102 protein-coding genes, 1 tRNA gene and 2 pseudogenes (1 of these 105 only partly in view) are annotated in these 109,844 nt (G+C 74.6%); 52 read left to right on the top strand and 53 right to left on the bottom strand.

Translation table 11 applies throughout. The features are described 5' to 3' along the window. Nucleotides 1–174 precede the first annotated feature (174 nt). The gene (locus ACFZBX_RS04360; protein ID WP_391531437.1) at nucleotides 175–1,362 is read left to right on the top strand and encodes a GDSL-type esterase/lipase family protein; all 1,188 of its coding nucleotides are present in this window, start codon (nucleotides 175–177) and stop codon (nucleotides 1,360–1,362) included. A gap of 268 nt (nucleotides 1,363–1,630) precedes the next feature. Here ACFZBX_RS04360 and ACFZBX_RS04355 read toward each other — a convergent pair whose 3' ends face one another. Continuing rightward, the gene (locus ACFZBX_RS04355) at nucleotides 1,631–1,885 is read right to left on the bottom strand and encodes a hypothetical protein (protein WP_391531436.1); all 255 of its coding nucleotides are present in this window, start codon (nucleotides 1,883–1,885) and stop codon (nucleotides 1,631–1,633) included. A 191-nt stretch (nucleotides 1,886–2,076) separates the two neighbouring features. Here ACFZBX_RS04355 and ACFZBX_RS04350 point away from each other — a divergent pair, with 191 nt between their 5' ends. Then, nucleotides 2,077–2,859, top strand: a complete 783-nt coding sequence (locus ACFZBX_RS04350) for a hypothetical protein (RefSeq protein ID WP_391531435.1) — start codon at nucleotides 2,077–2,079, stop codon at nucleotides 2,857–2,859. Between the two features lie 642 nt (nucleotides 2,860–3,501). Continuing rightward, nucleotides 3,502–4,101: a choice-of-anchor C family protein gene (locus tag ACFZBX_RS04345; protein ID WP_391531434.1), complete on the top strand. Its 600-nt coding sequence runs from the start codon at nucleotides 3,502–3,504 to the stop codon at nucleotides 4,099–4,101. A gap of 124 nt (nucleotides 4,102–4,225) precedes the next feature. On the opposite strand, the gene ACFZBX_RS04340 is transcribed toward ACFZBX_RS04345, so the two are convergent. Together ACFZBX_RS04340 and ACFZBX_RS04335 are read right to left on the bottom strand one after the other, a co-directional pair. After that, complete coding sequence (locus ACFZBX_RS04340; protein WP_391531433.1) at nucleotides 4,226–5,386, bottom strand: hypothetical protein; 1,161 nt, start codon at nucleotides 5,384–5,386, stop codon at nucleotides 4,226–4,228. A gap of 98 nt (nucleotides 5,387–5,484) precedes the next feature. Continuing rightward, nucleotides 5,485–5,667, bottom strand: a complete 183-nt coding sequence (locus ACFZBX_RS04335; protein WP_391531432.1) for a hypothetical protein — start codon at nucleotides 5,665–5,667, stop codon at nucleotides 5,485–5,487. Here ACFZBX_RS04335 and ACFZBX_RS04330 point away from each other — a divergent pair. Continuing rightward, complete coding sequence (locus tag ACFZBX_RS04330) at nucleotides 5,666–6,592, top strand: aminoglycoside phosphotransferase family protein (protein WP_391531431.1); 927 nt, start codon at nucleotides 5,666–5,668, stop codon at nucleotides 6,590–6,592. The genes ACFZBX_RS04335 and ACFZBX_RS04330 overlap by 2 nt on opposite strands. Here the strand turns inward: ACFZBX_RS04330 and ACFZBX_RS04325 are convergent. Beyond that, nucleotides 6,564–7,142, bottom strand: coding sequence for a DUF1707 domain-containing protein (locus ACFZBX_RS04325; protein ID WP_391531430.1), 579 nt, complete (start codon nucleotides 7,140–7,142; stop codon nucleotides 6,564–6,566). The two genes, ACFZBX_RS04330 and ACFZBX_RS04325, sit on opposite strands and share 29 nt — an antisense overlap. Before the next feature lie 45 nt (nucleotides 7,143–7,187). Continuing rightward, nucleotides 7,188–7,541, bottom strand: a complete 354-nt coding sequence (locus ACFZBX_RS04320) for a beta/gamma crystallin domain-containing protein (protein WP_391531429.1) — start codon at nucleotides 7,539–7,541, stop codon at nucleotides 7,188–7,190. 296 nt (nucleotides 7,542–7,837) lie between these two features. Between ACFZBX_RS04320 and ACFZBX_RS04315 the strand changes: the two genes are divergently transcribed. Then, nucleotides 7,838–8,353: a hypothetical protein gene (locus ACFZBX_RS04315; RefSeq protein WP_391531428.1), complete on the top strand. Its 516-nt coding sequence runs from the start codon at nucleotides 7,838–7,840 to the stop codon at nucleotides 8,351–8,353. A gap of 25 nt (nucleotides 8,354–8,378) precedes the next feature. Here the strand turns inward: ACFZBX_RS04315 and ACFZBX_RS04310 are convergent, their stop codons facing one another. Continuing rightward, on the bottom strand, nucleotides 8,379–12,290 hold the full coding sequence (locus tag ACFZBX_RS04310; RefSeq protein ID WP_391531427.1) for a helix-turn-helix domain-containing protein: 3,912 nt from the start codon (nucleotides 12,288–12,290) through the stop codon (nucleotides 8,379–8,381). A 56-nt stretch (nucleotides 12,291–12,346) separates the two neighbouring features. After that, nucleotides 12,347–12,520, bottom strand: a complete 174-nt coding sequence (locus ACFZBX_RS04305) for a hypothetical protein (RefSeq protein WP_391531426.1) — start codon at nucleotides 12,518–12,520, stop codon at nucleotides 12,347–12,349. A gap of 71 nt (nucleotides 12,521–12,591) precedes the next feature. Here ACFZBX_RS04305 and ACFZBX_RS04300 point away from each other — a divergent pair, with 71 nt between their 5' ends. From ACFZBX_RS04300 to ACFZBX_RS04280, 5 genes are all read left to right on the top strand, one after another. Further along, nucleotides 12,592–13,377: a glycoside hydrolase family 25 protein gene (locus tag ACFZBX_RS04300; RefSeq protein ID WP_391531425.1), complete on the top strand. Its 786-nt coding sequence runs from the start codon at nucleotides 12,592–12,594 to the stop codon at nucleotides 13,375–13,377. Nucleotides 13,378–13,435: 58 nt separating this feature from the next. After that, nucleotides 13,436–14,020, top strand: coding sequence for a hypothetical protein (locus ACFZBX_RS04295; RefSeq protein ID WP_391531424.1), 585 nt, complete (start codon nucleotides 13,436–13,438; stop codon nucleotides 14,018–14,020). A gap of 446 nt (nucleotides 14,021–14,466) precedes the next feature. Beyond that, nucleotides 14,467–15,600, top strand: a complete 1,134-nt coding sequence (locus ACFZBX_RS04290; protein ID WP_391531423.1) for a hypothetical protein — start codon at nucleotides 14,467–14,469, stop codon at nucleotides 15,598–15,600. 104 nt (nucleotides 15,601–15,704) lie between these two features. Further along, nucleotides 15,705–16,061, top strand: a complete 357-nt coding sequence (locus ACFZBX_RS04285) for a hypothetical protein (RefSeq protein ID WP_391531422.1) — start codon at nucleotides 15,705–15,707, stop codon at nucleotides 16,059–16,061. A gap of 94 nt (nucleotides 16,062–16,155) precedes the next feature. Next, on the top strand, nucleotides 16,156–16,860 hold the full coding sequence (locus ACFZBX_RS04280) for a hypothetical protein (RefSeq protein WP_391531421.1): 705 nt from the start codon (nucleotides 16,156–16,158) through the stop codon (nucleotides 16,858–16,860). Between the two features lie 50 nt (nucleotides 16,861–16,910). Here the strand turns inward: ACFZBX_RS04280 and ACFZBX_RS04275 are convergent, their stop codons facing one another. The 9 genes from ACFZBX_RS04275 to ACFZBX_RS04235 form a co-directional block, all read right to left on the bottom strand. Further along, nucleotides 16,911–18,953, bottom strand: coding sequence for an ATP-binding cassette domain-containing protein (locus ACFZBX_RS04275; protein ID WP_391531420.1), 2,043 nt, complete (start codon nucleotides 18,951–18,953; stop codon nucleotides 16,911–16,913). 96 nt (nucleotides 18,954–19,049) lie between these two features. Continuing rightward, nucleotides 19,050–20,633, bottom strand: a complete 1,584-nt coding sequence (locus tag ACFZBX_RS04270; protein ID WP_391531419.1) for a phytoene desaturase family protein — start codon at nucleotides 20,631–20,633, stop codon at nucleotides 19,050–19,052. A 56-nt stretch (nucleotides 20,634–20,689) separates the two neighbouring features. Beyond that, the gene (locus ACFZBX_RS04265; protein WP_391531418.1) at nucleotides 20,690–21,262 is read right to left on the bottom strand and encodes an OsmC family protein; all 573 of its coding nucleotides are present in this window, start codon (nucleotides 21,260–21,262) and stop codon (nucleotides 20,690–20,692) included. 46 nt (nucleotides 21,263–21,308) lie between these two features. Beyond that, a complete protein-coding gene (locus tag ACFZBX_RS04260; protein ID WP_391531417.1) occupies nucleotides 21,309–22,040 on the bottom strand; it encodes a hypothetical protein in 732 nt (243 codons plus the stop codon). A gap of 142 nt (nucleotides 22,041–22,182) precedes the next feature. Next, nucleotides 22,183–23,571, bottom strand: a complete 1,389-nt coding sequence (locus tag ACFZBX_RS04255; RefSeq protein WP_391531416.1) for a uracil-xanthine permease family protein — start codon at nucleotides 23,569–23,571, stop codon at nucleotides 22,183–22,185. 54 nt (nucleotides 23,572–23,625) lie between these two features. After that, entirely contained in the window at nucleotides 23,626–25,359 is a 1,734-nt protein-coding gene (locus tag ACFZBX_RS04250) for a methyltransferase (protein ID WP_391531415.1), read from the bottom strand. A 43-nt stretch (nucleotides 25,360–25,402) separates the two neighbouring features. Continuing rightward, nucleotides 25,403–26,569 (bottom strand): 4-hydroxybenzoate 3-monooxygenase, encoded by a 1,167-nt coding sequence (locus ACFZBX_RS04245; protein WP_391531457.1) that lies wholly within the window; start codon nucleotides 26,567–26,569, stop codon nucleotides 25,403–25,405. 169 nt (nucleotides 26,570–26,738) lie between these two features. After that, entirely contained in the window at nucleotides 26,739–27,521 is a 783-nt protein-coding gene (locus tag ACFZBX_RS04240; protein ID WP_391531414.1) for an AfsA-related hotdog domain-containing protein, read from the bottom strand. A gap of 294 nt (nucleotides 27,522–27,815) precedes the next feature. After that, nucleotides 27,816–29,489 (bottom strand): FAD-binding dehydrogenase, encoded by a 1,674-nt coding sequence (locus ACFZBX_RS04235; RefSeq protein WP_391531413.1) that lies wholly within the window; start codon nucleotides 29,487–29,489, stop codon nucleotides 27,816–27,818. Nucleotides 29,490–29,770: 281 nt separating this feature from the next. Here ACFZBX_RS04235 and ACFZBX_RS04230 point away from each other — a divergent pair, with 281 nt between their 5' ends. Continuing rightward, nucleotides 29,771–30,415: a TetR/AcrR family transcriptional regulator gene (locus ACFZBX_RS04230; protein ID WP_391531412.1), complete on the top strand. Its 645-nt coding sequence runs from the start codon at nucleotides 29,771–29,773 to the stop codon at nucleotides 30,413–30,415. Here the strand turns inward: ACFZBX_RS04230 and ACFZBX_RS04225 are convergent. Next, nucleotides 30,408–31,070, bottom strand: a complete 663-nt coding sequence (locus ACFZBX_RS04225; protein ID WP_391531411.1) for a TetR family transcriptional regulator — start codon at nucleotides 31,068–31,070, stop codon at nucleotides 30,408–30,410. The two genes, ACFZBX_RS04230 and ACFZBX_RS04225, sit on opposite strands and share 8 nt — an antisense overlap. Nucleotides 31,071–31,180: 110 nt before the next feature. On the opposite strand from ACFZBX_RS04225, the gene ACFZBX_RS04220 reads away from it, so the two are divergent. The 3 genes from ACFZBX_RS04220 (at nucleotide 31,181) to ACFZBX_RS04210 (ending at nucleotide 36,047) form a co-directional block, all read left to right on the top strand. Further along, a complete protein-coding gene (locus ACFZBX_RS04220; RefSeq protein WP_391531410.1) occupies nucleotides 31,181–32,440 on the top strand; it encodes an MFS transporter in 1,260 nt (419 codons plus the stop codon). Between the two features lie 71 nt (nucleotides 32,441–32,511). Then, on the top strand, nucleotides 32,512–34,755 hold the full coding sequence (locus ACFZBX_RS04215) for a glycoside hydrolase family 3 C-terminal domain-containing protein (protein ID WP_391531409.1): 2,244 nt from the start codon (nucleotides 32,512–32,514) through the stop codon (nucleotides 34,753–34,755). Nucleotides 34,756–35,249: 494 nt separating this feature from the next. After that, entirely contained in the window at nucleotides 35,250–36,047 is a 798-nt protein-coding gene (locus tag ACFZBX_RS04210; RefSeq protein ID WP_391531408.1) for an MHYT domain-containing protein, read from the top strand. 97 nt (nucleotides 36,048–36,144) lie between these two features. Here the strand turns inward: ACFZBX_RS04210 and ACFZBX_RS04205 are convergent, their stop codons facing one another. Continuing rightward, entirely contained in the window at nucleotides 36,145–37,674 is a 1,530-nt protein-coding gene (locus ACFZBX_RS04205) for an alpha/beta hydrolase (RefSeq protein ID WP_391531407.1), read from the bottom strand. A 284-nt stretch (nucleotides 37,675–37,958) separates the two neighbouring features. On the opposite strand from ACFZBX_RS04205, the gene ACFZBX_RS04200 reads away from it, so the two are divergent. Genes ACFZBX_RS04200 through ACFZBX_RS04190 form a run of 3 tightly spaced genes read left to right on the top strand, consistent with a single transcriptional unit; the run spans nucleotide 37,959 to nucleotide 41,332 of the window. Continuing rightward, on the top strand, nucleotides 37,959–39,164 hold the full coding sequence (locus tag ACFZBX_RS04200) for a phosphatidylserine decarboxylase (protein WP_391531406.1): 1,206 nt from the start codon (nucleotides 37,959–37,961) through the stop codon (nucleotides 39,162–39,164). Nucleotides 39,165–39,191: 27 nt separating this feature from the next. Then, on the top strand, nucleotides 39,192–40,604 hold the full coding sequence (locus ACFZBX_RS04195) for a hypothetical protein (protein WP_391531405.1): 1,413 nt from the start codon (nucleotides 39,192–39,194) through the stop codon (nucleotides 40,602–40,604). Continuing rightward, the gene (locus ACFZBX_RS04190) at nucleotides 40,601–41,332 is read left to right on the top strand and encodes a pyridoxamine 5'-phosphate oxidase family protein (protein WP_391531404.1); all 732 of its coding nucleotides are present in this window, start codon (nucleotides 40,601–40,603) and stop codon (nucleotides 41,330–41,332) included. Before ACFZBX_RS04195 ends, ACFZBX_RS04190 begins: the two co-directional genes overlap by 4 nt. Nucleotides 41,333–41,407: 75 nt before the next feature. On the opposite strand, the gene ACFZBX_RS04185 is transcribed toward ACFZBX_RS04190, so the two are convergent. From ACFZBX_RS04185 to ACFZBX_RS04165, 5 genes are all read right to left on the bottom strand, one after another. Continuing rightward, nucleotides 41,408–42,112: a nicotinamide riboside transporter PnuC gene (locus tag ACFZBX_RS04185; protein WP_391531403.1), complete on the bottom strand. Its 705-nt coding sequence runs from the start codon at nucleotides 42,110–42,112 to the stop codon at nucleotides 41,408–41,410. Between the two features lie 113 nt (nucleotides 42,113–42,225). Beyond that, complete coding sequence (locus tag ACFZBX_RS04180; protein WP_391531402.1) at nucleotides 42,226–42,702, bottom strand: riboflavin kinase; 477 nt, start codon at nucleotides 42,700–42,702, stop codon at nucleotides 42,226–42,228. Next, complete coding sequence (locus ACFZBX_RS04175) at nucleotides 42,695–43,249, bottom strand: flavin reductase family protein (RefSeq protein WP_391531401.1); 555 nt, start codon at nucleotides 43,247–43,249, stop codon at nucleotides 42,695–42,697. The genes ACFZBX_RS04180 and ACFZBX_RS04175 overlap by 8 nt, the downstream gene beginning before the upstream one ends. Before the next feature lie 22 nt (nucleotides 43,250–43,271). Next, complete coding sequence (locus tag ACFZBX_RS04170; protein ID WP_391531400.1) at nucleotides 43,272–44,618, bottom strand: NtaA/DmoA family FMN-dependent monooxygenase; 1,347 nt, start codon at nucleotides 44,616–44,618, stop codon at nucleotides 43,272–43,274. 42 nt (nucleotides 44,619–44,660) lie between these two features. After that, a complete protein-coding gene (locus ACFZBX_RS04165) occupies nucleotides 44,661–45,581 on the bottom strand; it encodes a ribokinase (protein ID WP_391531399.1) in 921 nt (306 codons plus the stop codon). A 131-nt stretch (nucleotides 45,582–45,712) separates the two neighbouring features. Here ACFZBX_RS04165 and ACFZBX_RS04160 point away from each other — a divergent pair, with 131 nt between their 5' ends. After that, nucleotides 45,713–46,705: a LacI family DNA-binding transcriptional regulator gene (locus tag ACFZBX_RS04160; protein ID WP_391531398.1), complete on the top strand. Its 993-nt coding sequence runs from the start codon at nucleotides 45,713–45,715 to the stop codon at nucleotides 46,703–46,705. Nucleotides 46,706–46,712: 7 nt separating this feature from the next. Here the strand turns inward: ACFZBX_RS04160 and ACFZBX_RS04155 are convergent, their stop codons facing one another. After that, nucleotides 46,713–47,894, bottom strand: coding sequence for a cytochrome P450 (locus ACFZBX_RS04155; RefSeq protein ID WP_391531397.1), 1,182 nt, complete (start codon nucleotides 47,892–47,894; stop codon nucleotides 46,713–46,715). Between the two features lie 177 nt (nucleotides 47,895–48,071). After that, the gene (locus ACFZBX_RS04150) at nucleotides 48,072–48,455 is read right to left on the bottom strand and encodes a hypothetical protein (protein WP_391531396.1); all 384 of its coding nucleotides are present in this window, start codon (nucleotides 48,453–48,455) and stop codon (nucleotides 48,072–48,074) included. A gap of 105 nt (nucleotides 48,456–48,560) precedes the next feature. On the opposite strand from ACFZBX_RS04150, the pseudogene ACFZBX_RS04145 reads away from it, so the two are divergent. The 8 genes and pseudogenes from ACFZBX_RS04145 to ACFZBX_RS04110 all read left to right on the top strand — a co-directional run. Next, a pseudogene (locus ACFZBX_RS04145) lies at nucleotides 48,561–48,656 on the top strand (VOC family protein); the annotation flags it as partial. A 38-nt stretch (nucleotides 48,657–48,694) separates the two neighbouring features. Beyond that, complete coding sequence (locus ACFZBX_RS04140; protein WP_391531395.1) at nucleotides 48,695–49,015, top strand: VOC family protein; 321 nt, start codon at nucleotides 48,695–48,697, stop codon at nucleotides 49,013–49,015. A 102-nt stretch (nucleotides 49,016–49,117) separates the two neighbouring features. Further along, a complete protein-coding gene (locus tag ACFZBX_RS04135) occupies nucleotides 49,118–49,591 on the top strand; it encodes a carboxymuconolactone decarboxylase family protein (RefSeq protein ID WP_391531394.1) in 474 nt (157 codons plus the stop codon). An 84-nt stretch (nucleotides 49,592–49,675) separates the two neighbouring features. Beyond that, nucleotides 49,676–50,572: an RNA polymerase sigma-70 factor gene (locus ACFZBX_RS04130; RefSeq protein WP_391531393.1), complete on the top strand. Its 897-nt coding sequence runs from the start codon at nucleotides 49,676–49,678 to the stop codon at nucleotides 50,570–50,572. Between the two features lie 147 nt (nucleotides 50,573–50,719). Then, complete coding sequence (locus ACFZBX_RS04125) at nucleotides 50,720–51,466, top strand: SDR family oxidoreductase (protein ID WP_391531392.1); 747 nt, start codon at nucleotides 50,720–50,722, stop codon at nucleotides 51,464–51,466. 204 nt (nucleotides 51,467–51,670) lie between these two features. Then, nucleotides 51,671–52,309: a hypothetical protein gene (locus ACFZBX_RS04120; protein WP_391531391.1), complete on the top strand. Its 639-nt coding sequence runs from the start codon at nucleotides 51,671–51,673 to the stop codon at nucleotides 52,307–52,309. Between the two features lie 499 nt (nucleotides 52,310–52,808). Then, nucleotides 52,809–53,046, top strand: a pseudogene (locus ACFZBX_RS04115) (IS5/IS1182 family transposase); the annotation flags it as partial. Between the two features lie 175 nt (nucleotides 53,047–53,221). Further along, complete coding sequence (locus tag ACFZBX_RS04110; RefSeq protein ID WP_391531390.1) at nucleotides 53,222–54,448, top strand: DUF418 domain-containing protein; 1,227 nt, start codon at nucleotides 53,222–53,224, stop codon at nucleotides 54,446–54,448. A 43-nt stretch (nucleotides 54,449–54,491) separates the two neighbouring features. On the opposite strand, the gene ACFZBX_RS04105 is transcribed toward ACFZBX_RS04110, so the two are convergent. From ACFZBX_RS04105 to ACFZBX_RS04090, 4 genes are read right to left on the bottom strand one after another with little or no spacing between them, the layout of a single operon-like run. Then, nucleotides 54,492–54,974: a hypothetical protein gene (locus tag ACFZBX_RS04105; RefSeq protein ID WP_391531389.1), complete on the bottom strand. Its 483-nt coding sequence runs from the start codon at nucleotides 54,972–54,974 to the stop codon at nucleotides 54,492–54,494. A gap of 33 nt (nucleotides 54,975–55,007) precedes the next feature. Next, nucleotides 55,008–56,006, bottom strand: coding sequence for a hypothetical protein (locus ACFZBX_RS04100; RefSeq protein WP_391531388.1), 999 nt, complete (start codon nucleotides 56,004–56,006; stop codon nucleotides 55,008–55,010). Next, nucleotides 56,003–57,271 (bottom strand): MFS transporter, encoded by a 1,269-nt coding sequence (locus tag ACFZBX_RS04095; RefSeq protein ID WP_391531456.1) that lies wholly within the window; start codon nucleotides 57,269–57,271, stop codon nucleotides 56,003–56,005. The genes ACFZBX_RS04100 and ACFZBX_RS04095 overlap by 4 nt, the downstream gene beginning before the upstream one ends. A gap of 2 nt (nucleotides 57,272–57,273) precedes the next feature. After that, nucleotides 57,274–58,617: a discoidin domain-containing protein gene (locus tag ACFZBX_RS04090; RefSeq protein ID WP_391531387.1), complete on the bottom strand. Its 1,344-nt coding sequence runs from the start codon at nucleotides 58,615–58,617 to the stop codon at nucleotides 57,274–57,276. Nucleotides 58,618–58,950: 333 nt separating this feature from the next. Here ACFZBX_RS04090 and ACFZBX_RS04085 point away from each other — a divergent pair, with 333 nt between their 5' ends. After that, on the top strand, nucleotides 58,951–60,333 hold the full coding sequence (locus ACFZBX_RS04085) for a rhodanese-like domain-containing protein (protein ID WP_391531386.1): 1,383 nt from the start codon (nucleotides 58,951–58,953) through the stop codon (nucleotides 60,331–60,333). Between the two features lie 167 nt (nucleotides 60,334–60,500). Continuing rightward, nucleotides 60,501–60,890: a DUF302 domain-containing protein gene (locus tag ACFZBX_RS04080; RefSeq protein WP_391531385.1), complete on the top strand. Its 390-nt coding sequence runs from the start codon at nucleotides 60,501–60,503 to the stop codon at nucleotides 60,888–60,890. Nucleotides 60,891–60,998: 108 nt separating this feature from the next. Here the strand turns inward: ACFZBX_RS04080 and ACFZBX_RS04075 are convergent, their stop codons facing one another. After that, a complete protein-coding gene (locus tag ACFZBX_RS04075; RefSeq protein WP_391531384.1) occupies nucleotides 60,999–61,166 on the bottom strand; it encodes a hypothetical protein in 168 nt (55 codons plus the stop codon). Between the two features lie 320 nt (nucleotides 61,167–61,486). Here ACFZBX_RS04075 and ACFZBX_RS04070 point away from each other — a divergent pair, with 320 nt between their 5' ends. The 4 genes from ACFZBX_RS04070 to ACFZBX_RS04055 are packed head-to-tail and all read left to right on the top strand — an operon-like array spanning nucleotide 61,487 to nucleotide 64,801. After that, the gene (locus tag ACFZBX_RS04070; protein ID WP_391531383.1) at nucleotides 61,487–62,353 is read left to right on the top strand and encodes a hypothetical protein; all 867 of its coding nucleotides are present in this window, start codon (nucleotides 61,487–61,489) and stop codon (nucleotides 62,351–62,353) included. A gap of 50 nt (nucleotides 62,354–62,403) precedes the next feature. Further along, on the top strand, nucleotides 62,404–63,195 hold the full coding sequence (locus tag ACFZBX_RS04065) for a hypothetical protein (protein ID WP_391531382.1): 792 nt from the start codon (nucleotides 62,404–62,406) through the stop codon (nucleotides 63,193–63,195). Next, nucleotides 63,192–63,974 (top strand): hypothetical protein, encoded by a 783-nt coding sequence (locus ACFZBX_RS04060; RefSeq protein ID WP_391531381.1) that lies wholly within the window; start codon nucleotides 63,192–63,194, stop codon nucleotides 63,972–63,974. Before ACFZBX_RS04065 ends, ACFZBX_RS04060 begins: the two co-directional genes overlap by 4 nt. After that, nucleotides 63,971–64,801 carry a hypothetical protein gene (locus ACFZBX_RS04055; RefSeq protein WP_391531380.1) on the top strand — a complete coding sequence of 277 codons (831 nt, stop codon included), beginning with the start codon at nucleotides 63,971–63,973 and terminating at the stop codon, nucleotides 64,799–64,801. The genes ACFZBX_RS04060 and ACFZBX_RS04055 overlap by 4 nt, the downstream gene beginning before the upstream one ends. Before the next feature lie 20 nt (nucleotides 64,802–64,821). Here the strand turns inward: ACFZBX_RS04055 and ACFZBX_RS04050 are convergent, their stop codons facing one another. Further along, nucleotides 64,822–66,387, bottom strand: coding sequence for an FAD-dependent monooxygenase (locus ACFZBX_RS04050; protein WP_391531379.1), 1,566 nt, complete (start codon nucleotides 66,385–66,387; stop codon nucleotides 64,822–64,824). Between the two features lie 96 nt (nucleotides 66,388–66,483). On the opposite strand from ACFZBX_RS04050, the gene ACFZBX_RS04045 reads away from it, so the two are divergent. Next, complete coding sequence (locus ACFZBX_RS04045; RefSeq protein WP_391531378.1) at nucleotides 66,484–67,035, top strand: CGNR zinc finger domain-containing protein; 552 nt, start codon at nucleotides 66,484–66,486, stop codon at nucleotides 67,033–67,035. A gap of 46 nt (nucleotides 67,036–67,081) precedes the next feature. Here the strand turns inward: ACFZBX_RS04045 and ACFZBX_RS04040 are convergent, their stop codons facing one another. Beyond that, nucleotides 67,082–68,086: an LLM class flavin-dependent oxidoreductase gene (locus ACFZBX_RS04040; RefSeq protein ID WP_391531377.1), complete on the bottom strand. Its 1,005-nt coding sequence runs from the start codon at nucleotides 68,084–68,086 to the stop codon at nucleotides 67,082–67,084. Nucleotides 68,087–68,182: 96 nt separating this feature from the next. Here ACFZBX_RS04040 and ACFZBX_RS04035 point away from each other — a divergent pair, with 96 nt between their 5' ends. Further along, entirely contained in the window at nucleotides 68,183–68,746 is a 564-nt protein-coding gene (locus ACFZBX_RS04035; protein WP_391531376.1) for a GNAT family N-acetyltransferase, read from the top strand. A 22-nt stretch (nucleotides 68,747–68,768) separates the two neighbouring features. Here ACFZBX_RS04035 and ACFZBX_RS04030 read toward each other — a convergent pair whose 3' ends face one another. The 3 genes from ACFZBX_RS04030 to ACFZBX_RS04020 form a co-directional block, all read right to left on the bottom strand. Further along, nucleotides 68,769–69,695, bottom strand: coding sequence for a phosphotransferase family protein (locus ACFZBX_RS04030; RefSeq protein WP_391531375.1), 927 nt, complete (start codon nucleotides 69,693–69,695; stop codon nucleotides 68,769–68,771). A 50-nt stretch (nucleotides 69,696–69,745) separates the two neighbouring features. Further along, nucleotides 69,746–70,702 carry a GlxA family transcriptional regulator gene (locus tag ACFZBX_RS04025; RefSeq protein WP_391531374.1) on the bottom strand — a complete coding sequence of 319 codons (957 nt, stop codon included), beginning with the start codon at nucleotides 70,700–70,702 and terminating at the stop codon, nucleotides 69,746–69,748. Nucleotides 70,703–70,801: 99 nt separating this feature from the next. Further along, nucleotides 70,802–71,629, bottom strand: a complete 828-nt coding sequence (locus ACFZBX_RS04020) for a S1 family peptidase (RefSeq protein ID WP_391531373.1) — start codon at nucleotides 71,627–71,629, stop codon at nucleotides 70,802–70,804. A gap of 160 nt (nucleotides 71,630–71,789) precedes the next feature. Here ACFZBX_RS04020 and ACFZBX_RS04015 point away from each other — a divergent pair, with 160 nt between their 5' ends. Next, on the top strand, nucleotides 71,790–72,785 hold the full coding sequence (locus ACFZBX_RS04015) for a GlxA family transcriptional regulator (RefSeq protein WP_391531372.1): 996 nt from the start codon (nucleotides 71,790–71,792) through the stop codon (nucleotides 72,783–72,785). A 96-nt stretch (nucleotides 72,786–72,881) separates the two neighbouring features. On the opposite strand, the gene ACFZBX_RS04010 is transcribed toward ACFZBX_RS04015, so the two are convergent. Beyond that, entirely contained in the window at nucleotides 72,882–73,952 is a 1,071-nt protein-coding gene (locus ACFZBX_RS04010; RefSeq protein WP_391531371.1) for a phosphatidylinositol-specific phospholipase C domain-containing protein, read from the bottom strand. Between the two features lie 183 nt (nucleotides 73,953–74,135). Next, complete coding sequence (locus ACFZBX_RS04005) at nucleotides 74,136–75,017, bottom strand: glutaminase (RefSeq protein ID WP_391531455.1); 882 nt, start codon at nucleotides 75,015–75,017, stop codon at nucleotides 74,136–74,138. Nucleotides 75,018–75,418: 401 nt separating this feature from the next. On the opposite strand from ACFZBX_RS04005, the gene ACFZBX_RS04000 reads away from it, so the two are divergent. Further along, entirely contained in the window at nucleotides 75,419–79,288 is a 3,870-nt protein-coding gene (locus ACFZBX_RS04000) for a tetratricopeptide repeat protein (protein WP_391531370.1), read from the top strand. Nucleotides 79,289–79,758: 470 nt separating this feature from the next. Here ACFZBX_RS04000 and ACFZBX_RS03995 read toward each other — a convergent pair whose 3' ends face one another. The 5 genes from ACFZBX_RS03995 to ACFZBX_RS03975 all read right to left on the bottom strand — a co-directional run bounded on the left by ACFZBX_RS03995 (nucleotide 79,759) and on the right by ACFZBX_RS03975 (nucleotide 82,665). After that, nucleotides 79,759–80,601 carry an inositol monophosphatase family protein gene (locus ACFZBX_RS03995; RefSeq protein ID WP_391531369.1) on the bottom strand — a complete coding sequence of 281 codons (843 nt, stop codon included), beginning with the start codon at nucleotides 80,599–80,601 and terminating at the stop codon, nucleotides 79,759–79,761. 7 nt (nucleotides 80,602–80,608) lie between these two features. Beyond that, nucleotides 80,609–80,983, bottom strand: a complete 375-nt coding sequence (locus ACFZBX_RS03990) for a hypothetical protein (protein WP_391531368.1) — start codon at nucleotides 80,981–80,983, stop codon at nucleotides 80,609–80,611. A gap of 271 nt (nucleotides 80,984–81,254) precedes the next feature. Beyond that, a complete protein-coding gene (locus ACFZBX_RS03985; protein WP_391531367.1) occupies nucleotides 81,255–81,611 on the bottom strand; it encodes a hypothetical protein in 357 nt (118 codons plus the stop codon). 110 nt (nucleotides 81,612–81,721) lie between these two features. Beyond that, a complete protein-coding gene (locus ACFZBX_RS03980; protein WP_391531366.1) occupies nucleotides 81,722–82,195 on the bottom strand; it encodes a DUF3093 family protein in 474 nt (157 codons plus the stop codon). 71 nt (nucleotides 82,196–82,266) lie between these two features. Beyond that, a complete protein-coding gene (locus ACFZBX_RS03975) occupies nucleotides 82,267–82,665 on the bottom strand; it encodes a DUF4440 domain-containing protein (RefSeq protein ID WP_391531365.1) in 399 nt (132 codons plus the stop codon). Nucleotides 82,666–82,857: 192 nt separating this feature from the next. On the opposite strand from ACFZBX_RS03975, the gene ACFZBX_RS03970 reads away from it, so the two are divergent. From ACFZBX_RS03970 to ACFZBX_RS03950, 5 genes are all read left to right on the top strand, one after another. Further along, nucleotides 82,858–83,025: an SflA family class IV lanthipeptide gene (locus ACFZBX_RS03970; RefSeq protein ID WP_391531364.1), complete on the top strand. Its 168-nt coding sequence runs from the start codon at nucleotides 82,858–82,860 to the stop codon at nucleotides 83,023–83,025. Nucleotides 83,026–83,134: 109 nt separating this feature from the next. Continuing rightward, nucleotides 83,135–85,741 (top strand): class IV lanthionine synthetase LanL, encoded by a 2,607-nt coding sequence (lanL, locus tag ACFZBX_RS03965; RefSeq protein ID WP_391531363.1) that lies wholly within the window; start codon nucleotides 83,135–83,137, stop codon nucleotides 85,739–85,741. 92 nt (nucleotides 85,742–85,833) lie between these two features. Then, nucleotides 85,834–85,905, top strand: a tRNA-Glu gene (locus ACFZBX_RS03960). A gap of 80 nt (nucleotides 85,906–85,985) precedes the next feature. After that, nucleotides 85,986–86,897, top strand: a complete 912-nt coding sequence (locus ACFZBX_RS03955; protein WP_391531362.1) for an ornithine cyclodeaminase family protein — start codon at nucleotides 85,986–85,988, stop codon at nucleotides 86,895–86,897. A gap of 90 nt (nucleotides 86,898–86,987) precedes the next feature. After that, nucleotides 86,988–87,635, top strand: coding sequence for a 2'-5' RNA ligase family protein (locus tag ACFZBX_RS03950; RefSeq protein WP_391531361.1), 648 nt, complete (start codon nucleotides 86,988–86,990; stop codon nucleotides 87,633–87,635). 14 nt (nucleotides 87,636–87,649) lie between these two features. Here the strand turns inward: ACFZBX_RS03950 and ACFZBX_RS03945 are convergent, their stop codons facing one another. Continuing rightward, the gene (locus tag ACFZBX_RS03945) at nucleotides 87,650–88,003 is read right to left on the bottom strand and encodes a VOC family protein (RefSeq protein ID WP_391531360.1); all 354 of its coding nucleotides are present in this window, start codon (nucleotides 88,001–88,003) and stop codon (nucleotides 87,650–87,652) included. A gap of 89 nt (nucleotides 88,004–88,092) precedes the next feature. Continuing rightward, complete coding sequence (locus ACFZBX_RS03940) at nucleotides 88,093–88,473, bottom strand: hypothetical protein (protein WP_391531359.1); 381 nt, start codon at nucleotides 88,471–88,473, stop codon at nucleotides 88,093–88,095. A 141-nt stretch (nucleotides 88,474–88,614) separates the two neighbouring features. Between ACFZBX_RS03940 and ACFZBX_RS03935 the strand changes: the two genes are divergently transcribed. The 3 genes from ACFZBX_RS03935 (at nucleotide 88,615) to ACFZBX_RS03925 (ending at nucleotide 92,284) form a co-directional block, all read left to right on the top strand. Continuing rightward, nucleotides 88,615–89,328 (top strand): 2OG-Fe(II) oxygenase, encoded by a 714-nt coding sequence (locus ACFZBX_RS03935; RefSeq protein WP_391531454.1) that lies wholly within the window; start codon nucleotides 88,615–88,617, stop codon nucleotides 89,326–89,328. Continuing rightward, nucleotides 89,318–89,812, top strand: a complete 495-nt coding sequence (locus ACFZBX_RS03930; protein WP_391531358.1) for a hypothetical protein — start codon at nucleotides 89,318–89,320, stop codon at nucleotides 89,810–89,812. Before ACFZBX_RS03935 ends, ACFZBX_RS03930 begins: the two co-directional genes overlap by 11 nt. A 264-nt stretch (nucleotides 89,813–90,076) precedes the next feature. After that, a complete protein-coding gene (locus ACFZBX_RS03925; RefSeq protein ID WP_391531357.1) occupies nucleotides 90,077–92,284 on the top strand; it encodes a hypothetical protein in 2,208 nt (735 codons plus the stop codon). A 67-nt stretch (nucleotides 92,285–92,351) separates the two neighbouring features. Here ACFZBX_RS03925 and ACFZBX_RS03920 read toward each other — a convergent pair whose 3' ends face one another. After that, nucleotides 92,352–92,564: a hypothetical protein gene (locus tag ACFZBX_RS03920; RefSeq protein WP_391531356.1), complete on the bottom strand. Its 213-nt coding sequence runs from the start codon at nucleotides 92,562–92,564 to the stop codon at nucleotides 92,352–92,354. Between the two features lie 337 nt (nucleotides 92,565–92,901). Here ACFZBX_RS03920 and ACFZBX_RS03915 point away from each other — a divergent pair, with 337 nt between their 5' ends. Together ACFZBX_RS03915 and ACFZBX_RS03910 are read left to right on the top strand one after the other, a co-directional pair. Further along, the gene (locus ACFZBX_RS03915; protein ID WP_391531355.1) at nucleotides 92,902–96,393 is read left to right on the top strand and encodes a tetratricopeptide repeat protein; all 3,492 of its coding nucleotides are present in this window, start codon (nucleotides 92,902–92,904) and stop codon (nucleotides 96,391–96,393) included. 133 nt (nucleotides 96,394–96,526) lie between these two features. Further along, nucleotides 96,527–97,681: an N-acetylmuramoyl-L-alanine amidase gene (locus ACFZBX_RS03910; RefSeq protein WP_391531354.1), complete on the top strand. Its 1,155-nt coding sequence runs from the start codon at nucleotides 96,527–96,529 to the stop codon at nucleotides 97,679–97,681. Nucleotides 97,682–97,743: 62 nt separating this feature from the next. On the opposite strand, the gene ACFZBX_RS03905 is transcribed toward ACFZBX_RS03910, so the two are convergent. Then, the gene (locus ACFZBX_RS03905; protein WP_391531353.1) at nucleotides 97,744–98,784 is read right to left on the bottom strand and encodes a hypothetical protein; all 1,041 of its coding nucleotides are present in this window, start codon (nucleotides 98,782–98,784) and stop codon (nucleotides 97,744–97,746) included. Between the two features lie 238 nt (nucleotides 98,785–99,022). On the opposite strand from ACFZBX_RS03905, the gene ACFZBX_RS03900 reads away from it, so the two are divergent. Next, on the top strand, nucleotides 99,023–99,670 hold the full coding sequence (locus ACFZBX_RS03900) for a DNA alkylation repair protein (RefSeq protein WP_391531453.1): 648 nt from the start codon (nucleotides 99,023–99,025) through the stop codon (nucleotides 99,668–99,670). Between the two features lie 13 nt (nucleotides 99,671–99,683). On the opposite strand, the gene ACFZBX_RS03895 is transcribed toward ACFZBX_RS03900, so the two are convergent. The 3 genes from ACFZBX_RS03895 to ACFZBX_RS03885 form a co-directional block, all read right to left on the bottom strand. Then, nucleotides 99,684–101,342 (bottom strand): AMP-binding protein, encoded by a 1,659-nt coding sequence (locus ACFZBX_RS03895; protein WP_391531352.1) that lies wholly within the window; start codon nucleotides 101,340–101,342, stop codon nucleotides 99,684–99,686. Nucleotides 101,343–101,458: 116 nt separating this feature from the next. After that, a complete protein-coding gene (locus tag ACFZBX_RS03890; protein WP_391531351.1) occupies nucleotides 101,459–102,049 on the bottom strand; it encodes an isochorismatase family protein in 591 nt (196 codons plus the stop codon). A 158-nt stretch (nucleotides 102,050–102,207) separates the two neighbouring features. Beyond that, the gene (locus ACFZBX_RS03885; RefSeq protein WP_391531350.1) at nucleotides 102,208–103,674 is read right to left on the bottom strand and encodes an MFS transporter; all 1,467 of its coding nucleotides are present in this window, start codon (nucleotides 103,672–103,674) and stop codon (nucleotides 102,208–102,210) included. A 157-nt stretch (nucleotides 103,675–103,831) separates the two neighbouring features. On the opposite strand from ACFZBX_RS03885, the gene ACFZBX_RS03880 reads away from it, so the two are divergent. The 3 genes from ACFZBX_RS03880 (at nucleotide 103,832) to ACFZBX_RS03870 (ending at nucleotide 106,171) form a co-directional block, all read left to right on the top strand. Further along, a complete protein-coding gene (locus ACFZBX_RS03880; protein WP_391531349.1) occupies nucleotides 103,832–104,296 on the top strand; it encodes a MarR family winged helix-turn-helix transcriptional regulator in 465 nt (154 codons plus the stop codon). A 107-nt stretch (nucleotides 104,297–104,403) separates the two neighbouring features. After that, nucleotides 104,404–105,471, top strand: a complete 1,068-nt coding sequence (locus ACFZBX_RS03875; protein ID WP_391531348.1) for a TIGR03617 family F420-dependent LLM class oxidoreductase — start codon at nucleotides 104,404–104,406, stop codon at nucleotides 105,469–105,471. Between the two features lie 70 nt (nucleotides 105,472–105,541). Continuing rightward, the gene (locus ACFZBX_RS03870) at nucleotides 105,542–106,171 is read left to right on the top strand and encodes a maleylpyruvate isomerase N-terminal domain-containing protein (protein WP_391531347.1); all 630 of its coding nucleotides are present in this window, start codon (nucleotides 105,542–105,544) and stop codon (nucleotides 106,169–106,171) included. 101 nt (nucleotides 106,172–106,272) lie between these two features. Here ACFZBX_RS03870 and ACFZBX_RS03865 read toward each other — a convergent pair whose 3' ends face one another. Continuing rightward, nucleotides 106,273–107,040, bottom strand: coding sequence for a ScbR family autoregulator-binding transcription factor (locus ACFZBX_RS03865; protein ID WP_391531346.1), 768 nt, complete (start codon nucleotides 107,038–107,040; stop codon nucleotides 106,273–106,275). 180 nt (nucleotides 107,041–107,220) lie between these two features. Beyond that, nucleotides 107,221–107,625, bottom strand: a complete 405-nt coding sequence (locus tag ACFZBX_RS03860; RefSeq protein ID WP_391531345.1) for a RidA family protein — start codon at nucleotides 107,623–107,625, stop codon at nucleotides 107,221–107,223. 193 nt (nucleotides 107,626–107,818) lie between these two features. Here ACFZBX_RS03860 and ACFZBX_RS03855 point away from each other — a divergent pair, with 193 nt between their 5' ends. Beyond that, on the top strand, nucleotides 107,819–108,415 hold the full coding sequence (locus tag ACFZBX_RS03855) for a C40 family peptidase (protein WP_391531344.1): 597 nt from the start codon (nucleotides 107,819–107,821) through the stop codon (nucleotides 108,413–108,415). 22 nt (nucleotides 108,416–108,437) lie between these two features. Here the strand turns inward: ACFZBX_RS03855 and ACFZBX_RS03850 are convergent, their stop codons facing one another. Then, complete coding sequence (locus ACFZBX_RS03850; protein WP_391531343.1) at nucleotides 108,438–108,908, bottom strand: MarR family winged helix-turn-helix transcriptional regulator; 471 nt, start codon at nucleotides 108,906–108,908, stop codon at nucleotides 108,438–108,440. 65 nt (nucleotides 108,909–108,973) lie between these two features. Between ACFZBX_RS03850 and ACFZBX_RS03845 the strand changes: the two genes are divergently transcribed. Continuing rightward, on the top strand, nucleotides 108,974–109,381 hold the full coding sequence (locus ACFZBX_RS03845) for a VOC family protein (protein WP_391531342.1): 408 nt from the start codon (nucleotides 108,974–108,976) through the stop codon (nucleotides 109,379–109,381). Here ACFZBX_RS03845 and thrS read toward each other — a convergent pair. Next, on the bottom strand, nucleotides 109,375–109,844 hold the 3' portion of the coding sequence (gene thrS, locus ACFZBX_RS03840; RefSeq protein WP_391531341.1) for a threonine--tRNA ligase. The gene runs 817 nt beyond the window's last position; only the last 470 of its 1,287 coding nucleotides appear in the window; its start codon lies off the right edge, out of view; its stop codon occupies nucleotides 109,375–109,377. The two genes, ACFZBX_RS03845 and thrS, sit on opposite strands and share 7 nt — an antisense overlap.

Below are 109,844 nucleotides of genomic sequence, written 5' to 3'. Positions count from 1 at the left end.
CTCTGCCACGTGATCATTCTGACCGCTCGGTTGCCGCTAGGCGGCAACCGAGCGGCACATCACAACGAGGCGAACGCAGTCTGATGCGGCACTAGGTTCTGGGAGAAGCCGGACGGCTCCGGCCGGGACCCGTCCGCCCGGACGGGCCGAAGACGGGAAGCGGTGACAGCGGCGATGCGGGAGTACCCACTGACGGGTGGGCCGGTAGAGATACGGGGCGCACTGGACCTGGAGCGGACACCGACCGGGGTGCTGCCGCGCCGGTTGCCGGCGTGGACCAAGGAGCAGTACCAGGACCCGTCGGTCTACGGGGGAACGGTGATGCCCTCGGGGATCCGGCTGGTGTTCCGCACCGATGCGCGGGTGCTCGAGTTCGAGGTCCTCACCTCCACCGGGCAACTCGACGGCGATCCCCAGCCCCGGCCGACCGGGGTGCTGGAGCTCACGGTGGACGGCGTACTCGCCGCACGCCGGCAGGCGCCATTGGGCCATGTGGTGCGGATGGCGGGTCCCGGGGCCGCGCAGCGACTGATACCGGGGAAGCCGGGAACGGCGCGCTTCGCCGGGCTGCCGGCCGGGATGAAGAACATCGAACTGTGGCTGCCGCAACAGACCCCCACGGAACTGGTGGCGCTCCGGGCCGACGGCGAGGTCCTGGCACCCCTGCCCGACGGCCGGCCCCGGTGGGTGCACCACGGAAGCTCCATCAGCCACTGCCTCGAGGCCGACGGCCCCACCGGCACCTGGCCCGTGGTGGCGGCGTGGCTGGGGGGTGCGGAGGTGACCAACCTCAGCCAGCCGGGCAACGACATGCTGGACCCCTACGTCGCCCGGACGATCCGCGACCTGCCCGCCGATCTGATCAGCCTAGAGGTGGGCATCAACATCGTCGCCCGCACAACCTTCCGGCTGCGGACATTCGGCCCGGCGGTCCACGGCTTCCTCGACACGATCCGCGACGGCCATCCGGACACCCCGCTGCTGGTGATCTCCCCCCTGAGCTGCCCCGCACTCGACACGCGCCCCGGCCCGACAGGCGTGGACCGCAACGGGCGGATCACCGTGCTGGGCGACCCGGCCGACATAGCCCGCGGCGCGCTGTCGCTCCAGGTCGTCCGTGACGAACTGGCGAGAATCGTCACACTCCGGCGCGCACACGACCCGCACCTCCACCACCTCGACGGACGCGAACTGCTCACCCCCGCCGAGGCGGACGACCTTCCCGACGGCCTGCACCCCTCCGCAGCCGCCTACCGCCGAATAGGCGAACGCTTCGCGGCCCACGCCTTCGCCGACAACGGCCCGTTCCACACCCGCTCACGGACACGGCCGACCGGCCAGGACCTGCCCCCGATCATGTGACCATCACCTGCCCCGCTCGCTCTTCGGGCACGGGGCGGGGAGATCTGACAGATGCCGAGCGGGAACGGCTACGGCCGATCCCGCCGGTCAACGACGGGCGGTGTGGCCGGTGGCGGGACCACCGGCAGGTGGTCGACGGGATATTGCACCGAGAGCGGACCGCCGCAGCAACGGCGTTGCGATCCGGCGCAGGCCCGACCGCACCAAGCAACCGGCCCCGCCGCAGTCGATGCGGCGGGGGCCTGGTCGGGAGTGGGTCGAATGCGGGTCAGCTCACGCAGGTGACGATGACTTCCCAGTAGCCGGGGGAGATCACCTCGGTCTCCTGGCTGCACTGGGCGTCGGTGTATCCGGCGGCGTGGGCGGCGGCCCAGGCTCGGGGGGCGGCGTAGGACGGGTTGGGACCGTAGGCCTTGAAGTACCTGATCGTGGTGGCCGATGCGCTGGTGGCGGCGCCGGCGAGGCCGAGCAGGGTTGCTGTGGTGAGGGTTACGGCGGCGATGCGGCGAGGGAGTGAACCCATGGCTGTTCTCCACATTCTCGGGTGGATCGCGTGGGAGTCCGGCACGTGCGGTGTCGCTGCAAGCAGGGACTGTAGCAACTGATGTGAACAGGCAACAGACCGTTGACGGGCGATGTTGATCAGGGTCGCCGGCGAGGGCAAGGAGGGTTCCGAGGCGGTGTTGCCGGGCGCACCGGTAGGCTGCACCGGCCATGGACGCGCATGCCGAACCACAACCGATGCGGCACGAGGCGATCGCCTCCGCTCCGCCGACGGTCCGGCAACTCTTCCGGGACGTCATCGCCGACCGTCTGCCGGGGCGCAGGCCGCCGCAGGCAGCGTTGCTGTTCTGCGCCGAGACCGATCCCTGCTGGGACGACGAACGACTGTTCCTCGGCGACTTCTACAACGAGATCCTCCACCAGGACACCTGCATGCCCGGCACCGCCGATGGTCTCGCCCTGCTCGCGGCCCTCGCCGTCGACGAACGGATTCCCGCCCGGCACCGGTTCGATGTCGTCAAAATGCTGTTCGGGGCCGCCACAGTCGCCGAGCGCCATCTCGCCGGGTCGTGGCCGGACCTCTCGTACCACGCCGATCCCGAGAGTGAAGTCCGGGCTCGCAGCGCGGTCCGGGCGCATTTGCCGGAGCTGTTGAGCCGCTGGCCGGCGGAGTGCCCGGCGGTTCGACTGGCACTTGCCGGTCTCGCCGTCGTCTTTCCGACCGATCGCACGCTGCCTGCACTGACCGCGCGCCTGCGGACGTTCGTGCAGCAGCTCCCCCGGGGCACCGATGTCGGTGACTACGTGCGGTTCGTCCTCGTGCTGGCCGCGCGGGACGACCGGCAGACCCTCACGGTGACCGAGGAGCTCACGGGCGCCTACTGGACGGGCACAGCGCGTGGAGTGCCGACGCGGGCGCGGGCTCTTCACCTGCTCGGCCAGATGCTGGACAAGGTCGGAGCGGGGCTCGCCCGGCCGCATGGTGGGCGGTGACGTTCGCAGGGGCGGGGGGTGTTACGGCTTTCCGACCCACTGGGAGCGACGTTCGACCGTGCCCAGGGCGCGGACGGGGACGGGGCCGGCGAAGCGGGCCACGTGGTGGGCGAGTTCGTCGATACCACGCAGAACGTCCAGAAGAACAGCAGCGCCGGCAGCGGCGGGTCGTCCCAGGACAGGACCATGTTGAGGATCACCAGCCCCAGCGCGATGGCGACGACGCCGCCGAACGCTGCGGACCCCCTCCCGTCCCAGCGGATCTCGAACCGCTCAGGGTGCACTGAATCGACCATCATTCCCATTCTCTTAGGGTCAGATGACGATACGTCATATTGGCTGGTAGCAAGGATATTTGGCGGCGCCAGAGGTGGGACCGGGGTGTGCGGGGCGGGCTGCGCTCCCCCGGATGTGCCGTGAGCCGGAGGGCGGTTCGGGGTGTGGCGCCCTCGGGGACGGTCCGCGCGGCCCCGTGTGGCGGGTCCGGGGCCGGCCAAACCGGCGCGAAAGAGCCCGGCTCCGGGCCGCGCGCGACACCAGGCGCCGGGCGTCCGGTCTTGGCAGGGATCATCGCGGGGGCCGACGCTCTGTGCGCAGCCGATCGTCGGTTGATCCGTCCAACAGCCTTCTGGAGGGCCATTCATGTCGTTCCCGCGTGCTCGCACCGCCGTCGCCGCCGCCCTGCTCGTCGCCGGCGCCACCGCGCTGGCCGGCCCGGCCCAGGCCGCCGGCGGCCACCGCGCCCTGAGCCACTTCGACAACGGCAGCTTCGAGACGCCCAAGGCCCCGGCGAACGCCTTCACCAACCTGGGCTCCGGTCAGGCCATCGGGCCGTGGACCGTCACCGCCGGCAACGTCGACCTGATCGGCGCCGGCTTCTGGCAGGCCGCCGAGGGCGACCAGTCGCTGGACCTCAACGGCGGCACCGCCGGCGCCGTCGCCCAGAGCTTCACCACCGTCCCGGGCACCACCTACTCCGTCACCTACGCGCTGGCCGGCAACCCGGCGAGCGGACCGGCCCTGAAGACCGGCCGGGTGCTGATCGACGGCCAGAACTTCCAGGACTTCTCCTTCGACGTCACCGGCAGGAGCATGGCCGCCATGGGCTACGTGGGGCGGCAGTTCAGCTTCGTCGCGCAGAGCGGATCCACCACGCTGAGCTTCGCCAGCACGGTCCCCGGGGCGTACGGCCCGGTCATCGACAACGTCCAGGTGAAGGAGTGCAAGCCCTGTTGCGGGTGACCGCACGGCCGCGCGTCCCGGGCACGCGGCGCATCGTCCTCGCGGGGCGAAGCGGCGCCGGGTGTCCGGGACGGGCGGCGGCGCCCCCGGCCGTTCGGTGAAGGACGGCGCGGGGGCGCCGAGACTAGCGAATGGTGTCGCCCGGTTCGCGCACCACCGTCCAGCCCTCGCCGTCGAGGGCGTAGACCGGCGGCCGGGTCCGCACCCAGACATGGGCGAACGGCATGTCGTACGCGCCGCACCCGCCGATCACCACCAGGTCGCCCGGCCCCACGCCCGCCGGGCCGGCGATGTCGTCCGCGAACACGTCGCCCTCGTAGCAGTTGGCGCCGAGCAGCCGGTAGCGGCCGGCGCCGTCGGTCGGCGAGGCGGGGAACTCTATCGGGTGCGGCCGGCTCTTGACCGTGCGGGCCAGGTTGGTCCCGCCGTCCAGCACCAGCGTGTCCCGCCCGTCACGGGCCTTGCGGACCGCGACCCGGCAGACCAGCGCGCCGTGCGCCTCCACCATGGAGCGCCCCGGCTCGATCAGCAGGTCCACCCCGTCCGGGCCCGGCCCGGCCTGCCGGCACCCGGACGCGACGGCCGCCGCGTACAACTCCCACCCCAGGCCGGGCACCCCGTGCGGCGGGAACCCTCCGCCGACGTCCACCGTCAGCCGGTCCTCGGCCTCCTTCGCGAGTTCCCGCAGCACCTCCGCCCAGAACACCAGCGCCTCGCGGTACGCCTCCGGGCCGGAGAGCGTCCCGACCCCGACGTGCACGCCCCAGACCGGCAGACCGGCCCGGCGCAACAGCTCACGCGCCCGCGCCACCTCGGCCGGCAGCAGCCCGAAGCGCGACCACTCGCCGCCGGCGCCCCGCGTGGCCAGCCGCAGCCCCACCGGCGGCGCGCCGTCGGGGAGCGCGAGCAGGGCGTCGAGCTCGGCCAGTGAGTCCACCTGCACCGGCACGCCGAGCCCGGCCGCCAGCGCCAGCTCCGCCGGGCTCTTCACCGGCCCGTCGAAGACGATCCGCCCCGGCGCGAAGCCGTCCGAGAGCGCCAGCGACAGTTCCGCCCCCGACACCACCTCCGCCGAACCGCCCAGCGCCGCCAGCCGCCGGGTCACGGCCGCCAGCGGGTTGCTCTTGTACGAGTACGCCACCGTCAGCCGCTCGAACTCCCGCCGCCAGACGCGTTCCATCTCCCGGTAGCCCTCGCCGAGTGCCTCCAGGTCGAACAAGTAGAACGGCGTCGCGCAATGCTCCGCCACCTCCAGCGCTCCGGCCCGCAAACGATCAGTCAGCACGGTGTGCACCACCTCCCGGCACGGTTCGTACGGCCGCGAAGCACGATAGGCCAATCCCCCCGCGCTGTCAGTGCCGCCTCAACGCGCGCCGACCGCGTTCAGGACAGGGCGAGCACGCGGAACCCGTGGACCTCCGGGTGTGGTTCCAGCCCGCCCCAGACGCGCTCCAGGCCCTGGCCGGCGGTCCCGGTGAAGACGGTGGGGCCGTCGTGGCTCTCGTCGTCCGTGGAGCAGAGGGCGGGTGGGCGAGGGGGCGGCCGTGGGCTAGCGTGGCTTCGCATGACGCATTCCGGGATCGAGGTCACCGCGGGGCTGGTGCGGGAGTTGCTGCGGGAGCAGCATCCCGATCTGGCCGATCGCCCTGTCCGGCTCGGCGCGCGGGGGTGGGACAACCAGGTGTGGCGGCTCGGTGACGATCTTGCCGTCCGGTTGCCGTGGGCGACGGCGGACGCGGACGCGTTGGTGCGCAAGGAGCACACGTGGGTTCCCGGGCTCGCGGCGGGACTTCCGCTACCGGTGCCCGTTCCGCAGCGGATCGGCGAGCCCTCCGAGCGGTTTCCGCGGCCGTGGATCGTCACCACCTGGGTGCCGGGGACGCCCGCCGACCGGGCCCCCGCCACGCGGGCCGGGGCGGCGGCCGACGGCCTGGCCGCGTTCCTGAGCGCGCTTCACCGGCCCGCGCCCGAGGACGCGCCCGCGGGCAGGAACGGCCGCGACGGTCCGTTGACCGGCCACCCCGACGGGTTCGCCCGGATGCTGGCCTCGGCCGTCGGCCTGGGGCTGGTCCCCGACCCGGACGCCGTCCGCGCGGTCTGGGAGGACGCCGTCGCCGCGCCCGCGTGGGCGGGCCCGGCCGTGTGGCTGCACGCCGACCTGCATCCGGCCAACGTCCTCACCGGGGACGGGGCCTTCTGCGGTGTGATCGACTTCGGCGACCTCTGCGCGGGCGATCCGGCCTGCGATCTCGCCACCGCGTGGATGCTGCTGCCGGACGGCGCCGTCGAGCGCTTCCACCGCGCCTACCGGCCGGGTGCGGACGAGGCGACCCGGCGGCGCGCCCGCGGGTGGGCGGTGCTGAAGTCCCTCGCCTGCCTGCTCATCGGCGAGGCCGGCGTCCGCGGCCGTCCCGGTGGGAAGCCCACCTGGGGCCCGCCCGCGCTGGCCGCGCTGGAGCAGCTCACCGCTTCGGTCCGCCGGGCCGGGTAGGCGGCGGCCTCAGCGACGCGTGGCGGACCTTCAGCCGTCCGAACCCCACAGCCCCGGAGATCCGGATCGTGGGGCCGCCGGGTGTCGATACCGGTGGGGCCTTGTAGCGCGTGTCCTTCCACCCGGTGTGGAGGCCGTCGAGGTCGACGACCGCGTCACGGGGAACGGTGATCCTGGCTCCGCCGGAGCCGAGTTGCAGCTCGATGTCGACCACCGGGTGCTCGATGACCGCCCGGGACAGGTCCAGGCGCACCTTGCCGAACGCGGACGCGACCTTGAGGACCCGGGGCACCCGCCAGACCCCGCGCCGCTTGATCCGCCCGCCCGCGGCGGCGATCGTGGACGTGGTGCCGGCCGGCTCCGCCGGGAGCGAGGACAGGACCGCCGCCAGTTCGCCGTGCGTGGCGGCGGTGAGCACGTGGTGGAGGCGTTCGTCCATCTCCTCGTGCGAGAGGTGCCCTTCGGCGTACGCCCCCTGCACGCGCCGCACCGCCGTGTCACGGTCGTCCTCGCTGAACGCCCGCCGCGGGTCTTCCGACAGAGAAGTCACCGCTTCACCATAGCGTCGAGCCGCTGCTGACGTTACGTCAGACGATCAGAGGATCTGGATGGAGGCGACCCTCGGCGGCTGGTTGGGGAAGGTGATGTCGGTCCAGCGCTCGATCTTCACGGAGTCACCGTTGACGTCGTAGTAGATCAGGTCGTTGTTGCCCGTGTAGATCCGGTCGACCCACCACCCGCCGAAATCGGTCCTGCCGGCGTTCGCGTAGCAGTCGACGCTCTGGCGGCCGTCGAGGTGCGACCAGATCTTCAGGAAGTTCTCGCCGCCGACACACTCCACGTGGTCGATGGCGAAGGCGGTACCGCTCGGCACGCCGAGGGTCAACGCGGCGGCCGCCGCGAACGCCACGACCGCCGACCAAGCGGCCCTCGCACCTTTCGAGATCACGGATTCTCCTTCTCCTGCGAGGGCCGGCGCATGGCCCGGCCCGGTCGGGGACGTCACGTCAAAATGCGGGGACGTGGGCGGACTTGAACCCCGGAGGCCGCGCCTGACGGAGCGGCGGGCCGAGGACCGGGCCCCAAGCTAGCGACCGCCGCCCCTCGTCCGGCCGCAACACTCCGGATGCGAACCGCTGGTTCGAAGCATCACCCGATCGTGGACTGGGAGAGCGGTCAGGGGCCGCCGGCGATAGAGCACAAGAGGTCGGCACCTGCGGACGGGGCGGCCGGTAGGGTGCCGGGATGACCGGATCCTCGCACTCTCCGCTGCTGTTCCTGGACGTCGACGGGCCGCTGATTCCGTTCGGCGGGGGTCCGTATCCGACGTACCCGGGGGCGGGTGGCGGTGGGAATCCGTTGCTGGCGAGGATCGATCCCGGGCACGGGCCCCGGCTGGCCGCGCTGCCGTGCGAGATCGTGTGGGCGACGACATGGCTGGACGACGCCAACGCGTGCGTCGCGCCGCTGCTCGGTCTGCCGTCGTTGGCCGTTGTGGAGTGGCCGGAGCCGGACGGTGCCGAGCAGGGGGCCGAGGAGGGGAACGAGCCTGGCGGACTGCACTGGAAGACGCGGGCGCTCGTCGCTCGGGCGGACGGGCGGCCGTTCGCCTGGGTGGACGACGAGATCACCGGCGCGGATCGGGTGTGGGTCGCCGACCGTCACCCGGGGCCCGCTCTGCTGCACCGGGTGGATCCGCGGGTGGGGCTGACCGGCGGTGACTACGCGGTGCTCGATGCCTGGCTGCGGCAGTGGTTCTGACGGGACGTCGACAGACGGGCGGGGGTCAGCCGCAGCCGGCGCGGTAGGGGACGGTGGGCAGCAGGCGGGCCCACTCCGCGCGGGGCAGTGGCGGGCGCAGGACGGTGCAGGCCGCGGCGGCGGCCGTGGCGGGGTCGAGGCTCCACAGCGGGGCGGCGCCGTCCTCGCCCGCCGTGAGGGCGCGGCCGTCGGGGAGGAAGGCCAGCGCGTTCAGCGGCTGTCCGGGGCCGGTGAGGGTGGCGAGCGGGTCGGGGGACGACGGGTCCCAGAGGCGGAGGGCTCCCTCGTGGCCGACGGCGGCGAGGGCGCGGCCGTCGGGGGTGAAGGCGAGCGCGTGGACGGTGTCGGCGCCGACCGTGCGGTCCCCGGCGCCGACGGAGGCGCCGGTCGAGGCGTCCCAGACGCGGACCAGGCGGTCGTTGCCGGCGGTGGCGATCCGTCGGCCGTCGGGGCTGACCGCGATCCGGCGGATGTAGTCGTCGTGCGTCATCCCGGTCTTCCGGGCGGTGGCCGCCGGGTCGCGGACGTCGAGGAGGTGGACGGCGGTGGTGCTGTGGGCGAAGGCGAGTTCGGGCCGCTCGCCGACGAATGCGACGGCGTTCACCTGGTCCAGGTCGCGCTGCCAGCGCCGCTGCGGGGGTGAGCCGTCCGGCGGGCCGACCAGCAACCGGCCGTCGGCCGTGCCCGCGGCCAGCAGCGAGCCGTCCGGGCTGAGCGCGACGGCGGTCGGGCGGGTGCCGAGGTCGGTGGCGGCCAACTCCCCGCCGTCGGAGCCGCGCCGCATCCGCAGCACGCCGTCGGCGGTCGCGGTCACCCAGGTGCGGGCGGCCGCGTCGAGGGCCAGGCCGGTGACGGCGTGTCCGGTGGGCGCGGTGGACGTGACGAGACGGGGTGCGCGGCCGGTGACGTCCCACAGCGCGGTACGGCCGTCGGCCGTGCCGACCACGGCCCGGGGGCCGGCCGCGGCGACGGCGGTGACGGCCGGACGGTCCGGGCCGGGCGCGAGGTCGGTGCCGCGGCGCAGGTCCCAGAGCAGGACGCTGCCGGACGGGGAGCTGATCCCGGCGGAGGTGACGACGGTGCGGTTGTCGCTGCCGACGGCGACGCCCAGGACGAAGGTCGGGTGGCCGCGCAGTTCCGCGGTGGCCCGCCCGGTGGGCAGGTCCCAGACCCTGGTGGCCTGGTCGGCGCCGGCGGAGACCAGGGTGGCGCCGTCGGGGGTGAGGGCGAGGGCGTTGACGGAGCCGAGGTGACGCTGCGGCAGGTCCTGGGACGGCCAGTCCTGCGGCTCGGCCGGGCTGCCTGCCGCCGGGCTGCCTGCCGCCGGGCTGCCTGCCGCCGGTCCGGCGGGCGGCCGCCACAGCCGGATGCCGCCCTGTTCGCCGCCGACCGCCAGCAGCCGGCCGTCGGCGGCGAAGGCGAGCGAACGCGGCCCAGGCATCCGCCCGGAGAGCAGCACCGGGGCGCCGCCGTCCGGCCGCGGCGGGGCGTCCAGGTCCCGCACCAGGACCGTGCCGTCGGTGTCGGCGGAGGCCAGCCGGTGGCCGTCGCCGAAGCCGAGGCCCTGGATCACTCCGGTGTGGTCCAGCAGCGTCCGGACCGGCGGGGCGGCGCCGCCGTCGGCCCGCCAGATCCACACCCGGCCGGGCAGGTCACCGTCGCTGCTGCCCGCCGCGAGCAGGGTGCCGTCCCGGCTGAACGCCACCCGCTTGGCGACGGAGGTGTTGCCGGTGGTGCTCATCGGCATCACCGGAGAGGGCAGCGGCCGCCGGTCGGCGACCCGCCAGAGCAGGACCCGGTGCGCCGGGTCCCGGGTGAGCACGGCGGCCAGCAGGGTGCCGTCCGGGCTGAACTCGACGTCCTGGACGGGGTAGCCGACGCCGTGGTCCAGCAGTTCGGCGACCATCGTGGTGGTGGCGGTGTCCCACAGGGCGATCTGCCCCTTGGAGTCGCCGGTGGCGACCAGGCGGCGGTCGGGGCTGAGGGCGAGGGCGTTGACGCCGTAGGCGAAGCCCGGGATGCGGCCGGTCAGGTACCGGGCCTGGGTGCTCAGCACCGCGTCCTCGGCCGAGCGGCGCAGCTGCGGCACGTTCGCGGGCGCGGCGCGCCGGGCCTCGACGGACTGCAGGAGCGCGGCGTAGGGGTCGTGGCCGGCGTTCCGCTCCGCGCCGGTGAGCAGCGCGTACACCAGGTTCACCCGGCTCGCCGTCGCCGCCGCGTTCCGCTGGTGCCACGCCAGCAGCGCGCACACCACCACGACGGCGAGCGCGGCCACCAGCTGGCGCCGGCTGCGCACCCGGCGCCGTTCGGCGCGCCGGTCCTGGCGGGCCCGGGCCTCGGCGGCCGCCAGGAACTCCCGTTCGTCGGGCGTGAGGTCGGGCGTGAGGTCAGGTGCGGGGGCGGGCGTCAGGGCGGGCGCGTCACCCGCCGCGGCTCCCGCCGCGTCATCCACCGCGGCTCCCGCCGGGGGCTGCGCCCACTGCCGCACGACGTCCAGCCGGCTGCCCCGGTAGAGCAGCGCGTCCTCACGCCCCGAGGCGGTCCAGTGCTCGGCGTCCTGGGTGAGCTGCTGGTGCAGCCGCAGGCCTGCCCCGGCCTCCTCGATCCACTCCCCCAGGCGCGGCCAGGCGCGCAGCAGCGCCTCGTGGCTGAGCGCCGCGCCGGTGGCGTCCAGGGTGATCAGCCGGTCGGCGGCGAAGGAGGCGAGCACGCGGTCGAGCCGCGCCGGGTCGCTGTCGGCGGCGGCCAGCGCGGAGCGTTCGGCACGGCGGCGCACCACCTGGCCGTCCGGGCCGACGTGGACCAGGCGCAGCAGCAGCCGGCGGGCGGTGGCCCTGGCCTCGTCGTCCAGCCGTGACCAGGCGCGCTCGGCGGTCAGCGCGACGGAACCGTGCAGCCCGCCGATCGTCCGGTAGCCGTCCAGGGTGAGGGAGCGGGTGGCGCGCTGCTGCCAGACGGCGCGCAGGGTGTGGGCGAGCAGGGGCAGCGCGCCGGGGTCGTAGGCGCGTTCGGGGTGGCCGGGGTCCAGGCCGAGGTCGGCGGTCAGCAGGTCGAGCAGGCCGGGTTCGAGGTCGAGGCCGGCGGTGCGGGCCGGGGCGGTGATCGCGGCGCGCAGTTCGCCGGCGGTCATCGGGCCGAGGGCGAGCTGTCCGCGCCGCACGGCGCGCAGCAGGCCGTCGTGGGCGAGGCAGTGACCGTAGAGGTCGGCACGCAGGCCGAGGACGACCAGTCGGCTGCCGTCCGGTCCGGCCTCGTGGCAGAGCCGGTCGAGGAAGGCGCGCCGTTCGTCGGCGTCGGGGCAGAGGGTGAAGAGTTCCTCGGCCTGGTCGACGATCCAGACCGGGGTGGCGGGCCGCCCGGCGAGGGCGGTGAGTCTTGCCAGGGGTTCGGCGCCCGGGGTCAGGACCTCGGCCGTCACGGGGCCGGGGCCGGCGAGGGCGCCGCGCCGCAGGGCGGGGACGAGGCCGGCGCAGAGCAGGGAGGACTTGCCGGCGCCGGAGGGGCCGACGACGAGCACCGGGCCGCCGCGGTCGCCCGCGCGTTCACCGAGCAGGCCGAGCAGTTCGGCGCGCGCCCGGTCGCGGCCGTGGAACCAGCGCTCGTCCTTCGCCTTGAACGAGGCCAGGCCCGGGTACGGGCACTGGCCCCGGGTGGCCAGTTCGACCAGGGCGCCGCGTGCGCGCAGGGCGGTGTCGCAGGCGTGCGCGAAGTCGGTGGTGGCGGGCTTGGCGCCGGTCTCCACCTTGCTGATGTGGCTGCGGTCGTAGTGCACCAGGGCGGACAGGTCGGTCAGCGAGAGGCGCTGGGCCTGGCGCAGGGCCCGCAGGGCGGCGCCGAAGTCCGGTTCGTCGGCACCGTCCGCTGCCGCAGCCGCTGCCGCAGCCGGCCCGGGCTTCCTTCCGGCCGCCGGCCGCCGCCCGCCGTGCTCCGTGTCCATCCGCCACCCCCGGTCAGATCGTGTCCCGACCGGTCAACGAGCCGGCCGGCGGTGCGTCACGGGTCCCGGGCCGCGGGTCGAAGCGGCAGGTCGGAGGTGTTGTCGAGGTGTCGGCGGCGGGCGACAACAGGCACCCGGTGCAGGCCGGGCGGCCGGCGGGCGAAGCTCTCATCAGGCCCGGCGACGAGGCGGCGCACCACCGACCGCACCACCACCGACCGAACCACCACCGGTCGCACCGCCCGGCCGACGCCCCGTCACCACCCTCCGTCCACGCCTCACCGCAGAGGAGAACCCCACCATGTCGCACCTGCCCCGCCGTCCGCTCCGCGGAGCGCTCCGGGCGGCGGCCGTCGCGGTCGCCGCGCTCGCCGCGGCGCTGGCCGCACCCGGACCGGTCACGCCCGCCGGGGCCGCCGGCACCGGGCCGGACGCCTACACCGTGCGCGGCTTCGACAGCTCCCACCACAGCCACGAGACGAGGAACGGCGACAAGGCCTTCGACTGGCCCGCCGTGGCGCGCGGCGGCCAGTCCTTCGTCTACCTCAAGGCCACCGAGGGCCTCACCTTCGACGACGGCTGGTTCGGCCGCGACCTCGCCGGAGCCCGCTCGGTGGGCCTCGTCCACGGCGCCTACCACTTCTTCAAGCCCGACAAGGACGGCGCCGCGCAGGCCGACCACTTCGTCGACGTCCTGCGCCGCGAGGGCCTCACCGGCAGCCGGCCCGGCGAGCTGCCTCCGGCGCTGGACCTGGAGGAGTGCGGCAAGGACGGGCGGATCCCGCTCGGCCAGGTCAAGGCCTTCCTCCAGCGCGTCCGGCAGGCCACCGGCACGGAGCCGGTCGTCTACACCCGGCGCAACGTCGTCGACGACTGCCTCGGCGGCACCAAGGAGCTCTCCGGCTACCGGAGTTGGCTCGCCCGCTACGGCAGCACCGAGCCCCGGCCGCTGCCCGGCGCCACCGGCTGGGACTTCTGGCAGTACAGCGAGCGGGCCGAGGTGCCGGGCACGGCCGGCCTGCCGATGGACGCCGACGTGTTCCACGGCGACCGCGCCGCGCTGCGCCGCCTCGCCCACCTGGGCTGACGCCCCCCGGAACCATCACCAGAGAACAGACACCGCATCAGAAAGGCAGGAACCCCTCATGAACCGCCGCTTCCACCGCTGGACCGTCCCCGCGCTCGCCGCGACCGCCCTGCTCGGCTCCCTCACCCTCGCCGGGCCCGCCGCCGCGACCGCGCCCCTCGACGGCGCGACCACGGCCACGGCCACCCAGGAGGACGGCCTGCGGGCCGCCGCGCCGAAGATCACCCGGGCCGAGGAGATCCGCCGCGCCAGGCTGTGGCTGACCGCCAACGGCGGCAAGCCCGTCCCGTACTCCCAGCACAAGAACTGGAAGGACGGCTACCGCCAGGACTGCTCCGGCTTCGCCTCGATGGCGCTCAGGCTGCCCAAGTCCGGGCCCAACACCGTCGCGCTGAAGAACGACGGCTGGACCAAGCCGATCAAGATGTCCGAGCTGCGCCAGGGCGACCTGGTCATCAAGGCCAACAGCAACGACCCCAACCACCGCCATGTCGTCATCTTCGACAAGTGGGAGAGCGGAAAGAAGTCCTACTCCTCCTACGAGCAGGCCGGCCACGTCGGCACCAGGCACGCCACGCACAGCTACGGCCTGAAGTCCGGTGACGGCTACCACGCCTACCGCCCGGTCAACCTCTCCGACTGACGCACCCGCCTCCAAGCGCCCCCCGCGCTCCCGGCACCCGCCGGGAGCGCGGGGGGCGCACAGCCGGAAGGGCGGTTTCCGGTCAGCGCTCCGGCGGGGTGGCGCGGGCGCCGTGGGGCGGGTGGGGCCGGTGCGGCGGCGGGCGGGGCAGCCGGGGCGGCAGGCCGCCGGAGGGGCGGCCTCCGGGTGCCCCGCGAAGGGCCGGGCGGCGCGTACCGCAGGCCTGTGCGGCCGCGCGGCGCGCCCCTACGATGTGAGCGCCGTCGGGCCTGACCCCCGACCCCGTCACTGCCGGCCGACGCCGGGCGGAACCGGTCCCCTCCCTGACGGACCGGCCGCCACCCGTCGGCCGCCGCCCGCCGGCTCACCCCGGGCACCGGCGGAACCGCAGGACGGGCACCACCGCGCAGGCCGTTCGTGATTCCTCACACCCAAGGGGTATGCCCATGCACGTCGGCACCGCCGTACCACCGGTCAGACCCGTCCCCGCCGACCGCGCGCTGCGCGCCGTCCGCGCCCTGCTGCCCGTCCTCGCCGTGCTGGCCGCCCTGCTGGGCGTCAGCCTCCCGGCGGCCGGCCCGGCGCACGCCGCCGTGCCCGACCGCTGGGGCTTCGCGTACCTCGACAACCCGACCCCGCCGGCGGGCTACGTGCCCGACACCACCCGCCAGTGGGGCAGCTGGCCGACGCCGGCCACCAACCCGGTCCGGGTGGACCAGACCGGCACCGGGACCTACGTCGTGCACTTCCCGCTGATCGCCGGTCCCGGCGGCATCGCCCATGTGACGGCCGTCGGCCGCACCGGCAGCTGGTGCCAGGTCAGGGGCTGGGCGACGGCCGGCACCGGGCAGGACGTCGCGGTGGGCTGCTACCGGCCCGGCGGCGCCCCCGAGAACACCCGGTTCACCGTCCTCTACACCACCAGCAGCGGGGTGCCGGCGCCCGCCGTCGGCGGCTACGGATACGTCTACTCGAACACCACCGGCGCGGTGATCACCCAGTACAACTCGACCGGCGCCGCCAACGCGGTCGGCTACGGCGGCACCGGCTCCTGGAAGGTCTGGCTGCCCGGCCTGGGCCAGTCCACCCACTCCGGGAACATCGAGGTCACCGCCGTCGACCCGGCCGCCGGCGCGCGCTGCAAGGTCGGCGACTGGGTGCCCTCGGCGAGCGGCCAGACCGTCCTGGTCAACTGCTACAACGCCGCCAACGCCCCCTACGACACCCGCTGGACGCTGAGCTACTCGGAGAAGCGGGCCGTGCACGGGCCGGCGCTGCCGCCCAAGTCCTACGGCTACCTGTGGTTCAACGGCGGCGTGCCGGCCGGCACCAACTTCAACTCCTCCGGCCCGCCGAACACGCTCACCGGCTCCGTCCCCTACACCGTCAACCTGCCGAACATCGCCGTACCCGCGGACACCGCGCAGGTCACCGCGTTCGGTCCCGGCCCGGACTACTGCGGCCTGGCCGCGCCCTGGGCCCGCAGCGCCGGCACGGTGAACCTCTACCCGCTGTGCTTCAACGGCTCCGGCTCCCCGGTCGCGTCCCGTTTCCTCACCGCGTACACCTCGGCGTTCTGACCACGCCGGCCGGCCCCGGGCGCCGCGCGTGCCCGGGGCCGGCCGGTTGGGCCGGATGCCCGCGTGCGGGTGCGGCGGACCGGACCTGAGGCCACGTTGAGGAAATGGACATCGTCGTCGTACTGGAACCGGACACACCGACCAACATCAGGATCCTCGGCCCGGGCCACACGCCCGCCGAGCCCGGGATCCCGGTGCGCCGCGCGCACACCGCCCCCACGGAGGCCTCGGGCGCCTGCGGCCCCCGCACCCTGTGCGGCCTGGACACCTCCGACATGACCCTCGCTCCGCACCGGGCGGACGACCCCGACCGGCCGCAGCCCCGGCCGCACTGGCACACCTGCAGCACCTGCCGGAGCGCCGGGGAGCAGGCGGGCCACCTCTCCCCCACCGCACACGGGTACGGCCCGCCCCCGGACGGCGCCCACCGCTTCCGCCCGGGGGAAGGGCCGGACTCCTGAACCACCGGCCACGGCGGCACGGCCCGCGGCCCCGCCCCCGCCCCCGAACACCCGGGCGAGCGTGGGGCCGTGCCGCGGACCGTAGGCTGACCGGATGACAACCAACCCCAAGACCGCGCTCGTTCCGCTGGCCCTGGCCGGGCTCCTGCTCGGGACGGCCGCCTGCTCGTCGTCCGGCGGGACGGACGCCGCGTCCGGCGGTGGGACGCTCTCCTTCGCCAGGCTGAAGTCGACGGTGCAGGGCCTCGGTCCGGACCCCTCGTGCCCGTTCGGCCTGGACCTGGCCGGCGCGCTGAAGGCGGTGGGGATCGAGCGCGGTGTCACCCCGGACAGTGGTGCGGGCCACCCGGTGCGGGCCGAGGTCGTCCCGTCCGAGCAGGCCGTGCCGGTCCCGGCCGGCATCACGCCCGCCCCGGCCGTGGCGACGCTGCCCGCGCGGCCCGAGAACGTCCAGGTGTGGTGCTCCTACAACGCCGGGCGGACGCCGGTGGAGATCGGCGTGGTCGCCGCCCCGGCCGAGGGGATCGCGGTCAACCTGGTCCTTCCCTACATCCAGCGGGCCGGCGACCTCACGACCGAACAGGTGGTCACCGCCTCCGCGGAGCAGCCCGCCCCGGGGCAGGCGAAGACCGCCCCCGGCCGAGGGTCGGTGGCCATCGCCCGGGTCGAGGTCGCGGACAAGGGCGACCTCGCGCTGCTGGTCAGCCAGGGCACCGAGGCACCGGGCGCGGACGCGGCGCTCACCGGGGAGCCCCTGCGCGCGCTGGCCGAGAAGCTCGCCGCCCAGCTGCACGCCTGACCCCCGCCCGGGCGGCCGGCCAGGACTCCACCGGGCCGGCCGCACGGACCCTACGGGCGGGCGGTGTCCGACCGTTGCGCGGGCACGGTCGGGGCCCGGTCGTGCTGCAGTGCCCGCAGGTCGGCGAACATCCCCGGTTCGGCGGCCAGCCGCTCGAACGTCCCCTCCTGGATCACCCGGCCGTGGTCGAGCACCACGATGCGGTGCGCCACCCTGGTGTTCTCCAGGTTGTGGGTGACCAGCACCGTCGCGCAGTCCCTGGCGACCTCCGCGAGACCGGTGAAGATCCGGTGCTCGGCCCGCGGGTCCATCGCGCTGGTCGGCTCGTCGAGGATCAGCAGGGTGCCGGACCTCGCCCGGTGGAAGGCCGCCGCGGTCACCACCCGCTGCCACTGCCCCTCGCTGATCTCGGCGCCGCCCCAGAACTCCTTGGCCAGCAGGGTGTCCAGGCCGTGCGCCAGCTCGGCGATCACCTCGTCCGCGCCGGTGGCCGCGGCCGCCTCCAGCACGGCGGCGTCGCCCGCCCCGTCCGGCTGGCCGAGGGTGATGTTCTGCCGCGCGGTGAGCGGCCAGTGCGCGAAGTCCTGCTGGACCAGCGCCGTCTGGCGCCACAACAGGTCCGGGTCGAGATCGCGGGTGGCGACGCCGTCCCAGGTCACCGTGCCGCTGTCGGGCAGGGTGAGGCCGCACAGCAGCTTCATCAGCGTCGACTTCGCCGCCCCGTTGACCCCGACCACGGCGACGATCTCGCCCCGGCCGACCCGGAAGTCCACCCCCTTGAGGGCGGCCCGCTCCGATCCCGGGTAGCTGAAGGTGACGCCGCGCGCCTCGATCACCGCCGCCCCGGCCGGCGGGGCGAGGGTTCCCCGGTCCAGCCGCTGGGCCCGGGCCATCGCGATGAACTTCTGCCAGTCGCCGACGTACAGACCGGTGCGGTGCACGGCGGCGCTGTAGTTGGCGGCGACGTGCAGGTCCGAGGCGGCGGCGCGCAGCGCGATCACCGCCGTGCCGGCCGAGGCCAGGGTGACGCGGCCGTCCGCGAGGAGCCAGGCGAGGCCGCCCCAGACCAGGCACGCCCCCACACCGGAGGCCGCCGCCCCGTACAGGCCGAGCACGGCGCTGCGGCGGGCGGCCGTGTCACTCGCCTCGGTGACCTTGGCGACGGCCCTGCGGTGGATCCGCAGCAGGAACGGCGCGATGGTGCTGGAGCGGACCTCCGCGGCGAGTCGGCGGTCGCAGAGGAACCAGCGCAGCACATTGGCCGCGCGGGTCGCGCCGAAGGTGGACATCATCGCCCGGTAGAAGGCGTTGGCGGCGGCCGTGCGGGCCAGGGCCTGCGGGATGACCGCGAGGACGAGCAGCGGGAGCAGCACGGGGTGGATCGTGGCGATCACGATCCCGCCGGCGGCGAGGTTGGCGGTGTAGCCGATCACGTCGCGGGCCTGGGAGAGCAGGTCCCGGGTTGCGCCCGCGCCGCGGTCGCCGGCGTCCCAGGCGGCCTGGAAGCTGGGGTTGTCGTAGGCGACGAGTTCGGCGCGGGTCGCGGCGTCGATCAGTTCCAGCTCGGCGGCCCGGGCGACCTTCGGCCCGATCCGCTCGGCGGCCCACTCGCTGGTGATGCGCAGCAGAGCGGCGGTCGCGGACATGGCGGCGAGGAACGCCACGGACGGGACCGAGCGGGCCAGGCGGTCGGCGATGGAGCCGGTGCCGGCGACCAGCTGGGTGATCATGCCGGTGGTGGCCAGCAGGCCGAAGCCCTGGGCGACGGCGGAGGCCGCGGCGCAGGCGAGGAGGGCGGCCAGGGCGGGGCGGTCGGCCTGCCGGCCGAGGCGCAGCGCGAGGGCGAGGAGCCGGGGCAGGGCGCGGGCGGTGGCCCGCAGGGTGGTCTTGGTGCCGTCGATGATCTCCGCGTCGCTGCCCGGGGGCTGCCACTCCATCATCACGGAGTCGTCGGAGTCGTCGGCGCCGTCGGGGGCTTCGGGGCGGTCGGAGCCGTCGGCTGTTTCGGCCTCGTCGGCACCGGGGGCGGGGGTGGGGGTGGGTGAACTCGACTTTGTCAGGCAGGACTTGGCGGTCCTCCGGAGGGCTGTCATGGCGTGGGATATTGCCCCGTCGCCCGCGGGCGTTCAACCTCGGCGGTTCCGGGCGAGCCTGGAGCGAACAGCCCGTTTTCGATTCGGCGGCGGCCCCTACCCGCGGAGGTCCTCCAGGACGGCGCGGGCGGCGTTGTGGCCCGGGATTCCGCTGACGCCGCCGCCCCGGACGGCGCCGGCGCCGCACAGCAGGACGTCGGGGTGCGCCGTCGCGACGCCCCAGCGGGCGGCGGCGTCCCGCGGCTGCCCGGTTCCGTCCTCCGTGAACGGGAACGCCAGGTCGCGGTGGAAGATGTGGCCTCCCGGCAGGCCCATCTCGCGTTCCAGGTCGAGCGGGGTCTTCGCCTCCACGCAGGGCCGCCCGTCGGCGTCGACGGCCAGGCAGTCGGCGAGCGGCTCGGCCAGCACCGCGTCGAGCCGGGCGAGGCTCGCCGCCAGGGCGCGCTCCTTGGCGGCCGGGTCGGCGAACAGCCGGGCGGGCAGGTGCAGGCCGAACAGGGTGAGGGTCTGCCACCCCTGGCGGACGGCCTCCGGCCCCAGGATCGACGGGTCGGTGAGCGAGTGGCAGTAGATCTCCGACGGCGGCGCCGAGGGGATCCGGCCGGCCGCCGCCTCGGTGTAGGCGCTCTCCAACTGCCGGTAGCCCTCGGCGATGTGGAAGGTGCCGGCGAAGGCCTCGCGCGGGTCGACGGCCGGGTCCCGCAGTCGCGGCAGCCGGCGCAGCACCATGTTGACCTTCAGCTGGGCGCCCTCGGGGGCGGGCCCGGGGTCCTCGCCGAGCAGCCGGGCCAGGACCGCCGGGGCGGCGTTGACCAGGACCCGGCGGGCCGCCGCCACCGCCTCGCCGTCCCGGTGACGGTAGGTCACCTCGGCCTCGCCGGTGCCGTCGGTGGCGAGGGCGGTGACCTCGCAGCCGGTGCGCAGCTCGGCCCCGGCCGCCCGGGCCGCCTCGGCGAGGGCGTCGGTCACCGCGCCCATGCCGCCGACCGGGACGTCCCAGTCGCCGGTGCCGTTGCCGATGACGTGGTAGAGGAAGCAGCGGTTCTGGCGCAGCGACGGGTCGTGGGCGTGGGTGAAGGTGCCGATCAGCGCGTCGGTGAGGACCACGCCGCGCACCAGGTCGTCGGCGAAGGCCTGTTCGACGGTCTCGCCCAGCGGCCGTTCGAACAGCGCCCTCCAGGCCGCGTCGTCGCCGACCCGCCGGCGCAGTTCCGCCCGGCCGGGCAGCGGTTCGGTGAGGGTCGGGAAGACCCGCTCGGCGACGTTCCCGGTCATCGCGTAAAAGCCCCGCCAGGCCTCCCATTCGCGGTCGGTGCCGGTCAGCGCCCGGAACGACTCCCGGGTGCGGCCGGCGTCGGCGGCGTCCACCAGCAGTCCGGTGGGCCTGCCGTCGCGGACGGCGGGCGTGTAGGAGGCGATCCGGCGCCGGCGCAGCTCCAGGCGCAGCCCGAGCTCCCGCACCACCTTCCGCGGCAGCAGGCTCACCAGGTAGGAGTAGCGCGACAGCCGGGCGTCCACGCCGGTGAACGCCGGGGCCGACACCGCCGCGCCGCCGAGCCTCGGGAGCCGTTCGAGGAGCAGCACCCGGTACCCGGCGCGTGCCAGGTAGGCCGCCGCCACCAGTCCGTTGTGGCCGCCGCCGACGATCACGACGTCGTGCCGGGAGGACGAGTTCGCCATGTCCGGCACGCTACGGCACCCGGGCTGCCCGGGGAACAGGGCGGCGGCCGGGCGGGTCAGTCCCCGGCGGGAAGGCCGGCAGGGGCGTCCACGGCGAGGCGGACGGTGACGCTGTGCTCGGCGCGGACCAGGCGCAGCATCGGGCAGCGGGCGTCCGCGGTGGCCAGCAGCTCCGCCAGCGCCCGCGGCTCGGCCGGTCCCCGCAGCTCGACCTCCGCCGTCAGGTCGTAGGGCACGGCCGGCGCCTCGGTCGGCACGCCGAAGAAGCGGGCGTCGTTGTTGCGGGCGTTGACCCGGACCTCGACCCGGTCCAGGGGGACGTCCGCCAGCGCCGCGACGCACAGGATCGTGTGGGTCAGGCAGGTGCTGACCACCGCGCAGAACAGCTCCGGCGAGGACGGGCCGAGACCGAATCCGCCGATGTCGGGCCCGCCGTCGCCGATGAGGGACCAGTCCCCCATCCGAACCTTGCGGACCCCGGTCGCGTCGTCGGCCACGCAGACCGCGCCGACCTCCTCCTCCCAGTCCGCGCCGTCCGGCCGCCGCCGGGCGGCGTCGCGCATGGCCGCGCCCTTGTCACGCAGGTGCTCGGCCAGCCCTGGCCGTCGTATCGCAGGTGTGTGCGTCATGGCCCGTAGCGTACGGCCCGGAGCGCCTCGGGGGGCGGTGACCGCCTCAGGAGCCGGCGGTGGCCGCTTCCAGCGTGGTCGCCATGACCGGGCTGGTGAAGGTGTTCGAGGCGTCGCCGGTGGAGAGGTGGTAGGAGCCCCACTTGAGGTAGTTGCGGGTGCCGTCCCAGGTGGTGCCGGTGAAGGTGCCGGAGCCGGTGGTGAAGGTCTGCTTGACGCCGTCGAACCAGAAGTCGATGGTGCCGTCGGTGCGGCCCAGACGGATCTTCAGCGCGTAGGAGTGCCACTGGTTGTTGGCGGTCGGCGCGGTCCACAGGGTGTGCGCGACGTGGTCGGTGTCCCACTCCTGGAGGCGGATGCGCCCGGTCGTCGCGTCGATCTCGATCGGGTGGTTGGCCGTGCCGGTGCTCGGCGAGCACTTCAGCTGGAAGACGTAGCGGCTGTTGGTGTCCTTGATGTCGACCTTGGACGACCAGCCGAGGTAGAAGGTGTCGCCCTCCTTGAGGTCGGGGCTCAGCGTCTCGCAGCGCTCCTCGCCGGCGGCCTGGAAGGCCCGCCACACGCTGCCCTTGGCGGGGTCGGTGACGACCTTGAAGTCGCCCGCGGCGCACTGGACGGCGGTGAAGGAGGAGGGGCCCTTGGCGGTGCTCGGGGTCCACAGCACCTTGCCGGCCTCGGCGGCGGAGCTTCCCGCGGTGGCCCAGCCGCAGGTGAGTGCGAGCGCGGTGGCGGCGACGAGGCCGATGGTGGTCCTGCGGTGGCGGGTCGGAAGGAACATGGTTCTCCCCGGGATCGAGTGGCCGCGACGGACGTAGGAGGTGATTCGACCACCCGGCGTCCGGCCGGGCCAAGCGGAACGGCCGGAGAGGGCCCTTTCGGGCACCTCTCCGGCCGTCGGCATCACCGGGGTCCTCTCGCGGCTAGTGGTTCTCCCCGGAGTCGGCGTCGTAGGAGGAGGTGCCCTCGTCGAGCAGCGGCTCCTGCGTCTTGAGGTGCGCGGGGGCCAGCGCCCGCAGCACGTGGTAGCCGGTGATGACGACCAGAGTGCCGAGCGCGATGCCGCTGAGGCTGAAGGTGTCGCTGAATTTCAGGGTGACGTTGCCGATGCCGATGATGATGCCCGCGGCGGCCGGCACCAGGTTCAGCGGGTTGCGCAGGTCCACCCCGGACCTGGTCCAGATCTGCGCGCCGAGCAGGCCGATCATGCCGTACAGGATGACGGTGATGCCGCCGAGCACACCGCCGGGGACCGCCGCGACGACGGCGCCGAACTTCGGGCAGATGCCGAACAGCAGCGCGAAGCAGGCCGCGGCCCAGTAGGCGGCGGTGGAGTAGACCCGGGTGGCGGCCATGACGCCGATGTTCTCGGAGTAGGTGGTGTTCGGCGGGCCGCCGAGCGCGGTGGACAGCATGGAGCCGACGCCGTCCGCCGAGATCGCGGTGCCGAGCTTGTCGTCCAGGTTGTCGCCGGTCATCTCGCCGACGGCCTTGACGTGCCCGGCGTTCTCGGCGACCAGTGCGATCACCACGGGCAGCGCGACCAGGATCGCGGACCACTGGAAGGAGGGGCCGTGGAAGTCGGGCAGGCCGATCCAGTCCGCCTGGCCGACGCCCGACAGGTCCAGGCGCCAGTGGTCGGTGGCCTGTCCGCTCCCGTCCACCGAGTGGATCTTCCCGAAGACCCGGTCGAACAGCCAGGAGATGCCGTAGCCGAAGAGCAGGCCGAGGAAGATCGCCACCCGCGACCAGAAGCCGCGCAGGCAGACCACGGCCAGGCCGGTGAACAGCATCACCAGCAGCGCCGTCCACTGGTCCTGCGGCCAGTAGGTGGAGGCGGTGACCGGTGCGAGGTTGAAGCCGATCAGCATGACGACGGCGCCGGTGACGATCGGCGGCATCGCGGCGTGGATGATCCGCGCCCCGAACCGCTGGACCGCCACGCCCACCAGGAACAGCGCCACGCCCACCACGAACACGGCGCCGGTGACCGTCGCGCTGGTGCCGCCCTGGGCGCGGATCACCGCGGCCACGCCGACGAAGGAGAGCGAGCAGCCGAGGTAGCTGGGCACCCGGCCGCGGGTCGCGAGCAGGAAGATGACGGTCGCGACGCCGGACATCATGATCGCCAGGTTGGGGTCGAGCCCCATCAGCACCGGCGCCACGAAGCTCGCGCCGAACATGGCCACCACGTGCTGGGCGCCGAGCCCCGCCGTCCGGGGCCAGGAGAGCCGTTCGTCGGGGCGGACGACCGCTCCCGGTGCGGGCGTCCGCCCGTCACCGTGCAGCTTCCAGCGCACGCCGAGATCCATGTGGGGGTTCGCTTTCTCTGTACTACCGGGGAACTGTCCGGACCATTGTCCTGGTCACCCGGCGTTCACTCCGCCACCACCCCCCTGTTGACCTGCGCTCTCGCGCGGCGCGGCGGCCCTGCGGGCGTGCAGGAGGGCGGCGTCGAGCGGGAGCGGGGTGTGGCCGAGGAGACCGAGGCCGGCGGCGGCGAGGAGGGCGGCGTAGTGGTCGGCGCGGCGTTCGCGGCCGCCGACGTTGCACATCATGTGGAGGTCCCAGGCGGTTGCCAGGGAGGGCGAGCCGTCGGCGGGCAGCAGGCGTTCGATGACGAGCAGGTCGGCGTGGGCGGGCATCGCGCGGGCGCAGTGGCGCAGGATCGCGCGGCAGCGTTCGTCGTCCCAGTCGTGCAGCACCCGGGAGAGCAGGTAGACGTCGCCGCCCCCGGGGACGTCGGCGAAGTCGCCCGCGCGGAACTCGCAGCGGTCGGCGCAGCCCGCCGCCGCCAGGGTGGCACGGGCGGCCTCGACGGCGTGCGGGCGTTCCAGCAGGACGCCGCGCAGGCGGGGGTGGGCGGTGAGGACGCGGGCGAGGAGTTCGCCGTTGCCGCCGGCGACGTCGACGACGGTGGCGCCGGCCGGGGAGCGGGCCGCGGCGGTGAGGGCGGGGTGGTCGGGGACGGGGTCGAACATCCGGGCGCTCGCCGCCATGGAGCGGTCGAAGAGGTCGGCGAGGGCGGGGTCGCGGACGAAGTGGTCGAAGTGGTTCTCGCCGAACAGGTGGTCGAAGGCGGGCTCACCGGTGCGGACGGTGTGGTCGAGTCCGCCGAACGAGCGGTAGAACGGGCCGCCGTAGAGCAGGGCCAGCGGGCGCATCGAGCCTTCGGCGTCCTCGCGCAGCAGGGCGCCGGCGGCGGTGAGGCGGTGGCCGTCGCCCTCGGGCGCGACGACGCCGAGCATCGCGAGGTAGCGCAGCAGCGTGGCCAGGGCGCGGGGGTGGGTGCCGGTGCGGGCGGCGAGGGTGGCGGTGGGGACGGCCCCGGCGTCGGCCAGGGCCTCGGGCAGGCGCAGCCGGGCGAAGGCCGCCAGGGCCTGGGTGGTCCAGGCCCCGGTCAGCAGGCGCAGCAGGGTCTCGGCCGGCGGGCGGGCCGTGGAGGCGGCCAGGTGGGCGGCGAGGGCGTCGGGGTGGTCCCCCGGTGCGTACAGCTCCAGGCGGCGGTAGCCGGCCCGGGCGGCGGGGGGCGCGGTGAAGTAGAGGACGGTGCCGTTCTCGTGGGGGTTGTGGCCGCCGCCGTCGGGGGTGGCGCCGTGCTCGGCGAGCAGGGCGCACAGGCCGCGCAGGAGGAGCGGTTCGGGGCGGAGGACCTCGAAGGCGAGGTGGGCCTCGTGCTGGTGGGCGCGTTCGTGGTCGGCGAGCGGTCGCAGGTCGGAGCCGGGCGGCACGGTCAGTGCGAACACCTCGACGGTGCGGGGCTCGGGGCCGGCGCCGGGGACCGCGGGGCGCCGGATGGTGACGTCGAGCGTGGCCGCCTCGCGGCGGTGGCGCTCGGCCAGCCGGCGGCGGACGACGGTGCTGGGGCCTGGCGGGGTGTCGGCGGCCAGGCCGCAGGCGGCCAGGTCGGCGAGCAGGGTCCGGGTGTCGGGCGGGAAGACCAGCACCGCGGCGTGCAGGAAGCGCAGGTGGCGGGTGAGCGTGCGCAGGCGGGTGTCGTCGAGGCCGGGCAGGAGGAGCGGGAGCAGGGTGGCGGTGTCGTGGCGGCGGACGAAGTCGGCCGTCGCGCGGAGGCGGGACGTGTCGTCCTCGGTGGTCATCGTGGTGCGTCCTTGGTGCGGGAGACGGTGCTCGGGGGGGTGTTCAGAGGCCGACGTAGTTCTCGGCGAACCAGTCCTGCTGGGCGCGCGAGGTGCGCAGGGCCGTCAGGCGGGCGCGGCGCAGTCCCTCGTCGAAGGAGGACGGGCCGCCGTGCGGGGTGGGCACGGCGTGCAGCAGCCGGACCATCCAGTGCGAGAACTCCTGGGCCCGCCAGATGTACTCCAGGCAGCGGTCGGAGTAACCGGCCAGGGCGCGGCCGTCGCCGTGGGCGAGGTCGTCGACGAGGGCGGCGGCCAGCAGTTCCGCCTCCAGCACCGCGAGGTTGGCGCCCTTGGCGGCGGAGGGGGTGATCAGGCTCGCGGCGTCGCCGGCGAGCAGCAGCGCGCCGTGGCGCAGCGGTTCGACGACGTCGCACTCCAGGTCGACGACGGCGCGCTGGACGATCCTCCCCCGGTGCAGCGGGCCGTGTTCGGCGGCGCGCATCCGCACCTCCAGCTCGTGCCAGATGTGGTCCTCGCTCCACGCTTCGGGCAGGGTGCCGCGCTCGCACTGCAGGTAGTAGCGGGTGATCCGGTCGGTGCGGGCCATGTGGCCGGCGAAGCCGCGCCGGTGCACGGCGTAGCCGACGGCGTCCAGGCTGGGCGGTGCCTCGGCGAGCAGGCCGAGCCAGGACAGGCCGTGGTCGTGGTGGTGGACGACGGCGCCGGGTGGCAGTGAGCGGCGGGCGGCGCCGTGGCGGCCGTCGCAGCCGGCGACGTAGCGGGCCCGCCAGCGGATCGGGCGGCCGTCCGGCCCGCTCGCCTCGACGGTGGGGCGGTCTCCGTCGGTGCCGAGCACCCGGTGGGCCTCGGTGCCGAAGTGCAGCCGGCCGCCGGCGTCCAGGTAGGAGGCGAGCAGGTCGGCGACCAGGTCCTGCTGCGGGTAGACGGTGTGGGACTCGCCGCGCCCGAGGTGCGCGTAGTCGAGCCGGAAGCGGCCGTCGCCGGTGCGGAACTCGCAGGTGGTGTGGGGCTTCCCGTGGCGGTGCAGGCCGTCGGCGAGGCCGTGCCGGTCCAGCACGCGCACGGTGTTCCGGGCGAGGAAGCCGGCCCGGGCGCGGGCGTGGAGGTGCGCGCGGTCGGCGCGTTCGAGGACGACGCAGTCGACGCCCGCCCGGTGCAGGAGGTTGCCGAGGACGAGGCCGGCCGGGCCCGCGCCGAGGATCACCACCGCGGCCGACTCCTCGGTGAGATCGGTTGTTCTTTCAGCGTTCTGACGACTGGTCACAACATCTTGATGATAGTCGCCCGGCGGGTCCGGGGAGGGGTGGAGCGCACTCCGGAGGGTGAATAGGCTGATGAACGGCCTGCTCCCGGGGCCGCCGCCGGTTCCACCGTACTCATCCGGCCGCCCTCCGCTTCAGGTATCCGGCGCGGCTGAGGGTGTGGACGCCGATCTCGATCCGTCCGAACCGCTCGCCGCTCGCCGCCTCCACCACGGCGAACCGGTACACCGCGCGTGCGCCGCGCGGCGGTGTGAACTCCCACCACAGCTCCAGCGGCACCGCCGCCGGCAGGCCGGTCGGCAGGTCCGCCTCCAGCGACAGCCAGAGCATCTGCGCGTCCGCGGCGCGGCCGTGGGCCGTGTGGCCGAGCATCGTCGCCAACTGCCGGGCCGACTCGATCAGCGCGGCCGGGGTGTGCGTCCCCGCGCCCGCGAGCCGGTGCCCCGGCGGCGGCACCAGTACGGCCGCCCGCTCGGTCCGCACCGCTTCGCCGACCATGACGTTCTCCGGCAGATGACGGTGGACCAGGGCAGGGTCGGCGGGCGCCGCCTGCCGTTCGCGGGCGGCGGCGGGCGGCACCACCCGGGCGGCGGCGGGCGGCACGGTCGGGCCGGCGCCGCCGCCGAGGCCGGCCGAGGCCCGGCAGACGGTCACGCCGTCCTGCACGGCCAGCAACCGCCAGGCCGGGCCGTCGTCGGACGCGGCGGGTTCGCTGTGCAGCCACACCGGCGGGCCCAGCTCGCACATCCGGTCGAAGGTCAGCGACAGCCACAGCCGGCCGTCGGCCGCCTGTCGCGGTGCCCGCGCCCGGAGCAGGTCGAGGACCGCCGCCACCAGCACCATCCCCGGTACGTGGTCGAGCGGGTGGTCGAAGAAGCACCGGTCCCGCTCGTCCACCACCACCGGGACGCCCGCCGCCGGGCCCTCGACGGGGCCGGTCAGCAGTTCCGACGGATCGCCATCGATCCATTCAAGTCCCGCTCCGGATGACTCTTCTGACGTATCGCCATAAACTGATGTCGCATCAGTTCGGTATGCGACGCGTGGTACCGGCGAGGTCACGAGGACCGAGGAAACCATCGATCACCAGTCCGGGCAACCCGCTCCCGGGAACACCCGCGCGACCCGTCGCGGCCGTCCCAAAACACACCCTTCGGTGACCGAAACCCCGCCCTCCCCTCGGCCCGCCGGTCAGGCCGTGGCCTCCGCCGCCGCGCGGCCGGCCGCGCGCCCGGAGAACAGGCAGCCGCCGAGGAACGTCCCCTCCAGCGCGTTGTAGCCGTGCACTCCGCCGCCGCCGAACCCGGCGGCCTCGCCCGCCGCGTAGAGTCCCGGCACCGGTGTGCCGTCGGCGCCGAGCGCGCGGGAGGAGAGGTCGGTCTGGATGCCGCCGAGCGTCTTGCGGGTCAGCACGTGCAGCTTGACGCCGATCAGCGGGCCGGCCGCCGGGTCGAGCAGCCGGTGCGGGGCGGCGGTGCGCCCGAGGCGGTCGCCCAGGTAGCGGCGGGAGTTGCGCAGGCCCTGCACCTGGGCGTCCTTGCTGTAGGGGTTGGACAACTGGCGGTCCCGGGACTCGATCTGGCCGCGCATCCGGGCCGCGTCCAGCAGTGGGGCGTCGGTCAGCGCGTTCATCCCGGCGACCAGTTCCTCCAGCGTCGCGGCGACCACGAAGTCCGCGCCGTGCCGCTTGAACGCCTCGACCGGCGCGGGCGCACCCTTGCCGAGCAGCCGCTCGCGCACGAAGGCCTTGCGGTCGCCGGCGGTGATGTCGGGGTTCTGCTCGGAGCCGGAGAGCGCGAACTCCTTCTCGATGATCTTCTGGGTGAGCACGAACCAGGAGTGGTCGTGCCCGGCCAGTTCGGGGTCGGTGCGCAGGTGGCGCAGAGTGCCCAGGGTGTCGTAGCCGGGCAGGCAGGGCTCGGGCAGCCGGCGGCCGAGGGCGTCGAACCACATCGAGGAGGGGCCGGGCAGGATCCGGATGCCGTGGCCGGGCCAGATCGGGTCCCAGTTGTGCAGGCCCTCGGTGTAGTGCCACATCCGGTCGCTGTTGACCAGCCGCGCCCCGGCGTCCGCGGTGATGCCGAGCATCCGCCCGTCGACGTGGGCGGGGACGCCGGTGACCATGTGCCCGGGCGGGGTGCCGAGGCGGGCCGGCCAGTGGGCGCGGACCAGGTCGTGGTTGGCGCCGATGCCGCCGGCGGCCACCACCACGGCCTGGGCGGTCAGTTCGAAGTCGCCGGTCTCCTCGCGGTTGGAGGCCGCACCGCGCACCGAGTCGTCCGGGGCCAGGACCCGGCCGCGCACGCCGGTCACCACGCCGTCGGTGACCACGAGTTCGTCGACCCGGTGGCGGTGGCGGAAGGCCAGCAGGCCGTTGGCGGCGGCCTGCCGGGCGGAGCGGGCGAACGGCGCGACCACACCGGTGCCGGTGCCCCAGGCGACGTGGAAGCGCGGGACCGAGTTGCCGTGGCCGTCGGCGCGCAGGTCGCCGCGCTCGGCCCAGCCGACCGTGGGCAGGAAGCGCAGCCCGTGCCCGGCCAGCCAGGAACGCTTCTCCCCCGCGGCGAACTCGACGTAGGCCCGGGCCCAGCGCACCGCCCAGCGGTCCTCGTCGTCGTGGCGGTCGAACCGGGCGCTGCCCTGCCAGTCGCTCCAGGCGAGGTCGAAGGAGTCCTTGACGCGCATCCGGCGCTGCTCGGGCGAGTCGACCAGGAAAAGGCCGCCGAAGGACCACCAGGCCTGGCCGCCGAGGTTGGCGGCGTTCTCCTGGTCGACGAGGATCACCTTGCGTCCCCGGGAGGTGAGTTCGTGGGCGGCGGTGAGTCCGGCCAGGCCGGCTCCGACGATGATGACGTCAGTGTCCATGGGGTGTCCTCGGGGAAGTGCCGTCACGGGCCCGCAGGGAGCGCGGGGCGGTGGGCGCCGGTCCGGCCGGCGGCCGCGGGGGGGTGGTGAGGGGTGGTGAGGGGTCGGACTGCCGAAGGGGGCCGGCTGTGGCGCGCTGTCGCGGATTCGGCGGCCGGCCGGGCGCGTCGACGCCCTGGTTTCGCTTCGGGTGGGAGGTGACCGAAACAGTACAGCGTTCGGTTTTTGCCGACAAGGGTTCGCCCCGGAGAGACCCGCGGCGGGTCGCATAAACTCCCCCCGTGGCCAACCGCAGCTCCACGCCCAAGGGACGGGCGCAGCGTGAACGCGCCCTGGCGGCGGCCTTCGAGGTGTTCGCCCGCGAGGGCGAGCGGGGCACGTCGCTGCGCGCCATCGCCAAGGAGAGCGGGATCAGCCTGACCGGGCTGATGCACCACTTCGCGTCCAAGGACGAGCTGCTCACCGAGGTCCTGCGTGACAACGACGAGCTGGCGGCGCTGCGCTGGGACGCGCTGGCCGGGGCCGGCGATCCCGGCGAGTTCATGGCGCGGGTCATGGAGGCCAACGCGGCGAACCCGGCGCGGGTGCGGCTGTACGTCCACCTCGCGGCGTCCTCGGTGGACCCGGGGCACCCCGCGCACCCGTACTTCCGGGAGCGGTTCGAGCGGTTCCGCTCGGCGGTGCGCGGCCACCTGGAGGCACGGCGGGCGGACGGCTCGGTGGGCCCGGGGCTGGACCCGGACTTCACGGCCGCCGCGTTCCTGGCGCTCGTCGAGGGGGCGCAGTTGCAGGGGCTGAACGACCCGTCGGTGGACGTGCCGGGCCTGGTCCGGCGGGGCTGGAAGGCGCTGCTGAGCGGTCCGGGTGCGGGTACGGGGCCAGGCCCGGGTACGGGTACGGGCCCAGGTACGGGCCCGGTCAGCTGACCGGGCGGCCCCGTCCCGCCAGGGCGTCCAGCAGGACGTCGGCGAGGCGGCGGATGTCGCCGGCCATGTCGATCCCGGGGTCGAGCAGCCACTGGAGCTGGAGCCCGTCGGTCGCGGCGATCAGGACCCGGGCCGCCCAGGCGGCCTCGGCCGCGCGCTCCTCGTCCACGGCCCCCGGCTCGGCGGCTTCCGACGCCGCGGCGGCCGGCTCGGCGGCTTCCGACTCGGCGGCGGCCCGCTCGATGAGCTGCTCGGCCAGGCGCCCGCGGTAGCGGTCGTAGCGCTCGCCGAAGTAGTCGTGGGCAGGATGGTCCGGCTCGGCGGCGGCCGCGGCGAGGTCCACGAAGAGCTTGACCAGCCCGGGGGTGGACGCGTTGGCGGCCAGCACGCGCAGGGAGTCGTCCGCGCTCCGGTCCTCGAACGCCCCGAACCGCTCCTCGGCGGCGGCGTCGCGGGCGGCGAGGACGGCGGTGAGCAGGGCCTCCCGGCCGCCGAAGTGGTGCAGCACCCCGGCATCGGTCATCCCGACCCGCTGGGCGATGTCGCGCACCGACACCTTGCGGCTGCCCGCCTCGGCGTAGGCGGCGAGCGCGGCCTCGATGATCTGCTGCCGCTTCGAGGAGGTCTTGGCGTAGGGGCCCCTGGGCTTGGTCATGAACGGATTCTACGAGGCCGGGGCGGAGCTGCGAGGATGAAAACCTTGAGTGTCTAAGTTTTCATGGCTATGGTGACGGCACCCCCGACCTGCACGGCAAAGGAGCCGTCTTGAGCACCACCCCCACCCGCTTCCGCCCGGCGGTCCCGACGGCCCCGCCGCCGGGACCCCCCGGGCCCGCACGGCGCCTCGGCCCGCTGCTGGGCGCCGCCCACCTCGGCTGGATGCTGCCGGTCACCGCGGGCTGGACCCTGCTCCAGGCGCTGTTCGAGCGCATCGATCCGGACACCAAGCTCACGCACTACAGCACCGCCGCGGCGGCCGGCGCCTTCACCTCCACCGTCGCCGTGGTCGCCTTCGGCTTCCTCTCCGACCGCACCCGCTCCCGCTGGGGCCGGCGCAATCCGTGGATCCTGGCCGGCGCGCTCGCCTACGCGCTGTCGGTCGCCGCGATGTCCGGCACCGAGAGCTTCGCCGTCCTGCTGACGCTCACCATCTGCTTCCAGACCGGCCTCAACGCCATGCTCGCCGCGCTCTACGCGGTGCTGCCGGACCGGGTCCCCACCGAGCGGCTCGGCCGGGCCTCCTCCTGGGCGGGCCTGGGCCAGCTGCTCGGCCAGGGGCTGGGCGCGGTGGCGGGCGGCCTCCTGGTCACCCACCCCGACCAGGGGCTGCGCTGGCTGCCGTGGCTCGCCGTGCTCGGCGCGCTGGCCTTCGTCCGGTTCGCCCCCGACCGCCCGGCCCTGGACGCCGCCCCCGCCGCCCCGCCCCACGGCGGCCTGCTGCGCTCGCTGCTGCCGCCCCGGGACGCCGACTACTTCTGGGCGCTGGTCAGCCGGCTTCTCGCGATGCTCGGCATCCACCTGGTGCTGGTCTACCAACTGTTCATCCTCACCGACCACTTGGGAATGTCCACCGGGGACGCCGGCACCGTCGTCACCCTCGGCGGGCTGATCATCGCGGTGTTCGCCGGGGTGTCCGTGGCGATCTCCGGGCCGCTGTCGGACCGGGTGGGCCGCCGCAAGCCCTTCGTCGTGGCGGCCGCGGTGATCGCCGCCGCCGGGCTCGTCCCGCTCACCGTGGCGCCCGCGCTGTGGTCCTTCCTGTTCTTCACCGTGCTGGCCTCACTCGGCTTCGGCTGCCTCATCGCCGTCGACCAGGCGATCGTCGCCGAGGTCCTGCCCGACCACCACAGCCGTGCCAAGGACCTCGGCTTCCTCAACATCGCCAACACCGCTCCGCAGGTGCTGGCGCCGATCATCGCCGGAGCGGTCGTCCCCGCGTTCGGGTACTCCGCCCTGTTCGTCCTCGCCATCGCCGTCACCGCCGGCGGCGGCCTGGCCGTGCTGCCCGTTCGTCGCGTCCGCTGACCGGCCCGCGGCCCGCCGACCCGCCGGCGGCCCCCTTGACCCCACCCACAGCGCAGAGAGAGCAGGACCACATGACCTCCGACCGGGTTTCCGAACTGAGCCTCGCCGAGCAGGCCTCGCTCACCTCCGGCGCGACCTCGTGGACCACCACCGCGGTGCGCGACACGGTCCGCGCGCTCACCGTCTCCGACGGCCCGCACGGCATCCGCCGCCCCGCCGAGGACGGCCCCGGCGTCTCCTTCCTCGGCACCAGCCTGCCCGCCACCTGCTACCCGCCCGCCGTCACCCTCGGCTCCAGCTGGGACACCGATCTGGCCCACCGGGTCGGCGCGGCCCTCGCCCGGGAGGCGTCCGTCTTCGGCGTGGACGTGGTCCTCGGCCCCGGCGTCAACATCAAGCGCAGCCCGCTCTGCGGCCGCAACTTCGAGTACTTCTCCGAGGACCCGCACGTCAGCGGACGGATGGGGGCCGCCGTCGTCACCGGCATCCAGTCCCTCGGGATCGGCGCCTGCGTCAAGCACTTCGCCGTCAACAACCAGGAGACCGAGCGGATGCGGGTCAGCGCGGACGTCGACGAGCGGACGCTGCGCGAGCTGTACCTGCCCGCCTTCGAGCACATCGTGCGCGAGGCGGCGCCGTACACCGTGATGTGCTCCTACAACCGGATCAACGGCGTGCACGCCAGCCAGGACCGCGGGCTGCTCACCCGGATCCTGCGCGAGGAGTGGGGCTTCGACGGCCTGGTGATGTCGGACTGGGGCGCCGTCAACGACCGGGTCGCCGCCCTGGCCGCCGGGCTCGACCTGGAGATGCCGCCGACCGGCACCGACGAGGAGATCGTCACCGCCGTCGAGGAGGGCCGGCTGGAGGCGTCCGCCGTCGCCACCGCCGCCGAACGCGTGCTGCGGCTGCGCGACCGGGTGGACCGGGCCGAGCGGCCGGCCGCCTGGAACGCCGACGCCCACCACGAACTGGCCCGCGAGGCCGCCCGCGACGGCGCCGTGCTGCTCAAGAACGACGGCGGACTGCTGCCGCTCGACCCGCAGGCCCGCCGGCGGGTCGCGGTGATCGGCGAGTTCGCCCGCACCCCCCGCTACCAGGGCCACGGCAGCTCCCGGGTCACCCCGACCCGGGTCGACACCGCCTGGGACGCGCTCCGGGCCCAGGCCGGCCCCGACCTCGCGCTCGCCTTCGCCCCCGGCTTCACCCTGGACGGCGCCCCCGACGCCGTCCTCGCCACGGAGGCGGTCGCCCTCGCCGCCGGGTCCGACACCGTGCTGCTCTTCCTCGGCCTGCCCGACACCGCCGAGACCGAGGGCCTCGACCGCACCCACATCCGGCTGCCCGCCGAGCAGTTGGAGCTGCTGCGGCACGTGGCCGCCGTCTGCCCCCGGGTCGCGGTCGTGCTGGCCAACGGGTCGGTGGTGTCCGTCGCCGAGTGGCAGGACGACGCGACGGCCGTCCTGGAGGCCTGGCTCGGCGGCCAGGCCGGCGGCAGCGCCCTCGCCGACCTGCTGTTCGGCGCGCACAGCCCGTCCGGCAAGCTCACCGAGTCCATCCCGCTCCGGCTCCAGGACACCCCCTGCCACCCGCACTTCCCCGGCCAGGACGGGCACAGCCTGTACGGCGAGGGCCGCTACGTCGGCTACCGCCACTACGACACCATGAACCTCCCGGTCGCCTACCCCTTCGGCCACGGGCTGAGCTACACGACCTTCGACTACGACGACCTGGAGGTGGAGCGGACCGGCGAGAACGCCTGGACGGCCCGCGTCACCGTCACCAACACCGGATCCCGCGCCGGCGCCGAGATCGTCCAGCTCTACCTCGCCGTCGACGAGCCGCAGCCCACCCGGCCCCGCCACGAACTGCGCGGATTCGCCAAGCTCCGCCTGGAGCCCGGCGCTTCGGGCCGCGCCGAGTTCCGGCTCACCGCCCGCGACCTGGCCCGCTGGTCGACGGCCCGCGGCGACTGGCGCGTGGACCCCGGCACCTTCACCGTCGAGGTCGGCGCCTCCTCCCGCGACATCCGCCTGCGCACCTGGCTGCGGACGCCCGGCGACGGCGTCCTCGACCCGCTGACCCCGCACTCCAGCCTGGGCGAGTGGCTCGCGCACCCGATCGGCTCCGCCGTCCTCGCCGAGCACCTGGCCGACCTCCCGTTCGCCTCCACCCTGGCCGAGAGCGACGCACGCCTCCTGGCCGCCGCCCACCAGGTGCCCCTGCTGAAGTTCACCGGCTTCGGCCTCGGCGTCACCCGCGCCCACATCACCGCCCTGGTCGCGGAGGTGACGCGGCGGCGGCAGGACCGGTAGCGGCGGGCCCGCCCCGGCCGGTGTGCGGCCGGGGCCGGGGACGGCCCCACCCCCCTCGCCGCGCCCGGCGTCCGTTCCGCACCGGCCCACGCGCCGAGGGACCGCCACTCCCTCCAACCTTCACGAAACATCCCCCCGACAACCCCCGCCCGGTCCTTGACTCGCGGGGGTCGTTAGCATGGAGCCACACGTGAGGCCGGCGGAGGTTCTGCCGACACCTCTGCCACGGCGCCCGCGGCCTTCGACACCGGGCGGGCGGCAGGGGTCGCCGAACGCGGGCCTTCGAGGAGCGATGTGACGGTACACCGACCGGGGCGGGTGCGGCCCGATACCTGGGCGCCGCCGACCGGTGGACCGCTCCCCTTCAGCCGTCCTTCCCCGGGCGTTCCGGTCCATCGTGTACCCCTGGAACCGGAAGGACCGCGCCGCCCCTCGTCCCGGCGCGGACCGCTCCCGTTCCCGTCCATCAACCACACGTCAGCTCAGGTACCTCCATGCACACCCATACCGCACCCATCGACGGCTTCCACTACGGCTGGATCAACCCTGTCCTCTCCTATGTGGTCGCCTGCCTCGGCGCCGCGCTCGGCCTCCGCTGCACCGTCCGCGCCCTGAACCTGCCGCCGCGCCGGCGGCTCGGCTGGCTGCTGCTCGGCGCCGCCGAGATCGGCTGCGGCATCTGGACGATGCACTTCCTCGCGATGCTCGGCTTCAACGTCACCGGCTCGACCATCCTCTACAACGTGCCGCTGACGCTGTGCAGTCTGCTGCTCGCGATCACGGTCTGCGGCCTCGGCATCCTCTACGTCGGCTACCGGCCGCGCGGCCTGTCCACCCTGCTGGTCGGCGGCACGGTGATGGGCCTGGGCGTCGCGGCGATGCACTACCTCGGCATGGCGGCGATGCACGTCCAGGGACAGGTGTCCTACGACATGTCCATCGTGGCCGCCTCGGTCGCGATCGCGGTGGCCGCGTCCACCGTCGCGCTGTGGATGACACTGAACATCACCGGTCTGCTCGCCTCGCTGGCCTCGGCGCTGATCGCCGGGGTCGCCGTGGTCGCCATGCACTACACCGGCATGGCCGCGGTCTCCGTGGTGCTCGACGGCGGCACCCCGGGCGGTGGCCTCCCGGCCTCACAGTTCATCACCCCGCTCGCGGTGGCGGTCCTCGTGCTGCTCTCGCTCGGCGGGATCGTCCTGATGCTGTCGCCGCAGGACTCCTCGCTGTCGGGCCGGGCCGCCGCCAGGCCGGAGCCGGTGCGGGTGCCGCTGTTCGAACGGCAGAGGTGATCCGGTACCGGGTGAACCGGACGGCCCGGCGCGGAGGATTCCCGCGCCGGGCCGTCGCGTCGTCCGGAGAGTGCCGAACACCGGTGCGGGTCCGTGGCTACGAGCGGGCGGCCGGGCAGTCGTAGTCCTGCGCGGGGAGGACGCCGTCGAGGAGGTAGCGGTCCACCGCGGCGTCCACGCAGGTGTCGCGCGGGGCGAACAGGCCCGCGTAGACCGTGTGGCGGAAGGCGCCGCGCAGGGTGACCAGGCGGGAGGCGGCCAGGGCGCGGTGGGCGGAGAGCTGGCCGGGGTAGGTGGCGGCCGGGTCGCCGTCGGCGCCGACGAGCAGGACCGGGACGGCGTTGCGCACCCGGGTGGGGGGTTCGGCGGGATCGGCGGGCCAGTAGGTGCACGGGGTGAGGTTGCGGGTGAGCGGGCCGAACAGCGGCTCGTCGGCGCGGTGGGCCTGGATGTCGCGGTAGTAGCCGAGCGGGTCGCGCGAGGCGGCGCGGTCCGCGCACATGATCGCCGTCTGCACCGCGGCGTAGCCGCCGGTGTCGGGCGCCGCCAGGCCGGTCAGCACCGCCTCCAGCAGCGCCGTCGGCCGGGCCGGCCGGCCCTCCGCCGCGTCGGCCAGGACCCGCACCAGGGCGGAGAACTCCTCGTAGGCGCCACCGTCGTCGCCGGCCGACACCGTCCACAGCACCTGCGGCAGCACCCGGCCGTCGACCCGGTGCGAACCGACCGTCAGCGGTCCGCGCCCGGCGGCCAGCCGCACCCGTTCGACGGAGGCCAGCACCTCGGCGGTCGTCACGCCCAGGTGGTGGCGGTCGTCGTGGCGAGCCGCCCAGGAGGCCCAGGCGGTGAGCGCGGCGCCCATCGCGGGGCCCTGGGTGGCGGTGAGGTCGGGGCCGAAGCGGTCCGGGTCCATGGCGGCGTCGAACACCGCCCGCCCGACCCGGCCGGGGAACAGTTGGAGGTAGACCTCGCCGAGGTAGCTGCCGTAGGAGGAGCCGAGATAGGCGATCCTCGGCTCGCCGAGGACGGAACGCACCAGGTCCATGTCCCGGGCGGTGTTGCGGGTGGAGGCGTGGGGAAGCAGGTCGCGGTACGGCGCGCAGCGGCCCGCGAGGTCCTTGGCGACCTCGGCGGCCCGGTCGAAGGTCAGCCGGTCGGGTCCGGCCGAGCCGGGTCCTGCCGTGGGCCAGCCGCAGTCGAGCGGGGTGCCGGCGCCGACGAAGCGCGGGTCCATGCCGACGATGTCGTAGCGGGCGCCCAGCGCGGGGGCGGCCTGCCGCAGGGCGAGGGCGAGGTGGCGGGCGGGGACGCCGGGGCCGCCCGGGTTGTAGAACAGGGTGCCGAGGCGGTGCGCGGGGTCGGTGGCGGGCAGCCGGGAGAGGGCGACGCCGATCGTCCGCCCACCGGGATCGCGGTAGTCCAGGGGGACGGTGACCTCGGTGCAGCGGGCGCCGGCGGCGTCGAGGTCGGCTCCCGCGGCGTCGTCCGGGCCGGTCGCGCAGGAGTGCCAGAGCGGCTGCTGGGCGCGCAGCGCGGCGAGCGGGTCGGCGGCGGCCTCGGCGGCCGGCGCGGCGAGGACGGTCAAAGCCAGCGCCGCCAGGGCGGCGGCCGACTTGGCGGCGCGGATCACGGTGTTCCCCTCGGGTGCTTCGGCGGGCCGTCGGGGCGACGCTAGGGACCCGGCCGACCGGACGCATCCGCCGCCGGTACCGGGCTCCCCCGCCGAAGTGCCCCTCCCCCGCTCCGACTTCAGGACCACCCGCGGCCGGGAACGACACGCGGCGTACCGCCAGGCGGAGGTGGTTTCTAGACGAACGGCCTAGCTGCGGGCGCGCTGCCCCGTGGATCGGGACGTACTTGGTGAGGGTGTATCAGCACCCGGAGGGGATCCCACCGCACGAAAGGACGCACGACATGGCCTCGCAGAACATCAAGGAATTCAAGGAGAAGGTCGAGAAGCTCTACTACGACGAGCAGAGTGATTTCAGGCGCAAGTTCGACGCGGCGATCAGGGGTTTGACGCCGCCCACGGTGTTCCCGAACGATGACGTCTACAAGGACTGGCGGGAAGCGACCGGAAAGGATCTGGCTGAATTCTTCGTCGAATGGTACGACTGGGGCTGGAAGCAGCCCATCTCCGACGGCCTGAAATACATCCGCAGATTCAGCTGGATCAGCTACGAGAACGCCGCGGGTCTCGCGTTCGTGACCAGCGAATCAGGGCGCGACATGCTGGCCGACTTCACGCAACTGCAGGGCCGGCAGATGGACTCCACCGATTCCGAGAAGCTGGTCCAGCAGTGGATCGACGAACTCGGCCCGAAGCGGATGGCCGACTTCAAGGAAGGGGACTGGTCCACCCTCAACAAGTTCTTCATCAGGGAACTGAAGCCCAACGTCCGGCCGATCGACTACCCGGACGACCCCAGCGTCGTGACCGCCCCGACCGACTGCATCATCAATATGATCGTCGACAATCTGGCGCCCGACACTCCGCTCCCGATCAAGGCGGCCGTGACCATGAGTGTCGGCAGGCTGCTCGACGGCTCCGAGTACGCCGAGAACTTCATCGGCGGCACGGCCGTGTCGTGCATCCTCATGCCCGACACCTACCACCGCTACCACGCCCCGGTCGGCGGCGAGGTGGTCGAGTCCCGCGACGACGTCGGCGGCGTCTACTACGGGATCCGGGACTTCCCCGACCTGCTCAACAAGGGGAACGTCGGCTACGGGTACGACTACAGCCTGTTCGAGGACTTCCGCCGCGGATACGTCATCATCAAGACGCCCTACCTGGACCACAACGGGAACCCGGACGGCGAAGGATACGTCGGCCTGGTGCCCGTCGGCCTGAACTCGATCGGCTCGGTGAGGTTCCGCGACCCGTTCCGCAGGATCACGAAGGAGTCGACCCCGGTCGCGGTGAAGAAGGGCGACGAGATCGGCTACTTCCAGTACGGCGGTTCCTTGAACATCCTCCTGTTCGAGGCGGGCCGGTTCCCCGCGCTCCAACTGCTCCTGGGCCAGCGCATCGGGGTCCTCCAGGAGGTCGCGCACACCGAGAAGCACTTCGAGCGCTACGTCCGCCCGCTGCCCGGGCGCGTCACGCCGACGTCCTGACCTCCAGCCCGTCACGGAAGGTGACCCATGCCCCGTCAACCGGTGTACTCGATCCCGGCGAACGCCTCCGGCACGCAGAAGATCCACTTCTTCCCCGATCCCGACAAGAAGGACGAGGAAGGGCTCCCGAAGACCGCCCGGACCTACGCCGGGTACGCGGACGTCGACGGCCCGGGGCCGACGAGGAGCCACTTGTTCTACTGGTTCTTCGAGAGCCAGACCTGCGACCCCAACCTCGACGCCGACAAGCAGAAGGAGCTGATCGAGCAGACGCCCCTGCTGATCTGGCTCAACGGCGGGCCCGGCGCCTCCTCGCTCGCGGGGCTGTTCCTGGAGAACGGCCCGCTGCGCGTCGGTGACGACGCCGCCGGGTCCGTCTCGGTCAGCCCCGACAGCTGGAACCAGGAGGCCCACGTCCTCTACTGGGACCAGCCCATCGGCGCCGGGTACAGCTACTGCGACACCAAGGACGTGTACGTCGAGGACGAGGAGACCCTCAGCCGGATGTTCTGGCTGGCGCTCCAGCGGTTCTTCGACACCTACCCGGAGTACCTGGCGTGTCCCCTGTACGTCTGCGGCGAGAGCTACGCGGGCAAGTACGTGCCGTACATCGCCAAGAGGATCCACGAGCAGAACGCCGTCGGCGCCGGGACGCACCTCAACCTGCGCGGGATCGCCGTGGGCAACGGCTGGATCAAACCGGAGCTCTCGATCCGCGTCATGATCGACTACGCCTACGCGTCCGGGTTCCTCGGCCTGAATCAGAAGGCCGTCCTGGACTTCGCCTACGCCGACTTCCTGGAGGTCCTCCACGCCGGCCACCTGAAGAAGGCCACCGACCTCGGCAACGGCGTGATCAACGCCGTGCTGGCCTTCGGGGGCGACTTCGACGTCTACGACGTGCGGCGCTGGAACGACCTGTCCTGGGGCTCGCTGCCCGCCTACCTCAACACCGATGCCGTCAAGGAGGCCCTGCACGCCCACCACTCGTGGGAGTTCGCGGACAACGCGGGGCCGGTGGCCGAAGCGCTGAAGGCCGACATCATGGCGGACGCCTCACCGCTGTACGCCGACCTCATCCACGCGGAGGAGAACTACCAGGTCCTGCTCTACACCGGGGACTTCGACACCGCCTGCGGCTACCAGAGCACCGAGGAGATCCTCGCCGAGATCATGAAGGACGGCTGGGGCAACGCCAAGCGGCTGATCTGGAAGCAGGCGCAGGGGAACCCGAAGGGCTTCGTCCGCGCCCTGAGGAACGTCACCCAGGTCGCCGTGCCCGACTCCGGGCACGAGGTGCCCTACTACCAGCCGCAGGTCTCCCGGGAGATGCTCTACAACTGGCTCTTCCACCGCCCCTTCCACGGCCAGGACCCGACGGGCGTGGTCCAGGGCATCCTCGACAAGGCCAAGGCGGACGCCGACAGGGAGTCGGGATGAACCGGCACTTCAAGAGGACGAGGGAGATCGACGACCTGACGGCGGCCGCGGCGATCCTCGGGGAGGGCTACGTCTGCACCCTCGCCCACGTCGACCCCGAGACGGGCGGGCCGCGGTGCGTGCCCATGGTCTACGCGTACCACGAGGTGGGCGACGAGAAGCTCATCTATCTGCACGGCTCCATCTACTGGCCGCCGAAGATGAAGCTGAAGCCCTCGCTGCGACAGCTGTGGACCGACGGTGGAGTCTCCGTCTGTCTGGCCGTCACCCTCCTCGACGACCTGCTCGTCGGGCGGGCGGCGATCAGCACCTCCCTCAACTACCGTTCCGTGGTGGTGGACGGTGTCGCGAAGAAGGTCGATCCGGCGGACCGGGCGAAGGCGTTCGAGGCACTGAGCAACCACGTCATCCCGGGCCGCTGGCCCGAACTCCGCCCGATCAAGGACGGCAAGGGCGGCGAACTGGACTCGAACGGGGAAGACACCCCGACCGTCGGGGTTCTCGCCATCAGCCTCACGGAGAACGCGACGGTGCGGGTCAAACGGCACCGTGCCCTCGAACCGGAGCACGAGAAGCAGTACGACCTGGACTGGGACCACGGCAACGCCTGGGGCGGCCTGCTCCCGATCCGCCAGGTCTACGGGCCGGCCGTCCCCGATTCGCACGTCAAGGACGTGGGCGCCGACCCGCCCGACTCCGTCCAGCGGCTCGTCCGCAGGGGCGGGTAGCCGCCGACGCCACGTCCTGCGAGCCCGGGAGGGTCGCTCGCAGGACGTGGCCGTCACCGTGCCGCTTCGGCCGGGTTACGACCGGGTGGCCGGGCTGGTGTCGCCGCGTCCCTCCACGACCACGGCGGGCTCCAGCGGGGAGGCGATCTCCTGGCCCTTGCTGCGCGAGGCCCAGTCGCGGATCCCGATGAGGACCATGACGAAGAAGATCGCGTAGACGATGCCGGAGAAGTACAGCTCGGAGTGGATCGCGAGCGGCACGCCGACCAGGTCGACGGCCAGCCAGACGAACCAGAACTCCACGTAGCGGCGGGCCTGGGTGTACATCGCCAGGATCGAGCCGACGAAGATCCAGGCGTCCGCGAGGACCATCCACCAGGGGGCGCCGGGGTAGAACGAGGCGTCGTTCGCCTTGAGCACCGCGGCGAACGCGAAGGTGCCGACGGCCATGACGGCGATCAGGACCGCGCGCTCCTGCCAGGACGCCCAGCGGACGTTGATGGTGCCCTCCTGCTGCCGGCTGCGCCGCCAGGTGGCCCAGCCCCAGGAGGCCGAGACTATGATCACGACCTGCCGGGCGGCGTTGCCGCCGAGGTGGACGTTGAGGCTGGCGATCAGCAGCAGGACCGACCCGAGGATCTGGACGGGCCAGGCGACCAGCGAGCGGCGCAGGGCGAGCCAGACGGTCGCGAGCGCCAGGATGTTGCCGAGGAAGTCGGACCAGTAGACGGGGATGCCGAAGAAGCTGAACTGGTTGTTCAGCCACTCGAGAGCGCTCATGACCTACACCTTTGTTTGCTGGGGGAACAATCCTGGGTGTGAGCTGCGGCCCGGGACCGGGCCGGGGGCGAGGCGCGGAGCACGGCGGTGGGGGCAGGACCGTGCGGGGAGCCTCAGGGAGCGGTGATGGTGCTGCGGTGCGCGGCGAGCGCGTCGTCGCGCACGCGCCGCCCGTGGTCCGAGGCGAGGACGGCCTCGGAGCGCCGGACGTCCTCCCGCACGGCGCGCACCAGGGCGTCGGGAGAGGGGAACTTCACAGTGTCGCGGAGCCGTTCGGCGAACCACACGGTGACCGGTTCGCCGTAGACGTCCTCCGCCAGGTCGTGGCAGTACGCCTCGACGTGGACCTCGGCGGTGTCGCAGAAGGTCGGGTTCGATCCGACGCTGATCGTCGCCGGGTGGACGGCGCCGGTGCGGTGGCGGACCACCCAGCCGCTGTACACCGCGGCCGGCGGGACCGGGGAGTCCGGGCCGGCCGCGATGTTGGCGGTGGGGAACCCGAGCCCGTGGCCCCGGCCGGCGCCGTGCACCACCGTGCCGGTGAGGTGCGGGCGGGCGGCCGGGGTGCCGGGCCCGGGGGTCTCAGGCATGGGGCGACAACTCGCGGAACTGACTGGTGTGGAAGACCAGCGGCTCCACGCCGTCGAAGAGTTCGACGCTCAGCAGTTCCAGGAGCACGATCTCGTGGTCGCCGCCGTCGTAGGTCGCACCCACCCTGGCCGTCAGCCACAGTGCGGCGTCCTCGATGAGGACGGCGCCCTCGGGCGTCGCCGACCAGTCGACGCCGTCGAAACGCCTGGCCTCGCGGGAGGCCAGCCGCCGGCAGAGCGCGCCCTGGCCGTGGCTGAGCACGCTCAGTCCCAGGACGGGGGCCTCCGCCAGGCGCGGCCAGGTGGTGGAGGTGCGGGCGACGCTGACGGCGACCATCGGGGGCTGGAGCGAGATCGAGACGAAGGAGCTCGCCGCGAAGCCGACCGGCTCGTCCGCGCGCAGCGCGCTGATCGCGACCACACCGGTCGGGTAGGCCCCGAACGCCTGTCGCAGGGTCGCCGCGTCCAGCTGCGCCAGCTGCGCCGGCTCCGCCGGCGTGGACGTCCCGGCCGGTTCGGGGGCAAGGGTGGCCATGGTCATCGTCATCCTCTCCTCGCGGGTGCTGTTCTCAGTGCCGGTACCGCGCCGCCGGGTGGCTGGCCGGCAGCGCGCGGTCGTCCGCCCCGGTGAGCCGCTCGCGCAGGCTCTCGCCCTCCGTGTACTCGCCGCGGAAGACCCCGCGCTTGCGCAGGATCGGCAGCACCGACTCGACGAACTCGGTGGTCGAGGCCGGCTGGACCGCCGGGGAGAGCAGGAACCCGTCGAGGTCGGCGCCCTCGGCGAGGGCGCAGATCTCGTCGGCGATCTCCTCGGCGGTGCCGACGACCGGGCGCGCGCCGACGCCGTGGGTGTGCCAGTCGGCGAGCACGTCGCCGACGGTCTTGCCGGCGAAGCGGGCCACCTGGGTCTGCGACATTTCGGTGGACAGCTCCGTCATGGGGGTGTCCGGCGCGTAGGAGGAGAGGTCGAGCCCGGTGAACATGGCGTAGCTGGCGACCGTGACCTCGGGCCGCTGGGCGTCCAGGATCCGCTGGTAGCGACGCTCGGCGTCGGAGGCGGAGGCGCCGACGACACAGGAGAACGCCGACATCACCTTGACCTCGTCGGCCCGGCGGCCGGCCTTGACCGCCTCCTCGCGGATGGAGGCGGTGTGCCCGGCGAGCTGCTGGACGGAGCCGCTGCCGACGAACATGCACTCGCCGTGCCGTCCGCCGACCCGGCGGCCGGCCGGCGAGGCCCCGGCCTGGAAGAGCACCGGGGTGCCCTGCGGGGAGCGCGCGGTGTTGCCGTAGCCCTGCGAGCGGAAGAACGGACCCTCGTGGTTCACCAGGTGGACCTTGGCGGGGTCGGCGAAGCGGCCCTCCTTGTCCTTCTCCAGGGCGTCCGGCTCCCAGGCGCCCTCCCAGTACTTGTAGACGAGGTCGAGGAAGTCCTCGGCCATCCGGTAGCGGTCGTCGTGCGCCACCATCTCCATGCCGAAGGCCTTGACCGCGGTGTCGGCGGTGCCCGTCGTCACGATGTTCCAGCCGATCCGGCCGCCGGAGAGCTGGTCGAGGGTGGCCATCCGGCGGGCGAAGGCGTACGGCGGCTCGACCAGGACGGAGCCGGTCATCACCAGGCCCAGGTTCGTGGTCGTCGACAGCAGCGCGGACGCCACGACGACCGGGTCGAGCCGCGGCAGGTCGAGGGTCTCCTCGGTGGCGATCGGCGGGCGGGTGCCGTCGATCTCCGACCAGCCCCAGGCGTCGGCCAGGAAGAGGAAGTCCAGCTTGGCGTCCTCGCAGATCGTGGCGAGCTCGCGCCAGTACCCGAGGGTGTCGAAGAGGTGCCGCCGGCTGTCGGGGTGGCGCCAGGTGGCGGTGCCGCTCGCGTTGGTCTGGGCGTTCTCGAACAGGCCGATCTTGAGGTTCTTCATGGGTGGTTCTCCGTTGTGCTGGTGAGGGGCCCGTGGGGGGTGTCAGGGGGCGGAGGGGAGGGAGGTGGTGTCGAGCTGGGCCGCGTAGGGCATGGAGGACTGGGCGCCGAGGCCGGTGACGGCGTGCGAGGCGGCGCGCACCGCGCGTTCGACGGCGGCCGGCAGGGCGGCGCCGCGGCCGAGGGAGTCCGCGAGGGCGCCGCAGAAGGTGTCGCCGGCGCCCACGGTGTCCACCGCGTCCACGCGTGGCGCGGGGACGTGCAGGACGCCTGGGCCGTGCGACTCCTTGAGCAGCGCGCCGTCGGCCCCGAGGGTGACCACGACGGCCCGGCACGGGAGCACGGCGTGCTCCAGCAGTTCCCGCGCCTCGGGCAGTCCGGCGGGACGGTCGGCGCCGAGCAGGGAGGCGAGTTCGCCGAGGTTGGGGACCAGGACGTCGACCGCCGCCAGCACGCCCGGTGCGACCGGGCGGGCCGGCGCGGGGTTGAACACCACGGTCCCGCCCTGCTCGCGGGTGCGCAGGACCGCCAGGTCGACCACGCCGGGGGCGATCTCGTTCTGCACGAGGACGACCTCGCCGGGTGAGCGGACCAGCCTTGCGGGCAGGTCCTCGGCGCCGAGGGCGGCGTTGGCCCCCGGGTTCACGACGATGGTGTTCTCGCCCGCGCCGTCGACGACCACCGCGGCGAGTCCGGTCGGGTGCCGCTCGTCCGTCCGCACCTCGGTGACGTCCACGCCCTCGGCGGCGAGCGCGGCCAGCAGGCCGGCCGCGTCCGTGCCGACCCTGGCCACCAGGCGCACCCGGGATCCGAGGCGCGCCGCGGCGACCGCCTGGTTGGCGCCCTTGCCGCCAGCCCCCTCGGCGAAGTGCCGCGCGAGCACGGTCTCGCCGGGGTGCGGCAGGCCCTCGACGCTCAGCACGAGGTCGCGGTTCACCGAACCGACGACGGTGATGGACGGCATTGACGCTCCTTTGGGAGATCGATTTCCGACATGCTGTACCAGCACCCCCCAACCGTCAAGTAGCCTCCTCATGAAAAGACCGCCCCGATGTCGTGGCCCCTCCACCGCCCACCCATCCGAAGGACACCCACGTGACAGCGCCCCGACTCCTCGACGTGGCCGAGGCCGCCGGCGTCTCCCGCGCGACGGCCTCACGGGTACTCGCCGGAACACCGCGCAACGTCGACCCCGAGCTCGCCCGCCGGGTCGAGGAGGCCGCGCAGCGGCTCGGCTACCAGGCCAACCACTCGGCCCGGGCCCTGCGCACCGGCACCACCGGCACGGTCGGCGTGGTCGTCCCCACGCTCGCCAACCCGTACTTCGTCCAGCTCGCCGACGCCATCGCCCAGCACGTCCGGGCGGCCGGCGGCACGCTGATGGTCTCCGACGCGGCGAACGACCCCGCGATCGAGGCCGAGCAGATCGACACGCTGCTCAGCGGGCGGGTCGACGGCCTGTTCGTCGTCCCCGTCTCCGCCAGCGAGTCGGGGCCGGCCATCCGCAACGCCGCCGCGCGCCGCCCCGTCGTCCTGTTCGACCGGTGGGCCGAGGGCTCCGGCACCGTGGCGGTCACCCTCGACAACGCGGCCGCCGTCCGACTCCTCGTCGAGCACCTGGAACAGACGGGCCGTCACCGGATCGCGCTGGTCGCCGCGGACCAGGCCTCCTCCTCGGGCGCGGAACGGCTCGCCGCCTTCACCGAGGTCCAGGGCGACGGCGCCACCACCGTCCTGCTGCCCAACTTCACCACCGACGCGGGCCGCACGGCGGGGCGGCGCATCGTCGAACAGCGCGACCGGATCGACGCGGTCGTCTGCGGAGCGGACGTGCTCGCCGTCGGGCTGGTGAGCACGCTGCACCGCTCATCGGTCGCCGTGCCCGGGAAGATCGCCGTCACCGGCTTCGACGACACCGAGATACTCGAGCTCTTCGACCCCCCCATCACCTCCATCCGCCACCCGCTCTCCGCGATGGCCGAACGCGCGCTGACCCTGCTTCAGGCGCCGAGCCGCGAACGGACCGAGCGGGTCGAGCGCTTCCAGCCCCAGCTCGTCGTCCGCGCCTCGACGGACACCGCTTCCTGATCCGGCGTCAATCCTTCGCCGGGTGCACCCGGACCCGGCAACTCGCCCAGCCGCGCAGGACGTTGTTGAGCACGGGCGCCGCGGCGAGGAGTTCGAAGCGGCCGACCAGGGGCAGCAGGGCCGCCAGGACGGCCTGCATCTCGATCCGGGCCAGGCCCAGGCCCGGGCAGGCGTGCTCCCCCCGGCCGAAGGCCAGGTGGTCCGAGGGGCGCCGGCGCACGTCGAAGCGGTCGGGGTCGGGGTACTTGCGCCCGTCGCGGTTGGCCGCCCCGTAGAGGAGCATGACGCGCGAGCCCGCGGGCAGGGTGCACCCCTCGATCTCGTGGTCCTCGGTGACGACGCGGGTGAAGCGCTGTATCGGGGACTCCAGGCGCAGCACCTCGTTGACGGCGTGCGGGAGCAGCGAGGGGTCGGCGCGCAGGACGGCCCACTGCTCGGGGTGCGTGGCGAACAGGTGGACGGCGCTGGAGATGGCGTAGATCGTCGTGTCCAGGCTGGGCGCGATGTAGTCGATCACCATGAACGGGCACTGCTCCACCGGAAGGTCGCCGCGTTCGGCCGCCGTGTACAGCTCGGCGGCCCAGCCGGCCGGGTCGAGGGTGCCGGGCCGGGCCTCGCGCAGCGCGAAGGCGACCATCTCGTCGAGCTTGGGGAAGGCCTCGACGGTCCGCCGGTTCATCGGGCCCTGGGCGTCGAAGGTGGCGTTCGCCCACTCCAGCATGTGCGCGCGGCCGGCGTCGCCGAGGCCGACGAGCTCCGAGACGACGGTGAGCGGCAGGTGCCGGGCCAGCTCCGTGGTGGCGTCGAACGATCCCTGCCCCACGAGACGGCCGACCAGGTGCCGCGCCTCGCGCTCGATCCGGGGCACCAGCTCGCGCAGCCGCTCCGGGCGCAGCGGCCGCCCCAGCACCTGGCGCATCCGGGTGTGCTCGGGCGGGTCGCTGCACAGGGTGATCCCTTGCAGGGCGGAGTTGATCCGGTCGTTCATCATGACGCCCTGGGCGGAGGAGAAGGCCCGCCAGTCGGCGGCCGCCTCGCGCACCTGGCGGTAGCGGGCGAGGGCGTACACGCCGTGCGCGGTGAGTTCGACGACCGGGCCGAGGTCGCGCAGTTCGCGGTGGAGCGGGTAGGGGTCGCTCAGGGCGCGGTCGGTGAAGAGGTCAAGGTCGCTGGTGGGAATCGTCTGCACGGATTCCTCCGTCTCCGTCGTCGGGATCGTGTCGTGGGCCGTTGCGTGGGCCTCGCGCCGTCGCGCGGGCCTCGTGCCGTCGCGCGGCCCGCCGTCGTGGCGGACCCAGCGCGGCGGGCCGGTCCGGCACTCCGCGTCGGGAGTGCCGGACCGGCCCTTGATCCGGCGCGGCCGCCGCTAGCAGGGCTTCCAGGAGGAGATCGCGTCGTTGAACACGGTGCCGCCGAGGTTGGTCACCGAGTAGCCGCTCTCCAGGACGAAGTACCGGCCCTTGTAGTCGTTGTGCTCCCAGAAGCACATCCGCGCGGTGGTGATGTTCTGGAGGGAGGAGATCGAGTCCTGCCAGCGGGAGCCCCACCAGGTGTGCTTGCCCGCGTCCGGGACGGTGACCGGGACCATGCCGCAGTCGCCGAAGTCCGCGTGCAGGCAGACGTACATCGCGGCCGCGGCCGTGGACGGACCGTCGGCCGCCCTGGCCGTTCCACTCGCGGTGGCCGACATGGTCAGCGCGGCGGTCGAGACCGCGAGCGCGGCCAGGGTGGTCTTCAAACGGGGGTGCATGTGTCCTCCTCCGGACATGGACGGACGGTTCAGCCGTACGACCGGAAGACCGGACAGGCGAGCGGGTTGTGACACGTCGTCGGACCCGGATGGCATCCTCCGGGTATGGAGATGACGCTGCAGCTGGTGATCGACTGCGCCGACCCGGGGAGGCTGGTGGACTTCTGGGCGGAGGCGCTGGGGTACGTGCCGGAGCCCCGCCGGGCGGCCACGCCACCTGGCGGGAGTACTGGGCGGACATGGGGGTGCCCGCCGAGGAACTGCCGGAGGGGGCCGGGGAGACGCCGGAGTCGATCGTCGATCCGGCGGGGCGGGGGCCGCGGGTGTGGTTCCAGCGGGTCCCCGAGCCGAAGTCCGCCAAGAACCGGGTGCACCTCGACCTGAAGGTGGGTGGGGGTCGCGAGGTCCCGTTGGCGGTCCGCACCCGGCGGGTGACCGGGACCGTCGAGCGGCTGACCGGCGCCGGTGCCACCGTGCTGAGGGTCATGGACGAGCCGGACATGGAGTACTACGCCGTCGTCCTCCAGGACCCCGAGGGAAACGAGTTCTGCGTCGTCTAGAACGCCTGTCCCTGGCGTGACCCACGTCACAGTGGAGCGGTGTCACATTCCGCCGTCCGGTCCGGTCAAAAAGGTGAATCCCGACCACACGAGGAGCACACCATGGACGCCCGTCTCGACTACTTCGGCAACGGTGTCGGGGCCAAGGTCCTGCGCCACATCAACTCGGCCGGCAAGGTGCTGTCCGACGCGGGGCTGCCGCACGCGACGCAGGAGCTGGTGAAGATCCGCGCGAGCCAGATCAACGGCTGCGGCTTCTGCACCGACATGCACACCAAGGACGCCGCGCACGCGGGCGAGAGCGCCCAGCGGCTGCACCTGGTGGCGACCTGGCGGGAGGCCACCGTCTTCACCGACGCCGAGCGCGCCGCGCTGGAGCTGGCGGAGCAGGGCACCCGGATCGCGGACGCCGCCGGCGGTGTCACCGACGAGGCCTGGGAGAACGCCGCCAAACACTACGACGAGGACCAACTGGCAGCGCTGATCTCGCTCATCGCCGTGATCAACGCCTACAACCGGATCAACGTCATCAACCGGCAGCCCGCCGGGGCGTACCGGCCCGGCCAGTTCGGCTGAGCCCGGGAGGGAAGCCGGCCGGCCGCGGTCCCGCCCGGACCGTGGCCGGCCTCCCCCGCCGCACCCAGTGGAGGAAACCGACCCATGCAGAGCGCCGCAGACGCCGACCCGCCCGACCCGGCGACCCGGGACTTCCTCGCCGTCCGGCCGCAGCTGTTCGGGATCGTGTACCGGATCCTCGGCAGTACGGCGGAGGCCGAGGACATCGTCCAGGAGACCTGGCTGCGGTGGCGGAACACCGACCACGCCGGCGTCCACGACCCGGCGGCGTTCCTGGCCACCGTCACCACCCGGCTGGCCATCAACGTCGCCCAGTCGGCCCGGGTGCGGCGGGAGTCGTACGTCGGGCCGTGGCTCCCCGACCCCGTCGACACCCGGGCGGACCCGCAACTGGGGGCCGAGCGCGCCGAGGCGGTCGAGCTGGCCGTGCTGCTGCTCCTGGAGCGGCTCAATCCGGTGGAGCGGGCGGCGTACGTGCTCCGGGAGGCCTTCGACTACCCGTACGGGCGGATCGCGGAGATCGTGGAGACCAGCGAGGCCAACGCCCGCCAGCTGGTGAGCCGGGCGCGCAGGCACCTGGCCGCCGCGCGCCGGGCGCGCGTGGACCGCGCCGAGCACCGTCGGCTCCTGGAGGTGTTCGTCGGCGCCGCGCGCACCGGCGACCTCGCGGTGCTGGAGAAGCTGCTCGCGGCGGACGTCATCAGCTACTCCGACGGCGGGGGCGTCCGCGGCGCCTCCCGGGTCCCGGTCACCGGCCGCCCCGTCGTGGCCAGGTACCTGGCGGCCTTCGCGCCGCGCTTCTGGCCGGGGACGGAGCTGCGGTGGGTGGAGGCCAACGGGCTGCCGGCCGTGCTCGTCCGCGCCGGCGGCGCCGCGACGGCCCTGCTCTGCCTGGACGTCTCCGCCGAGGGGATCGAACGGATCATGTGGGTGATGAACCCGGCCAGGCTGGCGCCCTTCGTGGCCTCGCTGGACGGCTGAGCCCGATACCACCCGGTTCACCCGGGGTCGTTGTCACAGATCCGGGGGCCGCACTGTCCTACTGGTGCGGGCGGGGCCGGCCGGCGCACGTCCAGGGCCGGCCGGGCCGCCCGCGGGAACCGGAAGAATCACAGAGAGGACCCCCTCATGAAGATCGTCGTGATCGGTGGCACCGGACTCATCGGCTCGAAGCTGGTCGCCGCGCTCAAGGAGCAGGGCCACGAGGCGGTGCCGGCCGCCCCCGGCACCGGGGTCGACACACTGACCGGCCAGGGCCTGGCCGAGGTCCTGGAGGGCGCCTCGGTGGTGGTCGACGTGTCGAACTCCCCCTCGTTCGAGGACGACGCCGTCCTGGAGTTCTTCCGCACCTCCACCGCCAACCTGCTGAAGGCCGGGGCGGACGCCGGGGTGACCCACCACGTGGCGCTGTCGGTGGTCGGCACCGAGCGGCTCCAGGAGAGCGGCTACTTCCGCGCCAAGCAGGCGCAGGAGGAGCTGATCAAGGCGTCCGGGCTGCCCTACTCGATCGTCCACGCCACCCAGTTCTTCGAGTTCGCCAAGGGCATCGCGGCCTCGGCCACCGACGGGGACACCGTGCGGCTGTCCGCCGCGAGGATCCAGCCGGTGCGCTCCGACGACGTGGCCGCCGCCGTGGCCCGTACGGCCGTCGGTGCGCCCGTCAACGGCGTGGTGGAGGTGGCCGGGCCCGAGGTCTTCGGGCTGGACGAACTGGTCCGCACGGCGCTGGCCGGGACGGACGACCCGCGCACGGTCGTGACGGACCCCGGCGCCCGCTACTTCGGCGCCACGCTGGAGGAGCGCACGCTGCTGCCCGGGCCCGGTGCGCGACTCGCCGGGGCGCGGTTCGGCGACTGGCTGGCGGAGCAGCGCTGACCCGCTCCGGGGCGGCCCGCACCGTACGGCGTGCGGGCCGCCCCCCCGGTCAGGGCCTGTGTTCAAACCCCTTTGCGTTCGGACGTCGCAGTTCTGGCGCTCATGGCGGGCAGGTCTGCGGGTCGCGGTGACCTGGTAGCCGGGAGATGGGGTGTCAGCCCACGTGGTTAAGGTGGCTGGTCACTGACCTCAAGGGGATCCACCGTGGGCATTCATCCCGACCTGGCCGTATTACTCGATCTTGTACCAGCAGACCTCGCGGGCGGCGAGCGGATCGACTGGGCTGCGGCCGAGGCGTTGCTGGGGACAAAGCTGCCCAGCGACTACAAGGCACTGCTGGACACCTACGGCGTGGGCGACCTCGGCGAGCTCGTCATCCTGCCTCCGGCGCCGAGTGACGTGCGCGGCTGGGAGGGCTGCCACATCGGCGGCATGGCGGTCGGCCTGCGCGGGCTCTGGAATGAGGACGGAGGTGTCCCGGGCGTGACGCTCGGCGCGGATGCCGTCCTGCCGTGGGGCTCCGGCATGAACGCCAACGAGATGGCGTGGCTCATGAACGACTCCGATCCGGACAAGTGGCCGGTCGTGGCCTGGCGGCGGCACCACTCGTGGAACGAGTCGCCGTGGGCGCTGTTCGACTGCGGCATGGTCCAGTTCATCACCCGCATGATGCTGGGCCTGTTCGATGCCTGCCCACTCGGCGATGCGTCACTCTGGAACCGGACGGACACTTTCATCAGCTGGCGCGAGCAGCACCGGCGGCTTCTGGCCGGCCTGGACCCGCAGACCGGCGAGCCCAGTCCGTTCGCCGACATGTTTCCCATGACCGAGGACTGGCCCTGATCGGAGAACATCTCCGGGGAGAAGTGAGTGGCTTCCCAGCGGACGTGGGAGGGTGGACAGGCAGCCGGCACCTGGTCGGCGAGCTCCGGGCCAGGGTCACCGCGGTGACCGTGAGAACGATCAGTCCCGCTGGGCTTCACGGGACGCGGGCTGCCCTGACCGGCGCGAGGCTCGGCGGGTGATACGCCTGGTCATGAGGGTAATCGCAGCCCAGGTGATCAAGGACTCGGAGTGCGGATGAGTCGTTCGTAGTCTCTGGCGTGTCGGCGGCGTGCACGACCTGGGCAATCGACCTCTCGACGACCCAGCAGCGGGGCAGGACGACGAAGTCATCCCCGCGCGCGGGGGTGGCCCCATCATCGTCGACCTGCGAACCGAGGTTGCCCAGCGGAAACCGTGGAGAGCCCGTTGCGTTGAGAGGCGCACGGCGGGTTCGGCGAGAGGTCCGGGGAGACGGGCCGGGAGCAACCCCGGTACCGCGCCCCGGCCTACTCAGCAGCCGTGGCAGACCGTCTACGAGCGGTTCGCCCGCTGGGAGGCGGACGGCACGTGGGCGAAGCCGCTGGAGCACGTCCAGGTCCGCGACGACGCGGTGGGCCGGGTGGAGTGAACCGTCGCGGTCGACTCCACGGTCGACCGGGCCCACCAGCACGCTGCGGGTGCCCGCAGAGCAGAAGGGGGTCGCAGACGGGGACGAACTGGAGGATCCGGGCCGCGCGCAGGCGCCTGATCCTCTGGCTCCGCGAACCAACCAGATGATCATTTGTCAGACAGGCCTTAGGGGATCACCTCCTGCTCGCGGCGGATACCTACGCCTGCATGTACACCCATCAGCGGACACCGCAGTCCTCACTGCTCACGAGGTATCACCATCCTGGTGTAGACCACGATGAGGACGGAATCCGCAGAGAGGTGGCCCAGGTGTCCGACCGCATACCGGCCCGTCCGTCCGCCACGGCCCACCCGGACCGGCTCCCCCTGCCCGACGTCCTGAGAGGCGTGGCGATCCTGGGCACGCTGATGACCAACGTCTGGATCTTCGCCGCGCCCGCCGGCGAATGGGGCGCGCTGACCGGGGCGACCTCCGGCGCCACCCTGAACCATCTGCTGGACGCCCCTTCCCCCGCGCTGGCCGCGGAGACGCTCTTCCGCCTCGCCGCCGACGGCAAGTTCCTCGCCATGCTCACGGTCCTGTTCGGTGTCGGCCTGGCGATCCAGTACGACTCCGCCCGACGCCGCGGGCTGCCCTGGCCGAGGAGCTACCGGCCCCGTGCCTGGTTCCTGCTGGCCGAGGGCACCGTGCACTTCGTGCTGGTGTTCGCCTGGGACGTCCTGATGGCCTACGCCCTCTGCTCGCTGCTGGTCTCACGCCTGCTCGTCGCCTCCGACCGGGTGCAGCGGACCGTCCTCCGGGCGGCCGTGGCTTTCCACCTGGTCCTGATGACCGCCCTGAGCCTCCTCCTGGCACTGGGAGACGAGGTGTCGGCGACCGGGGAGGGCCCCGATGCCGCCGCGGTGGACCTCTACGCCCACGGGAGCTACCTCGACCAGATCGCCTTCCGGCTGGCCAACACCCTCGCCCTGCGGATCGAGCCGGTACTCAGCTTCGCCCTGCTGATGGCCCTCTTCCTCCTCGGCGTCCGGCTGTTCCGGGCCGGCGCCTTCGCCCCGGGCGAGGAGGGCCGGCGCCTGCGCAGCCGGCTGCTCGCCTGGGGCCTGGGCACCGGCCTCCCGCTCTCCCTGGCCTCCTCGCTGGCCGGAGCGGACGGCTTCCTGATCCAGCGCTACGTGGCCGCACCCGCCCTCGCCCTGGGCTACGTGGGCCTCGTCGGCGTGATCCTGGACCGGGTCGCCCGCCCGCCGCTCACCAGGAGCCTCACCGCCGTCGGCCGCACCGCGCTGTCCTGCTACGTCGGACAGAACCTGCTCTGCATGCTGGCCTGCTACGGGATCGGTCTCGGCCTCGCCGAGCGCCTGCGGGACAGCGGGCCGTGGTGGGTGATGGGCCTGTGGGCGGCGGTCTCCCTGATCCTGGTACTCGGCGCCCGCCTCTGGCTGCACCGCTTCCCGACCGGCCCCCTGGAGTCCGTCCAGCGGCTGCTGCTGCGCCGTCCGGTGCCCGCCGCACCCCGGCCGTGATCGTGGGTACTCCCGCTGATGCGCCGGCACCGCCGCCGGACCCTCAGGCGAGGGTGTTCACGACCCGCCCGGAGCCGATGGTGCGGCCGTCGGCGAGGACGGCGAAGTGCAGGGGCCGCTCCAGGGCGACCGGGCGGTCGAGGGTGAACTTCGCCTCGGCGGTGTCACCGGGCAGGAGCCGAGTCTCCTCCTGGAAGTAGTAAGAGGTCGTCCCGTCTCCGCCGAATTCCGCTGCGGGCGCTGCCCCCTTGATTCCCGCCTCCTCGTGATCGGGAAGGGTGATCCGGGCCGAGACCTCGGCGGTGGGCAGGCGCAGCGTGAACCGGTTGCTGTTTTCGATCGTGTGCGAGGAGCCGACGTCCGCCGCGCCGGCGACGAGGACCAGGAGCGGTCGCCCGCCCTTCCGGCCCTTCGTGACTTTCCGTGACAGAACGATGGCACATTGAGATCCCCCGTGGTGGCCGTACCGGCCTGTGGCGGACTGCCCGCAGGGGCGCGCGCATGGTGGACGGCCCAACCGCGCCACCCGCTGCGCCCCGCCGCAGCGACCGGCGGCTCATCAGCGGGACGGCGCCGGCACGGTGACCGGGGAGGAGCCGCCGGGCACCAGTAGCCGCGGTGCGCCGGTGCCGTCCGCGGGGACCGTCCAGATGTCGCCGCCCTTGCCCTCCCTGGCCGGGAGGGCGTAGGCGAGGGTGGCGTCGTCCAGCCAGGCGGCCTGGTCGTCGACGCTGTGCGACTCGGCCGTGGGGTGCTCGCGCAGGTCGGCCAGGTCCAGCACGTACAGCCGCCAGGGGGCGGCCGGGTCGTCCGACACCTTCTTCTTGAAGGCGACCCGGGTGCCGTCCGGGGAGAGCGAGGGGCACTCGACGTTCTCCCGCAGGGTGCGCGCCGACCACGCCTTGAGGTCGCCCTCGACCAGGTGGGTGCGGCCGCCGGTGGCGACGGTGGCGTAGAAGCGGTTCTCGTCGGCGGCGAAGTTGACTCCCCAGTAGTTGACGTCGGCGGCGTGGTACCGGGCGCCGCCGAGGGTCAGCGGGATCTCCTCGATCGACTTGACCAGGTAGCCGGTGCGCAGGTCCAGGATCGAGGTGCGGGTGGAGAAGCCGCTCTTCGCGTAGGAGTCCCCGGCCGCGAAGGTGGTCCAGGAGAGCACCTGTCCGGAGGGCGAGACCCGGGCCCGGTTCGGGATGCCGGGCACGGTGACCGTCCGCAGTTCGGTGAACGCCCGGTCGTAGACCACCGCCTGGGTGCGGGCCGGGGTGCCGGGCAGCGCCCGCAGGCACAGCGCCCGCTCCCCCGCCGCGTAGAACCGCTCGCAGGACGGCCCGTCCGGGGCGCCCGGGGTGCGGGCGACCCGTCCGGTGGCGCCGTCGCGGTAGTAGAGGCCGGCCTCGTTCAGGGTGAACGAGGCCTCCGCCGCGACGAGTTGTCGCCCGCCGCCGCGCTCGCGGGCGTGCAGGACGTAGCCGAGCGAGCCGCCCAGCAGGACGAGGAGGGCGAGGACCAGCACGGTCGTGCGGGCCTTCACCGTCGCGCGCGGGTTCAGCGGGTTCATGCGTCACTCCTTCCCGGCAGGATCCGCCAGGCGGCGGCGAGGGCGGCGGCCAGCGCGAGGGCGGCGGCCAGCAGGGCGGGGCGCGGTCCCCACCACGTCCAGGCGACCCCGAACCCGGCCGCCCCGACCAGCCGGGCCAGCGCCTGCCCGGTCTGCAGCACCGCGAGCCCGCCCGCCCGGCCGTCGGCCGGCAGCACCGGTCCGGCCAGTGCCATCAGCACGCCGTCGGTGGCGGCGTAGAAGACGCCGAGCAGGACGAGGACGAGGACGGCGGAAGGCCATCCGAGCGGTGCCAGCAGGGTGAGGTAGGCGGCGAGCAGCGCGCCGTGCCCGAGCAGGAACGGGGTGCGCCGGCCGGCGCGGTCGGCGAGCCGGCCGGCCGGGACGGCCAGCAGCAGGTAGCAGGCGGCCGCGCCGAGCGGCAGCAGCGGGAAGAGGACGGGCGACAGGTCGAGGCCGCGCTGGAGGAGCAGGTAGAGGAAGGAGTCGCCGATGGTGGCGGCGCCCAGCAGCGCGGCGGCGGCGGTCACCCGCCGGAACACCGGGTCGCGCAGGACCCGGTGCTTCGTCCGCACCGGCTTCGGCGCGGCGGCGGCCCGCACCGGTGCGGACGCGGACACGGGCGCCGGCGCGGGCGGGCCGGCCGGGACGAAGAGCACCAGGACCAGCACGCCGAGCAGGCCGGTGGCGAAGCTGACCACGAAAACCGCGTCGTAGGCGTCCGCCGTCGCCCAGAGCACCGCGAACGCGACCAGCGGCCCGAGCAGCGCCCCCGTGGTGTCCATCGCCCGGTGCACGCCGAAGGCCCGGCCGAGCGCCTCCGGCGGTGCGCTGAGCGTGATCATCGCGTCCCGCGGGGCGGTCCGCACGCCCTTGCCGAGCCGGTCGGCGGCCAGTGCGGCGGCGATCCCGCCGGCCGCGCCGCCGGCCAGCAGCAGCCCGAGCCGGGAGAGCGCCGACAGCAGGTAGCCCGCCCCGGCGACCGTCCGGTGGCGGCCGCCGCCCCGGTCGGCGAGCCGGCCGCCGAGCAGCCGGACCAGCGCGGTGGCGCCGTTGAACAGTCCGTCGAGGAAGCCGAATTGGAGGGGTGACAGGCCGAGGCCCAGCACCAGGTAGAGCGGCAGCACGGCGGTGACCATCTCCGAGGAGACGTCGGTGACCAGGCTGACCGCCCCGAGCGCGACGACCGTGCCGGGGACGCGCCGCCCCACCCCGGCGGGGCGGGGCGGCGCGTCCGGACGGCGGCCGGTGGTGGCCAGGTACATCATCAGTGGCAGTTGTAGGTCGGGCCGGTGTCCTTGGCCTGGCCGTCCGTGCCGACGTAGCTCCAGCCGTACCCGGAGTCGGTGAAGTCCAGCTTCAGCACGCCGTAGTCGCCGCTGATCCGCTTCTGGCTGTTGGGCTGGACCTGCTCGATCGGGTAGGGCTCGGCGCCGCCCATGCCGCCGACGATCTCGACGATGCCGTCCGCGGTGGCCCTGCCGTCCGGGTCCTGCGGGGCGAACCGCTCGTAGTGGTGGTCGTGGCCGTTCAGCACCAGGTCGGCCCGGGCGTCGTAGAGGATCCGCCACACCGGCCGGGAGACCGGGTCGTTGCCGTGCCCGCCCGAGGAGTACAGCGGGTGGTGCCAGTAGGCGGCGACGCACTTCCTGGAGTTGGCCGCCAGGTCGGCCTTCAGCCAGTCGATCTGGGCGCTCTGGTCGAAGGCGTTGGAGTCCAGCGCGACGAAGTGCCAGTTGCCCTCGTCGAAGCTGTACCAGCTCTTACCCTGCGGGTAGGCGATGCTGCCGAAGTACGACTTGTAGCCGGCCAGCGAACCGGCCGGGTCGTAGGTCTCGTGGTTGCCCGGCACCGGGTGGGTCTTCGCCTTGAACGCGCCCCAGCTCTTGTCGTAGTAGTTCTTGAAGTCCGCCAGCCTGGCGTCGTCGTACTGGTTGTCACCCATCGTCAGGTAGAACCGCGGGTTGATCCGCTGGGCCAGTGCCGCGGTCTTCGGGTGGGCGCAGCCGCTGTCCGAGGCGGTGCACTGCGCGGCGATGTCGCCGGCCGCGACCACGGTGAACGCCCCGCCCGCCGGTCCGGTGGGGGTGGGCCCGGTCGGCGTGGGCCCGGTCGGCGTGGGCCCGGTCGGCGACGGCGTGCTGTCCAGGACGCCGTACACCTCCAGCTCGAACAGCGAGTAGCCGTACGAGGTGCCGCGCGCCGTCCCGTACATCCGGACGTGGCGGCCCTTGCCGGACAGGCCCGTCCAGTCGTCGGTGCCGCCGTTGCCGGCCTTCTCCTCCGCGACCGCCGTCCAGGTCACCCCGTCCGCCGACACCTCCAGCCGGTACGCCTTCGCGTACGCGGCCTCCCAGCTGAGCTTGATCCGCGAGACGGTGGCGCCCGCCCCGAGGTCCACCCGCAGCCACTGCGGGTCCGTGCCCTCGGCGCTCGCCCACCGCGTGGTGGCGCTGCCGTCGAAGGCCTTGCCGGCCGCGTACGACGAGCCCTCCGTGGAGGAGGCCGTCGCGGCCTTCCCGCGCGAGAGCAGCGGATCGGCCGCCGCTCCCGCCTGCCCGGACCACCCGAGCACCAGACCGCCGAGCAATACCAGCACGGCGGCGAACACACCGACATGGACAGGCCTTACCGAGACATCCGGACGCATCCTTGGACTCCCCGACCTTGGGAAACGGTGAGAGCTGGGCACCGGTGCGCACCACGCACGCGCCCACCGGCGAGGGGAGCGTAGTAGAAAGTAAAGTTTCCTGACAATAGCCGGGCCCACACCGAACTCCCGTACGCATCAGGCGCCTTGTCCCCTCACTTCCGCCCCACCGCCCGGCGGGCCCGGAGGTGTGCCGGGCGTCACCCTTCGCCGAAATTTACCCCCGGGGGTATGGTGGAAGACGTAACGGATACCCCACTGGGTATTTTGGAATCGGATGCAGGAGCGATCCACGTGTTCTTCGCCCAGTACTACCTCGACTGCCTCTCCCAGGCCTCCTACCTGGTCGCCGACGAGACCACCGGCCGCGCCGTGGTGATCGACCCGCGCCGGGACGTCGACGAGTACGTCGCCGACGCCGAGGCGCACGGGTTCACCGTCGAGGCCGTCATCAACACGCACTTCCACGCCGACTTCCTGGCCGGCCACCTGGAGCTGGCGGCCCGCACGGGCGCCTGGATCGGCTACGGGAACCGGGCGGTCACCGAGTACCCGATCCGGGGGCTCGCCGACGGCGAGCGGATCGAACTGGGCGAGGTCGCCCTGCAGATCATGGAGACCCCCGGGCACACCCCCGAGTCGATCAGCGTCCTGGTGTACGAGCACTCCGCGGACACCGTCCCCTACGGCGTGCTGACCGGCGACGCGCTGTTCATCGGCGACGTCGGCCGCCCCGACCTGCTGGCCTCGGCGGGCACCACGGCCGAGGAGCTCGGCCGGATGCTCCACCACAGCGTCCAGCACAGGCTGATGGCCCTGCCCGACGAGGTCCGGGTCTTCCCCGCCCACGGCGCCGGCTCGTCCTGCGGCAAGAACCTCTCCACCGAGCGCCAGTCCACCATCGGCGCACAGCGCGCCACCAACTACGCCTGTGCGCCCATGAGCGAGGAGGACTTCGTCGCCATCGTCACGGCCGGACAGTCCGCCGCGCCCGGGTACTTCGGCCACGACGCCGCCCTCAACCGGCAGGACCGCGGCCTGTTCGACGCCGCGCTCGCCCACCGTCCGCTGACCGCCGAGGAGTTCGCCGCCCACCGGCGCGACGGCGCGGTGGTGGTCGACGCCCGCAGCCCGCAGGAGTTCGCCGCCGGACACCTGCGCGGGTCGGTCAACGTCCCCGCCGACGGCCGCTTCGCCGAGCAGGCCGGCGCCGTGCTCGGCCCGGACTCCGCGCTGCTGGTCGTCGCACCGGACGGCCGCGAGGGCGAGATCGTCACCCGCCTCGCCCGCATCGGCTTCGACCGCACCGTGGGCCACCTGGCCGAGCCCGGCACCGCGCTGCCCGCGTTCGCCGAGGACCTCACCCCCGCCGCCCGCCTCACCGTCGACCAGCTGCGCACCGCCCTGGCCGCCGAGCGGCCCCCGCTGGTGCTCGACGTCCGCACCTGCGGCGAGCGCGCGGAGGGCGCCGTCGAGGGCTCGGTGCACATCCCGCTGAACGAGCTGCCCGGCCGCATCGAGGAGATCCCGCAGGACCGGGCGCTGGTCGTCCACTGCGCCGGCGGCCACCGCTCCTCGATCGCCGCCAGCCTGCTGCGCCGGCGCGGCCTCGGCGAGGTCTCCGACCTGCTGGGCGGCTACGCCGCCTGGGACGCCGCCTGGGACGCCGCCGCCTGAGCCGCCCGGGAACGGGCACGGCGCGGCCGGGTGCCGCCTCCCGCGCCTTCGACCGGACCGGGTCCAGGATCGTGGGCGGGGGCATACGCCGGCACGTGGTCCCGGACAGCGACGCGCCGTCTCGCCGGCGCCCGGCCACCACCCCCTCACCAGGAACGGAGCACCCCATGGACTACGGCATCCCCGTCACCCTCGACCTGCCCTTCGCCGAGGCCGTCGAAAAGGTCCGCGCCGCGCTCGCCGAGCAGGGATTCGGCATCCTCACCGAGATCGACGTCCGCGCGACCCTGCGCGCCAAGATCGGCGAGGAGATCGAGGACTATCTGATCCTCGGCGCCTGCAACCCGCCGCTCGCCCACCGCGCCCTCCAGGCCGACCGGCACATCGGACTGCTGCTGCCGTGCAACGTCGTGGTCCGCGCGGACGGCGGACGCACGGTCGTCGAGGCGATCGACCCGCAGCTGATGGTCCGGATCAGCGGGCAGCCGGCGCTGGAGGCCGTGGCCGACGAGGCGGCCACCCGGCTGCGTGCGGCGCTGGCCGCGCTCACCGACTGAGGTCCGGGCCGCCGTTCCTCGTCGGCGCACCCGGATCGGGTCGTCCGCGCACACGGATCGGGCCGTGCCGGGATCTCCGGCACGGCCCGATCGGCGCTTCCCGCGGGTTCAGCGGCGGCCGAAGAGCCTCGCGAGGAGGCCGCCGCCCTTCCGCGCGTCGCGGTCGCAGCCGCAGCGGCCGGCCTTGGGGACCCCGGCCAGCACCTGGTCGACGTGCATGCCGCACCCCGCATAGGTGGCCTTGCCGCAGCTCCGGCACGTCGTACGTCGGCACATCACAGGACTCCTCACGTCCGGGGGCTTCCCCCTCGCTTCCACTATACCGGTGGGGGTATTTTTCCGGATGAACTGCGCTGATCCGGCCAATACGGTCACGCGGGTGCCGCGGGTGCTGGAGCCGATCGATTTCGGTTCGATCACGGCGTGTCCCATTGGTCGGATCTTGGGAGGGAGTGCGGTGATTGATCTTGTTGGCGACGGGACCGGCGCACTCTCATAATTCCAGCCAGACGCGCGACAGGCGGCCGTCAGAGCCGCCGTGAGTGCCCGCGAGAGGCCCGTGCGTACACATACTGACCTTTCCCAGGGGGAATCCCTTGTCCGCGCACGATCACGTGCCGCCCGCCGGGTCCGGCCCCGGCACCGAACCCACCACCGAGCCCGCGACCGCACCTGAACCCGCTCCCGGCACTCCGGCCCCGGCGGCTCCGGCGGCCGCGCGGCGGAAGCTGCCGCGCGCCGTCGCCGTGGCGCTGGCCACCGCGGGCCTGCTCGCCGTCACCGCGACCAGCGCCGCCGTGACGGTGGCCGTCGGCAAGCCGGAGAGCCGACCGGCCGTGGCCGCCGCGACGGCCGCACCGGCGGCGGCGAGCCCGACCGCCTCACCCTCGGCGTCCGCCACCGCCGCGCCGAGCACCCCACCGCCCACGCCCGCGCCGGCTCCGAAGAGCACCGTCCAGGGCACCGTCAGCGGTGGCCGGCACGACGGCGACCTGCGGTACTTCCTGCTCCCGATCCCCGCGGGCGGCGAATCCTACGGCCCGGCCGACGGCATGCCGTTGACCGACGAGGAGATGGCCGAGGAGTCCGACGACGGCACGGACATCATGGCCATCCTCCACGAACTCGGCTACAAGGACGCCGCCACCCGGGCCTACCGCACGGCGGACGGCAAGGCCGAGGTCACCGTCACCCTGCTGCGCTTCACCAGCGCCGCGCAGGCGGAGTTCTTCGCCAAGAACGACACCAGGGACCTCCCCTCGATCGAGGTCACCGGCGACCCCGGCGCCCGCGGGTACATCGACAAGCCCAAGCAGGAGGCCCACACCGGCTCGATGACCGGCATCTCCACCCAGGGCGATGTGCAGTACACGGTCGACGTCGAGGTGAAGGGCACCCCGGACAAGGCCCTGCTCAGCGAGCTGATGAAGCGTCAGCGCGACTGGCTGACCACCGGCCGCTGAGCGCGCACCCGGACCCCTCCTCGTTCCCCCCTTTCCTTTGGAGTTCCCGCGTGACCACCGAACCCGTGGTGCCGTCGCCCGTCGACGGGCCGCCGTCGGCCCCACCCCCGCCGCCCCCACTCGCCGACCCCGCCGGCCTTGACGCCGCTCCGGCGCCCGCCCGGCGCCCGCGCCGGCCGCGCCCGGTGCTGCTGCTGGTCTCCGGGCTGGTGCTCGGAACCGCCGCCGGCGGCGGCATCGGCTACGCCATCCAGGCCGGCCGGCCCCCGACGCCCCTGCCGCCGGTCCAGGTGGCGCTGCCGACGTACCCGTCCGAGGTGCTGGCCACGGCCGTCGCCGCCGCATCCGCGCCCTCGCCGCTCGCCATCGACGGGGACCTGCGGAAGCTGCTGATCACCGCACCGAGCGGCAGCAAGCCGGTGGACGACTTCCCGGAGAAGCCGAGCTGGATCACCGTCGGCGAGCTCGCCGAGCAGAGCACCGGGTCGGTCAGCGCGTTCAACAGGCTGAACAACAGCGGGTTCCGGCGCGCGGCACAGGTCGGCTGGCTGCAGGGCGATCTCGCGGTCTACGTCTCCCTGACTCAGTACGGGGCCGACAACGCCAACTCCGCCGCTGTGAAGTGGTCCGGCCTCATGCCGTTCAGTCCCGAGGCCAACGGCGGCTACCAGGTCGACAACTCACCTTCGCAGTCGGCCAAGGGCACCGGACGGCACTACTACGGTCTCGCGGTCGCACAGCGCGGCACGGTGCAGATGGAGATCGAGGTCTACGGGACGAAGCCGGTGGATGCCGAGGTCGTGAAGGACCTCGGCAAGCAGCAGTGGGAGCGGCTGGTATGAGCGACAACACCGGAACCGTCCCGGCGGAGCCCGCGCGCGGCACCTCCCGCCGCCTCCTGCGCGTCGGCGGTGCGACCGTGGCGGCCGCCCTGGTCGGTGTGGGCATCGGGGTCGGCATCATCGAGGTGCGGTACGACGACACCGCCACCCCCGTCGCCGCCACCACCGCCGGGGCGGTCGCGAAGCCCGCGCCGACCCCCACCGCCACGCCCTTCGGCGCGAAGTCGAACGGCAACCACTTCGGCTCGCTGCGCGACCTGCTGCTGCCGATGCCCGACGGCTACGCGCCCGGACCGGACGACGGCATCTACGGCAACGACGCCGAGGTGACGACCGACCAGCTGTCCACCGAGTTCGCCGACGAGCTCGTCGGCGTCCCCGAGGAACAGCAGGACAAGCTCCGCCGGTTCTGGGAGGACCTGCACGTCAAGGCCACCGGTGTGCGCACCTATCGGAACCAGACCGTCGTTCTCGGGATCCGGCTGCACCAGTTCAACCAGCAGGAGGTGCAGAAGATGAACGAGTACCGGGCCGTGTTCGCGGGCGACACCGGGCTCTTCCGCCTCGGCCCGGCCGTCCCCGGTCACCCCGAGGCGCATTGCTACCTGATGCCCGCGCCGCCGTCGGCGCCGATCGACCGCATGGAGTGCTCGGCCGCCGAGGGCGACCTCCTGGTGGTGCTGACCGTCGAGGGCGTGGCTCCCCTACCCAAGGACAAGATCGTCAACCTCCTGACCCAGCAGCTCGACCGCCTCGCCCGCCCGGGAGCCTCCGCATGACCGACAGCAGCGACACCCCCGCCGTGCCGGACGTCCCGGTCGCCGAGCCCGGAGCACCGACCACCGAGGATCAGGCCGCCCACCGGACCCGGCGTCGCAAGGCCGTGCTGCGGTGGGGCGCCGCCGCCGTGGTGTGCGCGCTGGCCGGGACGGGGAGTGCGCTCGCCGTCACCGTGCCGGACCGCACCGACCTGCCGGGTCTGGCCACCAAGCACGACGGGCGCTACACCTTCCCCGCTCTTGTCCTGCCGCCGCTGCCCTCCGGCAAGGCCGTCCCGAAGGAGGACAACCGCCGGCATTCGGCGGACGTGCGGCGGCTGCTTCTCCCCGCACCGCTGGAGGCCGGCGGCTCGCTCGCCCCGGCGCCGACGGCGAGCACCGGCGCCGACTGGGTCGACTGCCAGGGCGTGGCCGCCGACCACAAGGAGCCCGCGAGGATGCGCGCGCTCCTGCTCATGAACGCCTGCCGGGCCGCCACCGTTCGCGAGTGGACCGCCTCCGACGGCACCCGGACCCGGATCCAGCTGCTCGCCTTCGGTTCCCACCAGGAGGCCCGGCCCGTGTTCTCCGCATTCCGTGACCACGTCGAGCCGAAGGACATCGACGGCCTCAAGCTGGTCACACCCCCGGCCTGGGGTACGCCGGACACCGTCGACATCGCGGTCCGCGAGACCCCGTCCGCCAGGCCCGGCGCCGAACCGGCCTACCGGCTGGCGTACCTGGCCGCCGGCGACCTCGTGGGCGTCGTCACCATGACCAACCCCGCCGGCGTCCGCGCCGCCGCGTTCCGGCAGGTGGTGACGCTCCAGTCCGACCTGCTCGCCTGAGCCCCGCCCCCGCCCCGGCTTCACCGCCGGGGCGGCGCGGCGGTGTCCTCCGCCGACAGGAGCCGGCGCAGCACGCCGAGCAGGCCGGTGTCCTCGGCGGGCGGGTGGGCGGCGTGCCAGGCGAGGTGGCCGTCGGGGCGGACGAGGAGGGCTCCGGTGGCGGGGAGGCCGGACAGCCGCGTCCACCGGGGCTCGTCGACCGGGAGGGGGTGCGCGGTGACGGGGAGGCCCGCCGCGGTGGCGGTGGCGCTCTGGCGGTGCCAGGCGGGGTTCGGGGTGAGGAGGGTGAAGCCGGGGCCGACGAGGTCCAGGGTGGAGGCCGCGCCGGAGGACCCGGGGAGGGCCAGGTGCGGGAGGCGGCCGCCGGGGGCGGCGGCCCGGTGCTCGCAGGCCGGGTCGAGGGGCGGCGGGGCCGGGGTGCCGGGCTCGGTGAGGACGGCGGTCGAGCGGTAGACGGCGGTGAGCAGCAGTTCGTCGTCGATCCGGTAGCCGGCGCGGGCCCGGGAGTTGGCCAGTGAGAGGTCGATGACCTGGCGGGCGAGGGGGCGGCGTTCGTCCTCGTAGCTGTCCAGCAGCCGCTCGCCGGCGCGGCCGTCGAGGACGGCGGCGAGCTTCCAGGCGAGGTTGTCGGCGTCGCCGATGCCGGTGTTCATGCCGTGGCCGCCGGTCGGCGGCACCGTGTGGGCCGCGTCGCCCGCGAGCAGCACCCGGGAGCGGCGGTAGCCGGCCGCGAGGCGGGCGTCCATCCGCCAGGTCATGGTGTCGCGGACGGTGACGTCGAGTGCGGGCAGTCCGGCGGCGTCGCGGACCAGCCGGACGAGTGCCCGGTGGTCGGCGGTGAGCGCGTCGGGGTCGTCGTGCGAGGGGTCGTAGGGGTGCTGGTAGACCCAGTGCCGGTCGTTGTCGACCGCCAGGAAGCCGCCGCGGCCCGGGGCGGTGAGGAAGTAGGAGGCGCTGGCCCGGTCGGCCACGACCTCGCCGAGCGGGGCCTCGAAGCGGATGCTGAGGAAGTGTCCGAGGCCGGTCGGGCCCTCCATGGCGATGCCGGCGCCGGTGCGCACGGTGCTCGCCGCGCCGTCGCAGCCGACCAGCCGGTCGGCGTGCACGGTGTGCCGTTCGCCGGTGTCACGGTCCTCCAGTTCGGCGCGCACGCCGTCCTCGTCCTGGGTGAAGGAGAGCAGCCGGGTGTGGAACCGGATGTCCGCGGGCTCGCGGTCCCGGGCGTGTCGCAGCAGCACGGCCTCCAGGGCGTCCTGCGAGCAGATCAGCCCCGGGGAGGGCGTGCGCTCGGCGCCCGGCCGGGGGTCGGCCGCGACGCCGGTGCGGACGAAGTCCGGGTCGACGAGGTCGCGGCCCCGGTAGAAGTGGACGTGCGAGGGCGGCAGTCCGGCCCGCCGGAGGTCCGCTTCGAGCCCCAGGCGCCGGAGGATCTCGGCGGAGCGCGCCGAGACACCACGGGCCTTGGGGTGGCGGGAGGTCCCGGGGTGGGCCTCGACCAGCAGGTGGCGCACGCCGTACTCGGAGAGCAGCAGCGAGAGCGTCAGGCCGACCGGGCCTCCTCCCACCACCAGGACGGACGTCTTCATCGGCCATGACCGCATGGTGCCCCCTCGGGTCGTAACGCTCAACTTTGATTTCGACGTTACCATGGGGGCGTCGACATCACCGGAAGGGGAAGACGCATGACCGACGACCTCCAGGGCGGCAATCCGCGCGGGCTGCTCTTCATCGCCGAACTCGCCAACACCGTGCGGCAGGACCCCGAGGTGGGCGCCGCCGAACTCCAGGCGCTGCTGGAACGCCACCAGGGGCCGCCGTTCCGGCTGACCGAAGCCGACGCCCGCGAACTCCGGGAGGCCGCCGCCCCGCTCGTGCGCCTGCTGGGCACCGGTGACCCGGACGACGCCGCCGAGCAGATCAACGCGCTGCTCGACCGCCACCCCGTCCGGCCCCGGCTGGTGCGGCTGCCCGGCCGGCCCTGGTCGCTGCACACCGAGGCGCCGCCGGCCGCCGGCCTCACCCACTGGCTGCTGTCGACGGCCGCCCTCGCCCTCGGCCTCTGGCTGAGCGAACGCGGACGGTGCGCCTGGGGACGGTGCGCGGCGCCCGGCTGTGAGCGGTTCTTCGTGGACACCGGCCGCCGCACGCCGCAGCGCTACTGCACGCCGCGCTGTGCCACCCGGGTCCGGGTCGCCGCGCACCGGGCGCAGGCGCACCGGGCCGCCGAGGGGTGACGGGCCGCCGAAGGGCGACCGGCCGCCGAGGGGTGACGGGCCCGCCTCAGACCAGACCGGCGGCCTCGGCGAGCAGGCGGTAGGAGGTCAGCAGGTCCGTCCGGTCGTAGGTGCTGGTGGTCAGCAGGAACTCGTCGGCGCCGGTGCGCTTCATGAGCGCCGCGAGGTCGGCCACGGCCCGTTCGGGGGTGCCCGCGAGGTGGCCGGCGAGGGACTGTTCGAACGCGGTGCGCTCACGCGGGGTCATCGGCCGGGCCAGGACCTCCTCGACGGGTTCGAGCGGGGAGAACTCCCCGTGGGTGCGGCTGTGGGCGGTCGACCAGGCCTCCGGCACGAGCAGCGCGCGGGCCCGCTCCTCGGTCGGCGCGACGGCGACCGTCCCGGAGACGACCACATAGGGCCGCTCCGCCCGGGCGGAGGGGCGGAAGCGTGCCCGGTAGCGGTCGATCGCCGCCCGCATCGCCTCCTCACCGCGCGCCGCCGCGATCACCAGCGGGAGCCCCGCCTCGGCCGCCACGTCCGCTCCCGCGCCGGTGGCCAGCACGAACGCGGGCACGTCCAGGCCCTCGGCCGGGCGGGCGTGCACGCCCCCGGGGCCGCGCGCGGCGGGATCGAACCAGGAGAGCAGTTCGGCGAGTTGCCCGGGGAAGCGGTCCGCGGCGTCCTTCTCCCGTCCGAGGGCCCGGCGCACGCCGTCCGTGAAGCCCACCGAACGGCCCAGGCCCATGTCGATCCGGCCCGGGAACAGCGCCGCGAGGACGCCGAACTGCTCGGCGACGACCAGGGGCTGGTGATTGGGCAGCATCACCCCGCCGGTGCCCACCCGGATCCGGGAGGTCGCGGCGGCCACGGCGGCGGCCAGCACCGTCGGCGCCGAGCCGGCCACCCCCGGCACGCCGTGGTGCTCGGAGACCCAGAACCGGTGGTAGCCGAGCCGTTCGGCCTCCACCGCGAACGCGACGGTGTCCCGCAGTGCCTGGGCGGGCTCCTCCCCCCGGCGGGTGCGGGAGCGGTCCAGTACGGAGAGGCGGAGGGCGGGCGCGGCGGTCACGTCGGTGCCAACCGCCGACCGCGGCACGGTCATTCCCGCCGGTGGCGGGCGGAAATCCGATTGCGGGCGCGGGCCCGCCGCTGCTAGCAATGTCACATGCTATACACCTCCCGCATCGTGCTCCGGGCCCGTCACGACAGCGACGTCCCGGTGCTCCACACCGAGCTGCACGACGACATCGCCACCCGCTGCGCGGCCGATACCCGTCCGTGGCGCCCCCTCGCACCCGACTCCCCGCAGTCCCCGTTCGTCGTGGACGCGGGCGACGACAAGGCCGCCTGCTTCTCGGTGGTGGAACGGTCCTCCGGCGAGCTGGCCGGGGAGGCGCTGCTGTGGGGCATCGACGCGCACCAGCGGCACGCCCACCTCGGACTGGCGCTGCGACCGGGGTTCCGCGGGCGCGGCCTGGCCGGCGACATCGTGCGGCTGCTCTGCCGCTACGGGTTCACGGTGCGCGGGCTGCACCGGCTCCAGGTCGACACGCTCGCCGGCAACCTGCCGATGCTCAAGGCCGCCACGGGGGCGGGGTTCGTGGTCGAGGGCACGCTACGCCGGGCCGCCTGGGTGTGCGGGGCGTTCGAGGACGAGGTGGTACTCGGGCTGCTGGCCTCGGAGTGGACCGACGAGCCGGAGCCGGCGGACGCCGCCGCGCGGGCCTGAACCGGTTCGCCGCCCGCCCCCGTCAGCCGGGGCCGAACCAGTGCTCGGCGAGCGCCTCCAGGCTGTCCGTTCCCGGGGGCGGCGGCACCTCCCGCAGGTACCAGGGCAGGTTGCTGTACACGTGCAGCAGTGTGTACGCCATGGCCGTACGGGGGTCGACGGCGCGGCCGTACCCGGCCGCGAACCGTGCCATCAGGCCGGGCTCGGCCCGGGTGACGAAGACGCCGACGCCGACGAAGTCGTAGACCGGGTCGCCGATCATCGCGGGCTCGAAGTCGAACAGCCCGGACAGCCGTCCGCCGGTCCGGTCGAGCAGCAGGTGCCGGCGCATGAACTCGGTGTGCAGCAGCACGCGTCCGGGCTCGCGCGGCGGCGCGGCGGCGTCCAGGAAGCCGGGTATCCGCTCCAGCCAGGCCTCCGGCAGGCCGCGCTCGCGCTGGCGTGCGACGGCTGCGGCGCGCCGGCGGTCGGTGAAGGCCCCCCAGTCGCCGGGGCCGAGCACGTCGGTGAGCGGCCCCGGATCGAGCGCGTGCAGCGCCGCCAGGGCCTCCCCGGCCCCGGTGGTGATCCGCTCCCGGTCACGGGCCGTCAGCCCGGCCCAGGCCGGGGCGAGTTCCACCCCGCGCAGCCGGGACATCAGCACGTACCGCCAGCCGTTCTCGTACTCCCCGGCGTCGTGCAGCGCGGGCGTCGGCACCGGCAGCCGCCCGTCGAGGTGGGCGAGCACCCGGGCCTCGGTGACGCCGTCCTCGGCGGAGGCCTTGGGATAGAGCTTGAGCACCAGCGTGTCGCCGACCGCGTACACCGGCTGCGAGCCCCCGGCGAAGCGCTCCAGCGCGCGCCCGCCCAGCCCCAGCCGGGCGCAGAGGTCCGCCGCCCCGGGGCGCATGACCGCCTCGTCGGACAGGACGGTGTCCCACTGTTCGTCGGTCTCGACCAAGGGCAGCATGCCGGGAAGGCTAGGTGGCCTGCGGCGGGGCGGCAACCGGGTTTCCGGCGTCAACGCGGCCGGTGGCGGGCGCGGTAGGCGCGCGGGGTGGTGCCGGTGAGGCGGGCGAAGTGCGGGCGGAGGGCGGCGGGGGACGCGAAGCCGGTGCGGGCGGCGACCGCCTCCACCGGCTCGTCGGTCCGCTCCAGCAGCTCCCGGGCGCGCTCGGTGCGCAGGCTCAGCAGGTAGCGCGGGGCGCTGAGGCCGGTGCGGGCCAGGAAGCGCCGGTTGAGGCTGCTGACGCTGACACCCGCGTGGGCGGCGATGTCGGCGGGGGCGAGCGGCAGGTGGAGGCTGCGCCCCAGCCACTCCAGGGTCGCGTCGAGGCCGCTGCTGTCGGCGAGGGTGCGGTCGATGACCTCGGCCACCCGTTCGGCGTGCACCACCAGCGGGCTGAGCAGGTCCCGGCAGGTCCGCCCGGCGATCCGCTCGCCGTGGTCCTCGGCCAGCAGGCGCAGGCAGACGTCCAGCCCGCCGAACACCCCGCCGGAGGTGCGGAAGGGGCCGTCGGCGACCAGCGTGCCGCCGGGGTCGACCTGGACGCGGGGGTGGCGGCGGGCGAGTTCCCCGGTGTGGCGCCAGGCGGTGGTCGCCCGGCGGCCGTCCAGCAGGCCGGTCGCGGCGAGGGTGAGCACGCCCGCGCCGCAGGCGCCGATCCGGGCGCCCCGGGCGGCGGCCGCGCGGAGCGTGTCGAGCAGTGCGGGCGCCGGGCGGGCGCCCTGGTCGCGGTGGGCGGGCAGCAGGAGGACGTCGGCCCCGGCCGCGTCGGCGAGGCCGTACGGGAGCACGGCGTCGACGGGGGCGGTCGCGTCGAGGCGGACGGCGCCGGGACCGTCGCCCGCCGCGCAGAGCCGGACGTCGTAGGCGACGCCGGGGTGCTCGCGGGCGGCGGCGGCGAAGACGAGTCCGGGGAGGGTGAGGTGATGGCCGGGCAGGCCGTCGAGGGCGAGGACGGCGATCACGGGCATGGTGGGAGCGTAGTCCGAAGGTGGGGGCGGGCGGGGTCGGGGGTGCGGCGCACCGGCGGCGCGGTGCGCCGGTGCGCCGGGGTGACGGCCGGCGCGCGGTCAGTCGCCGTACGCCCGCAGCGTGGCCCGGATCCAGTCCGCGTAGGCGGGCACACTGGTGTAGAGCCCGGGGCCGGTCGAGCAGGTCGGGTCGGTGTCACCGTCCCCGGAGGTGGTCCCGACCAGCTCCCAGCGGCCGCCCCGGCCGTGCTGGATCTGCGGGCCGCCGGAGTCGCCGATGCAGGCCATCGCCCCGGGAACCGGGCTCACCGTGCACAGCCGGGCGAGGCCGGCGCGGCCCGGCGCGCACTCGTTGACGTCGCCGATGCGGGTGTCGAGCTGCTGCAGGCGCTTGGCGAAGGCGGCCTGGGTGATGTCGGTGGTATCGGCGGTGGTGCCGAAGCCCAGCAGCCTGGTCGGGGTTCCGGGGGCGCCCGCCCGGTCGGCGATCGGGATCGGCTTCTGCGGCGCGGCGCGGTCGAGGCGGACGAGCGCGAGGTCGTCCTGGTTCGCCCCGGCCGCCGCACCCAGCGTGTAGCCGGGGTGGGTGACGGTCCGCTCGATGCCGCGCACGGTGCCGCCACTGGTGCGCCGGTCGGAGGCGATGCGCACGATGCCGTCGGGGCGCACCAGCGAGGTGTCCATGCAGTGGGCGGCGGTGAGCACCCAGCGGGGGTGGATCAGGGTCGCGCCGCACACGCCGTCGTCGATTCCGGCCTCGGGGACGGTCATCGGGATCGAGGCCATGAAGGGGTAGCGCTCGGTGGCCGTCCGGCCGTTGACGATCGCCCCGGCGGGTCCGGTCAGGGTCGCCACGCAGGCCGCGGCGGCGAGGGTGACGATGGCGGCGCGCGCCGTGCGACGGGACCGGGAGGCGTTTCGTGACATGGGTGTTCCATTCGTTCGCGGGCGTGCGCGGGCACCCCCGGGGATGGTGGGATCCGCCCGCCGGTGGGCCGATGACCTGCGGCGTCGGTATGTCCCATCCTTCGCCGCCGCCCCCGGCCCCGACAGCGGCGGCGATGTCACCCTGGGCTAAATTCTGGACATGCCCGTGATCGCCGTCCTGCTGCTCGACGGGGTGCCCGGGCATCACGTCACCGTGCCCGCCGCCTGCTTCGGCACGGCCGACCGCTGCCACCCGTGGGTCTCCTACGAGGTGCGGCTCTGCGCCGCGCCGGGGTTCCGGTCGACCGGCGGCCCGTCGGCCTTCGGCCTGGCGACGCCGTGGGGGCTGGACGGTCTGGAGGGGCTGACCGAAGCCGACACCGTACTGGTGCCGGGGCACCCCGAGCACCCCGACGGTCCGCCGCCCGAGGTGACCGGGGCGCTGCGGGCGGCCGCCGCGCGGGGCTGCCGGATCGGGGCGTTCGGCGCGGGGACGTTCACGCTGGCCGCCGCCGGTCTGCTGGACGGCCGCCGGGCCGCGACCTCGCGCGCTCTCGCCGCCGGGCTGGCGCGGCGTCATCCCCGGACCGAGGTGGACCCGGACGGCGAGGTGACGACGGACGGGCCGTTCCACACCGCCGCCGGGGTCCTGGGCGGGGTCGACCTCTGCCTGCGGCTGATCACCCTGGATCACGGGGTGGCGGTGGCCGTCGAGACGGAGCGCCGGCTGTTCCTCGACCTGCCCGCCGACGACGCGGCGGCGCCCGGTGCGGCGGTGTCCGGCGACGGGCTCGGTCCCACCCTCGACTGGCTGGAGACCCGGCTCGACCACCCGCTGACCCTGGACGACATCGCCGCCCACGCCGGGCTCACCGTGCGGGGGCTCAGCCGCCGGTTCCGGGCGGAGACCGGCCTGCCACCCCTCCAGTACCTGCTGCGTGTCCGGATCCAGCGGGCGCAGCGCCTGCTGGAGCGCGGGGACGAGCCGGTGGCACGGATCGCCGCCCGCACGGGGCTTGGCACCCCGGCCAACCTCCGCCACCACTTCCAGCGGTACACCGGTACGACGCCGAGCGTGTACCGGGCGGCGTTCCGGTCCCTGGTGGAGACGCTGACCTGGCCCGAGGACGGACCGCCGGAGCGGGACCGTCCCTGACCCGCACACCGGACGGCCCGGCCCCGGGCATCGGGGTCGGGCCGTCGGGGCGTACGGGCCGTCAGGGCGTACGGGCCGCCGGGGGCCGCGGGCGGGTCAGCCGCGCGGCAGGACGAGGGACTGGACGCCGGGGAGCCTGCGCCAGTCGCTGGAGACGACGGTCGCGTGGGCGCGGGCGAGCTGTTCGGCGCGGGTGCGGGCCTGGTCGGCGGTGGGGTCGGTGTTGCTGATGGCGGGGGCGACGTTGTGGGCGTCGGTCATCGTCAGCAGGTAGTGGTTGGCGTCGTACCAGCTGGTGTCGACGCCGTTCACGTAGGTGGCGGCGTCGCCGTCGAAGACCACGAACCAGGGGCGGATCGAGGTCTCGGCGTACCGGGTGCGCGGGTCGCCGGTCGCCGCGCCGAGCGCGGTGGGGAACATCCGCGCCTCGCCGATCCGGCCGGCCGCGGCCAGGTCGCGCAGGTGGCGGCCGTACTCGACGTCGGTGTGCAGGGTGTCGAACGGGTTGTCCAGCTCGACCGTGCCGGGGATGACGTAGACCAGGGCACGGCCGGCCAGCGCCGACCTGGTCGGCCAGTTGCCGGCGCGGACGGCGTCGTCGAGGGTCGGGTAGGAGCCGCCGCCCGGCTTGGCGAGCAGGTCGGCCGGGCGCAGCGCGGCGGAGCCCAGGTGGGCGGCGATCAGGGCGTCGAGCTGGGCGGGTCCCATGCCGAGGTTCCCGGAGAAGCCCGGCTTGAGCTCCAGCTTGATCACCAGCGGGCCCGCGCCGGGGTGGGCGCCGAGCCAGATCCGCACGTCGTCCAGGCAAGCGTCCAGGTTCTTGTTGGCACTGCCGGAGTAGAGCTGGGCGGGCGTGGTGGCGCTGACGCAGTTGTTGGTGTTGCCGAGCGGGTTGGAGTGGTTGACCTTCCACTCCTTGGTGATGACGTTCGGCCAGGCGTCCAGCTCGATCATGCCGGTGCCGGTGTCCAGGCCCTGGGCGAGGTAGCCGAAGGCGGCCGGGTCGTAGGTGTTGTGCAGGCCGACGGTGGTCGCGGAGGCGAACGGGAGCTCGCCCGGGTCGCCGCCGGCGGCCTGCGCGGTGCCGCCGACGGGCAGGAGGGCGCCGGACGCGGCGAGCAGCAGGCCGGCGGCGAGGGTGCCGATGAGGGTACGGCGGACGGTCACGGTGTCAGTCCCCTTGTGAGTGCGCCTGCTGGCCGGCGCGTCTTCGGCGGTGGCTTCCGCCGGTGCAGAGCATGACCGGGCCGGCCGTCGGCACGGTGAAGAGGACATAACAACTCCGTGACCGTCGGCTTCCGGTCCGTCACCGGCAGGAGCCGCCGGGGGACGGGCGCGGCCGTGCCGCCGTCAGAACACCGACCAGCCGGTGGCCGTCGTCAGGGCGTCCAGGGCGGCGACGCCGAGCACCGAGTTGCCGGCGGCGTCCAGGCCCGGGCTCCAGGTGCAGACCGCGCCCCGGCCGGGCAGGACCGCGAGCACGCCGCCACCGACGCCGCTCTTGCCGGGCAGGCCCACCCGGTAGGCGAAATCGCCCGCCGCGTCGTAGGTGCCGCAGGTGAGCAGCACGGCGTTGATCCGCTTGGCCTCGCTGCGCGACAGCAGGCGCGAGCCGTCGACCCGCAGGCCGTGGCGGGCGAGGAAGAGGCCGGCCAGCGCCAGGTCCCGGCAGTCGGCCTCGATCGCGCAGTGCGCGTAGTAGTGCGCGAGGACGTCCTCGACCGGGTTGCGCAGGTTGCCGTAGCTCGCCATGAAGTGCGCCATCGCCGCGTTGCGGTGGCCGTGCTCGGCCTCGGAGGCGGCCACCGCGCGGTTCACGTCGACGGCCGGGTCGCCGGACTCCGCGCGCAGGAGGTCCAGCACGGCGCCGACCGCGTCACCGGTGAGCTCCAGCAGGCGGTCGGTCACCACGAGGGCGCCGGCGTTGATGAACGGGTTGCGCGGGATGCCGTGCTCGGACTCCAGCTGGACCAGCGAGTTGAACGGGTTGCCGGAGGGCTCGCGGCCGACGCCGGTCCACAGCCCGTCACCGCCCTCGGCGAGCGCCAGGGCGAGGGTGAACAGCTTCGAGACCGACTGGACGGAGAACGGCTGCCGCCAGTCCCCCGCGCCGAAGACCCGGCCGTCCACGGTGGCGATCGCCATGCCGAACGCCGACGGGTCCGCCTCGGCGAGTGCCGGGATGTAGTCGGCGACCCGGCCGCGCAGCGGCGAGCGCACGGCCGCCGCCATGGCGTCGAGCACCAGCGCCTGGTGGTCCACCGCGCCAAGGGCGTTCGAGCTGTTCAGGTCGTGCGTGTCGTCCGTGCCGTGCGGATGGTTCGTGCCGGTCGTGTCGTTCGTGTGGTTCACCGCGCCATTGTCCTCGCCGCCGGCCCGCGGGCCGTGGCCGGGGCCGACGGACGGGGTGTCGGCCCGGGGCGGCAGGCCGTAGCGGCGGGCCGGACGGTCCCGGAGGAGCGTTCGAGCCCCCTCCGTTTCGCTCCTCGGCCCGCGAGGCTTTGACGGATCGTTACCCCGACGTTGCACCCGGACGCCCGGTCCCGGTGGCGACGCCGCTACCCTGTGCTCCGCAGCGGAACGGCCGCCCGGCCGCCCCGCTCTCGCTGGGGGCGATTGTGGTCGAACGTCTGGTGCTGGATCTCCACGCCGACGGCCGGATGTCCGTGACGGAGTGGCCGCCGGGTGCAGAGGTCCCGGCTTCCGCCGTCGACGCCGGATGGCTGCGCAGACCCCTGGACGACTCGGCCCTGGAGAACCTGCGCTGGTACCTGGAGGACTACCTCCGGACCCCGTTCGGGGCCTACGGCGAACGCGGCCCGCACCTCGCCCGCCGGCTGCCGGACTGGGGCGCGCGGATGTTCTCCGCGCTGTTCGGCGACGGCCCCGCCCGTGACGCCTACCTGCGGGCACGGGCCCGTGGCGGCGCCCTGGAACTCGTGCTGCGCTCCGACTCCGCGCCGCTGCTCGCGCTGCCCTGGGAACTGATGACCGATCCGGGGCGCCCTTCCCCGCCGGTGCTCGACGACATCCTGCTGATCCGCTGCCCGTCGGACGCCGGCCCCTTCGACGCGGTCACCGAGGCGCCCGGTTCCCGGCTGCGGGTGCTGCTGGTGCCCACCGCCGCGGACGCCGACGCGCGGACGATCGCCGTCCCGCTGGTGCGGCGGCTCGGACCGGGACGCGACGCGGTCGAACTGGAGGTGCTGCGCCCGCCGACGCTCGCCGGCCTCGGCGAGACGCTGCGCGAGGCCCGGGAGGAGGGCCGGCCGTTCCAGATCGTGCACTTCGACGGCCCCGGCATCCTCCCCGAGCGGTCCGCCCTCGGGCGCGAGCTCCACGGCGGGCTGCTGTTCGAGCAGCCGGACGGGGGCGCCGGGCCGGTGCCGGTCCAGCGGGTCGCCCGGCTGCTGGCGGCGGCCGGGGTCTCGGTGGTGGTCCTGAGCACCGGCCGCTCGGCGAACCCGGCCGGAGAGCCCGAGGCGGCGGCGGCCCTCCGGCTGCTCCAGGAGGGCGCCGCCGCCGTGCTCGCCCTGCCGTACGGCCTGTCCGGGACGGCCGCCGCCGAGTTCCTGGGCACCGTCTACGAGCGGCTGCGCTCCGGCGACGGGGTCGCGTCGGCCGTCGCGACCGGCCGTCGGCGCCTCGCCGGGCAGGACCTGCGCGTCTCCCCCAAGGGCCCGCTGCCGCTTGCCGACTGGACGGTCCCGGCCCTCTACCGCCGGAGCGAGCCGGCGTTCCCCAGCCTGCGGACCGGGCGGGACGCCCAGCCGCCCGTCCCCTCCGACGACCGCCCGGACCCGGTCGCGGATGCCCGGGACGGGCTGGACGGGCTGGACCGGATGGGCGGGCTGGACGGCTTGGAGGGCCTCGACGCCGTCGGGGAGTTCACCGGGCGGGACGGGCTGCTGCTCGACCTGGACGCGGGAGCCCGGCTCCACCGCGTGGTGGTCCTGCACGGGCCCGCCGGGGTCGGCAAGACGGAGCTGGCCAAGGCCTTCGGCCGCTGGTGCCGGGACACCGGGGCGGTGGACGGACCGGAGTCGGTGGTCCTGCACTCCTTCGCGCCGGGCGTGGCCTCGACCGGCCTGGCCGGGGTCGTCGACCGGATCGGTCACCGGCTCCTCGACGCCGCGGACTTCGACCCGCTCACGCCGGCCGGGCGCCGGGAGGCGGTCGAGGACGCGCTCGCCACCGGGGACGTGCTGCTGATCTGGGACGGCGTCGAGTCCCTGCACGCGGAACACCACCCCGTCGGCGCCGTCCCCGTCCCGAGCGAGGAGGAACGCGCCGAGCTCCGGGCCTTCCTCGAACGCGTGGCCGGGCGCGGGCGGGGCGCGGTGGTCCTCACCAGCCGGACCCCGGAGACCTGGCTGGGCCCCGGCCCGCTGCGGATCGAGGTGCCGCACCTGGCCCCGGACGAGGCCGTCGTGTACGCCGACCACCTGCTCGCCCCCGACCCCGACACCGTCCGCAAGCGCGGGCTGCGGGTGTTCGGGCAACTGCTGGAGTGGCTGGACGGGCACCCGCTGACCATGCGGCTCGTGCTGTCCTCGTTCGACGCCCACGAACCGTGGCACATCCTGGACACCCTCCTTCGGGCCGAGGCGGAAGCGGAAGCCGAGGCGGAGGCCGAGGCGGCGACGGCCACGGCGGACGCGGCGTTCACGGTGGGCACCGGCTACGCGCTGACCCGCCTCTCAGCCGACGACCGGCGGGCGCTGGCGGCCGTCACGCTCTTCCACGGAACCGTCGACGCCACCGTGCTCGCCCTCCTCTCCCGCCAGCCGCTCGCGCCCGAGCGCTTCCGGGAGCGCGGCACCGAGGACTGGCAGCGGCTGCTGGAACGCGCGACCGGCCTCGGCCTGCTCACCGCCGCGAACGGCACCGCCTACCGGATCCACCCGGCGATCGCGGCCGTCCTCACCGCCCGGTGGCGCGCGGAGGAGTCCGGGTACGCCGGGCAGCACGCGGCCGCCGTTCAGGCGCTGCTCGCCGCCCAGGTCGGCTTCTGCCTGCTGCTCACCCGCGAACTGGCCGGCGGCAGCGCCGAGTTCGCCCTGACCGCGCTGGACCTCCAGCGGCGGACGATCGGCGTCCTGCTCGGCCTGGCCGTCCAGGACGGCGGGTGGCCGCAGGCCCGGGCGCTCGTCCGGCCGCTCCACGCCTACTGCAGCGCCCACGCTCTGGAGACCGAGGCACGCGGCTGGACCGACCTGGTGCGGAGCGCCGTGGAGGCGCCCGACGGCGCCCCGCCGGCGGCCGACACCCCGGCCGGCGCGCTCTGGCTGTCCGTGGTCGGCGCCGAGGCCCGGCGCCTGGCACGGGCCGGCCGCACGGAGGAGGCCGAACGGGCCCTGCGCGAGATCCACCACGCCGTCGACCGGCAGCAGCCGGACCCGGACCAGCTCGACGACCTCGCGGACGGCTACCAGCAGCTCGGCCGGATCGCGGTCGACCGGGGCGCGTTCGCCGAGGCCGAGCAGTGGTACCTGTGCGCGCTCGCCCTCCTGGAGCGGCTGGGCGACGCCCACGGCACCGCGATCGGCCACCACCAGCTGGCGGTGATCGCCCACCGCCTCGACCGCCCGGACGACGCCGAGCGGCGCACCCGCGAGGCACTCGACGCCTTCGAACGCCTGGGCGAGACCCAGCGGGCGGCGGTCTGCCGGCACCAGCTCGGCGTCCTGGCCCAGGAACAGGGCGGCTTCGAGGAGGCCTACGTCTGGTTCGGGCAGGCCCTGGCCTGCGCCGACCAGTCCGCCGACCGCCCCTTCGCGACGGACCTCCGCCACCGGCTCGCCGCCGTCGCCGCCGAACTCGGGCGCCTGGCCGCGGCCGAGAAGTGGTCCGAGGAAGCGCTGGCCCTCGCCGAGGAGTCCGGCAGCCTGCCCGACACCGCCCGCGGCTGCCACCAGCTCGGTGTCCTGGCGGCGGCACAGGAGCGGCTGGAGGAGGCCGAGTCCTGGCACCGCAAGGCGCTGGTGATCCGCCAGGACCTCGGCGACCGGCCCGGCACCGCCGCCAGCCAGCACCAGCTGGGCGTCGTCGCCGCCCGCCGCGGCGACCTCCCCGGGGCGGAGACCTGGTACTCGCGGGCGCTGGCGGTCCGGGAGGAGCTCGGCGACCAGGCGGGCGTCTCGATCGGCTACCACCAGCTCGGCCTGGCCGCCCAGACCGGCGGCCGGGCGGCGGACGCCGAGGCCCGGTACCGCAAGGCGCTGGACGTCTCGCACCGGATCGGCGACACCCCGGGGCTGGCGCGGACGTTCGGCCAGTTCGGGCTGTTCGCCGCGGAGCAGGGGCGCCCGCGCGAGGCGATGGAGTGGCTGGTCCGCAGCATCACCTGCTTCGAGGAGTTCCCGCACCCCATGACCTGGCCGAGCGTGGTCAACCTCGGGCTCCTGGCCCGCGACCTCGGCCCCCGGGCCGTGGAGCGGGCCTGGCGCTCGGTCACCGGCCGCCGCCTGCCCGAAGCCGTCCGCGACCACGTCGGCGGCTGACCGGTTGGCGGCTGACCGGTCCCCGGGCCCCACGGCAAGGCAAGCCGGCAACCCCGGCCACAACCGGCGGGACGGACCGGCCGACCACCCATGGCCGCAACCGGCCAGGGACCGCGCGCAGACTCAGGCGGCGTTGTCGGCGGCCCCCGCACCGGGTCGCGAGAAACCGGGAGCCCGTCTCCTCCGGTCCCGGGCCGCCGCACGACCGCCCACAGCGGCCGCGCCCCGGCCGCGGCCTGGCCGCCACAGGAGTCCCCGGCAAGGAGCACCGGAGGAAGGCACTCGCCACGTCCCGTCCCCGACGGACGCCCCGAGGCAAGCCGACGCCCGGTCGCCGGCGGAAGCCTGCCCGAGACCCCGCCGGCCCCCGCGAGCAGGGCCGGGCGGCACCGCCCCAGGGCGGCCGCACAGCACCGGTCGCCGGGGCCTCCCCGTTCGCGGGCGGGACGTCAGCCCGGCCGGAACGCGGGTTACGACGTGGGGCGGTCCCCGAGGAGGAGGCGGCGGATCCGGGTGACCGTCTCCGCGTCGCGGGCCGTGATGAACGGCAGGGCGTTGCCGCCGGCGAGGTGGAAGGGGGCACCGGCGAGGGTGGCGTGGGCGCCGCCCGCCTCGGCGACCAGGAGCAGACCGGCCGCGTGGTCCCAGGCGTTCTCCCAGGCGAACACGGTCGCGTCGAGGGTGCCGCGGGCGATCTCCAGGTACTCCAGCCCCGCCGAGCCCGCGCAGGGGCGGGCCCGCACGCCCTCGGTGCGCAGGCGCAGCAGCGCGCGCTTGGCCGCGGGGGTGATGTGGAAGGGGTACGAGGCGGCGATCTCCAGCGGTGCGCCGGCGGCCGGCGAACCCGTCCGCAGGGCGGCGCCGTTCAGGCGGGCGCCGCCGCCCCGCAGGGCCGTCGCCATCTCGTCGCGGGCCGGGGCGTACGTCCAGGAGGCCAGCAGTTCGCCGCGGTGGGCGAGGGCGACCAGCGTGCAGAACCCCTCGTCGCCGCGGACGAAGGTGCGGGTGCCGTCGATCGGGTCGACGATCCAGACCGGGCGGTCACCGGCCAGCCCCGCGTACAGGCCGGGGTCGGCGGAGACGGCCTCCTCCCCCACCACGACCGAGCCGGGGAGCAGCGCGGTCAGAGCGGCCGCCAGATGCGCCTCGGCGCCGCGGTCGGCGACCGTCACCAGGTCGTGCGGGCCGGTCTTCTCGGCCACCTGGTCGGCGGTCAGCGCGCGGAAGCGCGGCATGATCTCGTCGGCCGCCGCCCGCCGGACCGCCTCCTCCACCGGGCCCAGGCAGTCCGCGGCGAATCGTTCCTCGATCATCTGCCCATCACATCACAGCTTCGGTTCCCCGGTCCCCGACCGAACAGACGGACGGTCCAGGAGGCTTGGCACGCCCGCCGTGCGGGCCGCCACCGCGGCGAGCGCCGGCACCGCCGCCCACCGCCGCCACGGCGAAGGGCCCCGCCTCGGGGCGGGCCCGCGTCCCGGCCGGCGAGAGGACCGCCATCGCGCACACCGAGGTGCCGAGGCCGACCACGACCACGACCACGACCACGACCACGACCACGACCAGCCTGGCGGGCATCGTCCCCGCGCCGGGGGCCGGCGCGGCTCCCGGCGTGCCGACGGCCGCCACCGCGGCGCCCAGGGCAAGCAGATGACGCTGCGGCCCCGCGCGCCGGCGCGGCGGGCACGCCCTCACGACGGCATCGAAGCGGCCGGCCCCGGGGCGGCCCGAGGTGGGCCGACCAAGCCGTCCCGAAGCGGAACGGCCGCTTCACGAACCAGCCGACCACCCCAGGACGGCGAGCAGGACCCGCCGACGGCAGGCCGCGGCCCGCGCCGAGCCGCGGCACGAGCAGGCCTGGGACGGCGGTGAGCCCCCGGGCGTCATCCAGCGCCTCGAACCCGCGGACCGGTCCCGGGCCCACGGACCCGGACGGCCCAGCGCGCCCTCGTGGCGGTGCCGGGGGTCAGTGCGGGTTGCGGGACAGGGCCCGGCGCAGGGCGAGGTGGGTGAGCCAGTCCATGCCGAAGGCGAAGGGCGCGGCGGTGCTGTCGGCGGAGCCGGGGGCCAGTGAGCTGATCGCCATGACGGCGAGCGGCACCCAGATGCGCGTCAGCACCCGGCGGACGGCGGACGTGCCCCGGGTGCGGGCGGCGAGCCACGGCACGAGCAGGCCGAGGACGGCGAGCGGGACGGTGAGGCCCCGGTGCTTCAGCGCCTCCAGCGCGGTCCAGGCGAGCAGTCCGGCTCCGAGCAGGCCCCAGGCGGCCCGTGCGGCGAGGCGGGTCGGTGCGGCGGTGCGGTCGGCGGTCTTGCGGGTCATGGCGGCGCTCCCCCCGTGCGTCGCGCGCCCCACCCGTACCGGAGGGGCACCGCCAGCAGTATGCGCCGCATTCGGCTCCTCCGGCACGTCCTTGACCGACGCGCTGGGGGTCAGTGGCCGGCGGCGGCCGGTGCGGTGCAGTGGTCCCGGGCTTCGGCCAGGGCGGCGGCGAGAGCCTCGGGGTGGCGGGTGGAGAGGTAGACGTAGGGGCAGAGCAGCGAGGGTTCGGCGACCTCGACGCGGACCGCGCGCGGGAGGTAGCCACGGATGAGCAGGCGGGCCCGGGGGCCGGCCAGCCGGGTGCGCCAGGCGAAGGCGGCGGCCTGGTCGAGGACTTCGACCGCTCCCGTGTGTTCGCCGCGCAGCACGACGGGTCCGGCCACCAGGACGCCGTCGCAGACCCGGATGCGTACCGCGCCGTAGCCGTTGAGCGCCGGGACCGTCACCGCCAGCAGCAGGGCGCCGCCGGCCAGGGCGGGCAGCGCGCCGAGCGGGAGCAGCGCGGCGGTGAGCGCGGCGGCGGCCGTCAGGGCGGCCAGCCACCAGCGCAGCGGGACGGAGAGTCGTTCGTCGTAGATCACCACATCCCGGATGCTGCCACGCCGTCGGCCGCTCACCACGGCCGGGCCGCCGGGCGGGGCGGGCCGGGCGGGGCTCAGGCCGTGTCGCACCAGGAGAAGGCCGCGATCCGCCAGCCCTCGGGGGTGCGGACGAACTGGAAGGTCTTGGTCCCGCCGCCCCCGTACGGCCGGCCGTCCAGGGTCCCGGACTTGCGGTACTCGCCGATGCGCGTGGCGACGCCGCCCGCGATCTCGGTCCGTTCGGAGGTCTCCCACTCCGAGAAGCCGACCAGCCGTCCGCTGCTCAGCAGCCGCTCGCGCGGTTCGACGAACTCCTCCACCGAGTAGACCGTGAAGGTCGGGGCGGTGCAGACGATCACTCCCTGCGGGAGCATCAGCCGCCGGATCCGGGCCACGTCGGCGGACCGACCGTCGCGGTTGTCGAACGCGCCGAAGAACTCGGCGGTCAGCTGGTCGATCTCGGTCCTGGACATGGGGCCGACCGTAGCACCGCGGATTCCACCGGTCCGCCGTTCGATGAAATGTCACACACCGTCAGACGGCGGAAGTCCTTCCGGTGTTCCGAATGTGATGATGTCGCGCCCCTATGGTGAACACCGGGAGCTGGCTAGCATGAACATGCCGTCGAACAGGAATCCACCGACCCTCAACGGGAGGAGCCCATCATGAGCGCACAGGTTCTGGAGATCCGCGACGCCGGCCTGCTGGACATCGACGAGGAGACCATCGCCTTCGAGGACGAGTTCGACGCGGACCTCGCCCCGGTGGCGTGTATCGACGACCCGTGGGTGACCTACGTCCCCACCCGCTTCGAGTGCGGGTTCAACTCCTGACCCCCACCGAATGATCCGAATGATTCGAACAGGGAGGTGACCGCCGGGCGGGACACCGCACGGCGGTCACACCGGCCAGGGACGCGGCCCGCGGGAGGGTGGCACGGCGATGACGGCAGCGGCACCTCCGGGCGAAGGCCCCGCCCACGGGACGGCCGGGGACCTCCGGTCCCGGATCTCGGCCCACCTCGCCGCCCCGGCCGGCGCGCGCCGCCGGCTGCACGCCGGCGACGGCTGGCTCTACCTCCACGACCCGACGATGCCGGCCCTCGCCCACGGCTGGAAGCTCCACCTCTCCGCCCGCCCCGAGCAGCTCGCGGAGCTGGTCGACCTGGTGCTCCCCGTCCTGCTCCGGCACACCTGCGACGCCAAGTTCGCCGCCGGTGCCGCCGTGCTCGGGCGGCTCAACTCCGGGCTGCGCGGCGCCGCGGCCGTCGGCAAGGCGGTCACCGTCTACCCGGCGCCGGGCGGGATCGAGGCGCTGGCCGGCGAGTTGGCCCAGGTGCTGGCGGGCCGACCCGGGCCCCGGGTGGTCAGCGACCGGCGGCTGCGGCCGGACTCCCCCGTCTACTACCGGTACGGGCCCTTCCGGGTCGACGGCGACGACCCGGACCTCGTCATGGCAGGACCCGCCGGGGAGCCCTTCCCCGGCCTCGCCGTCGGCTCCTACCGCCAACCGCCCTGGGCGGCCGACCCGTTCACCGACCGCGCCCCGCGCCGGGAGGCGAGCACCCGGGTCGGCGACGGCCGCTACCGGATCACCGCCGGGATCACCCGCTCGCCGAACGGGCACGTCTACCGCGCCGTCGAACTCGCCACCGGGCGGGCGGTGGTGGTCAAGCAGGCCCGCGCCCACGTCGCCGAGGACCCGTCCGGCACCGACGCGCGCGGCCGGCTCCGGCACGAGCGGCGGGTGCTCGCCGCGCTCGACGGGGTGCCCGGGGTGCCGCGGCTGGTCGACTACTTCCGGCACGGCGAGGACGAGTACCTCGTCAGCACCGCCCTCGGCCCGCGCGATCTGCGCCGCGACGTCCTCACGGCGGGCCCGTACCCGACCGACGGCCGCCACCCGACGGGCGCCCGCACCACCGACCGGGACTGGTGGACCCTGGCGCGCCGGCTGCTGGCCGTCCTGGACGCCGTGCACGCGCGCGGCGTGGTCGTGTGCGACCTCAAGCCCGCCAACGTGGTGCTCGACGGCTCGGGCGGCTGCTCGCTCGTCGACTTCGGCGTCAGCTCCCTCGCCGGCCACCGGCCCGAGGGCGCCACCCGGGGCTACGGCCTGCCCGGCGCCGCCGAGGCACGGCCCGCCGACGACTACTACGCGCTCGGCGCCACCCTGCACTGGGCCGCGACCGGACTCGACCCCGTGGTGATCGACCCGGACCCGGCCGTCAACCGCGACCGCACCCTCACCTGTCTGGCCGGCGCGCTGCCCGCAGGCGCGCGGGCGGAGGCGGCGGGCGCGGTGGTGACGGCGGTGGCCGGCCTGCTGAGCCTCGACGCCCGCGAGCGGACCGCGGCCGCCGCCGCCCTGCGCTACGCCACCCGGCCCACCGGGCCCACCGGGCCCGCCGGGCCGGACCGCCGGCCGCCGGCGCTGACCGGGGACCGGCTCGGCGAGTCCGTCCGGCACACCCTCGGCCGCTGCGTCCGGATGGCCCACGAGCTGGTGGAAGCGGACCCCCGGGGCGGGCAGCCGCGCACCCTCCTGTCGCTCTACGACGGCGCCGCCGGACTCGGCCTCGAACTGCTCCAGCACCCGGACCGGCCGGAGGTCCGCACGGCGGCCGCCGCCCTCGCCCGGTGGACGGCCGCCCACCCCGCCCTCGGCCGGCTCGGCCCGGGGCTGTACGACGGCCGGGCCGGCGTCGACCTGTTCCTCGCCCACGCGGCCCATCTGCTCGGCACCGAACCGCCCACCGCCGCGGCCGGGCCGCTCGCCGACGACCTCCCGGCCGACCAGGTCTCCGGCGCCGCCGGGATCGGCACCGCCCGGCTGCTGCTGGCCCGTTCGGCCCGCGCCGACGGCCGTCCGGAGGAGGCCGGGCGGCACCTGGCCGTCGCCGCCGAGTGCGCCCGGCGGCTGACCGACGGGCGCCCCACCGACCCCCGGGAGGAGCCCAACCCGGGGACGGCGGCACTCATGGAGGGCTTCGCCCACGGCCGGGCCGGTCTCGCCCACTTCCTGCTCGCCCTGCCCGGCGAGCCCGCGGCGGCCGCCCGGCGCCTCGTCGACGGCCTCGCCGCCGACGTGCCCCGCCTCGCGGCGGCCGCCGGCGCCCCCGGCGCGACCCGCCGCTACAGCTCCTGGTGCCGCGGGCTCGCCGGCATCGGTACCGTGCTCGTCCAGGCCGCCCGCCACTACCGCGAACCGGCGCTCCTCGCCCGCGCCGCCGAGGCGGCCGCCGCCTGCCGAGCGCTCGCGCCAAGGATGGGCATGACCGGCCAGTGCTGCGGCCTCGCGGGCGTCGGCGAACTGCTGGTCGACCTGGCCTCGGCCACCGGGGAGGAGCGCCACTGGCGAACCGCCGAGGAGGTCGCGGGCCTGGTGCTCTCCCGTGGCGGCGGGCCCTGGGGCCGCCCGCTGCTTCCCGGCGGCGACCCCGGCGCCGAATCCCCCGCCTGGGCCGTCGGCACACCTGGCGTGCTGGCCTTCCTGCGCCGCCTCCACCTGCGGGGCGGACCGCGCCCGGGCCGGCTGTTCCCGGCCTGATCCGGCGGATTTCGGATTCTGATCATCCGTTGGTAAGTTCTTCCTCGTCGAGAGGGCGGCCCGCGCAAGCGGCGGGAGGCCCGGTCGGCCAGGCGTCGGTGGTGCATTGGCAGCACGCCCGCTTTCAGCGGGAAGAGTTCGTTCGATTCGGGCCCGGCGCTCCATCCCCGGGGGCGGCAACCGTGTGACGGTGCCGCCCCCGTTCCGTTTCCGCCATGACCGGCGGCGGGAGGAGGCGGCACCCGTGACCCTGTTGCTCTCACGCGCGGACGTCGAGGCCGCGCTGGACATCCCGGCCGTGCTGGCCGCGCTCGAAGCGGGCTTCCGCGCCACCGGTGACCCACAGCCGGCCCACCGGGTCGGCGCCCGCCTGCCCGGCCCCGGCACCGCGATGTGCCTCCTCCCCGGGCTGCTCCCCGGCGTACCCGCGTACACCGTGAAGGTCAACGCCAAGTTCCCGGCCGCGACCCCCGCCCTGCGCGGGATCGTCTGCCTGCACGCGCTGGCCGACGGCGAACTGCTCGCACTGCTCGACTCCGCCTCCGTCACCGCCTGGCGGACCGGGCTGGCCGCCGCGCTGGCCACCCACACGCTCGCACCCGAGCAGGCCACCAGGGTCGCCGTCATCGGCGCCGGCGCCCAGAACCGGACCGTGCTCAGGGCGCTGCGCACCCTGCGGCCGGTCGACGAGGTGTACGCCTACGACCTCGACCCGGCGCGCGCCGCGGCCGTCGGCCAGGCCATGCCGACCGCGCGGGCGGCCGTCGAGGCCGCGGACATCGTGCTCACCGCCACCTGGTCGCGCGAACCGCTGCTCGACGCCGATGTGCTGCGCCCCGGCCTCCACCTCACCAGCCTCGGCTTCGACGAACCCGGCAAGACCGAACTCTCCCCGGCCCTGCTGCGCGCGAGCCGCCTCGTCGTGGACGACCCCGGTCTCGCCGCCGCCTCCGGCGTGCTGCACAGCGCGGACCTGGACCCGGGCCTCGCCACCCCGCTCGGCGACGTCCTGCGCGGTACCGCCCCGGCCCGCCCCGACGACCGGCCCACCGTCTTCGCCCCGATCGGCCTCCCCTGGCAGGACCTCGCGCTCGCCTGGCCGGTCCACCTCGCCGCCCGGGCCAGGGCCGCGAGCACCTCCTTCACCTTCCACTGACGCCTCCGCCGCGGCTACCGTGTCCGGGAGACCCAAACCCCGAACCGACACGCCCGGCCCCGCGCACGCCCCGCGACGGAGGAGACGACCGTGGAGAAGTTCGTTCCGAGGTTCCAGGGCGCGCCGTGGCCCGACGGCGCCCGCGCCCTGCACGTCTACGCGGTGCCCGACCCGGGCACCGATCTCGAACTGGCCCGTCTGGTCGGCGAGTGCCGGGTGGCGATGCTCCCCCACCCGATCACCGCGCTGGACGACGGCACGCTGCACTGCACCCTCGACATGATCGCCGACACCACCTCCGACCGGATCACCGACGGGGAACGCGCCGACCTGGTCACCGCCCTGCGCGAACACCTCGCCGGCACCCGCCCGTTCGAGGTCACGGCCGGCTCCCCGATCGCGAGCCGGGGCGGGGCCTTCCTCGACCTCTCCCCCGACCACGCCCTGGTCGGGCTGCGCGAGCGCGTCCGCGACGCCATCCGCCGCACCCGTGGCACCGGCGCCCTGCGGCACGACGGCGGCCGTCCCCACATCTCGCTCGGCTACGCCTGGGCCGACTCCTCCTCCGACGCCCTGCAGTCGGTCTTCCGCCGGATCTCCCCCAGCCACGCCCCCGTGCGCATCCGCGAGGTCCACCTGCTCGACGTCCTCTTCCGGCGGCATCCCCGCCCCGGCGGCGAGACCGCCTGGCAACTGTCCTGGTCCCCGGTGGCGACCGTCCCGCTCACCGGCGCCTGAACCCGCCCCGGCGGTCAGGCGGGCTGCCAGAGCTCGATCCGACGGCCCTCGGGGTCGGTGACCCAGCCGAAGCGGCCGACCCCCGCCATGTCCTGGGTCTCCTCGGCCACGTCCGCGCCCTTGGCCCGCAGTTGCGCGAGCATCGCGTCCAGGTCGCGGACCCGGAAGTTGAGCATGGTCTGCTGGTCGCGGGAGCCGAAGTAGTCGGTCCCGGGTTCGAAGGCCGCGAACACCGTCAGCCCGGCCTCCTGCCGCCACAGGCCGTACTCGTCGGCGTCCAGTCCGAGGCAGTCCCGGTACCAGGCGCTCATGGCCGCCGGGTCGGCGGCGCGCAGGAAGTACCCGCCGATTCCAAGCACACGTTCCATGGCCGCCATCCTGCCAGGACGGCCGCCCTACGGCCCGGCGACCCGGCCCGGCGGCATCGCCGGTCCGGTGGCATCGCCGGTCCGGTGGCTCAGCGGTCGGCCACCCGGGCGGCATCGGCGGGCCAGGAGCCCGTGGCCACGACGTGCTCGACGATCCGCAGCACCTCGGCGAGCGGGACCGTGTCCTGGTCGGGGTACTCGTCGCACTGGCCGTCGGCGAGCACGAACCCGTCGCTCCCGCCATCGGCCGAGGGGTCCACGGCATGCTCGCCCGGGTCGCCCTCTCCGGCCGGCAGGACCACCATCGCCCGCTCGGCGTTGGTCACGAAGCCCGGCGAGCGGCCGGCCGAACCGGTCGGCCAGGTCTCCGGGCGCCCGGCCTCGATCCGCGAGCGGAGGAGTTCCAGGACCGTCCCCGGCAGAACCCGCGCCGGTGCGCCGCCGCCGTCGATCACCCCTGACTCGATCACGGCCACAACGGTCCCACAGCCGTCGGCGGAGCGGAGCGCGAGGGCCGATTCCCGCCAGCCCGGCGCGGGACCCGAGGCGCAGAGTGGAGGACGTGGGACGGGATGGACGAGTGACCGGAGAGCGACGTGAGCGTTCACACGATGATCAAAGGCCCGGCAGAGCGGGTCGAGGGCGCCGACTGGACGGCGATCGCCGAGGAGGTCGGGGAGTACGGGAGCGCACTGACGCCGATGCTGCTCGACCCCGCCGAGTGCGCGGAGGTGGCCGGGCTGTACGACGAGACCGAGCGCTTCCGGAGCACCGTCGACATGGCGCGGCACCGGTTCGGCTCCGGTCGGTACCGGTACTTCCAGGAGCCCTTCCCCGCCCCGGTCGCCGCCCTGCGGGAGGCGCTGTACCCGCGCCTGCTGCCGATCGCCCGCGACTGGGCGGCCAGGCTCCGCCGGCCCGCGCCGTGGCCGGACGGCCTCGCCGAGTGGCTGCAGCAGTGCCACGCGGCCGGACAGACCAGGCCCACGCCGATCCTGCTGCGCTACCGCGCCGGCGACTGGAACGCGCTCCACCGCGACCTGTACGGCGACCTGGTGTTCCCGCTCCAGGTGGTCATCGGCCTCGACGTGCCCGGGTCCGACTACACGGGCGGCGAGTTCCTGACCGTCGAACAGCGGCCGCGGGCCCAGTCGCGCGGGACGTCCGTCGCGCTCCCCCGGGGCCACGGGCTGGTCTTCACCACCCGGGACCGCCCCGTGCCCTCCGCGCGCGGCTGGTCGGCGGCGCCCGTCCGGCACGGGGTCAGCACCGTGCGCTCGGGCCTGCGCCATACGCTCGGCCTGGTGTTCCACGATGCCGCCTGACCCTCCCGCCGCCCATACGGCGGCCGAACTCGACGCCCTCGTGGGCTTGTTGCCCCGTTCCGCGACCGTGGTGATCGGCCACGGCCGCGACGAGGCCTCCACCGCCGCGGCCCGGGCGTTCGCCGCGCGGTGGCAGGCCGGCGTCGGGAGCGTGCTCGATGTCGTCGACTGGCCCGAGCAGGCCGCCTCCTGGCTGCGCCAGGCGCGCCGGTTCACCGCGCCCGCGCCGGACGCCTGGGTGGTGGCCGGCGGACCGCGCGGCTGGGCGGGGATGAGCCGGCGGCTGCGGCGGAGCACCGACTGGGACCCGGCGCGGACCGCCGGCTTCGCGTCGGCGGGCAGCGCCCTCGCCGCGGCGCTCGCCGGTCCGGGCACCCTGGACGGCCTGCGCGGCGCCACGGCGGACGGCCGGACGTGGCAACTGGGCGACGGTGGCGCACAGTCGGCCGATTCGGGACGGTTCGCGGACGGTGATCTGACGTAGGGTCGGCCCCGGGACGGCCGTGCGGACGGGGGTTCGCGCCGGCGCCGTCCCCGGTGCGGCCGTCGTTCTCGCGACCGGTCACGGTACGGCCGCCCTGAGCACCGTGGTTCACCGCTGCTCACCGCTCTCCGACGCTCCGCACCCGGGGCACGTCCGCCGCGCGACCGCCGCGCGGCGGCTGCGTGCCTCCCGGGCCCGGAGCGCCGTGGCGGCCACCGTCCACCCGTCCCGCGTGGCGCACCGCGGCACGCCGAAGGGATCGTCATGTCCGAGTACACCGAACCGTCGTCGGCCGCCCCCGGCGACCCGCTGCCCGTCTCCCGCATCGGCCGGCGCCGCCTGCTGCGCGCCGGGCTGGCCACCGGCGGCGCGCTGGCCGCCGTCCGGCTGCTGCCCTCGACACCCGCCGGCGCCGCTCCCGCCACCTCCGCACCCGCCGCCGTCCACCGGCCCGTCACGGGGTACGCGTCGACGAGCGCCGCCGCATGGCCGGACTGGGCGCGGTTCGCCCGGCTGGCCGACGGCACCTTCGACGAGGAGGAGGACATGCAGGGCCGGATCGACCAGCTGAAGGCCCAGAACGTCAGCGTGATCGAACTGGACACCGTGCTGTCCGACTGGCTCACCGACGCCGAGTTCACCGCCCACGCCGCACTGGTCAGAACCTTCACCACCAAGGCGCACGCCGCCGGCCTGAAGGTCGTCATGTACTACCCGTCGCTGGAGGTCATCTCCCCCGGCGGCGAGAAGGGCCGCTCCTTCTACAAGAACGACCAGGGCCGCACCTGGGTCCAGCGCTCCCTCGACGGCAAGCCCAACGTCTTCTGCGGCAGCGTGGTGGTCTGGGTCGACCCGGGCGACGAGAGCTGCTGGGTCAGCCCCAACTCCCCCTGGCGGGACTACTACCTGAAGCGGATCAGGCAGCTCGCCGGCACCGGCGTGGACGGGATCTGGCCGGACGTGCCGATCTTCTTCGACGGGGTGCTCTCCTGGTGCGACGCCTCCACCTGGAGCGCCGCCGCGTTCACCGCGGACACCGGGCTGGCCGCCCTGCCGAAGGCCGCCAACTTCAACGACCCGGTCTTCCGCCGCTACGTCGAGTGGCGCCACCACAACCTGCTCGGGTTCCAGCTCGACATCGCCGCCGCCGGGCGCAGCGTCAACCCCGACCTGGTCACCTTCGTCGAGACCGTCTCGATGGACTACCGCTACGCCACCTCGATCGGCCTGGACGGCGCCTACCTGCGGCAGGCGGCGGGCAACGTCGGCCAGGTCTGGGAGGTCGACATCCTGGCCAACGAGGACGGCATGCGGCACGCCACCGCCACCGACTGGACCTGCCTGATCTCGATGTACAAGTACGCCCGGGCGGCCAGCGGCACCAAGCCGGCCTGGGCGTTCTCCTACGGCTGGAAGGCCGATGACGCCTCGCTGGTGATGGCGGAGCTGATCGCGGCGGGCTGCAACCCGTACGAGGTGAAGACGCCGTACAAGAACGACACCACCGACGCGGCGATGCGCACCCGGATGTTCGGCTTCGTCCGGGCCAACCAGCAGCGGCTCTACGACGCCGGGTCGGCGGCCGAGGTCGGCGTCTACCACTCCAGCGCCTCGCGCGACTACGTGAGCCCGGGCGAGGGCAACGGCATGTACGCCAACGCGACGGCGCCCGCCGGGATCGCCGACTGGTGGGGCGGCGACGACCCGGAGATGAGCTGCACCACGATGCCGTGGATGGGCGAGTTCCGCGGCACCGTCAAGGCCCTGGTGTACGCGCACATCCCGTTCGACACCGTGACCAGCCCGGGGCTCGCGGCCGAGGACCTCGCGCGGTTCAAGGTGGTGCTGCTGCCCAACCTCCAGGCGGTCTCCGACGCGGAGGCGGCGGTGCTGCGCGGGTACGTCGCGGGCGGCGGCACGGTGGTGCTCACCGGGCCCGCGCCGACCGGCCTGGACGAGTACGGCGCGCGCCGCGCCGAGTACGCGCTCGCCGACGTGCTGGGGCTGCGCCGGGCCGACCCGCTGCCGGCGAGCCGGCGCAACGCCTTCGGCGCGGGCGTCTGCTGGTACCTCGGCGGCGCCCTGCCGGGGCTCGCCTACCTGCGCACCGCCGACCAGGCCGCGGGCGAGCGGCTGCTGGCCCCGGTGCGCGAGGCCGCGCCGCCGTCGCTCGGCCTGGCCGGCGACCGGCGGATCCACCTGGAGGCGCGCCGCCTGGGCGAGGAGACCGTCGTCCACCTGGTGAACTTCACCAACTTCGGGGACACCCCGGCGGCGTTCCGCAGCACGCCCGCGTCCTGCACCCTGACGTACGCCGTCCCGGCCGGGCGGAGCGTCACGGGGGTCACGGTGGCCACCCCGGACGGGACCGATCCCGCGCCGCGCCCGGTGCCGTTCACGGTGACCGGGGCGGTGCTCAGCGTGCCGCTGACGGTCGCGCAGTACTCGGTCGTCGGGATCACGGTGGGCTGACCCGCCGGGGCACGGACACGCGGACACGCCCCGGGGCCGGGGGCTCCGGGGCGTGCGGCGGACAGGGTCAGCCGTTGGTGATGTTCTCGAAGGCCTCCACCCAGCTGAAACGCGGGCCGAACAGGCCCACGGCGGCCTCGCCGGCCGAGAGTCCCGACGACGAGGAGGAGGGCTGCTCGCCCGAGTCGTGCGCCACCGCGGCGGTCGGCGCGATCACGGCCGTCGCGGCGACGACGGTGGCGACCACGGCGAACTTGCGGAGCTTTCCACGAACCGACATCTCAGGTACTCCTTGATGGTTGGTCAGCAGTCTGCGCCGGCCGCCGCGCGGGACGGCCGGGCGGCACACACGTTTGCACACGAACGCGCAGAGCCGGGCGCTTTCGCAACCCGACGCGGGCCGACGGGTGGGAAGTTACGCCGGGAGGGTGAAGCGCGGCCGGTGACGGCGGGCGGCCGTCCCACCCGCACGGCCCGCACGCGGCCCGCGCACGGAGGACGGCCGAAAGCGGGACAACCCCGGGGCCGGTTCACTACCGTCGTCCTCACGACAGCGGCACCGGCGGCACCGGACTCGTGGTCGGTGCGGCCCGCCGGGTGGGCGGCAGGGGGGTGGCATGGCACAGGCACGGAGGCGGCTGTCGCGTGCGGAGGCGGTGCGCCGGCGCACCGGAGCGCAGTTCATCGGCCGCAGAACCCAGTTGGCGCTGTTCGTCGACAACCTGGCCCGGGACCCCGACCCGGACTCCGGGCCGGATCCGGCGGACTTCCTGTTCCATGTGCGCGGGGTCGGCGGGGTCGGCAAGTCCACGCTGCTCGCCCAGTGGCGCGAGGCGGCCCGGCGGGCCGGGGCGCTCACTGCGGTGGTCGACGAGACCGATGTGCAGGGCGTCGAGACGGCGCTCACCGCGCTCGCCCGCCAGCTCGCCGAACAGGCCGGTCCGCTGCGGGAGTTCGACAAGGCGGTGGAACAGTACCGGCGCTCGCTGCAGGCCGCGGCGGACCGCGAGCCGGAGCAGCCGCCCGGCGGGGAGGGCGCCTCGCTGCCGACCCGGATGGTGACCCAGGCGGCGTTCGGGGCGGCCTCGGTGCTGCCGGGCGCGGGCATGGTCGCGGCGATGGCCAACCCGGACGCCGTGGCGCAGGGCGCCGAGCGGCTGATCGCCGGGGTGCGCCAGCGCCGGCGCGGCGGCGACGTCGAGGAGTCGGCGCTCAGCCGCGCCTTCGTCGCCGAGCTCACCCGGCTCTGCGAGCGCGAGCGGGACCGGGGGCGGCGGCCGTGGATCGTGCTGTTCCTCGACACCTGGGAGCTGACCGGCCGTTACCTCGACGGCTGGCTGCGGGAGATCCTCGACGACGCGTTCGGCCCGCTGCCGCTGGAGGTGCTCTTCGTGCTGGCCGGCCGGGACGAGCTGGCCGAGCGCGAGTGGGCGCCGTGGCGGCCGGTCCTGGTGGACGTGCCGCTGGAGGTGTTCACCGAGCAGGAGGCCCGCGACCTGCTGGCGGCCCGCGGGGTGACCGACCCGCTGGTGGTCGACGCGGTGCTGCGGATGTCGATGCGGCTGCCGCTGCTGGTGGCGCTGCTGGCGGCCGCCGACCCGGGCGCGGTCGAGGAGGTCGCCGACGTCGGCGCGGACATGGTCGACCAGGCGGTGGTGCGCTTCCTGCAGTGGATTCCCGAGCAGGAGCGCCGGGAGACCGTTCTGGCGGCGGCGCTGCCGTTGCAGCTCAACCAGGACCTGTTCGCCTGCGCCGTGCCGGCCGCCGAGCCGGCCGCCTGGGCCTGGCTGTCGGCGCAGCCCTTCGTAACCGGGCGCGGTGACTTCCTGCAGTACCACGCCGTGGTCCGCACCAGCATGGTGCGCCGGCGCCGGATCCACACGCCCCGGGAGTGGACGGCCGCGCACACCCGGCTCGCCGAGCACCACGCCGCCGCGCGCACGGCGGTCGAGCAGTACCTGCCGGCGGCCCGGCACGGCGGCGATCCGCGCTGGCGCCGGCCGCTGCTGAACGAGCTCTACCACCTGCTCTGCGCGGACCCGCTGGCCCATCTGGCGCTGGCGCTGGAGCACACCGCGCGCACCGCCGGGGACGCGCCGGACGCGTTGGCGCCGTGGACGGAGATGCTCAACCAGGCCGCGCAGGACAGCGACGACGCCGAACTGGTCCGCTGGGCCCGCCGGATCCATGCGGCGGCGGGCGGCGAGCAGCCCGTCCTGGAGACGCTCGGCGCGCTGACCGGCCCCGGGCTGCCCGCCCGGGTGCGGGCCTGGGCGCTCACCCACCGCGGCTACCAGTTCTTCGTCGAGGACCGCGACGACGACGCGCTCGCCGATCTCGACCAGGCGGTCGCGATCGCCCCCGATCTGCCCCAGGCCCTCGCCTACCGGGGGCGCGTGCTCAACTGGCACGGCCACCACGAGCGCGCGCTGGCCGACTTCACCGCCGCGCTGGCCCTCGACCCGGAGTACGCCTGGGCGCTGTCGCGGCGCGGTGAGGCCCGGCAACTGGCGGGGCTGGTCGAGGAGGCGATGGCCGACTTCACGGCGGCGCTCGCGCTGGACCCGGACGACGCCTGGGCGCTGGGCTCGCGCGGCCAGGCGCACCGGCTGGCCGGGCGGCTGGAGGAGGCGGTCGCCGACCTCACCGCGGCCATCCTGCTCGACCCGCAGTACGCCTGGGCGCTCACCCAGCGCGGCGAGGCGCTCCGGATGGCGGGCCGCCCGGCCGAGGCGATCGCCGACTTCACGGCGGCGCTCGCACTGGACCCCGACGACGCCTGGACGCTGAGCTCCCGGGGCCAGGCGTTCCGGCAGACGGGCCGGCTGGACGAGGCGATCGCCGATCTGAGCGCGGCGCTGGCGCTCGGCCCGGACAACGCCTGGGCGCTCGCCGAGCGGGGCGAGGCGCACCGCCAGGCGGGCCGCCCGGAGGACGCCGTGGCCGACTTCACGGCCGCGGTGGCGCTCAACCCGGAGAACGCGTGGGCGCTCGGCTCGCGCGCCCAGGCCCACCGGCAGGCCGGCCGGCTGGACGAGGCCGTCGCGGACTTCACCGCCGCGCTGGCGCTCAACCCCGACTACGCGTGGGCCGTCGGCGAGCGCGGCGAGTCGCACCGGCAGGCCGGGCAGCTGGAGGAGGCGGTCGCGGACTTCACGGCGGCGCTCGCGCTGGACCCGGAGTACGCCTGGGCGCTCGCCGAGCGCGGTGAGGCGCACCGCCAGGCCGGGCGGCTGGAGGAGGCGGTCGCCGATCTGACGGCGGCGCTGGAGCTGGACCCGTCGGACGTGTGGGCGCTGCGGGCGCGCGGCCAGGCGCACCGGCAGGCGGGCCGGCTGGACGCCGCGATCGCGGACCTGAGCGCCGTGCTGGCCGTCGACCCGGAGTACGCCTGGGCGCTGGCGCTGCGGGGCGAGGCGCACCGGCTGGCGGGGGACCTGGAGGAGGCGGTCGCCGACCTGACGGCCGCGCTGGCGCTCGAACCGGACGACGCCTGGGCGCTGGGCTCCCGGGGGCAGGCGCGCCGGCAGGCGGGCGAGGTGGAGGAGGCGATCGAGGACCTGTCCGCCGCGCTCGCGCACAATCCGGACTACACCTGGGCGCTCGCCGAGCGCGGTCAGGCGCACCGCCAGGCCGGGCGTCCGGCGCAGGCGGTGGCGGACCTGTCCGCGGTGCTGGCCCGGGATCCGGCGGACGTCGCGGTGCGCTGCGCCCTCGCGGCGGCGTACCGGCACGACGGGCGGTTGGAGGACGCCCGGGAGGTGCTGGAGGGGCTGGCGCCGGAGGTGGCGGCGTCCTCGACGGTGCTGGTGGAGGTGGCGGTGCTGCGGTTGCTGACGGAGGGTCCGCAGGCCGCGGCGCCGGTGTGGGAGGCCTTCGTGGAGTGTCCGTACGAGGATCCGGACGACCCGTTCGAGCCCGGGGTGCGCAAGCTGCTGTACGGCCTGGCGGCCGGGGAGGGCGACCCGGAGGAGCTGGCGCGGGCCTTCCTGGCGGTGCCGGGGGCGCGGGCGGCGCGGGCGGACGTCTGCCTGTACCTCGCCGAGCTGGCGCGGGCCGGGGCGCCGGTGGGCGGGCGGGCCGCGGTCGCGCTGCGGTTCCTGGGGTGACGGGCGGCGGGTGCCCGTTCGGGCAGAGGAGTCGTGCGAACTTGCGGGCCGGAACGGCCGCTTCGGTAGATTCATGATCGACTTCCGAGCAGTCAGAACGCGTTCCCTCGCACGCACCGAGAGCAGGATCCCGATGACCGAACCCAGCTCCGCCGTCAGCCGTCGCACCCTGGTGACCGCCCTCGGCGCCACGGCCGCCGTGCTCGCCACCGCGCCGGCCGCGCACGCCGCGGCCCCGACCACGCCCGCCGCCCCCGCCGCTCCGGGCGCCACCCCGCCGGCCGGTCAGGGTTCCCGCACGGTCACCGTGCCGGCCACCCGGGCCCGCTCCGCGGCCGGGCGCGCGGCCACCGGGGCGCGCACCGACTTCCCGATCCACTACGTCGGCGTCAGCTGGGACGGCCCGCTGCGCGGCGGCGCGATCCGGCTGCACCACGAGGGCACCGGCCCCGGCGCCTGGCAGCCGCTCACGCCGGGCTGCGCGGGCGGCCCCGATCTGCCGGGCCGCTCGGGCAGCGACGCCGCCGCGGGCGCGGCGGTGCTGGTGCCGGCCGGCGGCGCCGTCGGCTACGACCTGCGGCTGCCCGACGGCGCCGCCAACCCGCGCTCCACCGCACTGGACACCACCCGGGGCCCGGCCCGCACGGCCACGCTCTCCCCGACCGCGCCGGTCACCTTCTGCGGCGTCGAGTACCTCAGCCGCGCCGCGTGGGGCGCCGACGAGTCCAAGCGCTTCAAGAACGGCGTGGAGAACTCCCCCGCCAAGTACTACCCGCTGCAGACCCTGACGGTGCACCACACCGACACCCCGAACGCGGACGCCGACCCGGCCGCGACCGTGCGGGCGATCTACGAGTACCACGCCGTCACCCAGGACTGGGGCGACATCGGCTACCACTTCCTCATCGACGAGGCCGGCCGGATCTACGAGGGCCGCTGGTCCGGCGACGACGGCCTGCCGGCGCACGACGCCAACGGCAACGCGGTGACCGCCTTCCACACCGCCGGCTTCAACTCCGGCAACCTCGGCATCGCCCTGCTGGGCACCCTGACCGGCCAGGACGCGACGGCCAAGGCCCGCCGCTCGCTGACCCTGCTGCTCGCCCTGCTGACCCGCACCCACGGGCTCGACCCGCAGGCGCACGTCACCTTCGTCAACCCGGTCAACGGCGTCACCAAGCCGGTCGACCTGATCAGCGGCCACCGCGACTGGCTGGCCACCGACTGCCCCGGCGGCACGATGTACGCCACGCTGCCGGCCCTGCGCGCCGAGGTCGCCGCGCTCTGACGGCCCGCCGTCGGACGGTCCGATGGCCGGTCCCGGGCGCTCGGCGCCCGGGACCGGACCGTTCAGGGCGCCCCGAGCGAGGCCCAGTCGGACCACCCGTCACCGGTCTGCCAGATGTGCCGGACGGTCGCGTCCGTGCAGGGGACGAAGACGTGCAGCCGGTTGTCCGCGTCCTGGGAGACGGCCGGGTCACCGGCCGGGGTGGCGCCGATCGGGCCGCCGAGCGGCGCCCACTTCTCCCAGCCCTGCCCGACCGGCCGCTGCACGGCCCGCTGCACCGTGTTGTCGGTGCCGCGGCAGAAGACCTCCAGCCGGCCGCCGGAGTTCCGGGCCGCGGCCGGGTCACCGGCCAGGCTGCCGCCGAGCGACTCCCAGCTGCCGGTCCAGCCGTTGTTGGCGGCGGTCTGCCACCGGTGCCAGAGCGTGTTGTCGGTGTACCGGGCGAAGAGCTCCAGCCGCCCGTCACCGTTCTGGACCACCGAAAGGTCGCTCGCGACGCTGTTGCCGCCGAGCGGGGACGCGATCTTCCAGCCGTTGATCAGCGGGCGCTGGTAGGCGTGCTGGACGTTGCCGTAGCCGTCGTGGGTGAAGACCTCCAGGTGGCCGTTGGCGTTCGGGGCCGGCGTCGGGTCGCCCGCCGAGGCGATCTGGATGGTCCCCCACGACGACCAGCGGTTGTCGGAGTCCGTCTGCCAGATGTGCTGGACGACGTTGCCGGTGCTGTGGACGAAGACCTCCAGGTGGCCGTCGCTGTTCTGGGCGAGCATCGGGTCGCCCACCAGGGAGCCCTCCAGTGATCCCCAGCCGCCCCAGCCGCCGGGGAGCCTGGGGTCCTGCCGGATGTGACGGAGCGTGGCGTTCTCCCCGCTGTGGACGAAGGCCCACAGGCGGCCGTCGGAGTCCGTGCCGGCCACCGGGCTGCCGGTGACGGTGCCGCCGAGCGGCTTCCAGGGCGACCAGTCCTCGTCACCGTCGGGGCTCTCCTGCCAAATGTGGTACACGGCGCCGTTCCCGCCCCGGGCGAAGACCTCCAGCCGGCCGTCCGAGTTCCGGCCGACCCAGGAGAGCGCGGTACTGAACGCGGTTCCCACTGCCGTAGCCATGGGATTCCCCTTTCCGGTGTGGCGAGTGCCGACCACCGGATGCCCGCCGGCGATCCGGGGGCCGCGCACCGGGCCGTCCACCGACCCACTGGTTCGCCTTCGATCCTAGTCTCACCCGATGCCCCCGTACAGTCACCATGAGTGACTGTCACGGCTGCGCCGTAGGGTGAACCGGAGAGGCGACGGACAGGAGGCCGAGGTGCCCGAGGTGACGGTGACCGAGCAGGTGGCCGAGGTGATGGCCGAGCTGGCCACGCTTGAGGACCCGAAGATCCGCCGGGTGAACGAGCGGCACGGCGACGACCACGGCGTGAACCTGACCAGGCTGCGCGCCGTGGCCAAGCGCCTGGGCACGCGCCAGGAGCTGGCCCGGGGGCTCTGGGCGACCGGCGACGGCGCGGCGCGCCTGCTGGCGCTGCTGGTGTGCCGGCCCAAGGACTTCGGGCGCGAGGAACTGGACGCCATGCTGCGCGCGGCCCGCACCCCCAAGGTGCAGGACTGGCTGATCGGCTACGTGGTGCGGAAGAGCCCGCACGCCGAGGAGCTGCGCCGGGCCTGGTCGGCCGATCCGGACCCGCTGGTCGCGAGCGCCGGCTGGGCGCTGACCGCCGACCGGGTGGCGGCGAAGCCCGAGGGCCTCGACCTGGCCGCGCTGCTGGACGTCATCGAGGCACGGATGCGCGACGCCCCGGACCGGCTGCAGTGGGCGATGAACACCTGCCTGGCCCGGATCGGCATCGACCACGCCGAGTACCGGGCGCGTGCCCTGGACATCGGCGAGCGCCTGGAGGTCCTCAAGGACTACCCGACCTCCCCGGGCTGCACCTCGCCGTACGCGCCCGTCTGGATCACCGAGATGGTCCGCCGGCAGCACGCCGGGGCGTGAGCCCCGGCCCCGGTCAGGCGTGGTCGACGCCCGCCGCCCCGTCCAGGCCCAGCAGTTCGACGGCCCGCTCCCGCATCTCCACCTTGCGGATCTTCCCGGTGACGGTCATCGGGAACTCGTCCACCCGGTGCACGTAGCGCGGCACCTTGTAGTGCGCGATCCGGCCCGCGCAGTACTCGCGCAGCGCCTCGGCGGTCAGCTCGGGCGCGCCGGGCCGCAGGCGGACCCAGGCCATCAGCTCCTCGCCGTACTTGGCGTCGGGCACGCCGATGACCTGGACGTCCAGGACGTCGGGGTGGGTGAACAGGAACTCCTCGATCTCGCGCGGGTAGATGTTCTCGCCGCCCCGGATCACCATGTCCTTCAGCCGGCCGGTGATGTTGAGGTAGCCCTCCTCGTCCATCACCGCGAGGTCGCCGGTGTGCATCCAGCCGTCGGCGTCGACCGCCTCGGCGGTGCGGTCGGGCTGGTCCCAGTAGCCGAGCATCACCGAGTAGCCCCGGGTGCGGAGTTCGCCGGGCGTGCCGCGCGGGACGGTCTCGCCGGTCTCCGGGTCGGCCACCTTGACCTCCAGGTGCGGGCCGACCCGGCCGACGGTGGACACCCGCCGCTCCAGCGGGTCCTCGGCGCGGGTCTGGGTGGAGACCGGGGAGGTCTCGGTCATGCCGTAGCAGATGGAGACGTCGCGCATGCCCATCCGGTCGACGACCTGCTTCATCACCTCGATCGGGCACGGCGAGCCGGCCATGATCCCGGTGCGCAGGCCGGACAGGTCGTACTCGGCGAAGCCCGGGTCGTTGAGTTCGGCGATGAACATGGTCGGCACGCCGTAGAGCGAGGTGCAGCGCTCGGCGGACACCGCGCGCAGGGTGGCGGCCGGCTCGAAGGCCGGGGCCGGGATCACCACGCAGGCGCCGTGCGAGAGCGCCGCCAAGCACCCCATGACCATCCCGAAGCAGTGGTAGAACGGGACGGGCACACAGATCCGGTCCGCCTCCGTGTAGCCGCACAACTCTCCGACGAAGTAGCCGTTGTTGAGGATGTTGTGGTGCGAGAGCGTGGCCCCCTTGGGGAAGCCGGTGGTGCCCGAGGTGTACTGGATGTTGATCGGATCGTAGAAGTTCAGTCCCGCGCCGATGGCGGCCAGCCGCTCCCGGTCGCCGCGCTCCCCCGCCGCCAACAGCCCGTCCCAGCCGGGCGAGCCGATCAGCAGCACGTCCCGCAGCCCGGGACAGCGCGGCCCGGCCTCGGCGAGCATGGCCGCGTAGTCCGAGGTCTTGAAGGCCGGGACCGCCACCACCGTGCGGATCCCCGACTGCCGCAGCACGTACTCGACCTCGTGGGTGCGGTAGCCGGGGTTGACGGTCACCAGGATCGCGCCGATCCGCGCGGTGGCGTACTGGGTGAAGACCCACTCCGGGCAGTTCGGCGCCCAGATGCCGACCCGGTCGCCGGCGCCGACCCCGAGGCCGAGCAGTCCGAGCGCGACCCGGTCCACCTCCGCGGCCAGTTCCCGGTACGTCCACCGCCGCCCGCTCGGCACGTCCACCAGCGCCTCCCGGTCCGGGAAGGCGGCGACGGCGCGGTCGAGCGCGACACCGATGGTGTGGTCCAGCAACGGCACGGAGGTGCTGCCGGCGCTGATGCTGGGAGACGGGAAGGGCGAGGTCATGGTGAGGGCTCCTGGACTCGTCCGGCGCAGGTCGCCCGAGTCTACGCAGCGGGTCCCGCCCCGTCACCCACTCGCGCACCGCCGTTCCCGGACCGCGCTCGGGGAGACGTCCCAGGTCAGGCCAGGACGACGGGCGTTCCGGTGAGGCCGACCCCGGCGCCGCGCAGGTCGTCCAGCGCCGTGGCGGTGGTGTCGGCGGCGACCCCGGCGGTGTAGTCGAGCAGGACGCGCACGGCGAAGCCCTCCTTCGCGCCGTCGAGCGCGGTGGCCCTGACGCAGTGGTCGGTCGCGATGCCGACGACGTCGACGCCCTCGACGTCGCGGGCGCGCAGCCAGTCGGCCAGCGGGGTGCCGTCCGCGGTGAAGCCCTCGAAGCCGCTCTTGGAGGCGGAGCGGGCGCCCTTGAAGAAGACCTCGTCGACCGCTCCGGCGGCCACGGCGGGGGCGAAGTCCGGGTGGAACTCCCCGCCCTCGGTGCCGGCCACGCAGTGCACCGGGAAGGAGTCCCGGTAGTCCGGGTGGTCGGAGAAGTGCGGGCCCGGGTCGATGTGGTGGTCCCGGGTGGCGATGACGTAGTCGTACTCGCCGTCGGTCTCGCGCAGCAGGCCGGCGATGGCGGCGGCCCGCCCGGCGCCGCCCTTGACCGGGACGCTGCCGCCCTCGCAGAAGTCCTTCTGCACGTCGACGACGATCAGGGCACGGCCCATGGCGACTTCCCTTCCCTGGGAGGCGGTTGGTCCCCGTATGGTCGCGGCCCCGGGTGCGGGCGCGCTGCGCACGCGCCGGGTGCTCACCCGATCGGGTGGCGGGACGCGGACGCGGCGGAGCCTGTCCGCCGCACCCGCGCCCGCCGGTACGCGCGCCGTCAGGCGGAGGCGGCGTCACCCACGACGGCGCGCTCCGGCTCCCCGGCGGCAGCCTTCGGGCTGCCCGGCGCGGGCGGCACCGGGATGGTGGCGGCCACCGCCGCGGCGACCAGAGCCACCCCGCAGCCGATCAGCAGGCCGACCCGGAAGCCGGTCTCCGAGGGCAGTACGTGGCCGCCCACGGAGGTGGTCAGCTGGGCGAGCACCACGCCGACCACGGCCGCCGACACCGTGGTGCCCAGCGAGCGCATCAGGGTGTTGAAGCTGTTCGCCGAGGCCGTCTCGGACAGCGGCACGGCGCTCATGATCAGCGCCGGCATCGCGCCGTACGCCAGGCCGACGCCCGCGTTGCAGACCAGGGTGACGACCAGCACGCCCCAGGTGGAGCCGATCAGCACCATCGACAGCCCGTACCCGGCGGCGATCGCCAGGGAGCCGACGACCAGGGTGAACTTCGGGCCGCGCGCCGCCGAGAGCCGGGCACCGAAGGGCGAGACGACCATCATCATCAGACCGGAGGGCGCCATCCACAGGCCCATGGCCAGCATCGACTGGCCCAGTCCGTAGCCGGTGGCCTCCGGCAGCTGGAGCAGCTGCGGGATGATCAGCGCCTGCGCGTACATCCCGAAGCCGACCAGCACGGACGCCAGGTTGGTCAGCAGCACCCGCGGACGGGCGGTCACCCGCAGGTCGACCAGCGGCTCGGCGCTCCGCAGCTCCCAGGCGCCCCAGGCCAGCAGCAGGACCACGGCGGCGGCGAACAGTCCGAGGGTGGTCCCGTCCGTCCAGCCCCAGTCGCCGCCCTTGGAGACCGGCAGCATCAGGCAGACCAGTCCGGCGCCCAGGCCGACCGCGCCGACGGCGTCGAAGCGGCCGCCGGCCGGCCGGGCGGCGGGGGCGGGCACCAGGGAGCGGATCATCACGGCGATCACCACGGTGAGGACGGCCGCGCCCCAGAACAGCACGCGCCAGCTGGCGTACTGGGCGACCGCCGCCGAGATGGGCAGGCCGAGGCCGCCGCCGATTCCCATCGAGGCACTGACCAGGGCGATCGCGGAGCCGAGCCGCTCGGGCGGCAGCACCTCGCGCAGCAGGCTGATGCCGAGCGGGACGACGCCCATGCCCATGCCCTGCAGTCCGCGTCCGACGATCATCGGCAGGACGGAGGAGGTCAGCGCGCAGATCACCGAGCCGACCAGGAGCGGGACGCAGCAGGCCAGCAGCATCCGCCGCTTGCCGAGCAGGTCGCCGAGCCGGCCGCTGATCGGCACGAACACCGCGCCCGACAGCAGGGTCGCGGTGATCACCCAGGAGGCGTTGGACGCGGAGGTGTCCAGGATCTTCGGCAGCTCACCGATCAGCGGGGTGACCAGGGTCTGCATGATCGCCGCCAGCGTGCCGGTGAGGGCGAGCGTGGCGACGATGCCCCTGGTCCGGTCGGGGGCGGCGGTATGTGGGGCGGCCATCAGCGGGGGCTCCTCGGGTCCGTGCGGCGGTCAACAGATATGCATCCTACACATGATATGCATGATGCATATCGACTCCGATGGGCGCACGCCTGCCATACTGTGCGCGAACACCGCAGGTCAGGGCGCCGGAGCCAGGGACGGGAAGGGCGACGTCATGAGCGGACCCAGCGAGCCCACGGAGGACGTGGCGTTCGAGTACATGGTGCTCAGCCGGCACCACTACCTGAGCCCGCACGGCGCCCGGCCGCACGAGAACGCGCTCGAACGCAGCGCGTACATCCTGCTCAGCCGGATCCGGGTGGAGGGCCCGATGTCGATCGGCGAGCTCAGCGACGCCTTCGGGCTCGACGCCTCCACCCTCAACCGGCAGACCGCCGCGATGAGCCGGGCCGGGCTGGTCGAGCGGATCCCCGACCCCGAGGGCGGGCTGGCCCGCAAGTTCCGCATCACCGAGGAGGGCGACCGGCGGCTCGACGAGGACCGGGCGGCGCGCACCCACGCCCTCGGCCTGGTGATGGAGGACTGGCCCACCGAGGACATCGAGGCCTTCGCCGCGTTCCTGCGGCGCTTCAACACCGGCATCGAGCGGCTCGACGGACGGCCCTGGCCCCGCCCCTGACCCCGCCCCCCGCCCTCGACCTCGACGTCGACCTCGCGTCGACCCGCCTGGCACCGTCCAGCGCCGTCGCCCCCGCCGGACCCGACCGCCCACCAGGAGCCCGACCGATGGACCGCCCGCAGGCCCCCGCCCTCCTCCTCGACGCGCTCGCCCCCGCGCACCCCGCCGCCGTCCTGGACGCCGCCGAGCGGGCCGAGCGGCGGGGCGCGGACCGGCTGGTGGTTTCCGAGACCGCCTACGACCCCTTCCTCCAGCTGGCCCGGGCCGCCGACCGCACCAGCTCCATCGAGCTGGCCACCGGGGTCGCGGTGGCCCTGGCCCGGACCCCGATGACCCTCGCCTACCAGGCCTGGGGCCTGCACGCGGCCTCCGGCGGACGGGCCGTCATCGGGCTCGGCTCCCAGGTCAAGCCGCACATCGAGAAGCGCTTCGGGATGCCCTGGGACCGGCCCGCCGCGCGGATGCGCGAGTACGTGCACGCCGTGCGGGCGATCTGGCACAGCTGGCAGACCGGCGAGCGGCTGCGCTTCCGCGGCGACTTCTACACCCACACGGTGATGACGCCGGTCTTCTCCCCCGACCCGGTCCCGGCCGGGGTGCCGCGGATCCTGCTGGCGGGCGTCGGACCGCTGATGGTGCGCACCGCCGGCGCGGTGGCGGACGGCTTCCTCAGCCACCCCTTCACCTCGGTCGACTACCTCACCCGGCAGGTGCTGCCGGCGCTCGCCGAGGAGCGCGGGCGGGCCGAGGCCGAGGGCGCGGCCTGGACCGGACGGCCCTTCGAGGTGGTCGGCAGCGTGCTCACCGCGACCGGGCGCACCGAGGAGGAACTGCGCGCCAACCTGGCGGCCGTCCGTGAGCGGCTCGCCTTCTACGCCTCCACTCCCGCCTACCGCCCGGTGCTGGCCCTGCACGGCTGGGAGGAACTGCACGAGGAGCTGCACCGGCTGTCACTGCGCGGCCGCTGGCCCGAGATGGCCGCCCTGATCGACGACCGGGTCCTCGACACCTTCGCCGTCACGGGCACGGTCGAGGAGGCCGCCCGGGAGATCCACCGCCGGTACTCGGGACTGGCCACCCGGGTCTCGGTCAGCCTGCCGGAGGACGCCGCGCCGGACCTCGGCCTGGACGTGCTGGACGCCCTGCGGGCGCTGGACCGGCCCGGGCCTCGCTGAGCACCCCGCCCGGCGGGCCGTGCCCTACGGTGGACGGTGATCCGTACACCGTCGAGGGAGGAGCCGGGTGATGGGACAGCAGCGGGACGGCGCGCAGCGGTTGTTGGCGGAGCTGTGGGCGGGGTGGGCGGAGCGCGGCGCGGCCTTCGACGCCGGGCAGTGGGGCCGGGCCACCCGGCTGCCCGGCTGGACGGTGCGCGACCTGTACGCGCACGTGGCGGCCGCACCGGAGCTGTTCGCCCAGGTGCCCGGGGCGGTGGTGGACCGCCCGGCGGCGGTGGACCGGGGGTCCGCCGTGCTGCGCACGTACAACCGGCCCGGTGGCCTGGCGCACACCGCGGCCGGGGCGGTCGCCGACGGTGCCCGGGAGACGGCGGCGGCGCTCGGCCCGCAGGCCCTGGTGGCCCGGTTCGCCGAGGACGGGACGCGAGTGCTGGCCCGGCTCGCGGAGTTCCCGCCGGACACCGTGGTCGGCCATCCGCTCCTGGACACCGTGACGCTCGGCGCGCTCATCGAGGTGGCGGTGGTGGAGGCGACCGTCCACCTGCTCGACCTGACGGCGGCGGTCGGCGGTCCGCCGCCCCCGGCGGCGGCGCTGGAGGCCACCCGCGCCCTGCTCGCGGAGGTGGCCGACCCGGTGGAGTTCATCGAGGCGGCCACCGGGCGGAGCGGCAACGCCGTTCTGCCGGTCATCCGCTGACGGCCCGTCGGCCGTCCACCCCGCCGCACCCGGCGGTGCCGACTACGCTCCGCAGCCGTGGCGCGGCGGGCGATCCTGCCGGGGAAACCGGACGCGCCGTATCATTCGGCTTCCGCGCCGGTCCCACCGGATTCGTCGGCGCCGCTGTCGGAGTGGTCGTCGGCGCCCCGGTCGGAGCCGCCGTCGGAGCCGCCGTCGAAATCGTCACCGGCCGGGCGCTCGGCCCGGCCGCGCGCGGCCACCATCTCCGCGTAGACCCGCGCGCCCCGGTCCGGCGCCAGGTCGAGGCAGGCGAGCACCCCGGCGACGGCGATGCTCGGCATCAGGTGCCGGTAGAGGATCGAGACCCGCTCCGCGAGGTCGGCCCGGTTGGTGAACCGCTGCGACTGGAGTTGCACGCCCACCCAGGACGCGGTCATCAGCCCGGCCGTGTGGGCCGGCACCACGTGCGGCAGCAACTCGCCCCGCTCGCCCGCGGTGATCAGCAGCCGCTCCAGCCTCGCGATCCAGCCCGGCGCGGCGTCGACGCCCAGCCGGCGGTCCGCGGCGTGGTCCACCGAGAGCCGCACGCCGGCGCTGACCAGCGGGTCGATCGGCACCAGATGGGTGACCACCATCCCGGTGTCCACGAACTCCTGGAGCTTGCACGGGCGCTCGGGCACGGCCTCGGCCTCGAACTGCCCCTCGATGACGCCCAGCGCCAGATCGGCCTTGGACGCGAAGTGGAAGTAGACGGCGCCGCGGGTCACACCGGCCCGGGCGACGACCTCGCCGATGGTCGCCCGCTCGTAGCCGAACTCGTCGAAAACCGAGGCCGCGGCCTCCAGAATCAGCCGCCGCGTCCGCAGCGCCCGCTCCTGTCGCGCCACCACGACCACCCCCGCACACACAAGCGAAACAAAACCAAACAGCCCGTATCTTACCCGTGGTCGGGCGGAGCGGTCGGCGGGCCCAGCGGCGCTACCCGCCGCAGCCCGCGGACACGCGGCGTCAGAGAATACCGACCGGACGGCCACCGTGCCGGACCGGCTCCCCCGTCTCCCACCGGATCAGCCCAGCACGGCGACCGCCTCCACCTCGACGAGTTGATCGTGGTAGCCGAGCACGGAGACCCCGAGCAGGGTGCTCGGCACGTCGTGCTCGCCGAGGTACTCGCGGTAGACGTCCCAGACGGCCACCAGGTCCGCCTGCCGGGAGGAGGCGACGTACACCGTGGTGCGCACCAGGTCGGTGAGCGCGGCGCCCTCGTCCTCCAGGACCGTCACCAGGTTGCGCATCACCTGGTGGGCCTGGCCGGCGTAGTCGCCCACCGCCACCGTACGCCCCTCGGTGTCCAGCGGGCAGGCGCCGGCCAGCCAGAGCGAGCGCACCGGCGCGTCGACGGAGGCCGCGTAGGCGTAGTCGACGGCCTGGGTGAGGCGGTGATTGCGGATCAGCCTGACGGAACTGCTCATGGGTCCCTCCCGGATGGTCGTTCGGTCGCGCCGGGCCCCATCGTTGGGACCGCCCGCGCCACCGTCAATCGATTTCCGGCCGGCGCCCTTGGCGGACCGGGCCCACGCCCGGCGAATTCACCGGTGCGGGTGATGGCGGGCAGCCCGCTCCGGCCGGGATCCTGGTGGTTCGCCGACGACCGAGGGGGTCCCCATGCCGTTCCCGCACCTCACCAGGACCTGGGGCCGCCGCCGGGTGCTGGGCCTCGCCCTGGGGGCCGGTCTCGCCCCCGCGCTGGGCGCCGGGCCCGCCGCCGCCGGGCCCCGCCGCGAGGGCCCGGACCACGCGCTCGGCCACCGGGTCGCCGCCGTGGCCGCCTCGCAGATCGGCGTGCCCTACGCCTGGGGCGGCGGGGACCGGCTGGGCGCGAGCCTCGGCTTCTGCGACGAGGAGAACGGCTACCTCGACGGCGAGTGCCTGGGTGAGATCACGGTCGGCTACGACTGCAGCGGGCTGTCGCTGTACTGCTGGTACCGGGCGAGCGCGGGCGCCGTCGAACTGGCGCACTACACCGTCGCCCAGTTCCACCGCTCCGCCCCGGTGGAGACCGCCGCGCTGCTCCCCGGGGACCTGCTGTTCTTCTCCCGCCCCGACTCCCCGCTGCACCACGTCGGCATCTGGGCCGGCGACGGCGCGATGATCCACGCCGAGCGCACCGGCACGCTGGTGGCCCGGCTGGAGGGCGTGCTCGGCATCCCCCGCTGGTCCCGCGAGTTCGCCGGCGCCCGCCGTCCGCTGCCGCTCGGCTGACCCCGGAGACCGGAGCGGCGCGTCAGGGTGCTCCCGGCAGGTGCGCGTGGACGCGGCCGAGCAGCTCGTGCAGGACCTGGCGCTCCGCCGCGCTCAGCGGCGCCAGCACCTCCTCCTGCACGGCGTGCGCCTCGGCGCGCAGTTCGGTGAGCAGGGCGCGGCCCGCATCGGTGACGGTGACCGAGACGCGGCGCCGGTCGGCGGTGTCGCGGGCCCGCACGACGTAGCCGGCGGCGGCCAGCTGGTCGGTGACCTTGGCCATGTCGCTGGGGTCCACCCGCAGCCGGCGGACCAGGTCGCGCTGGGCGTGCGGACCGAAGTCGGCGAGCGCGGCGAGCACCGCCATGTCCCACAGCCGCAGTCCCCGGCGGGCGAGCCGCTCGGCCAGCCGGGCGCGGGCCGCCTTGCCGGTGCGGGAGAGCAGGTAGGTGCTGAGCTCCAGCAGCGTCGGCGGGGTCACGGCGGCGGGAGCGGCTGATTCCTCGGAAGCCATGGGACGAGTCTAAGGTCACACCCTATAGTGGGTGTCCACCCATGATTTTCCGAGGAGGCCCCGCCATGGACGCCCCGTACCACCGCCTGCTCGTCGCCGACTTCCCCGCCTGCTTCGGCTTCTACGCCGCCGCGCTGCCGCCGCTGACCGGAGCCGCCCTGGTCAGGGGCGCCCCCGAAGGCCCGTACGCCGCCTGGGACCTGGCCGGGCGGACCGTGCTCGCGCTGTTCGACCGCGGGCGGCTGGCCACCGCCGTCGGCACGGCCGCGCTGCCCGCCGCACCGGCCGCCGCCCAGGACGGCGCGATGCTGGTCCTCCGGGTCGACGACGTCGAACGGGCCCTCGCCCACTGCCTGGAGCACGGCGGCGCACCCGTCACCGGGCCCGCCGACCGCCCGGAGTGGGGTCCCGGCCTGCGCACCGCCCACCTGCGCGACCCGGAGGGCCGGCTGATCGAGCTGCAGTCCTACTGAGGAGGCCGGCCGCCGCCGGGCGCCGCCGGCTCGTCCCACAGTTCCGGGGCGCACGCGCCGACCAGCGCGCCGATCCTGGCCAGCGCCTCGGCCACCGGCAGCGGACCGGGCCGGCGGCCGTCGCGCAGGCGCAGCGCCAGCAGGTCGTCCGCCGCCTCCCGGGGGCCGATCACCGCCTGGTACGGGACCAGCCGCGCCGCCCGGATCCGGGCGCCGAGGCCGCCCCGCCCGGGTCCGGCGACCTCCGCCCGCAGCCCGAGGTCCAGGCAGCGCCCGCGCACCCGCTCGGCCCGCTCGCGCTCCCCCTCGGTGAGCGGCAGCAGCATCAGCTGGGTCGGCGCCAGCCAGGCCGGGAAGGCCCCGCGGTACAGCTCGATCAGGTGGGCGACCACCCGTTCGACGCTGCCGATGACGCTGCGGTGGACCATCACCGGGCGGTGCTTGGCGCCGTCCGGCCCGGTGT

Source organism: Kitasatospora sp. NPDC008115, from assembly GCF_042957205.1.
Taxonomy (GTDB): Bacteria; Actinomycetota; Actinomycetes; order Streptomycetales; family Streptomycetaceae; genus Kitasatospora.
The sequence above is the reverse complement of the archived record's forward strand: the minus strand, read 5'-3'. Positions and strand labels throughout refer to the sequence as shown.

What these genes read in the sequence shown, in the direction of transcription:
- ACFZBX_RS04360 (WP_391531437.1), top strand. Translation starts at nt 175, where the DNA reads ATGCGGGAGTACCCACTGACGGGTGGGCCGGTAGAGATACGGGGCGCA.
- ACFZBX_RS04355 (WP_391531436.1), bottom strand. Translation starts at nt 1,885, where the DNA reads ATGGGTTCACTCCCTCGCCGCATCGCCGCCGTAACCCTCACCACAGCA.
- ACFZBX_RS04350 (WP_391531435.1), top strand. Translation starts at nt 2,077, where the DNA reads ATGGACGCGCATGCCGAACCACAACCGATGCGGCACGAGGCGATCGCC.
- ACFZBX_RS04345 (WP_391531434.1), top strand. Translation starts at nt 3,502, where the DNA reads ATGTCGTTCCCGCGTGCTCGCACCGCCGTCGCCGCCGCCCTGCTCGTC.
- ACFZBX_RS04330 (WP_391531431.1), top strand. Translation starts at nt 5,666, where the DNA reads ATGACGCATTCCGGGATCGAGGTCACCGCGGGGCTGGTGCGGGAGTTG.
- ACFZBX_RS04335 (WP_391531432.1), bottom strand. Translation starts at nt 5,667, where the DNA reads ATGCGAAGCCACGCTAGCCCACGGCCGCCCCCTCGCCCACCCGCCCTC.
- ACFZBX_RS04315 (WP_391531428.1), top strand. Translation starts at nt 7,838, where the DNA reads ATGACCGGATCCTCGCACTCTCCGCTGCTGTTCCTGGACGTCGACGGG.
- ACFZBX_RS04310 (WP_391531427.1), bottom strand. Translation starts at nt 12,290, where the DNA reads ATGGACACGGAGCACGGCGGGCGGCGGCCGGCGGCCGGAAGGAAGCCC.
- ACFZBX_RS04300 (WP_391531425.1), top strand. Translation starts at nt 12,592, where the DNA reads ATGTCGCACCTGCCCCGCCGTCCGCTCCGCGGAGCGCTCCGGGCGGCG.
- ACFZBX_RS04295 (WP_391531424.1), top strand. Translation starts at nt 13,436, where the DNA reads ATGAACCGCCGCTTCCACCGCTGGACCGTCCCCGCGCTCGCCGCGACC.
- ACFZBX_RS04290 (WP_391531423.1), top strand. Translation starts at nt 14,467, where the DNA reads ATGCACGTCGGCACCGCCGTACCACCGGTCAGACCCGTCCCCGCCGAC.
- ACFZBX_RS04285 (WP_391531422.1), top strand. Translation starts at nt 15,705, where the DNA reads ATGGACATCGTCGTCGTACTGGAACCGGACACACCGACCAACATCAGG.
- ACFZBX_RS04280 (WP_391531421.1), top strand. Translation starts at nt 16,156, where the DNA reads ATGACAACCAACCCCAAGACCGCGCTCGTTCCGCTGGCCCTGGCCGGG.
- ACFZBX_RS04275 (WP_391531420.1), bottom strand. Translation starts at nt 18,953, where the DNA reads ATGACAGCCCTCCGGAGGACCGCCAAGTCCTGCCTGACAAAGTCGAGT.
- ACFZBX_RS04270 (WP_391531419.1), bottom strand. Translation starts at nt 20,633, where the DNA reads ATGGCGAACTCGTCCTCCCGGCACGACGTCGTGATCGTCGGCGGCGGC.
- ACFZBX_RS04265 (WP_391531418.1), bottom strand. Translation starts at nt 21,262, where the DNA reads ATGACGCACACACCTGCGATACGACGGCCAGGGCTGGCCGAGCACCTG.
- ACFZBX_RS04260 (WP_391531417.1), bottom strand. Translation starts at nt 22,040, where the DNA reads ATGTTCCTTCCGACCCGCCACCGCAGGACCACCATCGGCCTCGTCGCC.
- ACFZBX_RS04255 (WP_391531416.1), bottom strand. Translation starts at nt 23,571, where the DNA reads ATGGATCTCGGCGTGCGCTGGAAGCTGCACGGTGACGGGCGGACGCCC.
- ACFZBX_RS04250 (WP_391531415.1), bottom strand. Translation starts at nt 25,359, where the DNA reads ATGACCACCGAGGACGACACGTCCCGCCTCCGCGCGACGGCCGACTTC.
- ACFZBX_RS04235 (WP_391531413.1), bottom strand. Translation starts at nt 29,489, where the DNA reads ATGGACACTGACGTCATCATCGTCGGAGCCGGCCTGGCCGGACTCACC.
- ACFZBX_RS04225 (WP_391531411.1), bottom strand. Translation starts at nt 31,070, where the DNA reads ATGACCAAGCCCAGGGGCCCCTACGCCAAGACCTCCTCGAAGCGGCAG.
- ACFZBX_RS04215 (WP_391531409.1), top strand. Translation starts at nt 32,512, where the DNA reads ATGACCTCCGACCGGGTTTCCGAACTGAGCCTCGCCGAGCAGGCCTCG.
- ACFZBX_RS04210 (WP_391531408.1), top strand. Translation starts at nt 35,250, where the DNA reads ATGCACACCCATACCGCACCCATCGACGGCTTCCACTACGGCTGGATC.
- ACFZBX_RS04200 (WP_391531406.1), top strand. Translation starts at nt 37,959, where the DNA reads ATGGCCTCGCAGAACATCAAGGAATTCAAGGAGAAGGTCGAGAAGCTC.
- ACFZBX_RS04195 (WP_391531405.1), top strand. Translation starts at nt 39,192, where the DNA reads ATGCCCCGTCAACCGGTGTACTCGATCCCGGCGAACGCCTCCGGCACG.
- ACFZBX_RS04190 (WP_391531404.1), top strand. Translation starts at nt 40,601, where the DNA reads ATGAACCGGCACTTCAAGAGGACGAGGGAGATCGACGACCTGACGGCG.
- ACFZBX_RS04185 (WP_391531403.1), bottom strand. Translation starts at nt 42,112, where the DNA reads ATGAGCGCTCTCGAGTGGCTGAACAACCAGTTCAGCTTCTTCGGCATC.
- ACFZBX_RS04180 (WP_391531402.1), bottom strand. Translation starts at nt 42,702, where the DNA reads ATGCCTGAGACCCCCGGGCCCGGCACCCCGGCCGCCCGCCCGCACCTC.
- ACFZBX_RS04175 (WP_391531401.1), bottom strand. Translation starts at nt 43,249, where the DNA reads ATGACGATGACCATGGCCACCCTTGCCCCCGAACCGGCCGGGACGTCC.
- ACFZBX_RS04170 (WP_391531400.1), bottom strand. Translation starts at nt 44,618, where the DNA reads ATGAAGAACCTCAAGATCGGCCTGTTCGAGAACGCCCAGACCAACGCG.
- ACFZBX_RS04165 (WP_391531399.1), bottom strand. Translation starts at nt 45,581, where the DNA reads ATGCCGTCCATCACCGTCGTCGGTTCGGTGAACCGCGACCTCGTGCTG.
- ACFZBX_RS04150 (WP_391531396.1), bottom strand. Translation starts at nt 48,455, where the DNA reads ATGCACCCCCGTTTGAAGACCACCCTGGCCGCGCTCGCGGTCTCGACC.
- ACFZBX_RS04140 (WP_391531395.1), top strand. Translation starts at nt 48,695, where the DNA reads ATGGGGGTGCCCGCCGAGGAACTGCCGGAGGGGGCCGGGGAGACGCCG.
- ACFZBX_RS04135 (WP_391531394.1), top strand. Translation starts at nt 49,118, where the DNA reads ATGGACGCCCGTCTCGACTACTTCGGCAACGGTGTCGGGGCCAAGGTC.
- ACFZBX_RS04130 (WP_391531393.1), top strand. Translation starts at nt 49,676, where the DNA reads ATGCAGAGCGCCGCAGACGCCGACCCGCCCGACCCGGCGACCCGGGAC.
- ACFZBX_RS04125 (WP_391531392.1), top strand. Translation starts at nt 50,720, where the DNA reads ATGAAGATCGTCGTGATCGGTGGCACCGGACTCATCGGCTCGAAGCTG.
- ACFZBX_RS04100 (WP_391531388.1), bottom strand. Translation starts at nt 56,006, where the DNA reads ATGAACCCGCTGAACCCGCGCGCGACGGTGAAGGCCCGCACGACCGTG.
- ACFZBX_RS04095 (WP_391531456.1), bottom strand. Translation starts at nt 57,271, where the DNA reads ATGTACCTGGCCACCACCGGCCGCCGTCCGGACGCGCCGCCCCGCCCC.
- ACFZBX_RS04080 (WP_391531385.1), top strand. Translation starts at nt 60,501, where the DNA reads ATGGACTACGGCATCCCCGTCACCCTCGACCTGCCCTTCGCCGAGGCC.
- ACFZBX_RS04075 (WP_391531384.1), bottom strand. Translation starts at nt 61,166, where the DNA reads ATGTGCCGACGTACGACGTGCCGGAGCTGCGGCAAGGCCACCTATGCG.
- ACFZBX_RS04060 (WP_391531381.1), top strand. Translation starts at nt 63,192, where the DNA reads ATGAGCGACAACACCGGAACCGTCCCGGCGGAGCCCGCGCGCGGCACC.
- ACFZBX_RS04055 (WP_391531380.1), top strand. Translation starts at nt 63,971, where the DNA reads ATGACCGACAGCAGCGACACCCCCGCCGTGCCGGACGTCCCGGTCGCC.
- ACFZBX_RS04050 (WP_391531379.1), bottom strand. Translation starts at nt 66,387, where the DNA reads ATGAAGACGTCCGTCCTGGTGGTGGGAGGAGGCCCGGTCGGCCTGACG.
- ACFZBX_RS04045 (WP_391531378.1), top strand. Translation starts at nt 66,484, where the DNA reads ATGACCGACGACCTCCAGGGCGGCAATCCGCGCGGGCTGCTCTTCATC.
- ACFZBX_RS04035 (WP_391531376.1), top strand. Translation starts at nt 68,183, where the DNA reads ATGCTATACACCTCCCGCATCGTGCTCCGGGCCCGTCACGACAGCGAC.
- ACFZBX_RS04030 (WP_391531375.1), bottom strand. Translation starts at nt 69,695, where the DNA reads ATGCTGCCCTTGGTCGAGACCGACGAACAGTGGGACACCGTCCTGTCC.
- ACFZBX_RS04025 (WP_391531374.1), bottom strand. Translation starts at nt 70,702, where the DNA reads ATGCCCGTGATCGCCGTCCTCGCCCTCGACGGCCTGCCCGGCCATCAC.
- ACFZBX_RS04020 (WP_391531373.1), bottom strand. Translation starts at nt 71,629, where the DNA reads ATGTCACGAAACGCCTCCCGGTCCCGTCGCACGGCGCGCGCCGCCATC.
- ACFZBX_RS04015 (WP_391531372.1), top strand. Translation starts at nt 71,790, where the DNA reads ATGCCCGTGATCGCCGTCCTGCTGCTCGACGGGGTGCCCGGGCATCAC.
- ACFZBX_RS04005 (WP_391531455.1), bottom strand. Translation starts at nt 75,017, where the DNA reads ATGGCGGCGGCCGTGCGCTCGCCGCTGCGCGGCCGGGTCGCCGACTAC.
- ACFZBX_RS03995 (WP_391531369.1), bottom strand. Translation starts at nt 80,601, where the DNA reads ATGATCGAGGAACGATTCGCCGCGGACTGCCTGGGCCCGGTGGAGGAG.
- ACFZBX_RS03985 (WP_391531367.1), bottom strand. Translation starts at nt 81,611, where the DNA reads ATGACCCGCAAGACCGCCGACCGCACCGCCGCACCGACCCGCCTCGCC.
- ACFZBX_RS03975 (WP_391531365.1), bottom strand. Translation starts at nt 82,665, where the DNA reads ATGTCCAGGACCGAGATCGACCAGCTGACCGCCGAGTTCTTCGGCGCG.
- ACFZBX_RS03970 (WP_391531364.1), top strand. Translation starts at nt 82,858, where the DNA reads ATGAGCGCACAGGTTCTGGAGATCCGCGACGCCGGCCTGCTGGACATC.
- lanL (WP_391531363.1), top strand. Translation starts at nt 83,135, where the DNA reads ATGACGGCAGCGGCACCTCCGGGCGAAGGCCCCGCCCACGGGACGGCC.
- ACFZBX_RS03945 (WP_391531360.1), bottom strand. Translation starts at nt 88,003, where the DNA reads ATGGAACGTGTGCTTGGAATCGGCGGGTACTTCCTGCGCGCCGCCGAC.
- ACFZBX_RS03935 (WP_391531454.1), top strand. Translation starts at nt 88,615, where the DNA reads ATGATCAAAGGCCCGGCAGAGCGGGTCGAGGGCGCCGACTGGACGGCG.
- ACFZBX_RS03930 (WP_391531358.1), top strand. Translation starts at nt 89,318, where the DNA reads ATGCCGCCTGACCCTCCCGCCGCCCATACGGCGGCCGAACTCGACGCC.
- ACFZBX_RS03925 (WP_391531357.1), top strand. Translation starts at nt 90,077, where the DNA reads ATGTCCGAGTACACCGAACCGTCGTCGGCCGCCCCCGGCGACCCGCTG.
- ACFZBX_RS03920 (WP_391531356.1), bottom strand. Translation starts at nt 92,564, where the DNA reads ATGTCGGTTCGTGGAAAGCTCCGCAAGTTCGCCGTGGTCGCCACCGTC.
- ACFZBX_RS03915 (WP_391531355.1), top strand. Translation starts at nt 92,902, where the DNA reads ATGGCACAGGCACGGAGGCGGCTGTCGCGTGCGGAGGCGGTGCGCCGG.
- ACFZBX_RS03910 (WP_391531354.1), top strand. Translation starts at nt 96,527, where the DNA reads ATGACCGAACCCAGCTCCGCCGTCAGCCGTCGCACCCTGGTGACCGCC.
- ACFZBX_RS03905 (WP_391531353.1), bottom strand. Translation starts at nt 98,784, where the DNA reads ATGGCTACGGCAGTGGGAACCGCGTTCAGTACCGCGCTCTCCTGGGTC.
- ACFZBX_RS03900 (WP_391531453.1), top strand. Translation starts at nt 99,023, where the DNA reads ATGGCCGAGCTGGCCACGCTTGAGGACCCGAAGATCCGCCGGGTGAAC.
- ACFZBX_RS03895 (WP_391531352.1), bottom strand. Translation starts at nt 101,342, where the DNA reads ATGACCTCGCCCTTCCCGTCTCCCAGCATCAGCGCCGGCAGCACCTCC.
- ACFZBX_RS03890 (WP_391531351.1), bottom strand. Translation starts at nt 102,049, where the DNA reads ATGGGCCGTGCCCTGATCGTCGTCGACGTGCAGAAGGACTTCTGCGAG.
- ACFZBX_RS03885 (WP_391531350.1), bottom strand. Translation starts at nt 103,674, where the DNA reads ATGGCCGCCCCACATACCGCCGCCCCCGACCGGACCAGGGGCATCGTC.
- ACFZBX_RS03880 (WP_391531349.1), top strand. Translation starts at nt 103,832, where the DNA reads ATGAGCGGACCCAGCGAGCCCACGGAGGACGTGGCGTTCGAGTACATG.
- ACFZBX_RS03875 (WP_391531348.1), top strand. Translation starts at nt 104,404, where the DNA reads ATGGACCGCCCGCAGGCCCCCGCCCTCCTCCTCGACGCGCTCGCCCCC.
- ACFZBX_RS03870 (WP_391531347.1), top strand. Translation starts at nt 105,542, where the DNA reads ATGGGACAGCAGCGGGACGGCGCGCAGCGGTTGTTGGCGGAGCTGTGG.
- ACFZBX_RS03860 (WP_391531345.1), bottom strand. Translation starts at nt 107,625, where the DNA reads ATGAGCAGTTCCGTCAGGCTGATCCGCAATCACCGCCTCACCCAGGCC.
- ACFZBX_RS03855 (WP_391531344.1), top strand. Translation starts at nt 107,819, where the DNA reads ATGCCGTTCCCGCACCTCACCAGGACCTGGGGCCGCCGCCGGGTGCTG.
- ACFZBX_RS03850 (WP_391531343.1), bottom strand. Translation starts at nt 108,908, where the DNA reads ATGGCTTCCGAGGAATCAGCCGCTCCCGCCGCCGTGACCCCGCCGACG.
- ACFZBX_RS03845 (WP_391531342.1), top strand. Translation starts at nt 108,974, where the DNA reads ATGGACGCCCCGTACCACCGCCTGCTCGTCGCCGACTTCCCCGCCTGC.